This is a genomic window from Bradyrhizobium guangzhouense (genome assembly GCF_004114955.1).
GTDB classification, from domain to species: domain Bacteria; phylum Pseudomonadota; class Alphaproteobacteria; order Rhizobiales; family Xanthobacteraceae; genus Bradyrhizobium; species Bradyrhizobium guangzhouense.
The window spans coordinates 566,276-679,951 of the sequence record NZ_CP030053.1; the positions used below are offsets into that span (position 1 = coordinate 566,276).

111 protein-coding genes and 2 pseudogenes (2 of these 113 only partly in view) are annotated in these 113,676 nt (G+C 62.2%); 70 read left to right on the plus strand and 43 right to left on the minus strand.

The window, feature by feature from the left end; all coding sequences use genetic code 11:
• The 9 genes in view from puhA to XH91_RS02820 are tightly spaced (at most 32 nt apart) and all read left to right on the plus strand, a layout consistent with a single transcriptional unit that may run on beyond the window.
• Nucleotides 1-401, plus strand: the 3' portion of a protein-coding gene (puhA, locus tag XH91_RS02780) for a photosynthetic reaction center subunit H (protein WP_128949167.1). It extends 376 nt beyond the left edge of the window; the window shows 401 of its 777 coding nt (coding positions 377-777); its start codon lies beyond the left edge, outside the window; the stop codon is at nt 399-401.
• Entirely contained in the window at nt 398-1,045 is a 648-nt protein-coding gene (gene puhB / locus XH91_RS02785; RefSeq protein WP_128949168.1) for a photosynthetic complex putative assembly protein PuhB, read from the plus strand. Before puhA ends, puhB begins: the two co-directional genes overlap by 4 nt.
• Before the next feature lie 9 nt (nt 1,046-1,054).
• Nucleotides 1,055-1,513 (plus strand): photosynthetic complex assembly protein PuhC, encoded by a 459-nt coding sequence (puhC, locus tag XH91_RS02790; RefSeq protein WP_128949169.1) that lies wholly within the window; start codon nt 1,055-1,057, stop codon nt 1,511-1,513.
• Nucleotides 1,510-1,815: a hypothetical protein gene (locus XH91_RS02795; protein WP_128949170.1), complete on the plus strand. Its 306-nt coding sequence runs from the start codon at nt 1,510-1,512 to the stop codon at nt 1,813-1,815. Before puhC ends, XH91_RS02795 begins: the two co-directional genes overlap by 4 nt.
• Nucleotides 1,812-2,876, plus strand: a complete 1,065-nt coding sequence (gene acsF / locus XH91_RS02800) for a magnesium-protoporphyrin IX monomethyl ester (oxidative) cyclase (RefSeq protein ID WP_128949171.1) — start codon at nt 1,812-1,814, stop codon at nt 2,874-2,876. Before XH91_RS02795 ends, acsF begins: the two co-directional genes overlap by 4 nt.
• Before the next feature lie 12 nt (nt 2,877-2,888).
• A complete protein-coding gene (puhE, locus tag XH91_RS02805) occupies nt 2,889-3,818 on the plus strand; it encodes a putative photosynthetic complex assembly protein PuhE (protein ID WP_128949172.1) in 930 nt (309 codons plus the stop codon).
• Between the two features lie 32 nt (nt 3,819-3,850).
• Nucleotides 3,851-5,062, plus strand: coding sequence for a 5-aminolevulinate synthase (hemA, locus tag XH91_RS02810; protein ID WP_128949173.1), 1,212 nt, complete (start codon nt 3,851-3,853; stop codon nt 5,060-5,062).
• A 9-nt stretch (nt 5,063-5,071) separates the two neighbouring features.
• Complete coding sequence (gene hemF / locus XH91_RS02815) at nt 5,072-5,956, plus strand: oxygen-dependent coproporphyrinogen oxidase (RefSeq protein ID WP_128949174.1); 885 nt, start codon at nt 5,072-5,074, stop codon at nt 5,954-5,956.
• Between the two features lie 28 nt (nt 5,957-5,984).
• On the plus strand, nt 5,985-6,464 hold the full coding sequence (locus tag XH91_RS02820; RefSeq protein WP_128949175.1) for a hypothetical protein: 480 nt from the start codon (nt 5,985-5,987) through the stop codon (nt 6,462-6,464).
• Between the two features lie 29 nt (nt 6,465-6,493).
• Here the strand turns inward: XH91_RS02820 and XH91_RS02825 are convergent, their stop codons facing one another.
• The gene (locus tag XH91_RS02825) at nt 6,494-6,925 is read right to left on the minus strand and encodes a hypothetical protein (RefSeq protein ID WP_128949176.1); all 432 of its coding nucleotides are present in this window, start codon (nt 6,923-6,925) and stop codon (nt 6,494-6,496) included.
• Between the two features lie 189 nt (nt 6,926-7,114).
• Entirely contained in the window at nt 7,115-7,315 is a 201-nt protein-coding gene (locus tag XH91_RS02830) for a hypothetical protein (protein WP_128949177.1), read from the minus strand.
• Between the two features lie 139 nt (nt 7,316-7,454).
• Between XH91_RS02830 and XH91_RS02835 the strand changes: the two genes are divergently transcribed.
• Complete coding sequence (locus XH91_RS02835; RefSeq protein WP_128949178.1) at nt 7,455-7,916, plus strand: DUF427 domain-containing protein; 462 nt, start codon at nt 7,455-7,457, stop codon at nt 7,914-7,916.
• Nucleotides 7,917-8,044: 128 nt separating this feature from the next.
• On the plus strand, nt 8,045-8,488 hold the full coding sequence (locus XH91_RS02840; protein WP_128949179.1) for a CBS domain-containing protein: 444 nt from the start codon (nt 8,045-8,047) through the stop codon (nt 8,486-8,488).
• Between the two features lie 142 nt (nt 8,489-8,630).
• Here the strand turns inward: XH91_RS02840 and XH91_RS02845 are convergent, their stop codons facing one another.
• On the minus strand, nt 8,631-9,044 hold the full coding sequence (locus XH91_RS02845) for a response regulator transcription factor (RefSeq protein WP_128949180.1): 414 nt from the start codon (nt 9,042-9,044) through the stop codon (nt 8,631-8,633).
• A gap of 24 nt (nt 9,045-9,068) precedes the next feature.
• Nucleotides 9,069-14,699 (minus strand): trifunctional serine/threonine-protein kinase/ATP-binding protein/sensor histidine kinase, encoded by a 5,631-nt coding sequence (locus XH91_RS02850; protein ID WP_128949181.1) that lies wholly within the window; start codon nt 14,697-14,699, stop codon nt 9,069-9,071.
• Between the two features lie 250 nt (nt 14,700-14,949).
• Here XH91_RS02850 and XH91_RS02855 point away from each other — a divergent pair, with 250 nt between their 5' ends.
• Entirely contained in the window at nt 14,950-15,612 is a 663-nt protein-coding gene (locus XH91_RS02855) for a response regulator transcription factor (RefSeq protein WP_128949182.1), read from the plus strand.
• 227 nt (nt 15,613-15,839) lie between these two features.
• Here the strand turns inward: XH91_RS02855 and XH91_RS02860 are convergent, their stop codons facing one another.
• Entirely contained in the window at nt 15,840-16,640 is an 801-nt protein-coding gene (locus XH91_RS02860; protein ID WP_128949183.1) for an SDR family oxidoreductase, read from the minus strand.
• A 68-nt stretch (nt 16,641-16,708) separates the two neighbouring features.
• A complete protein-coding gene (locus XH91_RS02865; protein ID WP_128949184.1) occupies nt 16,709-17,377 on the minus strand; it encodes a sensor histidine kinase in 669 nt (222 codons plus the stop codon).
• Nucleotides 17,378-17,659: 282 nt separating this feature from the next.
• Between XH91_RS02865 and XH91_RS02870 the strand changes: the two genes are divergently transcribed.
• The 13 genes from XH91_RS02870 (at nt 17,660) to XH91_RS02930 (ending at nt 28,162) form a co-directional block, all read left to right on the plus strand.
• Nucleotides 17,660-18,595 carry an MBL fold metallo-hydrolase gene (locus XH91_RS02870; protein WP_164934043.1) on the plus strand — a complete coding sequence of 312 codons (936 nt, stop codon included), beginning with the start codon at nt 17,660-17,662 and terminating at the stop codon, nt 18,593-18,595.
• Nucleotides 18,596-18,621: 26 nt separating this feature from the next.
• A complete protein-coding gene (locus XH91_RS02875; RefSeq protein ID WP_128949186.1) occupies nt 18,622-19,608 on the plus strand; it encodes an alpha/beta fold hydrolase in 987 nt (328 codons plus the stop codon).
• A gap of 35 nt (nt 19,609-19,643) precedes the next feature.
• Nucleotides 19,644-20,480: an alpha/beta fold hydrolase gene (locus XH91_RS02880; protein ID WP_430644593.1), complete on the plus strand. Its 837-nt coding sequence runs from the start codon at nt 19,644-19,646 to the stop codon at nt 20,478-20,480.
• Between the two features lie 173 nt (nt 20,481-20,653).
• Nucleotides 20,654-21,553, plus strand: coding sequence for an MBL fold metallo-hydrolase (locus XH91_RS02885; RefSeq protein ID WP_245470885.1), 900 nt, complete (start codon nt 20,654-20,656; stop codon nt 21,551-21,553).
• A 60-nt stretch (nt 21,554-21,613) separates the two neighbouring features.
• Entirely contained in the window at nt 21,614-22,651 is a 1,038-nt protein-coding gene (locus XH91_RS02890; protein ID WP_128954697.1) for an alpha/beta fold hydrolase, read from the plus strand.
• 125 nt (nt 22,652-22,776) lie between these two features.
• Nucleotides 22,777-23,223, plus strand: coding sequence for a cytochrome P460 family protein (locus tag XH91_RS02895; protein WP_245470890.1), 447 nt, complete (start codon nt 22,777-22,779; stop codon nt 23,221-23,223).
• Nucleotides 23,224-23,249: 26 nt separating this feature from the next.
• Entirely contained in the window at nt 23,250-23,651 is a 402-nt protein-coding gene (locus XH91_RS39315; protein ID WP_245470883.1) for a hypothetical protein, read from the plus strand.
• The gene (locus XH91_RS02905) at nt 23,648-24,040 is read left to right on the plus strand and encodes a YidH family protein (protein ID WP_206733535.1); all 393 of its coding nucleotides are present in this window, start codon (nt 23,648-23,650) and stop codon (nt 24,038-24,040) included. Before XH91_RS39315 ends, XH91_RS02905 begins: the two co-directional genes overlap by 4 nt.
• 46 nt (nt 24,041-24,086) lie before the next feature.
• The gene (soxC, locus tag XH91_RS02910; RefSeq protein ID WP_128949189.1) at nt 24,087-25,337 is read left to right on the plus strand and encodes a sulfite dehydrogenase; all 1,251 of its coding nucleotides are present in this window, start codon (nt 24,087-24,089) and stop codon (nt 25,335-25,337) included.
• Nucleotides 25,324-25,872, plus strand: coding sequence for a c-type cytochrome (locus XH91_RS02915; RefSeq protein ID WP_128949190.1), 549 nt, complete (start codon nt 25,324-25,326; stop codon nt 25,870-25,872). Before soxC ends, XH91_RS02915 begins: the two co-directional genes overlap by 14 nt.
• Nucleotides 25,873-25,951: 79 nt before the next feature.
• Nucleotides 25,952-26,356, plus strand: a complete 405-nt coding sequence (locus XH91_RS02920; protein WP_430644592.1) for a DUF302 domain-containing protein — start codon at nt 25,952-25,954, stop codon at nt 26,354-26,356.
• Nucleotides 26,357-26,751: 395 nt separating this feature from the next.
• On the plus strand, nt 26,752-27,528 hold the full coding sequence (locus XH91_RS02925; protein ID WP_128954700.1) for an EAL domain-containing protein: 777 nt from the start codon (nt 26,752-26,754) through the stop codon (nt 27,526-27,528).
• A 214-nt stretch (nt 27,529-27,742) separates the two neighbouring features.
• Complete coding sequence (locus XH91_RS02930) at nt 27,743-28,162, plus strand: BLUF domain-containing protein (RefSeq protein ID WP_128949192.1); 420 nt, start codon at nt 27,743-27,745, stop codon at nt 28,160-28,162.
• A 178-nt stretch (nt 28,163-28,340) separates the two neighbouring features.
• Here XH91_RS02930 and folE read toward each other — a convergent pair whose 3' ends face one another.
• The 5 genes from folE to XH91_RS02955 form a co-directional block, all read right to left on the minus strand.
• Nucleotides 28,341-28,913: a GTP cyclohydrolase I FolE gene (gene folE, locus XH91_RS02935; protein ID WP_128949193.1), complete on the minus strand. Its 573-nt coding sequence runs from the start codon at nt 28,911-28,913 to the stop codon at nt 28,341-28,343.
• 112 nt (nt 28,914-29,025) lie between these two features.
• Complete coding sequence (locus tag XH91_RS02940) at nt 29,026-30,558, minus strand: cryptochrome/photolyase family protein (RefSeq protein ID WP_128949194.1); 1,533 nt, start codon at nt 30,556-30,558, stop codon at nt 29,026-29,028.
• A gap of 69 nt (nt 30,559-30,627) precedes the next feature.
• Nucleotides 30,628-31,272, minus strand: coding sequence for a ChrR family anti-sigma-E factor (locus XH91_RS02945; protein ID WP_128949195.1), 645 nt, complete (start codon nt 31,270-31,272; stop codon nt 30,628-30,630).
• A complete protein-coding gene (locus XH91_RS02950) occupies nt 31,269-31,814 on the minus strand; it encodes a sigma-70 family RNA polymerase sigma factor (protein ID WP_128949196.1) in 546 nt (181 codons plus the stop codon). The genes XH91_RS02945 and XH91_RS02950 overlap by 4 nt, the downstream gene beginning before the upstream one ends.
• Nucleotides 31,815-32,049: 235 nt before the next feature.
• Nucleotides 32,050-32,451: a DUF2177 family protein gene (locus XH91_RS02955; protein ID WP_128949197.1), complete on the minus strand. Its 402-nt coding sequence runs from the start codon at nt 32,449-32,451 to the stop codon at nt 32,050-32,052.
• 174 nt (nt 32,452-32,625) lie between these two features.
• Here XH91_RS02955 and XH91_RS02960 point away from each other — a divergent pair, with 174 nt between their 5' ends.
• Nucleotides 32,626-33,126 carry a fasciclin domain-containing protein gene (locus XH91_RS02960; protein WP_245477376.1) on the plus strand — a complete coding sequence of 167 codons (501 nt, stop codon included), beginning with the start codon at nt 32,626-32,628 and terminating at the stop codon, nt 33,124-33,126.
• 104 nt (nt 33,127-33,230) lie between these two features.
• Here XH91_RS02960 and XH91_RS02965 read toward each other — a convergent pair whose 3' ends face one another.
• Nucleotides 33,231-34,109: a LysR family transcriptional regulator gene (locus XH91_RS02965; RefSeq protein ID WP_128949199.1), complete on the minus strand. Its 879-nt coding sequence runs from the start codon at nt 34,107-34,109 to the stop codon at nt 33,231-33,233.
• 105 nt (nt 34,110-34,214) lie between these two features.
• Here XH91_RS02965 and XH91_RS02970 point away from each other — a divergent pair, with 105 nt between their 5' ends.
• On the plus strand, nt 34,215-35,801 hold the full coding sequence (locus XH91_RS02970; protein ID WP_128949200.1) for an NADH-quinone oxidoreductase subunit L: 1,587 nt from the start codon (nt 34,215-34,217) through the stop codon (nt 35,799-35,801).
• A 13-nt stretch (nt 35,802-35,814) separates the two neighbouring features.
• Nucleotides 35,815-38,346 (plus strand): YbcC family protein, encoded by a 2,532-nt coding sequence (locus XH91_RS02975; RefSeq protein ID WP_128949201.1) that lies wholly within the window; start codon nt 35,815-35,817, stop codon nt 38,344-38,346.
• A gap of 259 nt (nt 38,347-38,605) precedes the next feature.
• Here the strand turns inward: XH91_RS02975 and XH91_RS39210 are convergent.
• A pseudogene (locus tag XH91_RS39210) lies at nt 38,606-38,722 on the minus strand (IS5/IS1182 family transposase); the annotation flags it as partial.
• Here XH91_RS39210 and XH91_RS39320 point away from each other — a divergent pair.
• A pseudogene (locus XH91_RS39320) lies at nt 38,714-38,806 on the plus strand (SOS response-associated peptidase); the annotation flags it as partial. The pseudogenes XH91_RS39210 and XH91_RS39320 overlap by 9 nt on opposite strands.
• A 16-nt stretch (nt 38,807-38,822) precedes the next feature.
• Here the strand turns inward: XH91_RS39320 and XH91_RS38655 are convergent.
• Nucleotides 38,823-39,050, minus strand: a complete 228-nt coding sequence (locus XH91_RS38655) for a hypothetical protein (RefSeq protein ID WP_128962967.1) — start codon at nt 39,048-39,050, stop codon at nt 38,823-38,825.
• A 163-nt stretch (nt 39,051-39,213) separates the two neighbouring features.
• Here XH91_RS38655 and XH91_RS02990 point away from each other — a divergent pair, with 163 nt between their 5' ends.
• The 3 genes from XH91_RS02990 to XH91_RS03000 all read left to right on the plus strand — a co-directional run bounded on the left by XH91_RS02990 (nt 39,214) and on the right by XH91_RS03000 (nt 41,832).
• Entirely contained in the window at nt 39,214-39,483 is a 270-nt protein-coding gene (locus tag XH91_RS02990) for a hypothetical protein (RefSeq protein WP_128949202.1), read from the plus strand.
• 31 nt (nt 39,484-39,514) lie between these two features.
• Nucleotides 39,515-40,003 (plus strand): 2'-5' RNA ligase family protein, encoded by a 489-nt coding sequence (locus XH91_RS02995; protein WP_128949203.1) that lies wholly within the window; start codon nt 39,515-39,517, stop codon nt 40,001-40,003.
• A gap of 248 nt (nt 40,004-40,251) precedes the next feature.
• Entirely contained in the window at nt 40,252-41,832 is a 1,581-nt protein-coding gene (locus XH91_RS03000; protein WP_164934042.1) for an ATP-binding protein, read from the plus strand.
• Nucleotides 41,833-41,842: 10 nt separating this feature from the next.
• Here the strand turns inward: XH91_RS03000 and XH91_RS03005 are convergent, their stop codons facing one another.
• The 5 genes from XH91_RS03005 to hspD form a co-directional block, all read right to left on the minus strand.
• Entirely contained in the window at nt 41,843-42,130 is a 288-nt protein-coding gene (locus tag XH91_RS03005) for a lipocalin-like domain-containing protein (protein ID WP_245477270.1), read from the minus strand.
• A gap of 251 nt (nt 42,131-42,381) precedes the next feature.
• A complete protein-coding gene (locus XH91_RS03010) occupies nt 42,382-42,657 on the minus strand; it encodes a hypothetical protein (protein WP_128949206.1) in 276 nt (91 codons plus the stop codon).
• Between the two features lie 179 nt (nt 42,658-42,836).
• On the minus strand, nt 42,837-43,793 hold the full coding sequence (gene rpoH / locus XH91_RS03015) for an RNA polymerase sigma factor RpoH (RefSeq protein ID WP_128949207.1): 957 nt from the start codon (nt 43,791-43,793) through the stop codon (nt 42,837-42,839).
• Nucleotides 43,794-43,940: 147 nt separating this feature from the next.
• The gene (locus XH91_RS39215; protein ID WP_206733224.1) at nt 43,941-44,501 is read right to left on the minus strand and encodes a hypothetical protein; all 561 of its coding nucleotides are present in this window, start codon (nt 44,499-44,501) and stop codon (nt 43,941-43,943) included.
• A gap of 181 nt (nt 44,502-44,682) precedes the next feature.
• Nucleotides 44,683-45,141 (minus strand): small heat shock protein HspD, encoded by a 459-nt coding sequence (gene hspD / locus XH91_RS03025; RefSeq protein WP_128954701.1) that lies wholly within the window; start codon nt 45,139-45,141, stop codon nt 44,683-44,685.
• 431 nt (nt 45,142-45,572) lie between these two features.
• Here hspD and groES point away from each other — a divergent pair, with 431 nt between their 5' ends.
• The 8 genes from groES to XH91_RS03060 all read left to right on the plus strand — a co-directional run bounded on the left by groES (nt 45,573) and on the right by XH91_RS03060 (nt 51,229).
• Nucleotides 45,573-45,887: a co-chaperone GroES gene (gene groES, locus XH91_RS03030; RefSeq protein ID WP_128949208.1), complete on the plus strand. Its 315-nt coding sequence runs from the start codon at nt 45,573-45,575 to the stop codon at nt 45,885-45,887.
• A 35-nt stretch (nt 45,888-45,922) separates the two neighbouring features.
• Nucleotides 45,923-47,542 (plus strand): chaperonin GroEL, encoded by a 1,620-nt coding sequence (gene groL / locus XH91_RS03035; protein ID WP_128949209.1) that lies wholly within the window; start codon nt 45,923-45,925, stop codon nt 47,540-47,542.
• Nucleotides 47,543-47,629: 87 nt separating this feature from the next.
• Nucleotides 47,630-47,968, plus strand: a complete 339-nt coding sequence (locus XH91_RS03040; RefSeq protein WP_128949210.1) for a hypothetical protein — start codon at nt 47,630-47,632, stop codon at nt 47,966-47,968.
• A gap of 59 nt (nt 47,969-48,027) precedes the next feature.
• Nucleotides 48,028-48,216, plus strand: coding sequence for a hypothetical protein (locus tag XH91_RS39220; RefSeq protein ID WP_206736851.1), 189 nt, complete (start codon nt 48,028-48,030; stop codon nt 48,214-48,216).
• A 217-nt stretch (nt 48,217-48,433) separates the two neighbouring features.
• Nucleotides 48,434-48,892: an Hsp20 family protein gene (locus tag XH91_RS03045; protein ID WP_128949211.1), complete on the plus strand. Its 459-nt coding sequence runs from the start codon at nt 48,434-48,436 to the stop codon at nt 48,890-48,892.
• A gap of 82 nt (nt 48,893-48,974) precedes the next feature.
• The gene (locus XH91_RS03050) at nt 48,975-49,466 is read left to right on the plus strand and encodes an Hsp20/alpha crystallin family protein (RefSeq protein ID WP_128949212.1); all 492 of its coding nucleotides are present in this window, start codon (nt 48,975-48,977) and stop codon (nt 49,464-49,466) included.
• A gap of 80 nt (nt 49,467-49,546) precedes the next feature.
• Complete coding sequence (locus tag XH91_RS03055; protein ID WP_128949213.1) at nt 49,547-49,882, plus strand: hypothetical protein; 336 nt, start codon at nt 49,547-49,549, stop codon at nt 49,880-49,882.
• A gap of 129 nt (nt 49,883-50,011) precedes the next feature.
• The gene (locus XH91_RS03060; protein WP_430648531.1) at nt 50,012-51,229 is read left to right on the plus strand and encodes a trypsin-like peptidase domain-containing protein; all 1,218 of its coding nucleotides are present in this window, start codon (nt 50,012-50,014) and stop codon (nt 51,227-51,229) included.
• A 946-nt stretch (nt 51,230-52,175) separates the two neighbouring features.
• On the opposite strand, the gene XH91_RS03070 is transcribed toward XH91_RS03060, so the two are convergent.
• The gene (locus XH91_RS03070; protein WP_128949215.1) at nt 52,176-53,477 is read right to left on the minus strand and encodes a hypothetical protein; all 1,302 of its coding nucleotides are present in this window, start codon (nt 53,475-53,477) and stop codon (nt 52,176-52,178) included.
• A complete protein-coding gene (locus XH91_RS03075) occupies nt 53,474-53,815 on the minus strand; it encodes a hypothetical protein (protein WP_128949216.1) in 342 nt (113 codons plus the stop codon). The genes XH91_RS03070 and XH91_RS03075 overlap by 4 nt, the downstream gene beginning before the upstream one ends.
• Before the next feature lie 1,123 nt (nt 53,816-54,938).
• Between XH91_RS03075 and XH91_RS03080 the strand changes: the two genes are divergently transcribed.
• The 7 genes from XH91_RS03080 (at nt 54,939) to XH91_RS03110 (ending at nt 63,424) form a co-directional block, all read left to right on the plus strand.
• The gene (locus XH91_RS03080) at nt 54,939-55,922 is read left to right on the plus strand and encodes a hypothetical protein (protein WP_128949217.1); all 984 of its coding nucleotides are present in this window, start codon (nt 54,939-54,941) and stop codon (nt 55,920-55,922) included.
• Nucleotides 55,923-56,402: 480 nt separating this feature from the next.
• Nucleotides 56,403-57,164, plus strand: a complete 762-nt coding sequence (locus XH91_RS03085) for a PDDEXK family nuclease (RefSeq protein WP_245477271.1) — start codon at nt 56,403-56,405, stop codon at nt 57,162-57,164.
• A gap of 316 nt (nt 57,165-57,480) precedes the next feature.
• Complete coding sequence (locus XH91_RS03090; protein WP_164934040.1) at nt 57,481-58,599, plus strand: FAD-dependent oxidoreductase; 1,119 nt, start codon at nt 57,481-57,483, stop codon at nt 58,597-58,599.
• Between the two features lie 193 nt (nt 58,600-58,792).
• Nucleotides 58,793-60,433, plus strand: a complete 1,641-nt coding sequence (locus XH91_RS03095) for an FAD-dependent oxidoreductase (protein ID WP_164934039.1) — start codon at nt 58,793-58,795, stop codon at nt 60,431-60,433.
• Between the two features lie 22 nt (nt 60,434-60,455).
• Nucleotides 60,456-61,436 (plus strand): Bug family tripartite tricarboxylate transporter substrate binding protein, encoded by a 981-nt coding sequence (locus tag XH91_RS03100; protein WP_164934038.1) that lies wholly within the window; start codon nt 60,456-60,458, stop codon nt 61,434-61,436.
• A gap of 123 nt (nt 61,437-61,559) precedes the next feature.
• Nucleotides 61,560-62,831, plus strand: coding sequence for a DUF2157 domain-containing protein (locus XH91_RS03105; protein ID WP_128949222.1), 1,272 nt, complete (start codon nt 61,560-61,562; stop codon nt 62,829-62,831).
• Nucleotides 62,828-63,424 (plus strand): GDYXXLXY domain-containing protein, encoded by a 597-nt coding sequence (locus tag XH91_RS03110; protein WP_128949223.1) that lies wholly within the window; start codon nt 62,828-62,830, stop codon nt 63,422-63,424. The genes XH91_RS03105 and XH91_RS03110 overlap by 4 nt, the downstream gene beginning before the upstream one ends.
• Here the strand turns inward: XH91_RS03110 and XH91_RS03115 are convergent.
• Nucleotides 63,421-64,788: an aminotransferase-like domain-containing protein gene (locus XH91_RS03115; protein ID WP_164934048.1), complete on the minus strand. Its 1,368-nt coding sequence runs from the start codon at nt 64,786-64,788 to the stop codon at nt 63,421-63,423. The two genes, XH91_RS03110 and XH91_RS03115, sit on opposite strands and share 4 nt — an antisense overlap.
• A 162-nt stretch (nt 64,789-64,950) precedes the next feature.
• Here XH91_RS03115 and XH91_RS03120 point away from each other — a divergent pair, with 162 nt between their 5' ends.
• On the plus strand, nt 64,951-65,811 hold the full coding sequence (locus XH91_RS03120) for a DMT family transporter (protein WP_128949225.1): 861 nt from the start codon (nt 64,951-64,953) through the stop codon (nt 65,809-65,811).
• Between the two features lie 10 nt (nt 65,812-65,821).
• On the opposite strand, the gene XH91_RS03125 is transcribed toward XH91_RS03120, so the two are convergent.
• Nucleotides 65,822-67,036, minus strand: a complete 1,215-nt coding sequence (locus tag XH91_RS03125; protein ID WP_128949226.1) for an EAL domain-containing response regulator — start codon at nt 67,034-67,036, stop codon at nt 65,822-65,824.
• Nucleotides 67,037-67,478: 442 nt separating this feature from the next.
• Here XH91_RS03125 and XH91_RS38665 point away from each other — a divergent pair, with 442 nt between their 5' ends.
• Nucleotides 67,479-67,640, plus strand: coding sequence for a hypothetical protein (locus XH91_RS38665; protein WP_164938243.1), 162 nt, complete (start codon nt 67,479-67,481; stop codon nt 67,638-67,640).
• 12 nt (nt 67,641-67,652) lie between these two features.
• On the opposite strand, the gene XH91_RS03130 is transcribed toward XH91_RS38665, so the two are convergent.
• Nucleotides 67,653-68,816: a hypothetical protein gene (locus XH91_RS03130; RefSeq protein ID WP_128949227.1), complete on the minus strand. Its 1,164-nt coding sequence runs from the start codon at nt 68,814-68,816 to the stop codon at nt 67,653-67,655.
• Between the two features lie 339 nt (nt 68,817-69,155).
• Here XH91_RS03130 and XH91_RS03135 point away from each other — a divergent pair, with 339 nt between their 5' ends.
• Nucleotides 69,156-69,776, plus strand: coding sequence for a helix-turn-helix domain-containing protein (locus XH91_RS03135; RefSeq protein WP_128949228.1), 621 nt, complete (start codon nt 69,156-69,158; stop codon nt 69,774-69,776).
• A 27-nt stretch (nt 69,777-69,803) separates the two neighbouring features.
• On the opposite strand, the gene XH91_RS03140 is transcribed toward XH91_RS03135, so the two are convergent.
• The 4 genes from XH91_RS03140 to XH91_RS03155 form a co-directional block, all read right to left on the minus strand.
• Nucleotides 69,804-70,052: a hypothetical protein gene (locus tag XH91_RS03140; protein WP_057740838.1), complete on the minus strand. Its 249-nt coding sequence runs from the start codon at nt 70,050-70,052 to the stop codon at nt 69,804-69,806.
• Between the two features lie 98 nt (nt 70,053-70,150).
• Entirely contained in the window at nt 70,151-70,546 is a 396-nt protein-coding gene (locus XH91_RS03145) for an Hpt domain-containing protein (protein ID WP_128949229.1), read from the minus strand.
• Nucleotides 70,547-70,679: 133 nt separating this feature from the next.
• Nucleotides 70,680-71,375, minus strand: coding sequence for a Crp/Fnr family transcriptional regulator (locus tag XH91_RS03150; protein WP_245470912.1), 696 nt, complete (start codon nt 71,373-71,375; stop codon nt 70,680-70,682).
• Nucleotides 71,376-71,561: 186 nt separating this feature from the next.
• A complete protein-coding gene (locus XH91_RS03155) occupies nt 71,562-72,272 on the minus strand; it encodes a Crp/Fnr family transcriptional regulator (protein WP_128954703.1) in 711 nt (236 codons plus the stop codon).
• Between the two features lie 515 nt (nt 72,273-72,787).
• Between XH91_RS03155 and XH91_RS03160 the strand changes: the two genes are divergently transcribed.
• The 8 genes from XH91_RS03160 to XH91_RS03195 all read left to right on the plus strand — a co-directional run bounded on the left by XH91_RS03160 (nt 72,788) and on the right by XH91_RS03195 (nt 79,321).
• Nucleotides 72,788-73,195, plus strand: coding sequence for a response regulator (locus tag XH91_RS03160; RefSeq protein WP_164934047.1), 408 nt, complete (start codon nt 72,788-72,790; stop codon nt 73,193-73,195).
• Between the two features lie 99 nt (nt 73,196-73,294).
• Nucleotides 73,295-73,540: a hypothetical protein gene (locus XH91_RS03165; protein WP_128949232.1), complete on the plus strand. Its 246-nt coding sequence runs from the start codon at nt 73,295-73,297 to the stop codon at nt 73,538-73,540.
• Nucleotides 73,541-73,612: 72 nt separating this feature from the next.
• On the plus strand, nt 73,613-76,456 hold the full coding sequence (locus XH91_RS03170; RefSeq protein WP_128949233.1) for a hybrid sensor histidine kinase/response regulator: 2,844 nt from the start codon (nt 73,613-73,615) through the stop codon (nt 76,454-76,456).
• Nucleotides 76,457-76,537: 81 nt separating this feature from the next.
• Entirely contained in the window at nt 76,538-77,014 is a 477-nt protein-coding gene (locus XH91_RS03175) for a chemotaxis protein CheW (protein WP_128949234.1), read from the plus strand.
• A gap of 35 nt (nt 77,015-77,049) precedes the next feature.
• On the plus strand, nt 77,050-77,439 hold the full coding sequence (locus tag XH91_RS03180; protein WP_128949235.1) for a response regulator: 390 nt from the start codon (nt 77,050-77,052) through the stop codon (nt 77,437-77,439).
• A 34-nt stretch (nt 77,440-77,473) separates the two neighbouring features.
• Nucleotides 77,474-78,355, plus strand: coding sequence for a CheR family methyltransferase (locus XH91_RS03185; RefSeq protein ID WP_128949236.1), 882 nt, complete (start codon nt 77,474-77,476; stop codon nt 78,353-78,355).
• A 2-nt stretch (nt 78,356-78,357) separates the two neighbouring features.
• The gene (locus XH91_RS03190; RefSeq protein ID WP_128949237.1) at nt 78,358-78,675 is read left to right on the plus strand and encodes a PilZ domain-containing protein; all 318 of its coding nucleotides are present in this window, start codon (nt 78,358-78,360) and stop codon (nt 78,673-78,675) included.
• 142 nt (nt 78,676-78,817) lie between these two features.
• The gene (locus XH91_RS03195; protein ID WP_128949238.1) at nt 78,818-79,321 is read left to right on the plus strand and encodes a response regulator; all 504 of its coding nucleotides are present in this window, start codon (nt 78,818-78,820) and stop codon (nt 79,319-79,321) included.
• Between the two features lie 57 nt (nt 79,322-79,378).
• On the opposite strand, the gene XH91_RS03200 is transcribed toward XH91_RS03195, so the two are convergent.
• Nucleotides 79,379-79,690 carry a hypothetical protein gene (locus tag XH91_RS03200; protein WP_128949239.1) on the minus strand — a complete coding sequence of 104 codons (312 nt, stop codon included), beginning with the start codon at nt 79,688-79,690 and terminating at the stop codon, nt 79,379-79,381.
• A 164-nt stretch (nt 79,691-79,854) separates the two neighbouring features.
• Here XH91_RS03200 and XH91_RS03205 point away from each other — a divergent pair, with 164 nt between their 5' ends.
• Nucleotides 79,855-80,490 (plus strand): response regulator transcription factor, encoded by a 636-nt coding sequence (locus XH91_RS03205; RefSeq protein WP_128949240.1) that lies wholly within the window; start codon nt 79,855-79,857, stop codon nt 80,488-80,490.
• 150 nt (nt 80,491-80,640) lie between these two features.
• Here the strand turns inward: XH91_RS03205 and XH91_RS03210 are convergent, their stop codons facing one another.
• Nucleotides 80,641-84,237, minus strand: a complete 3,597-nt coding sequence (locus tag XH91_RS03210; protein WP_128949241.1) for a PAS domain S-box protein — start codon at nt 84,235-84,237, stop codon at nt 80,641-80,643.
• Nucleotides 84,215-84,634 (minus strand): response regulator, encoded by a 420-nt coding sequence (locus tag XH91_RS03215; RefSeq protein ID WP_128949242.1) that lies wholly within the window; start codon nt 84,632-84,634, stop codon nt 84,215-84,217. The genes XH91_RS03210 and XH91_RS03215 overlap by 23 nt, the downstream gene beginning before the upstream one ends.
• Before the next feature lie 255 nt (nt 84,635-84,889).
• Here XH91_RS03215 and araD point away from each other — a divergent pair, with 255 nt between their 5' ends.
• Both araD and XH91_RS03225 read left to right on the plus strand, forming a co-directional pair.
• Nucleotides 84,890-86,629, plus strand: coding sequence for an L-arabinonate dehydratase (gene araD / locus XH91_RS03220; protein ID WP_128949243.1), 1,740 nt, complete (start codon nt 84,890-84,892; stop codon nt 86,627-86,629).
• Between the two features lie 120 nt (nt 86,630-86,749).
• The gene (locus XH91_RS03225) at nt 86,750-87,469 is read left to right on the plus strand and encodes a ribonuclease activity regulator RraA (protein ID WP_128949244.1); all 720 of its coding nucleotides are present in this window, start codon (nt 86,750-86,752) and stop codon (nt 87,467-87,469) included.
• A gap of 185 nt (nt 87,470-87,654) precedes the next feature.
• Here XH91_RS03225 and XH91_RS03230 read toward each other — a convergent pair whose 3' ends face one another.
• The gene (locus XH91_RS03230) at nt 87,655-89,760 is read right to left on the minus strand and encodes a S9 family peptidase (protein WP_128949245.1); all 2,106 of its coding nucleotides are present in this window, start codon (nt 89,758-89,760) and stop codon (nt 87,655-87,657) included.
• Nucleotides 89,761-89,900: 140 nt separating this feature from the next.
• Here XH91_RS03230 and XH91_RS03235 point away from each other — a divergent pair, with 140 nt between their 5' ends.
• Both XH91_RS03235 and XH91_RS03240 read left to right on the plus strand, forming a co-directional pair.
• The gene (locus tag XH91_RS03235; RefSeq protein ID WP_128949246.1) at nt 89,901-91,337 is read left to right on the plus strand and encodes an MBOAT family O-acyltransferase; all 1,437 of its coding nucleotides are present in this window, start codon (nt 89,901-89,903) and stop codon (nt 91,335-91,337) included.
• The gene (locus tag XH91_RS03240) at nt 91,337-92,440 is read left to right on the plus strand and encodes a hypothetical protein (protein ID WP_128949247.1); all 1,104 of its coding nucleotides are present in this window, start codon (nt 91,337-91,339) and stop codon (nt 92,438-92,440) included. The genes XH91_RS03235 and XH91_RS03240 overlap by 1 nt, the downstream gene beginning before the upstream one ends.
• A gap of 39 nt (nt 92,441-92,479) precedes the next feature.
• Here XH91_RS03240 and XH91_RS03245 read toward each other — a convergent pair whose 3' ends face one another.
• The 3 genes from XH91_RS03245 to XH91_RS03255 all read right to left on the minus strand — a co-directional run bounded on the left by XH91_RS03245 (nt 92,480) and on the right by XH91_RS03255 (nt 96,506).
• On the minus strand, nt 92,480-93,667 hold the full coding sequence (locus XH91_RS03245) for a pyridoxal-phosphate-dependent aminotransferase family protein (protein ID WP_128949248.1): 1,188 nt from the start codon (nt 93,665-93,667) through the stop codon (nt 92,480-92,482).
• 106 nt (nt 93,668-93,773) lie between these two features.
• Nucleotides 93,774-94,499 carry a thermonuclease family protein gene (locus XH91_RS03250; RefSeq protein ID WP_128954704.1) on the minus strand — a complete coding sequence of 242 codons (726 nt, stop codon included), beginning with the start codon at nt 94,497-94,499 and terminating at the stop codon, nt 93,774-93,776.
• A 279-nt stretch (nt 94,500-94,778) separates the two neighbouring features.
• Nucleotides 94,779-96,506, minus strand: coding sequence for a hypothetical protein (locus XH91_RS03255; RefSeq protein WP_164934259.1), 1,728 nt, complete (start codon nt 96,504-96,506; stop codon nt 94,779-94,781).
• A gap of 413 nt (nt 96,507-96,919) precedes the next feature.
• Here XH91_RS03255 and XH91_RS03260 point away from each other — a divergent pair, with 413 nt between their 5' ends.
• The gene (locus XH91_RS03260; protein WP_128949250.1) at nt 96,920-97,771 is read left to right on the plus strand and encodes a caspase family protein; all 852 of its coding nucleotides are present in this window, start codon (nt 96,920-96,922) and stop codon (nt 97,769-97,771) included.
• A 123-nt stretch (nt 97,772-97,894) separates the two neighbouring features.
• On the opposite strand, the gene XH91_RS03265 is transcribed toward XH91_RS03260, so the two are convergent.
• The 3 genes from XH91_RS03265 to XH91_RS38670 all read right to left on the minus strand — a co-directional run bounded on the left by XH91_RS03265 (nt 97,895) and on the right by XH91_RS38670 (nt 100,585).
• Nucleotides 97,895-98,782 carry an efflux RND transporter periplasmic adaptor subunit gene (locus XH91_RS03265; protein ID WP_128949251.1) on the minus strand — a complete coding sequence of 296 codons (888 nt, stop codon included), beginning with the start codon at nt 98,780-98,782 and terminating at the stop codon, nt 97,895-97,897.
• Nucleotides 98,783-99,179: 397 nt separating this feature from the next.
• Nucleotides 99,180-100,274: a lactonase family protein gene (locus XH91_RS03270; RefSeq protein ID WP_245477377.1), complete on the minus strand. Its 1,095-nt coding sequence runs from the start codon at nt 100,272-100,274 to the stop codon at nt 99,180-99,182.
• 173 nt (nt 100,275-100,447) lie between these two features.
• Nucleotides 100,448-100,585 carry a hypothetical protein gene (locus XH91_RS38670; RefSeq protein ID WP_164934257.1) on the minus strand — a complete coding sequence of 46 codons (138 nt, stop codon included), beginning with the start codon at nt 100,583-100,585 and terminating at the stop codon, nt 100,448-100,450.
• Nucleotides 100,586-100,723: 138 nt separating this feature from the next.
• On the opposite strand from XH91_RS38670, the gene XH91_RS03280 reads away from it, so the two are divergent.
• Nucleotides 100,724-100,915, plus strand: coding sequence for a hypothetical protein (locus tag XH91_RS03280; RefSeq protein WP_128949253.1), 192 nt, complete (start codon nt 100,724-100,726; stop codon nt 100,913-100,915).
• A gap of 278 nt (nt 100,916-101,193) precedes the next feature.
• Nucleotides 101,194-101,976, plus strand: coding sequence for a L,D-transpeptidase (locus XH91_RS03285; RefSeq protein WP_128949254.1), 783 nt, complete (start codon nt 101,194-101,196; stop codon nt 101,974-101,976).
• Nucleotides 101,977-101,995: 19 nt separating this feature from the next.
• On the opposite strand, the gene XH91_RS03290 is transcribed toward XH91_RS03285, so the two are convergent.
• The 3 genes from XH91_RS03290 to XH91_RS03300 form a co-directional block, all read right to left on the minus strand.
• The gene (locus XH91_RS03290; protein ID WP_128949255.1) at nt 101,996-103,693 is read right to left on the minus strand and encodes a GMC family oxidoreductase; all 1,698 of its coding nucleotides are present in this window, start codon (nt 103,691-103,693) and stop codon (nt 101,996-101,998) included.
• 96 nt (nt 103,694-103,789) lie between these two features.
• Nucleotides 103,790-104,164: a hypothetical protein gene (locus XH91_RS03295; RefSeq protein WP_245477272.1), complete on the minus strand. Its 375-nt coding sequence runs from the start codon at nt 104,162-104,164 to the stop codon at nt 103,790-103,792.
• Between the two features lie 129 nt (nt 104,165-104,293).
• Entirely contained in the window at nt 104,294-104,653 is a 360-nt protein-coding gene (locus tag XH91_RS03300; RefSeq protein ID WP_128949256.1) for a hypothetical protein, read from the minus strand.
• 385 nt (nt 104,654-105,038) lie between these two features.
• On the opposite strand from XH91_RS03300, the gene XH91_RS03305 reads away from it, so the two are divergent.
• Genes XH91_RS03305 through XH91_RS03315 form a run of 3 tightly spaced genes read left to right on the plus strand, consistent with a single transcriptional unit; the run spans nt 105,039 to nt 109,590 of the window.
• Complete coding sequence (locus XH91_RS03305; protein ID WP_128949257.1) at nt 105,039-108,203, plus strand: GAF domain-containing protein; 3,165 nt, start codon at nt 105,039-105,041, stop codon at nt 108,201-108,203.
• The gene (locus XH91_RS03310) at nt 108,200-108,589 is read left to right on the plus strand and encodes a response regulator (RefSeq protein WP_128949258.1); all 390 of its coding nucleotides are present in this window, start codon (nt 108,200-108,202) and stop codon (nt 108,587-108,589) included. The genes XH91_RS03305 and XH91_RS03310 overlap by 4 nt, the downstream gene beginning before the upstream one ends.
• 17 nt (nt 108,590-108,606) lie before the next feature.
• Nucleotides 108,607-109,590: an ABC transporter substrate-binding protein gene (locus XH91_RS03315; RefSeq protein WP_128949259.1), complete on the plus strand. Its 984-nt coding sequence runs from the start codon at nt 108,607-108,609 to the stop codon at nt 109,588-109,590.
• Nucleotides 109,591-109,619: 29 nt separating this feature from the next.
• Here XH91_RS03315 and XH91_RS03320 read toward each other — a convergent pair whose 3' ends face one another.
• A complete protein-coding gene (locus XH91_RS03320; protein WP_128949260.1) occupies nt 109,620-112,283 on the minus strand; it encodes a bifunctional diguanylate cyclase/phosphodiesterase in 2,664 nt (887 codons plus the stop codon).
• A gap of 133 nt (nt 112,284-112,416) precedes the next feature.
• Entirely contained in the window at nt 112,417-113,118 is a 702-nt protein-coding gene (locus XH91_RS03325; protein ID WP_128949261.1) for a hypothetical protein, read from the minus strand.
• Between the two features lie 193 nt (nt 113,119-113,311).
• Between XH91_RS03325 and XH91_RS03330 the strand changes: the two genes are divergently transcribed.
• A protein-coding gene (locus XH91_RS03330) for a LysM peptidoglycan-binding domain-containing protein (RefSeq protein WP_128949262.1) crosses the window boundary here: on the plus strand, nt 113,312-113,676 show its 5' portion. It continues 808 nt past the right edge of the window; only the first 365 of its 1,173 coding nucleotides appear in the window; its start codon is at nt 113,312-113,314; the stop codon falls past the right edge of the window.

The following is a 113,676-nucleotide window of genomic DNA, read 5'->3' on the forward strand; positions in this document are numbered from 1 at the left end:
TCCCCGCGATCGTGCCGCTGCGCGCCGACACCACCATCACTCTGGAGGAGCGCGATCCCGATCCGCGCGGGATGCCGGTGATCGGTGCCGATGGTGAGGTCGGCGGCATCGTTCGCGAGGTCTGGGTCGACCGGGCCGAAATGCTGATCCGCTATCTCGAAGTCGAAGCGGCGGGCGCATCCGGCCGCCACGTCCTGGTGCCGATGACCATGGTCCGCATCACGATGCGTTGGCGGGAGGGTCGCGTGCTCGTGCAATCCATCCTCGGCCGACAATTCGCCGATGCACCGGTGCTGGCCAATCCGGATCAGGTGACAAAGCTGGAGGAAGACAAGATCGTCGGCTATTTCGGCGGCGGCAATCTCTATGCCACGGCTTCACGACAGGAGCCCCTGCTGTGAGCGACCACGCGCGTCAGTTTGAAGAGCTGGATCTGCCACGGGGCGAGAGTCTGGTTTGGCAGGGCAGGCCGGATGCGCGGGCGCTGGCGCTCCGGGTCTTTCATGTTCGGCTCGTCGCGATCTATTTCGCGCTGCTGTTTGGCGTGAGAATCGCAATGGGAATCTCGGATCGCCAGCCGCTGTTCGACGCAGCCGTCGCCGCGGCCCGGCTCGCCATTCCATTCGCGGCCGTCATGATTCTGCTCGTTGGGTTGGCGATCCTCTACAGCCGCACCACCCGCTACAGCGTCACCAACCGGCGCGTGCTGCTGCAGTTTGGTGCGGTGCTGCCCATGACGCTCAACATTCCCTTCCGCCAGATCGCCAATGCGGCCGTCAAGGAATACCCCGATGGCAGCGGCGATCTGCCAATTGCAGTCGTCAGCGAGCGGCGACTGGCGTTCCTGCTGCTGTGGCCGCATGTCCGACCGTGGCGGCTCAGCAAGGTCGAACCGATGCTGCGCTGCGTGCCGGATGCGCGGGGCGTCGCCAATCTGCTGAGCAAGGCGCTGACGTCGTCGTCGCCGGCACCGGAGCCGGTGATGGCCGCCATGCCGGTACCGCGTCCGGCGGAGGCGACGTCGGCAGTCGCCAACGCGGCGTAGGAGGGAACGATGAGCACAGCCGTCGTTGACAGAATGGTCCCTCGCGGAGCGCTGCTCGGTGCGGCCGCGCTGATCGCATTCTCGCTCTTCGTCGCCGGTCTCGGCCGGTTCACCGGCATCGGCGCAGTTCGCGAAGACCAATCGGCCGCCGTGCAGCGCATGTCGTTCCGATTTGAGGACCGCACCGACGGCGGGATTTCCGTTGTCGCGCCAGAGAGTGGCGCCGTCATCGGCGTTGTCCCTGCGGGTATCGATGGCTTTGTCCGCACCGTGCTGCGCAGCTTTGCTTTCGATCGCGAGCGACAAGGTGTCGGCGCTGGGCCGGCCTTCGTCATCGCCAAATGGTCGAACGGACGCTCTACAATCGAGGATCCCGCCACCGGCCGCCGCGTCGATCTCGCAGCCTTCGGTGCCGTCAACATGCAAGCCTTCGAACGCGTCGTCGCCATGCGAGGTACCAAGTCATGAACCTGCTGCACAGGACGGATTCCCGGCGCTTCGACGTCGGATGCACCATCGAGATCGAGCAAACCGGCGAAAGCCTGCATGCTCATGTCAGCCTCGACGGGAATGTCGAAATACGCCCGGGAGACGAAGTCACCATCCATGGTGCGCCGGTTCGCATCGCGTTCGGCGACACGGTCAATCTGCGCCGCACCGCGACGGTGGTGCGCGCAGGAGCGCTCAAGCGGCTCATGACCCATGTCGCTGGCTATCTCGAACTCACTGAACTCTATGAAGTCAGCTTCTCGGACGGGAGGGCATCATGATTGCGATCGAAGGTGGCGCCAGGACATCGTCCAGCACCGACATGGCGCGCGAGGACACCATCCTCAGCCCGCGCTTCTACACCACCGACTTCGAGGCGATGGATCGGCTCAACGTCGATCTGGTTCGGCGCGAGTGGGACGCGGTGATCTCCGACCTGCGTGCGGATTTCAACCGCAAGCATTTCGTCAAGACAACGGAGTTCGAGCGGGATCTCAACGATCTCTCTGAGGACCTGCGCAAGGAGTTCAAGGATTTCCTGGTCAGCTCGCTGACGGCCGAATTCTCTGGCTGCGTGCTCTATGCCGAGATCAAGAAGCGCATCAAGAACCCCGACATTCGCGAACTCTTCAGCTATATGAGCCGTGACGAGGCGCGCCATGCCGGGTTCATCAACGAGATCCTGAAAGATCACGGTATAGGCGTCGATCTCGGCTTTTTGACCAAAGTCAAGAAGTACACTTATTTTAAGCCGAAGTTCATCTTCTATGCGACCTATTTGTCGGAGAAAATCGGCTACGCGCGCTACATCACGATCTACCGGCAAATGGAGCGCAATCCGGAGCGGCAATTCCATCCGATTTTCCGCTGGTTCGAAAAGTGGTGCAACGACGAGTTCCGCCATGGCGAAGCGTTTGCGCTGCTGATGCGCGCCGATCCAGCTTTGCTGGCGGGCCGTAACAAGCTGTGGATCAAGTTCTTTCTCCTCGCGGTGTTCGCCACGATGTATGTGCGCGACCACATGCGTCCGGCCTTCCACAAGGCGCTCGGCATGAAGCCAACCGACTACGACATGCAGGTATTTCGCATCACGTCGGACATCTCACGCCAGGTCTTCCCAGTGGTGCTCGATATCGACGACCCCCGCTTTCTGGCTGGCCTCGAGCGGCTTCGAAAGGTCGCTGAAGCGATCGCCGACGCAAAGGCGCGCGGCGGCTTGGCCGCGCGCGTCAAGCGCGTCGTGTTGCCCCTTGCCGCCGCCACGGCCTTCGCTCGGCTTTTCCTGTTGCCGGCCAAGAGCAACGAGTTGCCGCAAGAGATCAGGCTTCAACCCGCTTGGTGATGGGGGCCCGTCATGGGCGCAACTGCAGTCGCAATTCCTTACGTCCTGTTTGTCTGGTGGTTTTCCACCGGTACGGTCCTGCTGCTCGTCGGCGCGCCCTCGCGGCATGGCGTGCTGCTGAAGGCGGGAGCCACGGTGCTGTTCGTCGCTGCGCTTTCTGGGCTCGCGGTGAGCAGCCAAGTCCACACCGCGGCTGGCGCCTATTGCGTCTTTACTTGTGCGATCTTGCTCTGGGGTGCCGTGGAGATATCGTTGCTCGCAGGCTGGATCACCGGCCCGCGGCCGGAAGCTTGTCCGCGCGACTGCGGTGCGGCCGAACGCGTCTGGTTTGCGCTCCAGGCCACCGCCTATCACGAGTTTGTCCTGATCGCCACGGCGGGGCTTGTATTCGCAGTGACGGCTGGTGCGCCCAACCAGCTCGGCTGGTGGACCTTCGCGGCGATGCTGGTGTTGCGCCAGAGCGCCAAGATCAATCTCTTCCTCGGGGTGCGCACGCTCAATGACGAGTTGTTGCCGGCGCAAGTCGATTTCCTGAAGAGCTATTTCGCTCGCAAGCCGATCAATGCGTTATTTCCGTTCTCGGTGAGCGTGGCGACCGCGGCGGCGGCTTGGCTTGCTATGGTTGCCGCCGAGGCGGAATCGGGCTTCGAGGCGCTGAGCTGTGCGCTGCTCGCGATGCTGGTGGCGCTCGGGGCGCTCGAGCACTGGTTCATGATGCTTCCGATGCCGGTGGTCGACCTCTGGCGTTGGAGCGTGCGGGCGCAGAAGCCTGTTGTGCCCACGTCCGAGCCGCCGCTACGGCCGCTTCTCGCGGTCATTCCCGGCGGTGCGGCAGCTGAACGACCTGCGACCAAGAATCCCGGCGCACTCGCCAAGCAGCGCCTCGAAGATCAGTTCCGCCAAGCCTATCGCGCCAGCAAGGCTGCGAACGCTACGGATTGACGTTTCATTGAGTTTTCAGAGGGGAGACCGCCATGAACTACGAAGATTATTTCCGCCGCCAACTGGATGGTCTCCGCCGCGAGGGCCGCTATCGCGTCTTTGCCGACCTCGAGCGCAAGGCCGGCGCCTTTCCGCGGGCTGCGCATCACACGCCGTCTGGCGAACGTGAAGTCACGGTCTGGTGCTCGAACGACTATCTCGGCATGGGGCAGCATCCCAAGGTGCTCGCCGCGATGCACGAGGCGCTTGACCGCTGCGGCGCCGGCGCCGGCGGCACCCGCAACATCGCCGGTACCAATCACTATCACGTGCTGCTCGAGGCGGAGCTCGCCGATCTCCATGGCAAGCAGGCCGCGTTGCTGTTCAATTCCGGCTACGTCTCGAACTGGACGACGCTCAGCACGCTGGCGTCGCGCATGCCGGGCTGCGTCATCCTGTCGGACGAGCTCAATCACGCGTCGATGATCGAGGGCATGAAGCACAGCCGCTGCGCTACGCGCGTGTTCCGGCACAACGACGTCGCCGACCTCAGGAGCAAGCTGTCCGATCTCGATCGCGACGCGCCCAAGCTGATCGCTTTCGAAGCGGTCTATTCGATGGACGGCGACATCGCGCCGATCGCCGACATCTGCGACGTCGCCGATGAGCATGGCGCGCTGACCTATCTCGACGAGGTGCATGCCACGGGATTGTACGGGCCGCGCGGCGGCGGCATCTCGGATCGAGAGGGACTCAGCGATCGCTTGACCGTCATCGAAGGAACGCTCGCCAAGGCGTTCGGCGTGATCGGTGGTTACATCACCGGCTCGCATACTGTATGCGACTTCGTGCGCAGCTTTGCGTCGGGCTTTATCTTCTCAAGCGCATTGCCGCCGGCGGTCGCGGCGGGCGCCTTGACCAGCATCCGGCATTTGAAGGCCAGCTCGCACGAGCGCGAACGGCACCAGGACCGCGTGGCGACGCTGCGGCGCAAGCTCGATCAGGCTGGCGTGCAGCATCTCGACAACCCCAGCCACATCGTGCCCGTGATGGTGCGCGACCCCGTGCTCTGCAAGGAAATCAGCGACACATTGCTCGATCGCTACGGCATTTATGTGCAGCCGATCAACTATCCGACCGTCGCCCGCGGGACCGAGCGCTTGCGCATCACGCCGTCGCCGCTGCATTCGGATGCGGATATCGATGCGCTGGTCACGGCCTTGTCGGAGATCTGGGCCGAGGTCGGGCTGGCGAGGGCGGCCTGAACGTCGGCCATGACCTATCACGACATCAAGGCGACCGTCTTGCAGCGTGCACAGGCGCGACGCTGGTTCGAGCGGCTTCGCGACGACATCTGCAGCGCCGTGGAGGCGTTGGAACGGGACGCGCCAGCCGCGCTATTCCCGGGCGAGCCCGCGCGCTTCGTACGCAAGCCGTGGCAACGTGCGACTGGCGAAGGCGGCGGCACGGGCGGCTTCCTGATCGATGGCCGGCTGTTCGAGAAGGCAGCCGTTCACACCTCGTCCGCAAATGGCACGCTGACGCCCGAATTGGCACGTTCGCTGCCGGGAGACGGCAAGCAGCTCGATTATCTCTCCGCGAGCATCAGCCTGATCATCCATCCCCGAAGCCCGCGCGTGCCAACCGTGCACATGAACACGCGGTATCTGGCGACGTCGCAAGGCTGGTTCGGCGGCGGCGCCGACCTGACGCCAATGCTGCCGGACCAGCGCTCGCAAGCTGCCGAGGACGCTATGGCGTTTCATGACGCCATGCGTCAGGCCTGCGACGTCCATGATCCTGACTACTATCCCCGCTTCAAAAGCTGGGCCGATGAATACTTCTTCTTGCCGCATCGCGGCCAGACCCGTGGCGTCGGCGGGATCTTCTTCGACCATCTCAACACCGGTGACTTCGCAAGGGACCTCACCTTTGTCCGCGATGTCGGCCTCGCCTTTCTCGATATCTATCCGGCAATCGTCCGGAGGCGCATGGTCGAACCGTGGAGCGAAGAGGATCGGCGGCAACAGCTGGCTTGCCGCGGTATCTACGCTGAATTCAACCTGCTGTACGACCGCGGTACGACGTTCGGGCTTCGGACGGGGGGAAACGTCGAAACCATCCTTAGCTCCATGCCGCCCGCAGTGAGCTGGCCCTGACTCTTTCTTCGCAAGGCATTGAAAGGGAATGCGACGGCTGATGAAATTCCTGCACACGCTCGGCGCCATCGGCCTGATGGGAGCGATGGCTTGCCTCGTCGTGCTGCTCGGATTCGTTCCCAAGCCGGCATCGCTCAAAGAGTACGCCCTGATGAGCGCAGCGCTCGGCGGCGTCGCCACTTGGGTGTTCTTTCCCTCGCTTGCGCTGACGCTGATCGCCGGCCTGCTGGCGATTGCCTTGAACCGGGCCTACCACAGTGCCGGCTGGGCCTGGGCGAAGCTCGCGACAGGCATTGTGATTTTCGAATGGGGCTTTACCGCCGTATTGGGCCCGCTTCAGGAAGAAGCGGAGGCCAGCGCCCGCGCTTTATCGGGCGAAGCCGATGCTGCAGCGCTCGTGCTGTCGTTGTCGGCGGAGCGGACGTCACTCTGGGTTCTGCTCGCCGTAGCTGCCGCGAACGTCGTCCTCGGCATATGGCGACCGCGCCTCACCAGGCTGCCAGATTGAGGTCCGGCAGCGTCGACCGGACCGCGCGGCTACTTCTGTGCGCCTTCAGGTCGACCGCCGCTGTCGGGGCCGGTTCCGGTCGAGGAACTGGTCGGAGCTGCGCGCGTGTCGGGTGCGGGATTTTGCGGCTGATAGGGTTTGGGCGTGTTGGGATCCGTCCGGTCCGTCGCCAATTGATTGTTGCGCTGGGCCACCTCCGATGCGGCCGTGCCGGCGTGAGAACGATATCCGAGCGTCAGGAGTGCCATCGCGATCAGCGCCACCGCGAGCAGGCCAGCGAGTTCCGCTCCTGCACCTGACGGTTCAACACCGCGCGACCTGCCATCGCCTTCGAGCGCATAAGCCGCAATTTCTCGATTGTGGCGCGACCGCAGGAAGGCAAGGAAAAACCCTGCCGCGACGATCAGACCTGCGGCGAGGGTGAAGAATGTAAGCCAAGTAAGAGGGGCATCGCCGTTCATGGGCATTCTCCAAATGTTTTGCAGAAGGCCTACGTCTCGGCGATGGAAGTGTTCCAGTAATTGCGAACGTGATTTGCGGCAGCTGCCGGGATTGTGGCTGGCATAAAGCTGGGCGATGCCGTGTCGAATGCCATACAGAACCGCGCCTGTACCCCTCAAACCGCAATGTTGCCCAACGCGCGGGTCCCGCTACTTCAGCTTGAGGTCGCGCAAAGCGGTTATAATCGAGCGATATTCATCAATGGCTGACTTTGCGAGCGCATGGAGCTCGTTGTGAACTAGGCTACTCACTGCCTGCTCTATCGTTAGAAGATCGACCTCTAATCTTTGCAGTGCAGCCGTCAGTTCGCTAAACGAAGGCTGATGGCTGGCTCCCGTCTCGTCGGCCATGACCTAACTCCTCAGGAGTGCTTAAACGCCCGAAAGAGCCCCTCGGATCACTCCCAACAGCCGCGAATGAAAAAATACTGATCCAAAATCATGGCGGCATCGTTGTCTTGAGAGTGCGAGTCTCGATGGAGCTAACGCCATGGAATCCGTATGGGATTATCCTCGTCCTCCTCGACTAGAGCCGGTCTCTCAACAGCTCGAAGTCATCTTCAATGGGAAGACTGTTGCGAGGACCACGCACGGTTATCGAGTTTTGGAGACGAGCCACCCTCCAGTATATTATTTCCCGCCCGCCGATGTCGACCTGACAACTCTGGCGAGCGCGGAAGGACGGTCCTGGTGTGAGTTCAAGGGTCTTGCTTTGTACTGGGCCGTCGAAGTCGATGGCAAAACTGCCGATAAGGCGGCCTGGTGCTATCCTAACCCGACCGAGCCGTACTCAGCCATCTCCGGCTTCTATGCGTTTTACGCTTCGAGGGTGGACCAGTGCAAGGTCGGCGGCGAGCTAGTAAGGGCGCAGCCGGGTGATTTCTACGGCGGTTGGATCACGTCTGACATCGTAGGTCCCTTCAAGGGCATACCCGGTAGTAGACACTGGTGAAAACACCAATGGCAATGTCCCGCGACTTTCGCTCGCAATCTGATCAGACCTAACATTGCAAGGAATTTCGAGTATCTTTCAAGTGAACCATCGTGACAGTGCAGACAGCACTCACCTGGAGAACATCGATGAGCACGGTAAAAAGCGCCTTGGCTCAGAAGAGTGGCGCCCTTATTCATGTTCGTTCCAGCGACATGATCGTCGAAGCCTTACGGCAGATGCGTGACAACCGGGTCCGATCGGTGCTGGTCATCGACGACGACGTGCTGGTCGGCATCGTGACGCAGGGCGACTGCGCCATCAAAGTCCTGCTACCCGGACTTGACGCAAAGCAGACGCCGGTACGCCAAGTGATGACGGTCAACCCGGTGACGGTCAAACCAGACAATCAACTGGCGGAATGTATGGCAATGATGGCTCAGCGTAGTTTCCGTCATCTGCCAGTGCTGGATGCAGGCAAGGTCGTCGGGGTGATCTCGATTGGAGACGTCGTCAAGAACATCATCCGGGATTTAGAGCATAACGTGGACGACCTGATGGGTTACATCTTGAAGGACGGCCCGGGGGGCTAAGACGAGCCTCGCTATGCCCGAGCGCCGCCGAGGTCCGCGTGCCCGCCTATCCGAACCCACTCTCTCCGCCACAGCGCACTTTAAACACAAAATCTCGGTGTTTGCGGAGGCGAACCTTGCATGGCGGACGATATGGGTTGCATCACGTAGGATGCAGAGCGAGGCGAATGCAATTGATGAGATTTTCTCGGCTGACCGGCTTGGCAAGCACGCAAATGGCGCCCGCATTGAAAGCTCGCGTCCGCGTCTGATCATCCGCGAACGCCGAAATGACGATAATTGGAATGTTGTAGCTCGCAGCGGCAAGGCGGTGCTGTAACTCAAGGCCGGACATGCCACCCAACCGAACGTCTGTAATCAAACAAGTCGTCGCTTCTAGCCGGCCGCGAGAAAGGAACTCTTCTGCTGATGGATAGCCGTCGACCTGGAAACCCAAAGCGTCGAGGAGATCCTCCAATGCTTCCAGAACCGTTGGGTCGTCATCCACACACGAAATCAAAGCTGACTCGGTCACGAGGCTTTCCTTCAAACTCCGGCATGCCGTCGGGCGCGCCATCTTCTACTTCCACACGCGACGCGGTCAGACCGCAGAAGGATCGACAGACGCGCGACTTACCGCCACCGGAATTTCAAAAATAAACTTCGAACCGTTGGGTTGCCTCGGCTCGGCCCACAGACGTCCTCCATGTTTCTCGACAATCGACCGACTGATCGCCAAGCCCATTCCCATACCTTCAGGCTTGGTAGTGAAGAAAGCGTCGTAGATTTTGCTCGAGCTACCTGGATCAATCCCTCGACCCGAATCCTCAACACCGATCGCCAAGCATCCCGCGATTTCCCGCGTTTCGATTCGCAATAGTCTTTTTTGATCCATGACATCAACCATAGCGTCAATCGCATTGGCGACGAGGTTGAGCACGACCTGTTGGAACTGGCCGCGGTCGCCCAACACGCTGACCATCCCTCGAAGATCGACGTCCAAAAGTATGCCTTCTTTGCGGATTCTGGCTTGCGTTAAGTCAATGACGTCGCGAATAGCTCTGTTCGGCTCGAACTCCAGGCTTTCCGAAGGAGCTTTCTTGAGCAACGCACGAATGCTCTTGATCACCTCGCTTGCACGATGGCCATCTCTTATTACTCGCTGTGCGGCTGCCCGCGCCTTTTCGATCTCTGGAGGGCTCTTATCGAGACGAAGCATGCAGGTTTCTCCGCTCGCGACGATCGCCATCAAGGGTTGATTAAGCTCGTGCGCGACGGAAGCTGCGAACTCGCCCATAGTCATGCGCCGCGCGATGTTCTCCAGATCGGCTTGGGCCTTCCGCAACGCTTCATCCGTCCGCCGCTGCTCCGTCAGATCCTTGCAAATCGATGCTGTGCCTCTTCTTTCTCCGGTTGTGCTGTCGATGATATAGAAGAGATTTTGCAATACGGGGATCGGCTCATTCGTCTTGAAATGTCTCAGATTTCGCTCTCCGGTCCACCGGCCGTCTCGCTCCAGTGCGGGGAGAATCTCCCTCAAATATCTGTCGTCTTCTTCCGCCGGCCTCAGGTCGCTGATCTGAACTCGGGAGACATCCGCGTCCAGCTCGATACCCACCATGCGCCTTCCACCTGCGTTGATATAGCCGTCACGCCCCTTTGTCGGCAGATAGCCTATGAAATCGCTGCTATTCTCGACTACCGAGACCAGCATCTGCATCTCATCGTGAGATGCCTGGAGACGGTCTTGGGTCGTCTTGAGATCGGCATACAAGCGGGCGTTCTCGAGTGCGTTGGCTGCCTGCGAGGCCAATGCGCGAAGTACCGCGGTGCGCTCCGGCGTGAACGCGTGCGTTGTCAGGCGGTTTTCCAGATAGAGCGCCCCAATCAGGCTCGATTGTTTCGTCAAGGGTAGGCACATCAACGAGCGGATGCGCTGGCTGCGGATGTAGGCATCGGTGGCGAATTGACCCTCCATGGCATCGTCCAATAGAACAGTTTGTTGGGTCCTCAGGACATATCGCAGGATCGACTGGCAAAGTTCGTTCGGAGAGGAAGTCTCGTGCTGAAGCTTTACCCGCACGACCCCGCCCACAACTTGCGCCTCCGCCTCGATGTGAGCATCCTCGTTGCCCGACAGGATCAGCAACCCGCGGTCGGCTCCGGCATGTTCGAGAGCAATTGCCATAATCCGCTCGATCAGGCGATCCAGGACGATCTCGCCGGATACCGCGAGCGACGTTTTCATGATCGCCGTGAAGTCCAGATGCTCCGGCGTGTGCTCGGCTCGCGCCTTCTCAGCAAATCCTCGCTTTGTCGCGTCCGGATCGAGCTCTTCGAGCTGCCTGACCTTCGGCATTGCGCCCCACTGTTTGTAGCCGGCGAGGGCCCTCCTCAAATATCCCAGCGCCGCGGTGTCGGCTCCCAAGGCCCGATAGAATCTACCGGCTAGTTCGGCGGCGATCGCCTCGTGCTGAACGAAGCCGTTCTCATGAGCCGACCGGATGGCGACCTCGTACAACTTTATCGCTTCACTCGCTTTTCCACGAAGACGCGCAATTTCGGCCGCCAACAACGCCTCGCGGTGTGCTTGGTTTTCCTGGCACCCTTTCGACCACCTTGCGATCCGCGTCCGATGAGTCTCGATCGCCTCGATGTAATCTTGGCGCTCTGACAACGGAATTCCCTCGTAGGCTGCAGCCAGGGTCAGGGCGCTGTAGAAATGGTACTCGCCGATCTCCAGAAAGTGCTCGGTCGACCAGACAAGGCCTTGAGCGTTCCGCGCCGCTGCAAGAGCTTCCGACATTTCTCCCGCCATGAAGTGCTGCTGCAGCTTGCAGATGTGATATCTGGCCGCTCCTACGGCGGAATGGGCGCCGGCCTGCATGAGACGCCGTTCGAACGCGAGTTCGCTGCCGTCGGCCTCCGGAAACAGACCAACGTCTGTCCGTTCACCCCGAAGCGAACGAACGAGGAGCAACTGGGCGACCAGAGAGTCGATCGCAAGTCCGAACTTTGCACCCCGCATCGATGACAGAGCCGTTTCGAGCTCCCATTCGACCTCAGCAAGGGGGACACCTGAAACCAACAGATTGGTCACTAGGCTTCTGACGCTGTAGGCAGCGTACGTCAGGTCGCCCGATGCCGAAGCCTCTTCGATGGCGCGCCTGAGCACCTCTCGGCCCGACGAATAAGGCCGTGCCCAAGGAAGCACGAGAGCTCCGAAGAAGGTGTGCACTTTGGCCTTGAATCGGTCCAAGCCGCGCTTATCCACGAGATCGCAGCCGAGCTGGCCGAATCTGAATGCCGCGTCATAATCGTCCTGACGCAATCCCAGCACGATGCTGAGAAGAGCATAGGCGCAAGCCGAAGCGTCGCAATTGCCGTGCGCCAGACTGAGATTGGCCATGCGAATGACCGACAGATAGAAAAGGTTGTTGTCCGTGAAAGAGGCTGGCGCGAGAAAGTCCGCGAGCACGTCGATGGTTGCAAGCAGTTCGGCGTCCTGCAGCAATGGGAGATCAATCATCTCCTCGATCCTCCGCTCGCCGAGCAGACGCCACATGCTCGAAAGGTCCCGGTCCACTTCCTCGTCTGAGGGATGCGGAGACCATCCTATCCCGGCGCGTCGCAGGTATTCGAGACCGACGGCTATGGCGCGGTCGATCCTGTCGATAGTGGTATACAAGATCATGCGCAACCGAGCGACCGCCGATCGATCGGTCGCGGATCGCGCCACGCCCGCTAGGCGGTCCAGTCGCTTCGCCGCCGCCTCGTGATCGCCGGTCAGGATTTCGCATTCCGCGCGGTTCAATTCGAGCTCGAAGTTCAAGCTGTGACTTGCCGGCCCTAGTTCGACAGACTGCAGCGCCGTGGCGCCCGCAGTGAAATATTGCAAGGCTGCCGCATACGCCGTGGATGCCTTGGCACGAATGCCGGCGGTCAGATTGAAGCGAGCGACCTGCTCGCGCTCCGAGGACGATTCGATGAGATGTGCGGAACGATTGTACTGCTCCACGAGATCGAAGATCTTTTCGTCCACCTCTTGCTGGGAAAGCGCTCGAGCGAGCACTCTCGCCGTCCGGAGATGCTGATGGGCGCGCTCCGCTTCCGGAATTGACGAATAGGCCGCTTCTTGAATCCGGTCGTGGACGAAAGAGTATTTTTCGGCCACCACCGACACGAACTCGAGTCGCACTGCTTCCCAAAGCGCCGCCTCCAGCACTTCACGCGTATCTTGGTACAACGCAGAAAGGGTATCTGCACGCGCACCGTTGCCGATGCAGGCCAAATGCCTCAAGGCTTTCTGCACGTGACCGGGCAACCTGTTTAATCTTGCGACCATGAGGTCGACGACGTTGTCGGTAAACCTTTTTCGTGCGATTTGCCCTATGTCCCATGTCCACCCCGCTTTTTCGACCGAGAATTCAAGCAATCCATCGTGCTCCAGCGAGGTGAGGAACTGAATCACAAAGAAGGGATTGCCGCCGGTCTTCGCGTGCACCAGCTGAGCCAACGGCCGTGCGCGCTGCGGATCACACCGCAGTGCGCCGGCAATCAACGCAGTGAGGTCTCCAAGCGCGAGATTTGCCAACCAGAGACGGCGAATCGGGACCTTCGATTCCTCGATATCTGCGAGAGTTGCCGTCAGGTGATGGTCGGAGCCTACTTCATTGTCCCGATAGGCTCCTACGAGAAGCAGGTGCCCCAATTCGTTTCGCGAGCAGAGAATCCTGAGCAGGTCGAGGGTGTCCGGATCGCTCCAATGGAGGTCATCGAAAAAGATGACGAGAGGATGATCGGACCGCGCGAAAGCGCCGATGAACCGGCCGACCAATGTCTGAAACCGGAGCCGTGCATCGTCGGGCGACAAATCCGAGGCTTGCGGCTGTTTACCGATGATCAGCTCGAGCTGTGGAACCAGACGAATGATGGATTGAGCATTTTGGCCGAGAGCCTCCATGAGGCGGGTCCGCCAGCGCGCTAATTCGTCGTCGTTCTCACCCAGCACGGCTTGGACCAAATCCCGCAGCGCTTGCGTCAGAGCGCCGTATGGAATATCGCGCTTGTACTGGTCAAACTTGACACGCGCGAACAATCCTCGGCGGGTAGCGATGGCTCGGTGAAGCTCGTTCACGGCCGACGACTTGCCGACGCCTGCGCCGCCTGACACCAAGACCATTTCGGTCGAGCCGCCCTCGGCGACTCTTTCGAAGGCATTGATTAGTGCATCTACATCGGATTGTCGGCCGTAAAGCCGTTCGGGAATGAACAGATGATCCAAACCGTCGTTCTCGCCCGGAGAAAAGGCGTCGATCCTCTGGTGGGACTGCCAATCCGCTTGGCAACGTCGAAGGTCGGCCAGAACGCCGGAAGCGGTCTGGTAGCGGTCCTCGGCATTCTTGGCGAGTAGCTTCATGATGACGTCGCCGACGGGGGCGGGTGCGCCATCGATTTGCACCTCAGGTCGGAGCGGCTGCCGGGCGATGTGACAGTGGATCCATTCAACGGCATCAGCCGCCTCGAACGGTAGGCGTCCGGTGAGCATCTCGTAGAGGGTGACGCCCATGGAGTACAGGTCGCTGCGGATATCTACCGACCGGTTCATCCGACCGGTCTGTTCAGGCGCTATGTAAGCCAACGTGCCCGCAATGCTATCGACCGAAGAGGCGACACGCCGCTCCCGCGTCAAGCGCGATGCGATGCCAAAACCCATGACGCGAACGATATCTTTTTCGTCCACCAACAAGTTGGCAGGCTTGATGTCTTTATGGATAATACCAGCCAAGTGTATCTGCCGAAGCGCTTCCGCCAAGTTCACAGAAAGCCGGAGAAAAGCAGAGAGTTCGAGAGCTTCGCCAAGACTTTCGTCGAGCGGCATGCCACCGGGGTCGTCGAGTATGAGCGCCGGACCTTTTTCGCCTCGAACCAACTCGATCGGACACACCGCCCAAGCCGGATCGAGGTCACTAGCAATCGCGAATTGGTTTTCGAGCCGCTTTAATATTTCGGTGCTCGGCGTCGTGCTACGCGGCCTCAGAACGAGGACCGGGCGCTCATCCGAAGACCGTCGTCCCCTCAGCAGCGTGAAATCGTCGTCTTTGCCAATGATATGAAGTACATAGCCGGGAAGATCACTCAGTAGCGCCCCCTCTAATTCCGCGTGGTTGACCGTCTCGGCACAACCCTTCTGGCAGCAGAACTGCATGGCGAGCCTTCCTGCGACGGCCAATGACAACCTCGCGGAAGGAGTATCAAGAGACGGAAGCCGGCTCTATGGCACCATGGTATCGGTGGCTAAGCCGGCATTAATGTTTGTTGCTCCGGCGCCTTCGACGGCACATAATACCACGATCCAGATCGTTGCCCCACAAGGCCGTTGAACATCGTGTCTTTTGAAAAGCCAAGGCACCCGATCTGTGGCCTGATGAGCTAGGGACCACTTACTTGGTCAGCGGAATCAACGTTGATAGGGAAGAGACATGGCGATATCGAGCGCGGTCGATGCGGGCTCCTTATTTCCGCCCTTAAACCCGAAGGTTTTCGTCGTCGACGATGATCCGTCGGTTCGAGATTCTCTCGAAGGGCTGATCAGCGCGAGAGGCTGGGAAACGGAAACGTTCGCCACCGCACATGAGTTTCTCTCGCGTCCGCAGATCTCCGATCCGAGCTGCTTGGTGCTTGACGTTAGTCTTCCGGGGATCAGTGGACTGGAGCTTCAGAACCACCTGGTGAGCCGGGGTATCAGCATCCCTATCATCTTCATCACCGGCCACGGCGACGTTCCTATGACCGTTAAAGCTATGAAGGCTGGCGCGATGGAGTTTCTGACGAAGCCCTTCTGTCATGGCGAACTGTTCGGCGCGATCGAACTGGCCCTCGCGCGCAGCCATTCCGCGATAGGTGGCGACGCGGAGTTGCGGGAATTGCATGAGCGCCATCGCTCGCTCAGCCGCCGAGAGCAGGAAGTTATGGCGCTGGTGGTAAAGGGCTCAATGAACAAGCAAGTGGGCTATGAACTCGGCATCAGCGAGATCACCGTTAAGGCTCATCGAGGCAAGATGATGCGGAAAATGAAAGCTCGATCCTTGGCCGAGTTGGTGATCATGGGCTCCAAGCTGCAGCAGAGAAGTCCGCTGAATTAGTCCATTGTCGATAGAAACGCTCGTCCTTTCCGGCGGACGAGAATGCGAGCTACGTAGCATCGTCCGGCTGCCTGGATCATTTGGGCGGCCCTCGGCTATCAGCTTGAGCTCAGGTCTTGGTGGCAGCCGATGGTCATTCCGATGGGGACCGGGTCTGCCAATAACAAGGGACCGGACGACCATCAGAATCGACGGCAGTCACTCCCGGCGACTCTGCGGGCGATGCATCAGATCTGCGCAAAGCCTCCGTCCACAAAGAGCTCTACGCCATTGACGTAGCTGCTTTCCGACGAAGCTAGGAAGAGCACGGCGTTCGCAATCTCCTCCGGCGTTCCGACTCGGCCGAGAGGTGTCGCATCGGCTGCCGCCTTGATGAAGTTTGGCATCTCTTGCGGCGTCAGTCCGAGACCGTCATAGCCGGGCGTCGGCACCGTGCCCGGACTAACGACATTCACGCGGATTCGTCTTTTCTTGAGGTCCACGATCCAGCCTCGCGCCAACGCACGCAGTGCCGCCTTGCTCGCCGCATATACGCTGAACGCCGGCAGCCCCTTAACGCCGGTGATAGAGGCGTTAAGGACGATCGACGAGCCATCCGGCATCAACGTGAGTGACTTCTGGACGGTGAAGAGAGTCCCCTTGACGTTGACGCCGAACGTCTTGTCGAAATGGCTCTCGCTGATGGATCCGATCGGTGCGAACTCGCCGATGCCGGCGTTAGCAAAAAGGATGTCGAGCCTTCCCTTTCGGGAGCGTATCATCTCGATGGTGCGGTCTATATCCGGGATCCTTGCGATGTCTCCCTGGATCGCCATCGCATTGGGGCCGAGAGCGGCCGACGCGACGTCGAGCTCCTCCTGGCGCCGTCCTGTGATGAACACGAATGCTCCTTCGGCGACGAACAACTTCGCCGTCGCCAGGCCGATACCGCTGCTGCCACCCGTCACCAGGGCGATTTTCCCGGCCGGCCTGTTAGAGCCTATTCGATCGTCTGCAGATGTCGGTGAAGTCGTCTTTTGGTGGTCCATGTCGCCTCCGTTGCTGCGTCCGAGAGTTGCGGGGGAGAGACCCAAGACGGTCTCGCCAAGCCGTATGTTCAAACTGCCATCAAGTTGCACGTCACGAGGACCGATGTTCCCCTCGGTCCGGATCTGACAATCATTTCGCCGTCCAGTGCGTGCACCAGTTGTTTCAGAATCCTCGAGCCCGCGCCCCCCGCGGCGATGTGCATTCCCCGTCCGTCATCGGAGACGATGCACACCAGGGTGGTGCCCTCTTCGAAAATATTCACGCGGACCATGCCTTTGTCTCGCCCGCCGAAAGCGTGGCGGGCGGCATTCGTCACAAGTTCGGCGACGACCAGCCCTAGCCTCTCGCAACGCCCGGCCGGTATCTCGCCTACTTCCGAGATGAGCTCGCACCCAACGCCCATCGGACTCAGCAGCGCCTCGGACAAGGCTCTGCACAATTGCTCCATGTAGGCTGAAAGCGAGATCTTCCCTTGCATGCCACCGACGATGAGGGATCTGTGCAGCATTCCGAACGCCGCGATCGTTGCTTCGCATCGCTCGAACGAGCGCCGCGTCTCGGCCGAGATTGAACTCGCGAACTCACGCCGAAGTGCAAAGGCGAGGACTGTCAGCGTGTTGGCAAATCGATGATTGGTCTCCCGCAGGAGCATCAGTTCGTCGTGGTTCGGCGGCAAAGCAAGATTTTGCTTGGCGGGGCTAGTTTCCAAATCCCAGAACATCGCATTCTCCGACAAGGCTGCCTCCGTCGAAAGGATTCCAGTTGATCGGTTGAGGAAATACCACGCCGATCGACCCGCTTTGTCACAACTGCCGCACGAATGATCTCAAATCCATTGCACGATGGTATCGGCGAAGCGTTTTCGTCGCCGTTCTCGTTTTTCGCAATCGAACGACATCCACCAATCCGAAGGTATCACCGACACCTTCGTGTAATGGATCGTCGACGGACGTCGGACCATCTTCGCATCGTTGGTCACGCAATCGCAGCAACCGAGAATGCGAGTTGGAGATCGTCGATGAGCCTTTCCGTGCAAAACCTCGATCGCTCTAAGGGAGCAGAATCTTTGCGAGGATCGAAGGCGCCTTGCGAAGTTATCCCAGAGACGTCGTCGGCGCCGTACTTTGCGTTCGAGCACGGTGGCTTCGAGATCAGCATCATCAGCGACGGATATCTTGAGATCCCAGAAGAGATTTTTACTCCCGAGGTCGCGCCGAGGCAGCGAAGCGAGGTCCTCGCGCGCATGGAAACTGTGGGACGCACTGTTCACGTACCGGCAAATATACCCGTGCTGCGCTATCGGGATGAGCTGATCCTGTTCGATGTCGGTGGTGGCGACAAATATCAAGCGACCGACGGAAGGTTCTTTCAAAATCTGCAGGCAGCTGGCTTCGATCCCAACGCGGTGACGAAAATTGTCTTCACGCATGCGCATCCGGACCACACGGGTGCCACCCTGGCGTCCGATGGATCACTCGCGTTTCCGAACGCCACTTATTTCGTCGGCGCTGGGGAATGGGACTACTGGATGGATCCGGACTTCTTTAGCAAAGCTCCAGAGGCAATCCACGATTTCGGCAGGGGCGCGCAAAGGGATATCGGCGCGGTGCGCGAAAGGGCGGTGATGCTCAAGCCCGGTGACGATGTGATCCCCGGCATCCGGGCAATCGACACCGCTGGCCATACCCCGGGGCATCTCTCGTTTGAGCTTGCCGGGGAGGGCGGCCTCATCATCGCGGTCGACGCAGCGACCAGCGAGATAGTTGCCGTCGAGCATCCCGATTGGCACTTCGGTTACGACACCATTCCGGAACTAGCCGTCAGGAACCGACGACGGCTACTCGATCGGGCATCGACCGACAAGACAAAGCTCTTGGGATTCCACTGGACGTATCCAGGGCTGGGGTTCGTCGAAGTTCATGGGAACGCCTACCGCTACGTCCCCATCGCGTGAAGACGCGCAACAGAGGAGTATTCCATATGACGCATCCAAACAAGCGGGCGATCGGATCGCAACTTGCGTCCCGTCGCAGCGTCTTGATCGGGGGAGTGGCTGGCGCGTCGGCGCTTGCGCTGATTGGACCTACGCCGCTCGCGGCTCGGCCGCGAGACATCGGCGCAATAGAACGCCACGCAGGGCGTGCCATCAAGACGAAGGACGGCACTGAGATCTTCTACAAGGATTGGGGCAACGGTCCGACCGTCATTTTCAGCCATGGCTGGCCGCTCAATGCGGACGCCTGGGACGACCAGATGTTCTTCATGGCCTCGCATGGCTTTCGTTGCATCGCGTACGACCGGCGCGGACATGGCCGATCGGGTCAACCGTGGGACGGAAACGACTACGACACTTTCGCCAGCGACCTGGCCGATCTCATCGAGACGCTGCACCTCGAGCAAGTCACCTTGGTCGGCCACTCGGCCGGCGGCGGTGACATCGCACGCTACATAGGTCGCTTCGGAACTAGTCGTGTCGCGAACGTTGTGCTGGTCTCTGCCATCCCGCCTTTGATGTTGAAAACATCAGCCAATCCAGGTGGCGTTCCGATCGAAGTGTTTGACGACATCCGGAAGGCGGTGGCCACCGACCGTGCACAATTCTACCGGGATCTCGGCGACGGGCCCTTCTATGGAGCCAACAGATCCGGATCAAAGGTCTCGCAAGGGATCAGGGATGCGTTCTGGCTGAGCTGTATGCAGGTCGGATTGCGCGCGTCGTATGAGGGAATCAAGGCTTTCTCGGAGACTGACTTCACGACCGACTTGCAGCGGTTCGACGTTCCGACGCTCATTGTTCATGGCGAAGACGATCAGAACGTTCCGATCGCTAATTCAGCTCTGCTCTCATCGAAGATGATCCGAAAGGCGAGCCTGAAGATCTATCCGGGCGCGCCGCACGGGCTGACGCTCACACATAAGGACCAGTTCAACGGCGATCTCCTCGGTTTCATGAAGGACGTGAGCTGACCGCACGCCGACCACCCACCCGCACCGCAAGTCAAATGAGGACCAAGACAATGAGCACGATTACGACCAAAGACGGCACGACGATCTACTACAAGGACTGGGGCAAGGGACAACCGATCACCTTTTCGCACGGTTGGCCGCTCAACGCGGATGCGTGGGACGACCAGATGCTCTTCCTGGCTTCCCATGGATTTCGCTGCATCGCTCACGACCGCCGGGGGCATGGCCGCTCGGGACAATCGTGGGAGGGCAACAATCTCGACACCTACGCCGATGATCTGGCCGAACTCATGAAAGCGCTTGATCTCAAGCAGACCGTCATGGTCGGCCACTCGACCGGAGGCGGTGAGGTGACGCGGTATATCGGTCGTCATGGGACCGAGCGCGTTGCCAAGGCCGTGCTGGTGTCCGCTATTCCGCCATTGATGCTCAAGACGCCAGCAAATCCTGGCGGACTTCCGATCGAGGTGTTCGACCAGATCCGCGCCGGAGTGAAGGGGGACCGATCGCAGTATTACCAGGACCTTAGCCTTCCTTTCTACGGCGCAAACCGGCCCGATTCGAAGGTGTCGCGCGGAATCAAGGATAGTTTCTGGCTGTGGTCGATGCAGGCCGGAGAAAAGGGCGCCTACGACTGCATCAAGGCCTTCTCGGAAACGGATCTCACGACCGACCTCAAGAAGATCGATGTACCGACCTTAGTGCTGCATGGCGATGACGACCAGATCGTTCCCATCGCGGACTCGGCGCTGTTGTCCTCGAAGCTCATCAAGGAGGCGACTCTGAAGGTCTACCCCGGCGCGCCCCATGGGCTCTTCGCTACGCACAAGGATCAGCTCAACAACGATCTCCTTGCCTTCATTCGAGGCTGAACCGCGTCGATCAGGAAGCGGCGGGCGCGACCTTCCCGCCGCAAGAGATCGGGACTTGAGGTCAATGCAAACTCGACACCGAGAAGAGCGAAGTGAGGACGGTTATGGAACAGCGAACTCAGAAGACGATGTCGCGCCGCGGGTTTTGCCTATGTTGCTTGGGCGGAGCCGCGATGGCAGCGGGCGGATGGCTGACGCCACGGCAAGCGTTTGCCGAGGCCCGGGGGATCGTCAGCCTCATCAAGGACAGCGCGGCGACATCGCCGATCGCGATCCACAAGGTGCGCGGCAACATCAGTGTGCTCGAGGGATCCGGCGGGAACATTGCCGTGCTCACCGGCCGGGATGGTAAATTGCTGATCGACGCCGGGATCGGCGTGTCGCGACCGCAATTGACCAAGGCCCTCTTGGCCGTCGGCGACGAACCAATCACGCATTTGGTCAACTCGCATTGGCATTTCGACCACACTGATGGGAATACCTGGCTGAATGAAAGCGGCGCTGTCATTCTTGCTCACGAAAACACGCGCAAGCATCTCGCCGAGCTCCAGCGTGTCGACGATTGGGACTACAACTTTCTTCCGCTGCCAGAGGGCGGGGTTCCAACGGAAGTCTTCGCGACCGAGAAGACCTTGAAGCTCAACGGCGCCTCCATCCTATTGAAATACTACGGCGCGGCGCACACCGACAGCGACATCTCCATCACCTTCGGTGAAGCCGATGTCATGCATGTTGCCGATACCTTCTGGAGCGGCATCTATCCATTCATTGACTATTCGACCGGCGGCAGCATCGACGGGATGATTGCCGCATCGGACGCTAACCTTGCGGCGGCGTCCAAGGACACGATCATCATTACCGGCCACGGCAGACCCATCAGCAATCGTGCCGAGCTGCAGGAATGGCGCGACATGCTTGTCGCGATCCGCGACGCGGTCGCCAAACTCAAGAAGAAGGGAATGTCCCAGGACGAAGTCGTCGCGGCGAAGCCAACGGCCGCCTACGACGAGCGTTATGGCCAGTTTCTTATCGATCCAGGGTTCTTCACGCGGCTCGTCTACCACGGAGTCTAGTCCGTCGGTCGACGAAATCTATCGACGCTCTTCCACAACGCGAACAACATGGAGGTTAAAATGCGGAGTTTTAAGGCAAGCTACAAGTTCTCCCCACTCAAGGCGGGGAGCCTTTTTTTGGGAGCGGTACTCGCGCTCGGTGCGATCTCTCTCGACGCTAAATCAGCGGAGTCCGCTCGCGGGGCGCCTGCGATCGCGTCCGCGAGCAGTGTCACGCACTATCGGACCAAAGAAGTCGACGGCGTGAAGATCTTCTACCGCGAAACCGGTCCAAAGGACGCTCCGGTGCTCCTCCTGCTGCACGGCTTTCCGACGTCCTCCCACATGTTCCGCAACCTGATGCCGGCGCTTGCCGATCGCTACCATGTCATCGCGCCTGACTACCCCGGCTACGGACAGAGCGAGTCGCCGGACCGCGCTAAGTTCAACTATACGTTCGACCGCTACAGTGAGCTCGTCGACGGGCTGCTCGATCAACTCGGCGTCGCCAAGTACGCAATGTACGTCATGGACTACGGCGCGCCCGTCGGCTGGCGGCTGGCGCTCAAGCATCCCGAGCGGATCAGTGGCCTGATCGTACAGAACGGCAACGCCTACAACGAAGGCCTCAAGGAGTTCTGGGATCCAATCAAGGCCTACTGGTCCGATCATTCGGAGGCGCATCGGAAGGCATTGTACTCCCTCGTCTCGCCGGAGACGACGATCTTCCAGTACACCGACGGCGTGTCGGATACCAGCCGCATCTCTCCGGACAACTGGATTCACGACCAGGCCTTGCTGGACCGTCCCGGCAATGCGGAGATCCAGATGGACCTCTTCTACGACTACCGCACCAATGTCCCGCTCTATCCCGCGGTGCAGGCTTACTTTCGCAAGTACCAACCGCCAACGCTCATTGTCTGGGGCAAGAACGACAAGATCTTTCCTGCCGACGGCGCGTATCCTTACAAGCGCGACCTTCCCGAGGTCGAGTTTCATCTAATCGACACCGGTCATTTCGTGCTCGAAGACAAGGCTGACGAGGTGGTGCCGCTGATCCGCGACTTCCTCAAGCGCAAGGTCGGTACCGAAACGAAGCGGAAAGTTGCCGTGCAGTGACAAGCCTCGGCCCGGGCTTCTCGCCCGGGCCGTCCGGCGTTTCGCGAAAATTGACCTCACGTTTTGAAGGGCCGAAGTCGATGAAAAGGAGTCTCTGCTTTCTCCTGCTGGCAGCATCCGTGGCGATGCCGTCCGCGGCGGGTCACGCGGACGGAGAGGGCTCTCCGATCTTCGGCGTCACGATCCCTGAAAATTATCGCCAATGGGAGATGATCGCGCCTTCGCAAGAAGACGGCAGCTTCAACGAACTCCGCGCGATCCTCGGAAATGCAATCTCCGTCAAGGCATATCGAGAGGGGACGCTTCCATTTCCGGACGGGGCGATATTGGTCAAGCTCGCTTGGAAGCGAGTGCCCTCCCCGGAGTTTGGTGGAGCGTTCGTGCCGGGCCATGCGACGACGGTCCAGATCATGGTCAAAGATTCGAAAAGATACGCCTTCACGGGAGGATGGGGCTTTGGTCGGTTCGTGGACGGCCAGCCGGTAGACAGAGCTCAGCATGAGACCTGCTTCGGCTGCCACCAGGCTAACGTCAAAGAGCACGACTTCGTCTTCACGAGGTTGGCGCCATGACACCCGCGAACTCCGAAGGAAAAATAATGACCCCGGAAAACCAGACCAACTCGCACGACGGATCCAGCCCGGGAGCGATGACAGCCGGTAGCTGGACGATATTGATTGTGCTCCTGCTGCTGCTTGCGGCCGCGCTGTGGATCGCAGTCCTCGGGTGGTCGTCAGGAAGCGGAGCCGACGTTCCTACTTCCGGGTATGTTGCGCTCGCGCTCGGGGTCCTGTTCTCCTTAGCCGTCGGGTTCGGCCTCATGGGGCTTGTCTTCTACAGCAGCCGCGGAGGGTACGACGAACCGCCCTCGCTGCTGCCGGCCGAAAAGCCAGAAGACAACGAGAGCGTCGGACCAGAAATGGGCGCCATGACCGCAACACTCAGCGTCACCACGGCAAGCGCCACGAGAAAGCAGTCGGCAGCCAAAGAGAGGGAATGATCATGGTCCCGGCTTACAGCGATCATGCGGCTAACGAGCGAACCTTCCTCGCGTGGGTTCGCACCGGAATCGCCATCATTTCATTCGGCATCGTGGTTGAGAAATTTGATCTGTTCATTCGGACGCTGGCAATTTCCGAAACCACCGACGTCCTGCGCAAAGCGCAACTGGAGCGGATATCCAGTCATCTGGGTCCCGACGAGAGCATCGCCCTCATCGCCGGCGGGGTCGCGCTGATAGCGATACAGACGCTGCGCTTCGCACTTAACAGCCTTCTCCTGGACGACACAGAAGCGCATGCCTTGAAGGGTATTCGCGCAGGTACCGTCGTTTCATTGCTGCTCATTCTGCTCGTCGCGGCCATCGCTACCTACCAGGTCTTCAAGTAATCCGCTGACGATAAAGAACTTATCGACCTTGATGGAGAGGCTGGCTATGCCTGAAGAGTTCAGAGACGAGGTGCTTTCGCGCCGATGGTTCTTGACGGCTACGGCGGGGGCTGCCGGGGCAGCAATCGCTAGTACCGCCTCGGCTGAAACTTTGGCCGACGTGCCCGATCGCGGGCCCGGCGCGGATCTGAGCGCGCATAGCGAACGCTCCCGTTTCGCGAAGCTCGACCGTATTCCGGAGTCCACGCCCGGTAAGCGGAACATCGATCCCAGCGATGCCATCAACTCGAAAACGCCCCACCAGAAACTAGTCGGCAACATCACGCCGACTGATCTGCATTATGAGCGCAGTCATTCCGGCGTGCCCGACATTGATCCCTCGCAGCACCGCTTGCTTATCCATGGCATGGTCGGCAGGCCTCTGGTATTCAGCGTCGACGATCTCAAGCGCATGCCCTCGGTCACGCGCATCGTCTTCATCGAATGTACCGGCAATGGTTGGGAAAACTGGAAGAAGGCAGATCCTGACTTGACCGTGCAGAACACTCACGGTCTTGTCAGTACCAACGAATGGACTGGCGTACCGCTGAAATTCCTGGTCGATCTCGTCGCCAAGGACAAGGGAGCCAACTGGATGCTGGCGGAGGGCGGCGATGGCGCTGGAGTCGACCGCAGCATTCCGCTGACCGACGAAATCATGGAGGAGGCGTTCGTCGCCTACGGGCAGAATGGCGAACCGCTGCGCCCTGCGCACGGATTTCCGATGCGTCTGCTGATGCCGGGCTTCGAGGGTAATCTCAACATTAAATGGCTGCGGCGCCTCAAGTTCGGCGCGGCGCCCTGGATGACCCGCTGGGAGACAGCGCGATACACGCAACTCCTGGCCGACGGCAAGGCGCGGCAGTTCCAGTTTCGGATGGAGACCAATTCTGTCATCACGCAACCTTCGGGAATGATGCAGATCCAGCCGGGCTACAATCGCATCTCCGGATTGGCCTGGAGCGGGCACGGCAAGATCGCCAAAGTCGAGATCTCGACTGACGGCGCCAAGACATGGAAGCAAGCGCAACTGACCCTACCGTTGCTGTCGAAGGCTCAGGTGCGCTTCCAGATGGATTGGGACTGGGACGGCAAGCCGACCAAGATCGTGAGCCGATCGACCGACGAGAAGGGCAATGTGCAGCCCGACCGGGCTTCCTTTATCGCAGCGATGGGGACCAACGCGCTGTTTCACTACAACGCCCAGCAGACCTGGAGCATCGACGAGGCCGGGAGGGTTCGCAATGTCCTGGCATAGCAAGCTGTTTCTCGCCGGCCTCCTCGCCGCCGGCCTTCTCGCGGCGCCCGCACTGGCCTTCGACTTCGGTCGTCCCGCAGCGCCTGACGAGATCAAGCTGTGGGACATCGACGTCGGTCCCGATGGCAAGGGCCTGCCTGCTGGCAGCGGCACCGCCGCGCAGGGCAAGCAGATCTTTGCCGACAATTGCGCGGCCTGTCATGGCGAGAACGGCCAGGGCGGCATCAAGGATCGCCTCGCCGGCGGTCAGGGCACGCTCGCCTCCAATATGCCGGTCAAGACGGTCGGCAGCTTCTGGCCCTATGCGACGACGCTGTTCGATTACATCCATCGCGCGATGCCGTATCCGACGCCCGGCTCGCTCAGCACCGACGAGACTTACGCCGTCACTGCCTACATTCTGAGCTTGAACGGAATCGTTCCGGCGGACGGCAAGGTCGACAAGGAGTCCTTGCCGAAAATCAGGATGCCCAATCGCAACGGCTTTGTTCCGGATCCGGAATTCGATCCGGCGAAGCTGTTGCACAAAAAGTGAGCGCGCGCGGGTGAAGCTGTCGAGATTGATCGGGATGGTCGCGCTGATTGCCGCGACATGTTTATGGGAGACAAAAGCCATGGCCGCTGACGGACTCATCACTATCAAGAGTAGTTTTGGACCTGAAGTCACGATGAAGTGGCTCGAGGCCGAGGTGAAGGCCAGGGGCCTCACCGTATTCGCTCACATTGATCACGCCGCGGGTGCGGCCGCTGTCGACCTGAAGCTGCGGCCGACCGATCTGCTCATCTTCGGCAATGCCAAGGGCGGCACGCCGTTGATGCAGCAGGCGCAGACGGCCGGCATCGACCTTCCGCTGAAAGCGCTGGTCTGGCAGGACGAGCAGGGCGCGACCTGGCTGTCCTACAACGATCCGGCCTTTCTCGCACAACGTCACGGCGCCGGTGAGCCGGCCAGGCCCGTCGTCGCGGCGTTGACGGGCGCGCTGCATGCGATCGCGACCAAAGCGACGTCAAAGCCCTGATCAGGAACGTTCCGATGCCCGTGTCGTACTTAACACGCAGCTGTGGCAAAAATGGCTTGATGGCCACAGGAATAAGAGCAGTTCTGCAACGAACCACTTTATATTTATATAGTCCGTTGGGCTTCGCCCAGCGTCTCGGTGAGCCACTGACCGACCGAACGGATTCGCCCGGCATAAGCCAACGCCATGCCGATGAAGAGAGAACGACGGCCCACTATAAGGGCCCTTCGTGGATGGGCCATTTCCGTGCTGGATGAAACCGGCACAGCAGGCGAACTCGCCCCAAAGTCTTCTTAACATAGGTTAGACCAGTTGCGTCCGGTCAGCGGAACGTCCTTAACGGCCGAGCAATCATTGCATTCTAGCTTTTGCGCAAAGTGAAAGAAAGTGCGATTATGAACGCGTGCGCGGGTTGCCGTCTAAGCGAGAGCTTGCCCTTCAAATTCAAAATGGCTTTCCAACCGATCGTCGATCTCTCGGCGGGAGAGGTCTGGGGATACGAAGCGCTCGTAAGGGGTGAAAATGGGGAGCCGGCCCATACCGTCCTCGCCCAGGTGAACGACGAGACCCGGTACAGCTTCGACCAAGCGGCCCGCGTCACGGCAATTGAAGCCGCAGGACCACTCTTCGCGGGCAGGGACATGCGGCTGTCCATCAACTTCATGCCGAACGCAGTATACGAGCCCAAAGCGTGTATCCAAAAGTCGCTTGCCGCCGCGAAGCGCGTGGAATTTCCACATCGTAATCTCATGTTCGAGTTCACCGAAAACGAGCGGATGGTGGATCCGGCCCACGTCGCGAGGATCGTGGAAGCATATCGCAAGTTCGGCTTCTGGACGGCACTCGATGATTTCGGGGCAGGATACGCCGGGCTCGGTCTCTTGGCCCGATTGCAGCCCGATCTGATCAAGATCGACATGGAACTGATCCGCGACATACATGTCAGCCAAGCCAAGCAAACTGTTGTCGCTGGCATCGTGAATATCGCGCGCGAGCTTGACGTCCGCGTTCTCGCCGAAGGCATCGAGAACGAAGCCGAACTCGGCGTTTTGAGAGCGGCTGGCATCAATCTATTTCAGGGCTATTACTTCGCAAAGCCAGGATTCATGACGTTGCCGCAAGTTGCTTTCATTGCGGAGAAGCCGATTGAAGCAGCTTTGGCAGCACGATGACGAATCAGCTTAATAGCTGCCCCGCCATTCCACCTCGTCGGCTGTTCCGTTCGATATTGAACTAGGCTCATCCGTCCAAGGCGGGTGGCTCGGCTCGATACTCTCGCTTCAGAGCAGCGTATCGGCAGAGTGAATACGGCATTATCGACCAGCGCGTTGCTCTCGAATGCGACTCGCAGTCAACCAAACGTTCTAAGAGGTGAACGAGCTACCCATGCTGTTTCGGTTGGTCTACCACAGTCGCGACTTGCTACGTCGGAAGGCCGTAGCCGCTGGAAGCGGGCTGATGAGCATTGCGAAGGCCGCAGAACAAAACAATCTTCAATTAGGGATATCCGGCGCCCTTCTGTTCGACAAGGACACTTTTGCGCAAGTGCTCGAAGGAGACAGAACAAAGGTCACGCAACTTTTCATCAGGATATGCAGCGATAGCCGACATACCGACATTAGTATCGTCGAGGCAAAGTCGGTCACCGACCGCAGGTTCGCCGATTGGGCTATGGCGCTTATTGCGAATCCTGCTGCGTCGCCTGTCGGACCGAACTACATTTCCGGCGAGGCGGTGGTCGAGATGATGGTCGAGCAGCTTCAGAATTCGGATGCTTCGCTGAGGGTTGCTGTTCCTGTCTGGTGAGGACGCTGGGCAGCTGGCAACCTTGCACGAAGAGTTCAAGTCGCTTTTGAGAATGCGGGTGTGGCTGCGCGGTTGCCGCACTTTTTTACGACCGCTACTCGGATCGATCTCTTTTTATAGCTCGCCTCGACCGTTCACCGCTCCTGAGCATTACGTGAGTTTTCACAAGGCCCGTAGGCTAGGGCTTCAGATCGGCCGACACCATTGCCAGAAATTCTTGGCGCAGGATCGGATCATCCTTGAAGCAGCCGATCATATTGCTAGTCGATAGATCCACGCCGTGCTTTTGTACGCCGCGTCCGCTGATGCAGTGATGCTCGGCTTTCACGAACACAGCCACGCCTTTCGGCTCGAGTTCGGATTGGATCGCATTCGCGATCTCGGTCGTAAACCTCTCTTGTATCTGCAGGCGCCTCGAATACCCGTCCACCACCCGCGCGAGTTTGGAAATGCCTACGACGCGCTGCGCCGGTACGTATCCTACCCATGCGCGCCCGACAATCGGTGCCATATGATGCTCGCAATGGCTACGGAAAGGAATGTTTCTGAGCAAAACCATATCGTCGTAACCACCAGTCTCGGCGAATGTCGTTCGAAGATGCTCGGTCGGGTCTTCGAAATAGCCGCGGAAATAGGTCCGATACGCTTCGACGACCCGCCGTGGCGTGTCCACGAGTCCTTCTCTTTCGGGATCTTCCCCGATCCAGCGTAGAATCACCCTGAATGCCTCCTCGGCATCTTCCCTGGACATGACCTTTCCAGCCGTGGACGGCGAAACTTTTGAAAAATCTTGCAACTTTTGACCTCTTATCTAAGGAAACGTGCGTACGTCGCTGTGGATCACAGTCTGGAAAATGCGTGAACTAAGGCGGTTCTAATGCCAGCGCGTCGGCGCGCCGTCTGATCGCCCGGATTTCATCCGGATCCTTCCTATCCAGGTTCGTATATTGATTTCGCATGCGGCCGTTTGAAGCAAACCGCTGGCGGTGCTTCGCAAGAAAACTCCAGTAGAGGGTGGTGAAGGGACAGGCGTCCTCTCCGATCGATTTCTTTGGATCGAAACGGCAACCTTTGCAGTGATTGCTCATCCGATTGATGTAGGCGCCGGACGCCGCGTACGGCTTGGTTGCAATGACGCCGCCGTCACCATATTGGCTCATACCGAGCGTGTTCGGTAGCGACACCCAGTCGATCGCGTCCCAGAACATCGACATGTGCCAACGGTGGACCTCGTAGGGAGCTACACCGATCAGCATTGCGAATAGCCCTAGTACCATAAGCCTCTCGATGTGGTGGGCGTATGCATGATCGATGGTGTGCGTGATGGCGTCGGCGAGGCACCGCATGTCGGTCTCAGCGGTCCAGTAAAAGCGTGGCATCCGAAGGTGCGCGTCCAGCGCGTTTTCTTCGGCATAATGCGGCATGCGCTGCCAGTAGATGCCCCGGACGTATTCTCTCCATCCGAGGATCTGACGGACGAAACCTTCCAAGGCATTCAGGGGGACCTCTTCGCTCCTCAGTGCGGCTTTGATCACCTCAGTGGGCGAAAGGATATGGAGGTTGAGGGGACCCGACAGTCGGGAATGATAGAGGAAGGGTTCTCCGTTCTGCATGGCATCCTGGTAGGTGCCGAACAATGGCAACCGTCGGGATACGAAATCCTCCAGGTGTTCGAGCGCTTGGGCGCGAGACACGGGAAGATCGATATTTTCCAGCCTTCCCGGACTGCTGGCGAAACGTCGTGAAACAAGATCACGCACCTCCGCGCTGATCGGGTCCATTTTCGAAGCGCGTTTCGGAGGAATAGTTGGCGCGTCTTTCCCCAGCGGCTTCCTGTTCTGTTGGTCGTAGTTCCATGCCGAGCCGACGGGCTTTCCGGCTTTGTCCATGAGAAGCCCGGTTTTTTTCCTCATGAAGCGGTAGAACGTTTCCAAAATGTGTCGTGGGTGGTCGCGTGTGAACGCCGCGAACTCGTCTCGTGAGCAGAAGAAATGCCGATCGCTCCTGATCTCGGGCGGTTGCGGGAGGCGTCTCAATTTTTCGGCAACCCGCCAGTCTCCGGGCTCGATCGCAATTGTTCGTTCCGGCATGAGCAGTCTTTGCGCTCGGGCGATTTCGGTCTCGAAGCTACCTGTATTTTCAGGATGGTCGATGGCCACGTAGTGCACGCGCCGGCCTCGCGCGGTCATATCCTGCCGAAAGTGGCGCATCGAACCGAAGAAGTAGGCGATGCGAAGCTTGTGTTGAGTGATGTAAGCCGCTTCCTCCAGCACCTCCATTTGGAGGATGACGTCGACTTCAGGGTCGAAGCCGTCGAACGCAGCTGAGTTTCCGTCCAGTTGGTCACCCAAGACCAGGACCAGATTTCTTGTCTTCAGCTGCGTGGGCTCCGGCATCCGGATATCCTGAACTTTCGTGCCTACACGACCTCCAGGGCGCCCCCTGAACGATGACGCTCGAGCTCGTCAGAGCCTGATGAATGGAGAAACAAGGCGACCGATCCATCCGTTGCCCTTCAAGCTGCCGGACATCGCCACGAAGCATAGACAGGGCTCCTCGGTGCCCACGATAGGCTGATGGTTCACGTCATCATCGCCGTAATCGAAGTCGCCCGGGCCGTAATGGCCGCCCTCATGCGCGAAGCTGCCCTTCAGAACGCAGGTCAATTCTGTTCCCGAATGCGTGTGACCTAACATCTTGGCACCAGGAGCAGACCACAGCAGGAATGCCCGCGATTGGTCGGAACTAGGCAAAATGAGTGATTGCATGCTCACTCCAGGCGCCACCCGACGCTTCTTGCCGAAGCGGCAGTTGCGGAGGACATCCGGAAGATCCGAGGCGGCTGGCGGCATCGATTCCGTCGTGCCAGACATTGAGATGGGCTTAGCGTCGACTTTATCAAGAACAACCGAAAGCGCGTCGGCTCGCAGGAAGACAGGAGCTGCTTGTTCGATGGCCGAGCCTCCGAGCCGCTCCAGGGCTCCAACCAATCGACGACAGCTTCGGCATTGCGCGACGTGAACCGCCAGGGCGAGCCGATCAGCCTCTTCAAGTGGGCCAGAGACAAAGCCAGCCAGAAGATGTTCCGGAGGATGATGCTTGATGGTCATTTTTGTTCGTCCAGTAGCTCTCTCAATCTTTTCATGGCGAGGCGAATGCGCGATTTGACCGTTCCCAATGGAATGCCCAACGAAGAGGCGATTTCGCCGTGCGGTCTCTCCTCAATAAACGAGAGCCGGACCACCGTGGATTGCTCCTCCGACAGGCGGGCCAACGCTTTTGCGATGCGCGTAACATCTTCACTCTGGGCCCGTATCGCTTCCGGGGAGGCTACGGTCTCGACCTCGTAGGCTGTTTCCGGCGATTGCAACGCCCGATCATGGCGTAGAGCCCGCCGGGCGATATCAATGCGCTGATTGCGCGCGATCGTGAAGATCCAAGCTGCTACACCGGCAGTGGTCGGATCGAACTGTCCCGCCTTGCGCCAGACAGCAACGAAGGTGGATTGCGCTATATCTTCAGCGGTTTCCGGGTCGCTTCCCGTCTTTATGAGAAAGCCCTTCACGCGCGGAGCGAAATGCTCGAATAGCCGTGCAAAGGCGTCACGATCTCCATGGCTTGCGACACGCGAAATCAAATCAATCCAGTCCACCGTTGCCTTCAGCCTTTCACCTTTGAGGCGATGCCTTATACCTGGGCTAGAGCATGCCCCGAAAGGTTCTTTTGGTTGAAGCCTTGCAGCCCGAGAGATCACGGTGGATATGCCTCTTGGCGACGGGACATCAAAAGAAACGACCTGACCGTCAGTTTGGATCACCACGAACTAGCGGATTGGTTTGGAATGCGATCGTTAGTTCACACAGCTGCCGCGATCGTCCTGGTTGAGCTCACACCAAAAACTGTCGAGCTGCGAGATACCCGCAATAAGCGCTACCTGCGCCCAACAACCCGCCCCACGCGATATCGACGATTGACAGAGTCGTCGTCCAGTTGCGAAGGACCGCCTGATTTGTGAGGTCATAGGTCGCATAGGTGAAAAAGCCAAAAAGCAAACCAAGCCACGCAGCCCTACCGCTGGAAGCAGCGGCGTGTGCTGGTAAAACGGCAAGCGCGATGAGCCCGAGCGGGTACAGAAGGTAGAAGACGAGAGCCGGCCAAAAGTTCGGCTCGCTCCGCGCTATGTCGCCTATCGTCGCGAGATAGAAGCGCTGGCCCATGAGCTTGAGCCAGACCGCATCGACCGCAACGAATGGAATAGCTACGGCCAGATAGAGCGCAACGTAGGACATGCGAACCCGCACAGTTTGATCGGTGTAAGAACGTCGGAAGCTTTCGTCCGGATCACAGGATCGCGCGGTGATCCAAAGCGACGTGCACGTCGTTCCCTACCGGTAAATCAACTCATCCGGAGGACGACAATGAACTTCAAGCGCATCGCGACTTCGCTCGCCGTGTCGGCCGTGATGGTCAACTTCATCCCGCTTGCCATCGCCAAGGAGAAGACCGTGATGGTCGGCGGCGCTGCCATGTATCCGACGAAGAACATCGTCGAGAACGCCGTCAAGTCAAAGGACCACACCACCTTGGTCGCTGCCGTCAAGGCAGCCAGCCTAGTCGATACGCTGCAGGGACCTGGACCATATACCGTTTTCGCGCCGACCAATGCTGCGTTCGGCAAGCTTCCAAAGGGAACCGTCGCGACCCTGGTCAAGCCGGAAAACAAGCAGACGCTGACCAAGATCCTGACGTACCACGTCGTGCCGGGACGCCTGACTGCTGACCAATTGATGGACGGTCAGAAGTTGATCACCGTGGAAGGCGAGACGCTGACAGTCAAAAAATCAGGCGGAAAGGTAATGATCGTAGACGCGAAAGGTGGCGCTGCGACCGTGACAATTGCCGATGTGCTACAGTCGAATGGCGTCATCCACGTCGTCAACCAGGTGCTGATGCCTTCGAGCTAGTGCGCTGTGCTATTGCCGCGAGCGCCTTTTCTTGGGCGTTTCGCGGCCGTAGCAAATAGCAAGCCGGGCGAGGGCGTTTTGCAGTAGTGCCATTGGGAGAAACCTTATTTCTTTCGGCGACCCGTCAATTCCGAGACGAGAGGATTAGGATAGCGGCGCTGCTGGCTGATGGCATAGAATTGCTCCGCTAGTTCGTTTAACCGCGCCCGCTCGACGAGCAGGCCCGAACGAAGCTCGTCAATCACGACGATCGAGGGGACGAGAGCAAGATGGCCGCTTTCGCGGGCCATCAGGCGCAGCATCGCCATGTCGTCGACCTCCGCGGCAATTATCGGTCTGATGCCTCGGCGGCCGACCAGCGCATCGAAGGCCGAGCGAAGTGCGTTGCCCCGGCCCGGTAGGACTAGCGGAAGATGTGCGAGATCCTGCGGAAACCTAAGCCGGGCGGGATTCGGGGGCTTTCGGCCGACGATACTGACTCGCTGCTCGTCAATGAGCGTATTCTCGAAGCTGCTGCGTGCATCGGGCGGTGCCGGGTGGTTGGCGAGAACGACATCGAGCTTGTGCGCATCGAGTGACTCGAGCAGATCGTCGAAAAGTCCGGTGTGGATGATGAGCTCGACATCAATGCGGCTTATCAGTGGCCGCAGAAATGCGATCTGGAAGTTGCGCGACAAAGTCGCTGAAGCCCCGACCCGCAGCAACTGACGTCCGGGCCGCAGGCCCGACAACGTCTCGATCAATTCATGGCCTGATTTGAAAACGCTGCCGGCGTAGTCGAGCGCGATGCGACCCGCTTCGGTGAGTTGCAGAGAGCGTCCGACACGCTCGAATAGCTGTTGGCCCAGCTGCTCTTCCAGCGCCTTGAGCTGTACCGACAGCGACGACGGCGAAACATTGAGCCGCTGCGCCGCGCGGCTCATGCTTCCCTCGGTGGCGATTATCCAGAAATAGCGCAGATGGTGGTAGTTCAGGTGAGGCATGCAATCATTCTATTTGAGATAACGATTGCGTTCAATAATTGAATTTTTCTCAAATAAGCAGATGCGCTAGTTACTCGGCCACTGGACCAAACCAGCCGAGGTGCCATGATCAAGCTCCTACCTTGCATTGCCTTGCTTGCTCCGACGACGCTGTGTGCAGCAAGCATTCTCCCATTCCGTGGCAGCGCCCGTGATTTCGTCCGCGTTGCGATCTCGGCTGCCGCGGTTGCGCTCTTTTTCGCCATCGCCGCTGTCCTCGCGGTCGCAGTTTACGGGGCCGGCCGATCGCCGCTGCTCGGTGGTTACGGGCTTGGGCTTTCGATCCATGTCGATGCGCTCGCCGCGATCCTCTGCGTGCTGGTCGGCTTCATCGGCTTCGTCGTCGTCAAGTACAGCCGCAATTATCTCGATGGCGATCCGGGCCAGGGCAGGTTCACGCGGTATCTGCTGCTGACGCTCGCCTCGGTTCTGACGCTCTTGATATCGGGCAATCTGCTGTTCCTGCTTGCGGGCTGGATCGCGACCAGTCTCTCGCTAGGCAGGCTACTGCTGTTCTACCACACGCGGCCGGCAGCGATCCGCGCCCACCGCAAGAAGTTTGTTGCCAGCCGCCTCGGCGACGGCTGCCTCGCGGGAGCCATCGCGCTGCTCTACTTTCAGTTCGGTACGCTCGAGATCCCAGATCTTGCCGCCCGGGCGCGCAGCAGCGTGGATGTCGAGTCACCCGCAATCACCGCGGCGGCGCTGCTCATCGTCGTGACCGCCATGCTCAAATCCGCTCAGCTGCCGCTGCATGGCTGGCTGATCGAAGTGATGGAGACACCGACCCCGGTGTCGGCACTGCTGCATGCCGGTATCATCAATGCCGGTGGCTTCCTCGTCCTGCGGCTCAGCGATGTGCTGCTGCTGGCGACGCCGGCCCTCAACGTTCTGGCCGTCGTCGGCGGTATCACGGCGCTGTTCGGCTCGCTGGTGATGCTGACGCAGACGTCGGTCAAGGTCCAGTTGGCCTATTCAACCGTGGCCCAGATGGGTTTCATGCTGCTGCAATGTGGGCTGGGCGCCTTCTCCGCCGCGCTCCTGCACATCGTCGCCCATTCCCTCTACAAGGCACACGCTTTCCTGTCATCGGGCAGCATCATCGACCTGGCACGCGCGTCGTGGACGCCCAGCCCCGGTGGCCAGCCGCACCCGGCGAGGCTGATCCTCGCGCTCGCAGGCGTGATCGGATTGACGATGCTGATCGGCTGGGGGCTCGGCATGACGTTACGCAGCAATCCGGCGCAGATCGCGCTGGGATCCGTGCTGCTGATGGGGCTCGTACACCTCATGGCCAATGCGATCGACGAGCGGCCCAACGCCTTCGTCGTCGCGCGCGGCATAGTCACCGCGGCCGGTGTCGCCGCGCTATACGTTGTACTGCAAGCTGCGGCGGCGTGGCTGGCCGCCAGCAGCGTCCCGGTCGGCCGTCCGGTCTACGGCACTGCGCCGATGCTGATCGCTGCGCTGGTGGTGATCTCCTTTGCGGCGGTGACGGTGTTTCAGAACCAGATGATGCGCCGCGCCGACGCACCGTTCTGGATCGCAGCTTACGTGCATCTGCGCAACGGCTTCTATCTGAACACGTTGGCGAACCGGCTGGTGCTGACGTTGTGGCCGCGCACGTCGCACAAACTCACGCCCAACCCCTGACGCCGAGATCACCATGAACCAGGCCGCCCTTGCCCTGAAAATCGCACCGATTGAAGCCGACGCGGACGTTGCGCTCGAGGCCCGCATCGCAACCGCCTGCGCACGCGTTGCCCCCCTCTGGCCCCTCAAGCATTTCGTTGCGGTCAACCCGTTCCTCGGCTTCACGGGTCAGAGTTTTGCGGCCACCGCCGCAACGTTCGAGCGCGTGGTGCGGGCGCGCATCCTGATGCCGCGGGCGTTCTACCGGCAGGCGCTCGCGGAAGGCCGCATCGACGATGCGGCCATGGCGCAGGCGCTCGCGCTTCACCCCGACGCTGGCCTCGACATCGAGAGCCTCAAACAGGCGTTGCACTCGGACGCGCCGGCCGGCGCGCCGCCGGCCGTCGTCGCCACGGTGGCCGAGGTGCTGGACCGCCTCGCAGAAGGCGATCGCTACGTCTCGTTGGTTGCCTTCATGATCGACGAGATCTCGGCCTTCTGCGCCAGCTATTTCGACGAGGGCCAGGCCAATTGGCCGAACCCGTCGCGAAGGCTCAAGCCCTACGCGGCCTGGCGAACGCTTGCGGTCTACGACCGCAATCCCGAAGTCATGGGCATCAGGAGTTTTCGAAGGTCCGTTGCGGCGCTGCCCACCGATCCCGTCGAAGCCATCGGGGTCATAGTCGACCGCCTCGGCATTCCTGATCGCGCGATCGAGGATTATCTGGTGCGCGCACTGTTCGACCTCGGTTGGTCGGCCTATGCGCGCTACGTCGGATGGAACGCGGAGCTCGAGGGCCGCCGGGACGACACTCTGCTCGAACTGCTTGCGATCCGACTGGCCTGGGGTTTTGCGCTGTTCGAGGCGCGGACCGATGACGCCTTCAGGACAGCCTGGGCGCGAGCGATGGAGGAGGCGGCGAAGCTGCCCGTCGATCACCGCCTCGACGAGACTCCCGAGTTCGCCGTCGACGTCGTCCTGCAGGACGCCTATGAGATCGTGTTCCGCCGCAACTTGATTGCGCGGCTCCTCGCCAACGGCGGCAGCGCGGCACGGTCTGGTCGGACGGACCGGCCTGCGGTCCAGGCGGCCTTCTGCATCGACGTGCGCTCGGAAATCTTCCGGCGCGCGCTGGAGACAGCTTGCCCGGAGGTGGAAACGATCGGCTTCGCCGGCTTCTTCGGCTTTCCTATCGAGTATGTGCCGATCGGCCACCTTCGGGGCGGCGCGCAATGTCCCGTGCTGCTCAAACCCGCCTTCATCGTCTGCGAGGAAGTCAAGGACGCCGAGCCGTTCGAGGAAGCCGAAGTGCTGGGCCAGCGACTGCTCCGGCGGCGAGTGGCGAAGGCCTGGAAATCGTTCAAGGTCTCCGCAGTGTCGTCCTTCTCCTTTGTCGAGACGGCAGGCCTCGGCTTCGCGGCGAAGATCGCGACTGACAGCGCGGGCGTAACCCGACCGGTGCCATCGCCGGTCAGCGATGGTCTCGATTCCGACGTCGCTGCGCGGGTCGGCCCGCGGCTCGCGTCTGGCAAGCTCAAAGGGCGTTCCACCGGCTTTACCGGCTCGCAGGCCGTCGATATGGCCGAGGCGGTGCTGAAGGCGATGTCACTGACCGGGCCGTTCGCGCGCCTCGTGCTGCTGACGGGCCACGGTAGCACCACGGTCAACAATCCACACGCCTCGGGCCTCGACTGCGGCGCCTGCGGGGGTCACACAGGCGAGGCCAATGCGCGTGTCGCCGCCGCGATCCTCAACGATTCGCAGGTCCGGGACGGCTTGCGGGAGCGCGGCATCGACATCCCCGCCGACTGCTGGTTCGTCGGTGCGCTTCACGACACCACCACGGACGACGTCAAGCTGTTCGATGAGGAGGACGTGCCGGCCGCGCTCGCAGGCGATCTGGCGTGGTTGAAATTGCGGCTGTACGATGCTGCTCATCTGGCAAGGCTCGAGCGCCGCGCGCTGCTGGGACTGGGAGATGCGGCGGATGCCGGCGCCGCGATCAAGGCGCGTAGCAAGGACTGGTCCCAAGTCCGGCCAGAATGGGGCCTCGCGGGAAACGCCGCGTTCATCGCTGCCCCGCGCAGCGTCACGCGCGGTCTCGACCTGTCCGGCCGCGCCTTCCTGCACTCCTATATCCACGAGCAGGATCGGGATCATCGGGTGCTGGAGTTGATCATGACCGCGCCTCTGGTGGTCGCGAGCTGGATCAATCTGCAATACTACGGCTCGACCGTGAATAACGCGGTGTTCGGAAGCGGCAACAAGGTGCTGCACAACATTGTCGGCCAGCTCGGCGTGCTCGAAGGCAACGCCGGCGACCTGCGAGTCGGGTTGCCATGGCAGTCGGTGCATGACGGCACGCGCTTTGTCCATGAGCCGGTACGTCTGAACGTCTTCATCGCTGCTCCCGAAACTGCGATGGACGATGTCCTGCGTCGGCACACAGGCATCTGCGATCTCGTGACCAACGGCTGGATCATGCTGCACTCGCTCGGCGAGCATGGCTCGCTCATCCGCCGCTGCGTACGGCCGGGAATTTGGGTTGCTTCATCTTATGAATAGGGATCGCGGCTGCAGGCCGCCGACCAATATCAATCGCTTTCCCACCTTGAGGTCTTGAGCGTGAATGATCGTAAGGAAGTTTGCGGGACTCAATCGCGTCCTAAGCAGGAGCCCCAGTGCGCCGGCTGCGGTACCAAGACTCGTTTCATCACATCTATTCTCGACATCAGCAGAGATCGCTCCGTAATGATCTTCCGATGCGATAACTGCCGGAAAGAGGTCTGGGAATGAACCGTCGTTTCGATGAGGAGGTTGGCGCCACCGGTAGGCCATTGCTATCGACCACCGCGTGGATTTTGCTCGCCAGACCGCCACGTGACTTTCCCATCCATTGACACCGATTTCTTGTGATGCAGGCCTCATGTCGATGGGGCCGGAGCACCGCTGCGTGGCTCCGTTCAATAGTTTCAGCGAATATAACAAGGCCGAAGGCGGCGACATCTGGTTCGCCCTCGACAAGGGTAGCGCTAGCGTCGCTAGTCCCCTCTCGAAGAAATTTCGCGGATGTCGCCTGGGCCGATGTGCAGGGCAGAGACATCGGCTGGCGACAAAGCACATCCGGGCAGAACCGTAGCAGCCCAGCCTTCCGGGACAGCATCCAAAACCCGAGTGATCGCTTCGTCGGGCGGCGCAAACGCCAGCCAAACGCGTGGGTCCCGGCTATCGGTCAGCACACGGACGATATGGGCGACTGCTTCGGCCATGCTTCACTCTATGAGCCTTCGAAGGCAGGTCCAAGAGCTTCAGAAAGCCGGGCGGGAACACGTGGACAAGCTCCAGCCCTGCCGATCGCGAATCCCTGCTGCGTGCTAACCGCGCGGAACGAGCAGGCAGGCGGAAAGATTCGCCCAGGCAGGAGCGATCTCGATGTTGATGACGAAAGAACGACGACCTGCGATCCGGACGCTGCGGGGTTGGGTAGTCGGCGTGCTGCAGGAGGCCGGCGCCATCCATGAATGCGAGGAGCACGGCTGGGCCAAGGACAAGGCCGATCCGCATGCGCGCGAGCGCGCCGCCGATTTCGCACGCCGGGAACCGCCCACCGGCGTTTCGCCGGCGGATGCCGTCGCGGAGGTCCGCCAGGAGCTGGATTCCATCGGCGACACGTGCCCGGAATGTCCAGACGGAGATTGCTGAAGCGGGGATGGTCGCGATATCTGAATCGCAAATGGCCGCCACATTCATTCTTACCGCCGAATTGGATCCCGCGAGCTTCGCCTGGCTGGACGGGCTGCGCCGGAACTATTTTCCTCCCGAGCGCAATCTGCTGCCCGCGCACCTCACGCTGTTCCACCGGCTCTCATCGGAGCAGACGGGCCGCTTACGCGAAGTCCGCCTTCCGCGCGGTCCAATAAGGGTTCTACTGGATGCTCCACTCCCGCTCGGGCCCGGCGTCGCGATCCGCGTCCGGTCGCCGGACCTTGAGCAGGTTCGGTCCGCAGCGCGACTGGCCATGGGCGGCGAGTTCTCCCGACAGGACAGCCAAGGCTGGCGACCGCACGTGACGATCCAGAACAAGGTCGCCGCCGACGTTGCGAAGCGGCTTCGTCAGCAACTCGCGACGGATTTCGAGCCGCGCGCCGGCGCGGCGACTGCTCTTCTCGTCTGGGAATACCTCAACGGGCCGTGGAAGCCGGTAGACCGCCTCCCGTTCTAACAGCAGGCGGTAGCGTCCTTTCGGGCCCAGAACTGACGATGGGGAACCCGAATGGCGATAGGCCGTTCTTCCCGGTCATTGCCGGTCAGGCGACATTCATCGGTCGCGTAAATTGCTCAAGAGGCTCCTCAGTGGATGGCACTTCACCGAAGCGCGTCACGACCGTCGCGAGAGACCTCGGCGAGCTCGCGGGCCGTCGCGATTGGACGACGTCTCCCCTGGGCGCGCCGGCGACCTGGCCGACGTCGTTGAAGACCACGGTCGGGTTGATGCTGCGCGGAGAGGCGCAGATCGTCCTGTTCTGGGGGCCCGACTTCGTCGCCCTCTACAATGACGCCTACGCACCGACGATCGGCGACAAGCACCCGCGGGCGTTGGGACGGCCGGCCAAGGAAAACTGGTCGGAACTATGGGACGACCTCGAGCCTCTGCTTCGTGGTGTCCGCGAGACAGGCGAGACCTTCTCTGCCAAGGACCGGCCCTTCTACATCGAGCGCAGCGGTTACGGCGAGACCGTGTACTTCGACGTCTCCTATTCGGCCGTCCCCCAGGAGGACGGCGGGGTCGGCGGCGTGCTGTGCATCGTCTCGGAGACGACAGAACGTGTCCGCGCTCAGGCCGCCCTCAAGGAAAGCGAGGCCAACCTCCGCGAGCTCAACAAGACGCTCGAGCAGCGCATCGCCGACCGCACCCGCGAGCTCGAGCAGGCCCATGCGGAGCTCCGTCAGGCGCAGAAGATGGAGGCCGTCGGGCAGCTTACGGGCGGCATCGCGCACGACTTCAACAACCTGCTGCAGGGGATCACCGGAAACCTCGATCTCATCCGCCGCAAGCCGAAGGCGGAGCACGTCGCGCGCTGGGCCGAAGCCGGCCTGAAGGCCGCCGAGCGGGGAGCCCGACTCGCCGGCCAGTTGCTGGCGTTCTCGCGGATCCAGAAGCTCGAGATCGCGCCTATCGACATCACGGCGGCGGTGTCGCGCTTCGTGGAGATGCTCAGGCACAGTCTCGGACCGACCATCCGGATCCGGACCGACCTGCAGACCGACGGAATCTTCGTCGAAGGCGATCGGGTGCAGCTGGAGATGGCTGTCCTGAACGTCGCCCTGAACGCGCGTGACGTGATGCCCCAAGGTGGCGATCTGACGATCGCGACGAGGTCGCGCCGGACCCGCGGCGACGCCGCGCTCGCGGCCGGCGACTACGTGGAGCTCGCCGTGACGGACACCGGTTCAGGAATGTCGCCCGAGATTCTGGAGCACGCCTTCGAGCCGTTCTTCACGACCAAGGAAACCGGCAAGGGCACAGGCCTTGGCCTCAGCCAGGTTTACGGCACCTTGAAGCAGTCCGGAGGGGCCGCCGAGATCGAAAGCACGCCGGGGCGCGGGACGACGATCAGGCTGCTCCTTCGCCGGACTGACGCAGCGCCGTCGAACGCCGAAGATGCCGCTGCTCCCGACGACCATGAGCTCGGCAAGGCAAGCGTTCTCGTCGTCGACGACGATCCGGACGTCCGCGCCTTCCTTAAAGACTCGCTGGAAAACCTGGGCTATCGGCCGATCATCTGCGAGAGCGGGCTTGCGGCCATCGAGGCGGTGGAGATAGTCTCTCCGGAGGTGGCCATACTCGATTTCGCGATGCCTGGAATGAACGGCGCCGAGGTCGCCCGGCGCCTGCGGCAGCGGCTGCCGGACATCCCGGTGATCTTCGCGAGCGGTTACTCGGAAACCGCTGCCGTGAGTTCAGCACGCGGCGAACGCTCCCGCCTGCTGCGGAAGCCATTCAAAATCGACGAACTCCAGGCGGCTGTTCGCGGGCTGCTGGAGCCGTAGGCGACAGACTTCATTTCGCCCGCTTAAATACGAGCTCCAGCGTGATGCCGGCCGGCGTGCGCGGGTTCGTGAACCTCAATTCCTCAGCGGTGATCGATTGCACAATCCTTCGCTGATTTGGCGCTCCGACCAAATTCGGAAATGAACTCGTTTCGATGTTGACGTGGATCGTCTTGGTGCTCTCGTCGACAGTGTACGTGCCGGTGTAAGCGACGGTACCCGACGCAATAGCCATCGCCTCTTCGGAGGATGGACGAGCGGAATCGCCCGACGCATATTTTGGAGCGTCGGAGCGCACGGTAATGAAATGAAAATGACCGTCGGCGGTGTAGGTGACGGCACCCTGCAGCTTGGGTCTTTTCTACCGCGGTGCCATCTTCCCGGGTCGCGGTGCTGGATACGTAATTCCAGGTACCGACCAACTGGTCTCTCAGAGACGTCCCCTGCGCGAAACCACTGTGCGGCAACACTGCAGCCAAAATCAAAAACTTCGCGCAAAGACCAATTGCACTACGCTGTTCATGGGACGTCCTTGCTTCACACAGAATTTCAGGAAAGGTAACCCGACGCCCGATCGCCATCAATGGGAGCCGCAGAAGCCGTCCCGATGTTGGCCTCCTGCGGAAAGCAGAACGTGCCGCCTTCCAGCATCGCTGCTGCGAACAGATCCGTGACCTCCGATGCGACCTCGCGGATCACCGCTTGACGCTCGGAATCCGGACGATCGGCCAACAGCGCCGCCATTGGCGTCGCGAGAAGCTGGAAACGCACGTAGTCGAGTACGGATGGGAAAGCGACCCGCTGGACGACGGTGTTGACCTTCACACCTGCGAAGCCAGCGTCGCTCAGAAGTTCTTCCAACTCCCGCGGGGTGCGGAACGAGTGCTCGCCGCGCTCGCGTCATCCAGCTGCGCTGCAGAATTTGGTTGCTATGGTGTATAGCGTACTGTGGCAAGCGGTCCGCCCGGCAGGTTCATGCGTTCACGGCCTAGATATCGTTGAGTTCAGTAACTCGCCGAAGGAGGTCTCTCTCGATTTTCTTGTGTCGATTGGATCGACATGGCATTCCTTGCGACCAGTTGTCGCGGCTTCAAAGAATTGCCGGCCGGATGCATTGCCAGCCTTATCTTCTCAAATGCTCGCTGCTCTATTTGGCGGACCCGCTCGCGGGATACTCCATATTCTGCCGCGAGTTCCTCCAGTGTTGGAGGCGTTTCAGTCAACTGGCGCACAGTGAAGATGTGTCGCTCGCGCGGAGCAAGCGTCTGGATAGCGGCTCGCAACGCTTGTCGGCGTTGGACCAATTCGTGTTCATCAGCCAGCTTGTCGTCTTGTGCAGGCGAGGGGTCTACAAGACGTTCTATCGCTTCGTCGGCGTCCAGATCGTCGTGAGTGCGGGAATTCAAGGATACGTCGCCGCGCAGGCGCCGATCCATGTCTACTACCTCTCGTTCCGGCACCTCGAGGCGCGCAGCAATTGCTTGAACCTGCTCAGGACGCAGATCTCCGTCCTCGACAGCCGATATCGCACGCTTAGCTTGCCGTAGTTTGAAGAAGAGTTTCTTTTGTGCGTTGTTTGTTGAAACCTTCACCATCGACCAGGATCGAAGTACGTATTCCTGAATCGTCGCCCTGATCCACCACAATGCGAACGTTGAAAGACGAACCCCTCGCTCCGGATCGAAGCGTCGCACGGCCTGCATCAATCCGATATTGCCTTCGGAAACGATGTCGGCGATGGGCAATCCGTAACCGCGGTATCGCATCGCAACCTTTGCAACGAGGCGCAGGTGGCTTGTGACGAGGCGATAGGCCGCTTCGCGATCGCCCAGCTGGCGCCAGCGTCTCGCGAATTGGGTCTCCTCTTCCTGGGTCAGGATCGGAAATTTCTTGATCTGAGCGAGATAGTGAGTCAGTCCGGTTGCAATTGAAGGCAGTGGCCGAGAATACGTGTTGTACATGTGCCCCTCGCAGTGGCTCTCGTAAGGTAAGGCCGGTATGGAGCGGCGATCAGCGAAGTGTTGCTCTCGAAAGCACTCTTGCGATAATCGCCATGCTCAAAAGGCATCCGACTGATCCGACCAGTGCGGCAACATCAGCGGGATCGATCAGCATCGATTTGTCCTCCTGAGGTCGTCATGATGCCGACGCCCTGAAGGGAACTGGGGTCCTGTCCGCCGCTCCTTTCGATCCAGCTTGCATTCATGATCGAGGTTCTCGGTCTCCGTTTGCGAGAAGAGATCACACAGCGCATCGACAATATCTTCGAGCCGGGCGCTCGTATCGTCGTGGCGCGGGTTCAGGTGGGAGCGATCTTCGCCGAGGCAGTGATCCGCGAGCCAGGAGGACAAGATGGCCCGCTTCTCGTACGCGGTGAGATCGGAATCATCGAGTACATCTAGGGGATGCTCAAAAGCACCGGCCGGATGCAGGAACTCCGTCAGCTCCAATGGCGTTGTGCGCCGATCTGCCCCGGGTTTCGTCGTCCGGAGTGACAGGCAATCCGGGCAGGCCTCTCGCAGCAGAGCTTTCACGGAAGCTCGTTCGTCAAGCAATCGTCGCTCGATATAGCCTCGTTCAAGATCTGTGAGAGACGTTTCCAGGAGCCTGCGATAACGGCGAATATTGTTTCGGTGCGCGCGAAGCCGTTCGATATGGTGGCCAGTCATGACTGCTTCTCTCCCGCGTCATGTAGAGTTGCCGCGCTTGGTCCGACGAAAGTAACGTCGGCCGTCGCTTGTCGGGAGACGCGCATTATCGTCCGCGGTCGTCAGCCGCATTGGATCCTCCTGTTCGTTGACAAATAGAGGCGGCCGCGCGAACGCGCGCGGCGCCGATCAGATAGCTTGCTTACGCCGCTGCCTTGGTCTCTAGTTTCTGGACATTGTCCGCCGGCGCGCCGTTGATCGCGATCCGGCGCGGCTTCATGGCTTCCGGAATCTCCCGGACCAGGTCGACCTTGAGCAGCCCGTTCTCGAAGGATGCGCTCTTGACCTGGACGTAATCCGCCAGATTGAACTTTCGCTTGAAATTGCGGGTAGAGATGCCGCGATGGATGAAATTCCGCTCGCCATGATCCGGCTTGTTGCCTTCAATGGTGACTACGTTCTGTTCGGCCGTGATTGCGAAATCGCTTGACGCGAAGCCCGCAACCGCCAGCGAAATCTGATAGCGGTCTTCGGAAAGGCGCTCGATGTTGTACGGTGGGTAGTTGTCCTCGCCGGCGCGCTGCGCCATCTCTGCGAGGTCAAAAAGGCGGTCGAAGCCAATGGTCGAACGCCAAAGGGGCGAAAAATCGTAAGTGCGCATAGCCAAATCCTCCAAAAGAGCAAGATGGTTACGAGCGGCACCGGACACGACCGGTGCCCGTCTCATTGATCCGGACCCATGAGGCGTCCGAACCCCACATTTTCTGTGGCGTCGGAAAATTAGCAAAACCGTTTTCGGTTTCAAGAGGGGGCTGAAAAAAATTGTGGCGCCGGCGCACGAAATGCTGATTATCGAAATCAGCGGCACGGCAAGAACTAAGCGCAACGCGTGCACGCTTTACCAATCGTTGACGGCAAGCCCTTGGTTCATCCCAGAAGCTTTGGTCCGAATGCAAGGGCGCCGTTACGGGCAAAAAATTCACTCGAGCGGTCTTGAACCGGGCCGATTCGACTCCCAGTTCGTTTTCCGCCCGGGGGCCGTTTCCGGACCCGGATTTTGAACATCGCTGAACCTGATTGAGGAGGATGTGCATGCATTTCCGTCCATTGCACGATCGCGTGCTCGTGCGCCGCATTGATGCCGAAGAGAAGACGTTTGGCGGCATCATCATTCCCGACACTGCCAAGGAGAAGCCGCAGCAGGGCGAGATCATCGCCGTAGGCCCAGGAGGCCGCAACGAGCAGGGCCAACTCGTGCCGCTCGACGTCAGGGCCGGCGACCGCGTGCTGTTTGCGAAGTGGTCGGGCACCGAGGTCAAGATCGACGGCAAGGAGCTGCTGATCATGAAGGAGAGCGACCTTCTGGGCGTGGTCGAAAAGGCCGAAGCGCTCAAGACGGCAGCGTGAGCTGACAGTCATCGAAGAGAAGGGAGATTTTCAAAATGGCTGCCAAGGACGTAAAGTTTTCGACCGAAGCTCGCGAGCGGATGCTGCGGGGTGTGGACACGCTGGCGAACGCGGTGAAGGTCACGCTCGGTCCGAAGGGGCGTAACGTCGTGATCGAAAAATCGTTCGGCGCGCCCCGCATCACCAAGGACGGCGTCACCGTCGCCAAGGAGATCGAACTCGAGGACAAGTTCGAGAACATGGGCGCACAGATGGTGCGCGAAGTCGCCTCCAAGACCAACGATCTGGCGGGCGACGGCACCACCACCGCGACCGTGCTCGCGCAGGCGATCGTCAAGGAAGGCGCCAAGGCCGTTGCGGCTGGCATGAACCCGATGGACCTGAAACGCGGGATCGATCTGGCGGTGGACGCGATCGTCACTGACCTCAAGACCCACGCCAAGAAGGTCACCTCCAACGACGAGATCGCCCAGGTCGGCACGATCTCGGCTAATGGGGACGCCGAGATCGGCCGCTTCCTCGCCGAGGCCATGCAGAAGGTCGGCAACGAGGGGGTCATCACGGTCGAGGAAGCCAAGAGTTTGAACACCGAACTCGAAGTGGTCGAAGGCATGCAGTTCGACCGCGGCTACGTCTCGCCCTACTTCGTCACCAACGCCGAAAAGATGCGGGTCGAGCTCGAGGATCCCTACGTGCTCATCCACGAGAAGAAGCTTTCAGGTCTGCAAACCATGCTGCCGCTGCTTGAGCAGGTCGTGCAATCCGGCAAGCCGCTTCTGATCATCGCCGAGGAAGTCGAAGGCGAAGCACTCGCCACCCTGGTCGTGAACCGCCTGCGCGGCGGGCTAAAGGTCGCCGCCGTCAAGGCGCCCGGCTTTGGCGACCGGCGCAAGGCCATGCTGGAGGACATCGCGATCCTCACTGGCGGCACCGTGATCTCCGAAGACCTCGGCATCAAGCTCGAAAACGTCACGGTCAAGATGCTCGGCCGCGCCAAGAAGGTGGTAATCGACAAGGAGAACACCACGATCGTTGATGGTGCCGGTGCCAGGAAGGACATCGACGCTCGGAGCCAGCAGATCAAGGCGCAGATTGAGGAGACAACCTCCGACTACGACCGCGAGAAGCTGCAGGAACGGCTGGCGAAGCTCGCCGGTGGCGTCGCGGTGATCCGTGTCGGTGGAGCGACCGAGATCGAAGTGAAGGAGCGCAAGGATCGCGTCGACGACGCATTGCACGCGACCCGGGCGGCCGTCGAAGAAGGCATCCTGCCGGGTGGCGGCGTGGCGCTATTGCGCTCGCTCAAGGCGCTTGAGGGCATCAAGATCGCCAATTCCGACCAGAAGGCCGGCGTCGATATCGTACGCCGCGCGGTCCAGGTGCCTGCACGCCAGATCGTGCAAAATGCCGGTGAGGACGGGTCGGTGGTGGTAGGCAAGCTTCTGGAGCACCAGAGCTACAACTGGGGCTTCAATGCCGCGACCGGCGAATATCAGGACATGGTGAAGGCCGGCGTGATCGATCCCGCGAAGGTCGTGCGCACCGCCCTGCAGGATGCGGCCTCGGTCGCGTCGCTGCTCATCACCACGGAAGCACTGGTGGCGGACAAGCCGAAGAAAACGGAAGCCGCGCCGGCTCCCGCCATGGACTTCTAACGCGTATCGGGCCCGGCCGACCGGCTGGGCCCACCTCTCACATACAGAAAGGACATCTGGATCTGTCTTCGACGATAGGAGCATGAGATGATCAAGGATCAATTCACATTCTTCGCTCGGGCGGAGGGCACCCACAAAACCTTAATCAATCTCCTCGCAGTAACGCTCGGTGGTGTCGTTGCGCTGGCGCCGTTTGCGGCGCGAGGGTCGGAAGCGACATCCCTGCTGCGGGCAGCAAAAATCGGCTTCGAACAAATTGCCTTGCCGCCGATTCCGTACCTGGACACGATGCCCTGGCTGACCTGGCCGCAGGCGCCTTCCACGATGAAGGTGGATACGCTACTTTCGCCGGTCCTGGATGCGCCCCGGCTGAGGTTCGACCTGTTGCCGACCCAGCGCGACGGGACGCCACCTGCAACCAGCTAGTCCGTGTCCGGCCGATCCGGTCGCTCCAAACTTCCGTCTGAGCTGTGTGAGGACTTTCCATGCCGTATGAACCCGCTGTTGGCGGCGCGTTTGCCTTTCTGATCGAAAGCCAGAGACGCGTTATTTCGCATTGCGAAAGGCTCTTGCCTGCGAGCGACCTAACTTCTGAGGATCGCGCTCGCCTCATGCGCCTGCGCAATGATGCTGAAGCACAACTGGCCCGCCTGACTTACGCCGAGGCCGCGTAACCCGGATTGAAATTGCGGCATGATCGGAACTTGAAGATTTTTTTGAGCAACCCTCTTGAAATCAACTTTCATTTTTTTAAGTCATTTTTCGCCGCGAGAGCGGTGTGCCGGACGCCAGTTTAGGGTCCGGTACGGGCGCCGGACCGGGCTTCGGACCGTTCCGTAAACACGGCCTGGCGTTCCTTCGTATCCATCTTGCTCTTTGGAGGACTTGGCTATGAGGACACTCGACTTCGCGCCGCTGTGGCGCTCCACGATTGGCTTCGATCACCTGGCAGACCTCGTCGATTCGACGCTGCGTCAGGCGACCGAAGACAACTATCCTCCCTACAACATTGAACGTTTCGGCGAAGACCACTACCGGGTCACGCTGGCAGTGGCCGGCTTCGGTGTTCAGGACATCGCCGTGACGGCGGAACAGAACGTGCTGACCGTTGAGGGCAAGAAGCCCGACGGTGGCGCGCGCGAATACCTTTACCAAGGTATCGCGGCCCGTCCGTTCCGGCGTGTGTTCAACCTCGCTGACTATGTCCAGGTCAAGCAGGCCTCGTTCCAGGACGGTCTGCTGATCATTGATCTCGTGCGCGAGGTGCCGGAAGCGATGAAGCCGCGCCGTATCGAGATCGGAACGGCGGCTTCTTCCTCACCCCAGATCGCGCAGAAGAAGGCAGCTTAGGCGCGATTGCAGCATCGAGACGGGGCGTGCGGCGCGTGAAGCGTCCGCACACCCTGTCCTCACGAACAAGTGAGGTAGAACAATGGCTATTCGTGATCTCATTCCGTGGTCGAAACCGCAGGAGCTTGCGCCCGCCCGCGACAGCTTCGATCCCTTCCTGACACTGCACCGTGAAATGAACCGTCTGTTCGACGATGTGTTCCGCGGCTTTGGCGGCCCGGGCCTGTCGTCGTCGATGGGAGGTCGCTTTGGCTGGCCGAAGGTCGAGCTCAGCGAAACCGACAAAACGTTGACCGTGTCGGCCGAACTGCCGGGGATGACCGAAAAGGACGTTCAGGTGGAAATTACCAATGGCGTCCTGACGATCCGCGGCGAGAAGAAGGCCGAACGCGATGGCGAAGGCCGATACTTCAGCGAGCGCTATTACGGCGCCTTCGAGCGCCAGATTCCGCTCGACGATGTGCAGGAGGACAAGGTTGAGGCGACGTTCAAGAACGGCGTCCTGACTGTCTCATTGCCCAAATCGGACAGGCCGCGCGAGGGCGTGAAACGCATCGCGATCAACGCTCCATGATCAGAACAGGAAGCGGCGGCTCCGCTGCCGTTTCTCCCAACGGCAATCCCTTGGAAAGGAGAGATAAGGGAGACACGACGATGACGAACACCAATGCAAATGCCCAGAGCCTTCATCCGATCTTTCACCCCGCCGCTCACTACGATTCTCCAAGGAGCGTCCTGAACGACAATGAGCTCTCCACGCCGGAGAAGCGCATCATCCTGTCGTCCTGGGCCTCCGACATGTATGCGGTGGAATCCTGTCCGTGGTTGCGCAAGATTCCCGGCATGAGCCATACGGTCCGGCTCGCGGATATTCTCGCAGCCTTGCGCAAGCTCGACGGCGACAATGACAATGATGACCCGCCGCGTGGTGGCGGCGTGCCGATGCGGCTGCGGCGGCCTTGGGCCGCCGCAGAACGAAGGGCCGCATGATGGTCACGCACGCTGTCCTCGGCCTTGTCTTGTTCGGTCATATGGCTGCGGCCTGTGTCGTTCCCTGCGTCGCTCTGCAACGTGCGATGTGGCTGCCGGCAAGCGCTAGAGCCGGCTCCCGCGAATATCATGGTGCACAAGATGAAAAATGGTCGCGTAATCCAATTGGCGCTGTTGGTGTTGACGCTGACGTTTGGGGCACCGTCTCTCGTGACGGCGCAAGTTCCCGATCTCAAGACCGGAGCGCCGATCCCGACATTGGCGCCGCTCGTTCGCCGAGTCACGCCTGCGGTCGTTAACATTTCGGTGCACGGTCGCGTGCGTGAAGACAATCCCCTCTACCGTGACCCGGTGTTCCGCGAATTCTTCGATGTTCCGAAGCAAATTGAGAAAGAGGTCAACGCAACCGGATCCGGAGTGATCGTCGATGCTCTGCGCGGCTTTGTACTCACCAATAATCACGTCGTCGAAGGCACGTCCACAGTGCAAGTCACCACGAAGGAGGGCCGACAGTTTTCGGCCAAGGTGATTGGTCGCGATCCGCCGACCGATGTGGCCGTGTTACAGATCCAGAGCCCCGTGGGGCTCAAGGCGCTTGCTTTTGGCGACAGTGACGCGCTGGAGGTTGGTGATTTTGTGCTCGCGATCGGCAATCCCTTTGGTCTGGGCCAAACCGTAACCTCGGGTCTGGTCAGCGCACTCGGCCGCACTGGCCTTGGCAAGCAGGGTTACGAAGATTTCATTCAGACGGACGCGGCGATTAATCCCGGCAATTCTGGTGGCGCGCTGGTCAGCCTGCGCGGCGAGCTGGTCGGAATTAGCTCAGCGATCATCTCGCCTGCTGGAGGAAACGTCGGGATTGGCTTTGCGATCCCCGCCAATATGGCGCGGAGAGTGATGGAGCAAATTATTGCCACCGGCCATGTCGAACGCGGCCATATCGGCGTTTCTCTGCAGGACCCGCGGCTGTCGGGTGCTCGGGCCGAAGGCGCTTTGATAGCTGAGGTTCTGCCAAATTCGCCGGCGGAAATGGCCGGTCTGCGCAAAGGGGACATTGTGACAATGGCCGACGACCGTCCCATTCGGTCGGCTGCGCAATTGCGCAACAAGGTAGGCTTGGCGCGAGTCGGACAGGAGTTAAAATTGATGCTTCATCGAAGGGAGGGCACAAGCATCGTCGTTGTCAAAGTGGCGCCCCGCATGGAACGGGGCGCGGCAGTTATTTCAGGTGGCTTCGGATTGACGAGCCGGCGACCGTCTGCCGGCCTTGCGGCGCCCAATGTCAGTGCTGCTCCGGCTCACGCAACCGATGGCTATCTCTTGGGCTCGAACCGTGCTGCTGCATAATCCTTTGTTGCATCAATTTCCGACCTTCGAGATCATCCTGCGGCCCAAGGGCCGGCGTTGGCGCTGGCGCGTATGTTCAACGAACGGCACAATCGTCATGCAGGGGTCGCGAAGCACACGTAATGCTGCGCGATATGATGCGCACAGCGCGTTATTTCTTCTGCTGCTCTCGACAACTTCGTCGGGTTGGCCGCGCCGATAGATTACTCGGCTCAGCGGAAGCCTCGCGAGCGGTTATAGAGCCTCTTAAGCTCCCTCTGTGGCGCCGAAGTCGTTGTTTTTCCGGCAATAGGTCGAGGCGCGTAGCCCTAGGATCGGAGCGCGACGGGCCGTCCGCGGGTGTCCGCAAGGGCGAGCGAAAGCATCGCATCTTGTGCGACTGGTTGGCTTGAGGGGGCGCCTCCAAGGCGGTAGGGCGCCACATTCAGCCCGAGCGAGCTGAACAGCTTCCGCCTCATGCCACTGGCGAGGCCTTGAGACAAAATCTTCCGCATCTTCGCTTCGAGCGACCCAAAGTCGCCGTCATGTGCATGGAAGTATGCGCCGATAACGCTGCCGCCGGATACCATCGAAAGGACGCCAATCCGGTGCTGAGACCCAAGCCGATCGCACGCCCTCAGGCGACCGAGATGAAATCCATACTGCGTCCGAAGTGTGTTAGCCGGCGAGGTCAACTGGGCGGACGTGGGGCGGCCAGGTCCTTGCAAGGATCGCAGCGCATGATACGCCTCCGGTACACTGCGATAGCCTCGCTTGACGCCCTAGCTTCCCATGGCTTGTCACATCGCTTGATACCTCGGCTGGCCGTTCATCCGGCAACCAGAGATGGGATGTATTACACGCAAGCGCGCTAAGTTGTCGCGCAGCGTGGTGTCCGAGTCCAACGGCTTGATCAGAGCAGGCCGGCCTCGAAGTCTCGGCGGGTTAACGGCTGGCATGCCTCGAATTAGAGTTTGACCCCTGAGGGCTGGTACGAGAGCGCTTCATCGCTGAGAGCAGGGCTCGATTCTTCTACGGGCTGCTGCGATAGTGCTCGATGTTCGCGCGTCGGCGGTCTGGCCAGCAGAATTGCCTTGCCAAGCTTCAACGAACGTCCGGCGTGAATTATCAACTTATCGATCGGAGTCGACACCCAAGCATCATCTGACCAAAGCAATTCGAGGGCCCGATCGAGTATCGCCTCGCCCCTCGAAAGCCTTCGAAGCCTTTCAGCGATTCGGTTTCCAGCGTCGGTTGAGCCGACCCTCACGCCGGCCGGAAGATAGGTCAGCTTGAGGGTTTTGATCCTGAGACGCTTCAGCAAGACCTCAAGATCGTCGGTCTTGTCCTGACGCAGCTTTTCGATGTTGGACGTTAGACTAGCCTCGGGAATGCCATCAGCATCGATTGTCTTGCCGAAGAGTGCAGAAAACCTCGCGCTCGCCTCTTGATACACAAGTGTACGCGGCTGTTGCAGGATACGGTGCAGCACTCCGATTAGTCGGTCTCGTCGAAAGAGTAAGATGGAATCCTCCGAACGATCACCCTGCCGGATCATAACGCCGGCGTTGGAAAGAAACCTAGCAAACGACTGCTCCGAAGCGCCGCTATTCCAGAGGCGCTCCAGTCTTGCACAGAAGGAAGCCAAGTCTAGGCCCTCTGCGGCAGCGGATCTCCGCATTGCGTCCGTCATACGAGATTGCTGCGAGGGCCATACTTTCTTCAGGTCTGTGAGCCAACGAGCGACGTCTGGTCGATCCTCCTTGATCAAATGAGTGACAATCGAGTCATGGTAGGGCGAAATCGAGGTCTGTCCCTCGAGATCGAACGCCGCAACCGCTGCGACCTTGTGAAGCCGTCGGGCATGATTTCGCATGTCCAGCGCCAGTTTTGTGATGGGAGAGACGTGACCTAGAACGCAGTGAAAATGGGTCGGTCCGCCCCCTCGGCGCGCACGAAGTTTTTCGTGTGACCAGACCATCAGCGGATGGTCTGCTGCGTTCAGTTCCGTGATGATGAGGTTTAAGATGCGATTGAGATCTTTCTTATCCAACTGCGTCGTGGGCGAAATGATGATGTGCCAAAAAGCGATGCGCGCTCGCGACGCCCGTTGCAGACACTGCATGACGCGCATTCCGTCTAGTGCGTTTGCCACGTAGAGGTTTCTGCTCTCGCCCGGCTCTGTCGCCCGGTACGCATCTTGCGCCAGATATCCACTGAGGCGCCGCGCCCCCTCGCTTTTCTTGTATTTGTAGGCCTTTACAATCATTTGCGCCGCCCAGAGCTGTCCAAGTCGAGTGCAGCCGTCGTCAATTTGACGAGTCTGTCTACGATTGCCAGATAGTGAGGATGATCGCTGAGTTCGCTTCGGATTAAGTTCCCGAACGCGATGATTTCCTTGTGGAAGTTGGCCAACTTTGTGGACTGCGCGAAATTCTGTTTACCTGGGCGGCGTGTCCGCTTGCCTAAGTGAATGTCGAGCAGTGCTTGCAAGAACTCCGCCTGGCTGATCCCGCCGTCCTTTGCCGCATTTTTGACTTGAGTTTTGAACTCAGAGGTCGCGCGTATTGAAAGCGGTACCTTGTTCTGGTGATCCTTCCCGCTCATGTGGGCCTCACGCGGAGGTCAGCTAAAGGCCCACATGGCTCGGCGCGTGCGCAGTCATCTAACCGCGACTGAGGCGATCTGACTGAAAGGAGCGATTGGAGGTTGATGGCTCCGGCGGAATTGCCATCATTGAGGTACGCGATAGTGGTTGGTTTTTTTGGCTGGATTTTTTCCAGCCCGACTCTCACCGATCACCCGACCTGATAGCCATTGTAGCTCTCGGGAAACACAGCACCTTGACCCTTACAAGCTAAAGGAAAACCAGCGCAAATTCAAGAATCCTTGTTCAAATGCCCAAGTATCGTGTTTGCTCGGAACGCAGTGTAAGTCAGACCTCGGGCAGCGTGCGATAGCTTGGCTTGGACGGTTAGCTGCCGTCAGCTCGAGCTGACGGCCACTTAGCACATTGATCCCGGGACTCTGCCGCGGCGCAGGGGAACCCCATTCCCCCCATCGTTAACCACTGCGCATTTTACAATGTGGCGAGTCTCAGGGACGGTTGCCATTTGACGTATTGTCCCAGCGAACTAAAGTAGTCCGCGGTATAACCCGAATTGTAGTCCACCAACCTTCCAAAACCTGCCGTGATCGCGTTTTTTTTAGGAAATAGAGCCGGATAGGGAAAATTTGTCGGGGAGTCCCTCCCTCTCCGCCAAATCAAACACCCATCTAATTGAAATCGTTGGGATATATTTGATTGTTTGGGCCTGCCCTAGTAGCCGCCCTACGGCACCTCTGACAACCGCTGCGAAACCACTGTCTGGGTGAGTCCAGCGGCCTTGTGGCGCTCTTTTGGCAGTCTGCACAGCTGTGTGTAGCGCCCAGTATCATCACCTTGAGCTTCGGAAGGACCCGTGGGGTAAGCGGGCGAGCGTATGCCGGCCTTCAAAGGAAGCCCGAACGGCTGCCCGCTACGATGAGAAGCGGAGGCGCCTGAGGCCCCAAAGCCGCCGAGCCGGTTCCTCGCCCCACCGGTCCAAGGCCGCCTAGCGGGCTCCCACGACCTCTAGTGGGCAGGTTGCAAGGGAGCCCCGACACGCGTAAGTCAGGCCAGCAATACTACTAAATATATATAAATACCCACCGCGGTCCGTCCGAGCCGCAAACCCCAAAGCGGCGGCCTATGGCCAAGCAGACGCGGGAACAACGTATTGAGCTCGCTCGGACGCGCTTAATCCGCGTGGTCAGCTCCCATTCCGTGGCTACGATGCGCACCCTTGAGATGAAAATCTCGGACGCTGGCCCGTTTAATCAGCGCATAGACCCTCACATTCTGACTGAAGCCCGAAATCAGCTGCTCGCAGAAAGCATTCTGCAACGCCGGCAGCCTGGCGTCGGCAAGCCAACCTATTTTTTCCTCGGCAACACGGCATGGGAAGGCCATGCCGATCGCTACGCTGTGCTCGACGCCATTCAGACTGAGCTCGCCCAGCAGGCTGTTACAATGCGCACGGGCCAGGCGCTCGAAATCGCTGTCTTCCGTACGATGACGGCTGCCCAGCAAAATTTCTTTGGTAGATTTCTCGACCTAACCAAACATGGCGACGACCAGCTCTATCGCAAAGTCGAGCCGCCCAATTACATCGGCGACAACGTCATGCCGGATGACCGGCTCCTCGATTTCATGGTTTGCCATGGCGGCGTGTGGGCAGGCATCGAGTGCAAGAACGTGCGGGAGTGGCTCTATCCCGACCGGCGCGAGGTGAAAGACCTGCTCGATAAAGCCGTGGCCCTGAACTGTGTGCCGGTTCTGATAGCGCGCCGTATTCACCCTTCCACGTTTCTCCTCTTCAACAAGTGCGGGATAATTATTCACCAAACCTATAACCAACGCCTGGCCAACGCCGACGCAGACCTTGCCGCCCGTGCTCGCGCAAAGGACACGCTCGGCTACTTCGACATGAAACTAGGCAACGACCCGGACGACCGCCTTACCAAATTTCTGACGATCAACTTGCCTGCCGTGCTGCCCGAGGCGCGTCAAAAATTTGAAGAGTATTATGACCTGCTGTGGGAGTACGCCTTCAACGGCATGTCCTATGAGGCATTCGCAGCTCGCGTGCGACGGCGCTACAACGGGGGCCCCGAAGATTTTGATCCTGATTAATCGGCTTAAGCCGATGCCAGCCACTGCGGCGTAGCCGCCGCCCTCGCTACCGCCACGCTCGCCCCGTCCAGGCTGATGCTGTACCCCGCACGCCGGGGTCGTCGCACCCCGCCAAGAACTTGTACGGTGCGTTTGGCGTGGCTTGTATCGCCTTGCGCTGGGGCGCCGCGCTGTCCTCGGCCGCGAGGGCTCGAGGGATGCGCCGCCACCCGAATCGGTGCTTGAGAGGCTGCATCAGCCCTCCTATGTTCTGCACTGATGAAATGGAAACCCAGAAATCTGCGAGCGCTGGCCGAAATCGTCTGCGGAAACGCTGAGCACTTCCATTATCGATCAAGCAGCTACATCACGGAATTCTTTGGGGACTGTGATCTTGATTATGTCCACGACGGGTCCACGCGATGGGCCCGGGTATCTGACAAACTAGAAGAGATATTGGCCCTGCCGCAACGGAGCCCATCCGTCCCACCCGCCCCATTCGTGAAGGTAATTCGCCGCGTGTTAGACAAGGGTGAGGCGCAAGAGGGCGACCCGGATCGAAGCAAAGCCCTGGCGGCTCTGAACATTGTGCTCGCCCGAGAGGGCTGGGAGGCCTTTTACGACGAACACGGGCTTGGCCAACTCCGGCACATCGCGACCAACACCATCGCCCAAATCGAAAGCCCCCACCGGCCGCTTACTCCTTCAGAGCTTAAGCGTCGAGAACAGCTACTTGCCTACCTCGACAAGTGCTCAGAGGACGAACTGATCGAGGAAGTCCTCCTCCCGCTGTTCCGCCAGCTTGGCTTCCACCGGATCACCGCCGCGGGCCACAAGGACAAGGCGCTGGAGTACGGCAAAGACGTATGGATGAAGTACACGCTGCCGACGCTTCACGTCCTCTACTTCGGCATCCAGGCCAAGAAGGGGAAGCTGGATTCCGCGGGCATGGGAAAGACCGGCTCCAGCAACATCGGCGAGATACTGAATCAGGTGACCATGATGCTCGGGCACCAGATCTTTGACCCCGAGCTGAACCGGCGAGTGCTAGTCGATCACGCCTTCATCGTCGCCGGGGGCGAGATCACCAAGCAGGCGAAGAATTGGCTCGGCGAGCGGCTAGATGCGACGAAGCGGTCGCAGGTCATGTTCATGGACCGCGACGACATCCTGAATCTGTTCATCGTCACCAATTTGCCACTGCCCAAGGGCGCGCTCCCGCCGCGGGAGTCCGAAGACCTCGACGAGGACCTCCCGTTCTAGTGGCGCCGCTCGGCGGTTATATTGGATGAGGAAGGCAAAGCGCTTTTTCCCTCAGTGTCGCGCGTATGTGATCATTCTCGAAGGTCGGTCCGTCGTGGGATGGTAGGATTTGACGAAATCCATCGGGCCCACGAATTTTCGACGAATATTCCACACATTCGATACGTGCGCTGACATGGTCCCAATGATCTGATGCCGCGCTGTCGATGCCGGCAATCGCCCTCCCGTAGACCTTGCATACCCGCAAAATCACCACGATGATCACCGCGTCACTGCAATCGCTCGCGAGGCCTTCATGCGAAAATGCGAAGTCGCCGTGCTGGGTCTGGGGCTCATGGGCGGAGCGGCGCTCTCCGCATTGCTGGATGCCGGCGTCGATGCGCTCGGCTTCGATCCCGTAGCAGCCGGTTCGGATCGCGGCTCGTCGCATGGGTCATGTCGCATTTTCCGTCGCTTCAATTTCGAAAACTCCAACTACACCAGCCTGAGCGACGAGGCGCATGCCGGCTGGATCCGGCTGCAGGCCGACAGCGGTCAAACGGTTCTGACGGACACCCCCATTCTGGAGGCCGGCCGCCCCGGCTCCGCCATGGTGGCGTCCTCGCGCGCGGCCGCGATCGCGACAGGGCGTCCGGATCCGATGGTGACCGCAGATGTCGCGAACAAGGAATTTCCGGCTTTCAAACTGCCCGACGACTGGGACGTCGTCGTCCAGGACGGCGCCGCGATCCTGCACACCGCGACTGTCATGAAACTGATGCGCGCACGCGCTCGCGACCGCGTGATTCCGGAACGCGCGAGCTTCACGCCGCACCACGACGGCGTGTCGATCCGCACTGACAGCGAAGAGTTCTTCGCCGAGCGCGCGATCCTGGCGCTGGGCCCATGGCTTCCTCGCGCCCTCCCGCAACTCGGCGCGCTGCTCAACGTGACCCGACAGGCGGTCGGCTGGTTTGCACCTGGCAGCCCCGACACCGTGGTTTCAGGTCGTTTCCCGATCTTCATTCTGGACCGAGGTCCTGATGACACGGTCTACGGCTTTCCGGATTTCGAACAGCGCGGCGTTAAAGCGGCGCCTCACAACCACGGGCCCGTGGTCGGCCCCGACGACTGGGGTCCGCAGGCCACCGATGCCGAACTGCGCCCGATCGGCGCAGCGTTGGCCGCCCTCGTCCCCGGCGCGGCCGGGCCCATCGTCGATCGCGACGTCTGCCTCTACACCAACACCGCGCCCGCAGACATCAGGCCGGACGCGGGCGAGGAATTCATCATCGATCGCTGGCCGGAGTCCCGCCTGATCGTCTGCTCCGCGTGTTCAGGCCATGGTGCGAAGTTCGCGCCCGCCATCGGGCAAAGGCTCGCCCGCCTCGCCACCGATCCGTCCTACCAGGCAGAACCCTTCTTCCAGCTGTCCCGCTATTCTCAATTCGCCTGAGCGGATGAACCTCCTGCCATGATGCCATCATGCACCTGTTTTGCCCGACGGAACAAGCGAAATTTCGGTAAATTCGCAATCGTTGGCAAAAGGCCTTGACCTGACGTAGGTTGGCTACTGTGCATGGGGTTGTTTTCGACTTTCGAATGCGTGCAGGCGGCGAAGACCGCCGCGCGAGGGAATGGAGGCTGATATGAAGGCACAGGTCCTGGTCGTGGGCGCCGGCCCGGTCGGATTGACGGCGGCGATGGATCTGGCCTCGCGCGGCATCGACGTCGTCGTCGCCGAGATCCGCCGCGCCGGCGATCCGCCCAACGTCAAATGCAATCACGTCTCGGCGCGCTCGATGGAGGTGTTCCGCCGGCTCGGCGTCGCCGCCAGGCTGCGCGATGCGGGGCTGCCGGCGGACTTCCCGAACGATTGCTCCTACCGCACCACGGCGACCGGCATCGAGCTCTGCCGCATCGACATCCCCTCCCGCGCCCGGCGCTACAGCGCCACCGGCGGCCCCGACACCTGGTGGCCGACGCCGGAGCCGCCGCACCGGATCAACCAGGTCTATCTCGAGCCGATCCTGTTCGCCCATGCGGCCGCTCAAGCGCGCATCATCATTCTGGCGCGCACGGAGATCACCGACATCGCGCAGCACGACGACCATGTGGTCGCGCAGGCGCGCAACCTCGACAGCGGCGAGACCTTTCGCATCGACGCGAGCTTCGTCATCGGCTGCGACGGCAGCCGCTCGCTGGTGCGCAAGGCGATCGGGGCGAGCCTGTCCGGCACGCCCGTGATCCAGCGTGTGCAGTCGACCTTCATCGAGGCCCCGCAGCTGAAAGAGCTGATGGGCGCGCACACCAAGGCCTGGATGGTGCTCTCGCTCAACCCGCGCCGCTCCGGCACCACCGTTGCGATCGACGGTCACGACCGCTGGCTGATCCACAATCACCTTAAGCCCGACGAGCCCGAATTCGATTCGGTCGATCGCGACTGGTCGATCCGCGCCATTCTCGGCGTCGACGAGCATTTCGACTACAAGATCCTCAGCAAGGAGGATTGGGTCGGGCGTCGCCTCGTGGCCGATCGCTTCCGCGACCGCCGCGTGTTCATCTGCGGCGACGCCGCGCATCTGTGGATGCCCTATGCCGGCTACGGCATGAATGCGGGCATTGCCGACGCCGTCGATCTCTGCTGGCAATTGGCGGCGCATCTGAACGGCTGGGCGCCGGCCGCGATCCTCGACGCCTACGCGGCGGAGCGCCAGCCCATCACCGACCAGGTCTCGCGCTTTGCGATGGACCACGCCATGAAGATGATGGCGCAGCGCGGCGGCGTCTCCGCCGAGATCGAGGACGACACGCCGCGCGGCCATGCCGCGCGCGCGGCGCTCGCGAAGGCGGCCTACGATCTCAACGTCCAGCAATATTGCTGCGCCGGTTTGAACTTCGGCTATTACTACGACGCTTCGCCGATCATCGCCTATGACGGCGAGACGCCGCCGCCTTATGCGATGGGCAGTTTTACGCCCTCCACCGTGCCGGGCGCCCGTGCGCCGCATGTGTTCCTGCGCGACGGGCGATCGCTCTACGACGCCTTCGGGACCGGCTACAATCTCCTGCGGTTCGACCCGGCGATCGACGTCGCGCCATTGCAATCCGCCGCAGCCGCGCGCCGCATTCCGCTGGCGCTGATCGACGTCGCGCCTGATGAAGCCGGCGGCGCCTATGCCGAGAAGCTCGTCCTCGTCAGGCCCGATCAGCACATCGCCTGGCGCGGGCCGGCCGCACCTGAAGATGCGCAGAGCCTGCTGGCGCGCCTCACCGGCGCGGCGGTTTAAAAAAGAGCGAGGAAGGAAGAACGTGCTTCACGTTGCAAGACGCCGCATTCTGGCCGTGCTGTCGGGCGCGGCTCTCGCCGCGCTGTTGCCGCAAGCGGCTGACGCGGCCTATCCGGAGCAGCTGATCAAGATCATCGTGACGTTTCCGCCCGGCGGCAGCGCCGACACCGTCATCCGGGCGCTCGAGCCGGTGGTCACCGCCGAACTCAAGCAGAACCTCGTGATCGAGAACCGCGCCGGCGCCGGCGGCAATATCGGCATGGCGGCGGTCGCGCAGGCCAAGCCCGACGGTTACACGCTCGGCGTTGCGCCGGCCGGCGCGCTGACGGTGAATCCGCACCTCAATTCGTCGATGCCGTTCGACCCGAAGGATCTCGTGCCGATCACCTTGCTTGCGGAAATTCCCTTCGTGCTGGTCTCCTCGGCCAGCGTTCCCGCGCACAATGTCGCGCAGACGATTGCACTCGCCAAGGCCAAGCCCGGCGCGCTGTCGATCGGTCATGGCGGCAATTCGACGGCGATGCATTTGACCGCCGCGCTGTTCACGCAGAAGGCGGGGATCGACATGGAGCTGATACCGTATCGCGGCACCGCGCCGGCCACCGTCGACGTCCTCGCAGGCCATGTCCCCTTCGCGGTGCTGGATATCCCCTCGTCAAGGCAGCTCATCCTCGAGGGCAAGCTCAACGCCATCGGCGTGTCCTCGGGACGGCGCCTGGATTCCCTGCCCAACGTGCCGACGCTTGCCGAGGGCGGCCTTGCGGGTTTCGAATCCATCGGCTGGTTCGGGCTCGTCGCTCCAGCGGGCACGCCCGCCGATATCGTCGGCAGGCTGAACCAGGCCTTCACGAAAGCCCTGAAAGACCCTGATGTGGCCGAGAAGATCAAGACCCTCGGCGCCGAGCCGGCGCCGAATTCGCCGGACGAATTCGGCCGCTTCATTCAGAGCGAGAGCACGAAATGGGGCAAGCTGATCAGCGAGGCCGGCATCAAGGCGAATTAGGCGATCTTGTCGTCTGGCGCAGCCGGGACGGCCAGCCGGAGCGTTGACAGGTTGAACCTGCCACCGGCGCGATCCGACCAATCTCCCGCAGTCCGCCGCCAGCGAGCCAGGTGATCCACGAGGATGTTCGACAAGACCTACCGGCAACGCCTCGAGGCTGACCTCGCGCAATGGGAAGCCGATGGCGTGATTGCGCCGGCGGCAGCTAGCTCCATCCGCAATGCGCTGCCGCCGCTCTCACCCGGCATCAACATCGCCGTGGTCGTTGCCATCGTCGGTGGCCTCCTGATCGCGGCAGCTTTCCTCGCCTTCGTCGCGGCGCACTGGACGGAGATCGCGCGCCTGCTGCGGTTTGCGATCCTGCTCGCCGGCATGATCGTCGCCGGCGGTCTCGGCGCATGGTTCGCAGCATCCGGCCGCAGCGTTCTCGCCGATCTCTGCGCCAGCATCGGTGCCATCATCTTCGGTGCGGGCATTGCGCTGGTCGGCCAGATGTATCATCTCGGCGACGATTTTGCCGGCGGCATGCTGCTGTGGTCGACAGGCGCCTTCGCCGCGGCGCTGCTGACCGGCTCGCGCGGCGCGCTCGCGGTCGGCCTCGCCGCAGCCTGCATCTGGACTTGCATGCGTGTCTACGACGCGCCCGATGCCTTGCATCTGTCATTCCCTGTGGTCTGGCTGATCGCGGCCGCCATTGCGTTCGCCTGGAATTCCCGCGTCGCGGCCCACCTCGTTGCATCAGCCGTGCTGCCGTGGTGGATCGCCACATCGCTTCGCTTCGATCTCGACGGGATGCAGCCGTCATTCGTGCTGGCCAATGGTGCGGCGCTGCTGTTCGGCGCCGGCCTCGCGATCGCAGCTCACCCGTCGCCGCGAGCGCAGCGGCTTGGCAGCGTCCTGTCGATCTACGGCGCGTTTTCGCTGGCCGTCGTTGCGTTCCTGGAGGTGACGACGGTGGACGACATCATCCGCTTCCGCACCGGCACGGCGCCGGCCCAGCCGATGTGGGCGATCCTGTGCGGGGTTGCGGGCGTGGCTCTTGCGTTCGCCTCCGCCGGCGTCACCCGGCGCGCAGGTGAAATTCTCGCAGGCCTCGCGATCGGCCTGGTGCTGGTGGCCGCGCCGATCTGGCCGGCGTCCGCGGCCGGAGAGCCCTGGTTCGCCTATGCCGCACTGCTCTGCGCCATGCTGTGCCTCGTCGTCTCAGGCGTGCTCGATGATATCAGGCCGCGTATCGTGGCCGGCTGGCTCGGCATCGCCGGCGTCATCGCGGGCATCACCTGGGCCGTGAAGGGCTCGCTGCTGCGCCGCTCCGCCTTCCTCGCAATGGCCGGCATCATTGCCGTCGTATTTGCATCGGCGCTCAATCGCATGCTGCCGAGGGCCGCGCGATGATCGAATCCATCACATCTGTCTGGCGACGCATCCCGAAAGCCGTGCTGTTCGGTGCCGCCATTCTGCTGCAATGCGCGCTGCTGATCCTGATGGTCGCCGATCGCGTGCAGATCCTGCGCGAGGGGCGGGAGGTCACGTTGCAGACACGGCCGCTCGATCCCCGCGATCTTCTGCGGGGCGATTACGTCACGCTCGGCTACGACATCACGCAACTGCCGGCAGGCGCACTCGCCGGCCAGCCGTCCACTGAGCGTAACCCGATCGTGTTCGTCAGGCTCGCGCCTGACGCTGATGGACTCTACCAGGCCGTCTCGGTGCATGCCGCGCCCGTCGCGGTCACGGCGCCCGACGTATTGATTCGCGGCCGTGTCACATATTCCTGCGGCTCGAACGGCCGTATTTTCTGCGACAAGCTGACGATCAGATACGGGCTGGAAAGCTATTTCGTGCCGGAAGGCGAGGGCAAGAAGCTCGAGCAAGCCCGCAACCAGCAGCAGCTGCGCGTCGTCGCCGCCGTGCTCCCGTCCGGCCGCGCCGCCATCAAGCGGCTGCTGATCGACGGTGAGCCGGTCTATCAGGAGCCGTGGTACTAGCGGCTGGCTTGCGCCTTCAACGTCCGTCGCAGTACGTCCCACATCCGCGGATCGTTCATGTGCGCCACGTTGAACCGCAGGAAGTGTTGCGCGGTTTGCGCCACGCTGAACACATTGCCCGGTGCCAGCACCACATCCTCTTCCAGCGCGGCGCGCGCAACCGCGGTGGCATCCTGTCCGTCGGCAAGGCGGCACCACAGGAAGAAGCCGCCGCGTGGCGTCAACCAGGGCTCGATACCGAGTGCTCCGAGCTTTCGCACGACATCGCGACTGATACGCGCGAGCTTTTGCCGGAGTTCGTCCATGTGCTTGCGATAGCTGCCGCCGGCGAGGACCTTTACGATGATCTCGGTCGCGACCGGGCTCGGGCCGCCAAAGCTGGTTGCGACCTGCAGGTCGACGAGATGCTCGATCCAGTCGGCCCGCGCGGCGATGTAGCCGCAGCGGACCGAGGCGGAGAGTGTCTTGGAGAAGCTGCCGATCCGGATGACGCGGTTCAATCCGTCGAGCGCGGCCAAGCGTGGCGATCGCTCCGGCTCGAAATCGCCAAAAATATCATCCTCGATGATGGTGAGATCGTGCGCGGCAGCCGAGGTCAGAAGCCGGTGCGCGGTCTGAAGCGAGAGCGTCGCGCCGGTCGGGTTGTGCAGCGCTGAATTGGTGATGTAGAGCCGCGGCCGCTCGGCCCCGAGGATCTGCTCGAAGCTGATGACATCAGGACCCGACGGTGTGTAGGGCACGCTGACGATCCTCGCCTGATGGGCGCGCAGTAGTGCACGGAAGTTGAAATAGCAGGGATCGTCGACCAGCACGGTGTCGCCGGGCCGAAGCAGGAAGCGGCAAATCAGATCGGTGGCCTGCGTGCCGGAGCCCGTCAGCATCAGCTGATTGATCGTGGCCTCGATCCCGTCTTCCGCGAGGCGCGTGAGCAACAGCCGGCGCAGCGCGAGCGAGCCGGAGGTCGAGCCGTAGTTCGTCAGCACGCTGGCGTCGGTGCGGGCAAGCGCGCGGGTGGCACGCCGCAGCGCCGTTTCCGGCATCCACTCCGGCGGCAGCCAGCCGCAGCCGGGCTTCGGCACGCGCGCATCCGCATCGAGCGACTGCCTGGAGACCCAGAACGGATCGACGGCCCGGTCGCGGCGCGGCTCGACCTCCGTCAGGGCGAGCGGCGGCGTGACGGTCGGCGAGACGTAGAAGCCCGAGCCGCGGCGGGCGCGGATCATCCCCTCGGCGGCGAGGCGATCATAGGCTTCGACCACGGTGGACGGTGAAACACCCATCGCGGCGGCAAGGCTGCGGATCGATGGCAGGCGGTCGCCCGCACCGAGCGCGCGGCCGGCCACTTTGGCGCGGATCGCGCTCATCACATCGGTGGTGCGCGTGCCGCCACGCCCCTTTGTCTGCGTGTCGCTGTCCAAGGTGTATGACCTTCCATAACCATACAGTTTTGCCAGATTGTATGGCATTGTCACTGGTTTTGCCATCGGCGCGAGCCGAGGATCGCCGTTCAAACAGGCAAAGTGGACATGCAATCTGCAGGCAGCGGCTGGGGCAACGGGCTTCTCGGCGTCATCATCTTCAGTGGCTCATTGCCGGCGACGCGCGTGGCGGTCGGCGGTTTCTCCGCGTTGTTCCTGACCTCGGCACGGGCTATCATTGCGGCGCTGATCGGAGCGGCCGTGCTCGGCCTGCTGCGCCAGGCGTGGCCCGAGCGGAAGGATCTTGCCTCGCTCGTCATCGTTTCGATCGGCGTGGTTGTCGGCTTTCCTCTGCTCACGGCTTTGGCGCTCCAGCACATCACCTCGGCGCATTCGATCGTCTTCATCGGCCTTCTGCCGCTATCGACCGCAATCTTCGCCGTGCTGCGCGGCGGCGAGCGGCCGCGGCCGCTGTTTTGGCTGTTCGCGATCCTCGGCAGCGCCACGGTCGCGGGCTTTGCCCTGTCGAACGGCGGCTCCGCCTCGCTCACCGGCGATCTCCTGATGGTCGCTGCGATCGTGCTGTGCGGGCTCGGCTATGCCGAAGGTGCCGCGCTGTCGCGCCGCATCGGTGGCTGGCAGGTGATCTCCTGGGCGCTGCTGCTGGCGCTGCCGCTGATGCTGCCCCTCATGATCTGGGCGTGGCCGACGGCATGGAGCGGGGTCGGTCTGCCGGCCTGGATCGGCCTTGCCTATGTCTCGATCTTCAGCATGTTCGTCGGCTTCATCTTCTGGTATCGCGGCCTTGCGGTCGGCGGCATCGCGCGCGTCGGCCAGTTGCAGCAGCTGCAGCCGTTCTTCGGGCTCGCGCTGGCAGGCTTCCTGCTGCACGAGCCGGTCGCATGGAGCATGATCGCCGCGACCGCGCTCGTGGTCGTCTGCGTCTTCTTCGCGCGGCGATACGCCTGAGGCTGTCGTCTCACTCCTGCCCCATCACCGTCCGCGTCAGCGCGCTTCTGGCAAACTTCTTCAGCGGCATCGGCTTGCCGAACAGATAGCCCTGCACGAAGTCGAAACCGAGCTCGTTGACGGCCAGCAGGTCGGCGCGGCTTTCGACGCCTTCGGCTACGGCGCCTGCGCCGTAGCCCTGCGCGAGTTCGACGATGTGACGGCACACCGTTCGCTTCAGGCGATCGGAGCTGCAGCCGGTGACGAATTGCCGGTCGGCCTTCAGCTTGACGAAGGGAAGCTTCTCCAGGCCCATCAGGTCCGGCCAGTTGGCGCCGAGATTGTCGACCGACAGGCCGATATTGTGGAAGCTCATCTCGCGCGCAATCTCGCCGAGGAAAGCGAGGTCGTGGATCGCCTCGTCGCTCGCGATCTCGATCGTCAATCCGCCAAAGGCGGGATGCGTTGGCATGCGGCGGCAAAGATCGCTCACGGCCTGCGGCTCCCTGAGATAGGGCGCGGGAAGATTGATCGACAGATCGACCGCGCTCTGCCGCTCCAGAAGGTAGTGCCAGTCCTGCACGGCGCGCTCGATCACGAACTCCGACAGGTCGCGGAAATGCGGATCGTGCGCCTCGGGTATGAAATAGGCCGGCGGCACCACGCCCCAGGTCGGATGGCGCATCCGCACCAGCGCCTCGGCACCACAGCGGACCAGCGAGCGCGCGTCGATTTTCGACTGATACCAGAGCTCGAGCCAGCCCGCATGCAGGGCCTCGCCGACATGAACGGCCGGGCTCGGAGCCGGCTCCTCGGGCAGCAGCATCGCGACGCGCTCACGCAGCGTGTCGGCCGCAAAGGGCGTGGTGAGGGGCGGCAGCATCGCGAGCCCGTATTCCTCGCCGACCTGCTGCACGGCTTTCACGATGATCGAGTCGCGCGCACCGACGGCGAGCACCTTGCCGTCGAAGCCTTCGCGCACCAGAATCTCCAGGAACTGACCGGGCTCGATGCCGTCGGCTGCGATGCCGAGCAGGATCAGGTCCGGCAGATCGGTGGCCAGCATGGTTTGCAGCTCGCTCGCACCGCTGCAGTCGCTGGTGACGAAGCCGAGATCCTCGAGCACCTCGCCCATGAAGGCGCGCAGATGGCGCTTGCTGTCGGCTACGCATGCGCGCGGCATCATCTTCCGCCGTCCGAAGGTTCTTAGCCTCCGCCCGGCGAGCTCACCCATCCCATCGTTCATCTCAGACCACTCCCGTTCCGTGACAGTGTGTTAACGGGATGGGGAGCGTCAAAATATGGAGAGCTTCGCACGAATGTTGAATTATCCCGATAACGTTAAAGCTCGCAACATTCGTAAAATTGTGCGGATTCTCTTCGAGAAGCTTTTACATTCGCCTGCGCGCTGCGTGCAGCCGGGCGCTAATTCAGGTGAAAGCTTGCGAGGAGCGGATCGTCCATACCTGCAGTCGGTGTCCTGCAATTGGACGCAGTCAGCATGCGCTTCGCCTGATTGAATAACGCGGGCCTCAATTGGCCGTGGCTTTGTCGTGTTCGGTCATGCCGACCGCCTATCGTCATACGCCGGATAGAATTCTGTGCGGTGCGGAGCAGGGCACCATCGCAGGTGACTTTTGCGACAAGCTCGCTCCGGGCTGGCGGCAGACAAGTGTGAACCACCTCACATGCCTGATGCTGCACTTGCGCTATTGCTGCGCGCAGCCGGTGGTGGGCTGTCAGGGATTGCAGCTATGTCGATGCGGCGGATGATCTACTGGTGGTTCAGATTCGTGATGTCGGGGCGATTTCTCGATCGCTTCCTGACGCTGCCGCACACGCCCGAATAGCGCCTGAGGATATCAGGTCACCCCGATCAATTTGCGAAACGCCGCCGCGCCGTCCTGCACGGCGTCGCGGCCCTTCCAGGCCAGATAGCTCAGCTTGCCGCCCAACGTGTCCTGGCTGCGCAGCCGCCGCGAGCCGAGGATGTGACCGACATTGGCGGGAAAGCGGCTGACCTCGGCCGCCACCAGCGCGGCGATCGCGTCCATCAATTGCTGAAGCCGGACGCCCCATTCGCATCGCTCGATGCCGTCGATCCGGATCTTGAGCGAATGTTCGACGTCGTAGATTTCGGTGAGCAGGTCGCGCGCGACCAGGAACCGGTTGTGGCGGAGCGCGACCCGCAAAGCGAGGCGCTTGTCGTCGAGCCGGTCGAGCACCATGGGAACGACGCAGGCATAGGGCGATGTCGCAACCTCGTCAGCGCTCTTGCTCGCGGCCGCCTTGGTCGCAAGGTATATGAGCCGCCAGAACGTCTTCAGGCGCCTCGCCACCAATGCGAGCGCAAAGGGCAGCGCATCGGGATAGGCTTTCTTGAAGGCGTCGAGTTGCGCGGTGATCTGTGCAACCTGGCCGTCGTCGAATTTCGTGATCGTGTCGGGCAGCTTCGCGTTGAATTTCGGCAGCGCCTCGCCGGCGCGCAGCACCTGCAGCATCTTCTTCACGTCGTCGAACGCGGTGCGCGAGGCCGTGTATTGCGCGAGCTTGGCGCGCGCGAACTCGGTGCTCTCCGCCGACGCGAGCGTGTTCTCGAGCACCTTGACGACCTTGCCCTGGAAGATCGTCGCGGTCTTCAGCACTTCCTTGGGATTGTTGGCCGTGACCTGGTCGTTGATCGCCTTGATGTAGTCGCGCGCCATGGTCGGCAGCAGGTCGCGGCAGATCCATTCCCAGATCGGGGTGAGCGTATTGCGCGAGATCCGTCCCGCATTCGCGTGCTCGGGCGCGCCGTCGACCAGCAACAGCTCGAGCGGTGCGAAGAAGTACCGCGACGGATTGGTGGCGCGCGCCTGGGTCGATCCATCCTTGCGGAATTCGGCGCGCAGCTTGGCCTGGATCTCCGCCGATCCGGGCATGTCGATGCCGCAGGATTCGAGCCGCTCGAGTTCGCTGAGCAGACAGCTGCGCGACAACGGCGTCAGCTTCTGCAGGAACTCCGAAAGCTCGTCGATCTCGTCCATGGCACGCAATTCTTTCGCAACGATTCCAGCAGGCCTATCGGCCCAATGCATGGAGGCATTTGCGCGCTCTCAATTGTGACACAGAGAAGCAAGCTGCCGTTAATTTATCCGTAAAATGCGGGCCCCGGGTGCCGGCGGGCGCGGCGCTCGTTAAGGATGTCTTTGGAGACTGCCTATGATTTAGGCAGATTCATCAACTCTTGCGGGGCCTTGAGCGGGTCTGCGCAAGCATAAATTGTGCCTATGTCGGCATTCCATCACAGAGCTGCCAGAATCACCGTAGTCTTACGGAGCAGAAAGTTAACCACAGAAGGCCCCGGGTTCCGCTAAACGAGTCACATGGGGTCACAGAACGATACGGTTGCTGATTCGCGGCCGTCGGAAAGGTTCGAAAGCAGCGCTTCTGCGCCTGAAGAGCTCGATTTCGCCCGTCTGAATGCCGCCCGCGCCAAGGCGGCCGACGAGATGGCCGCGGCCATCGCGCGCGAACTCAACGGCCCCCTGACCGCGCTCCTGCTCTATATGGGCGAAATCAAGCATCACAGCGATCAGCTTGCGCCCGTCTCGAGCGACCGCGCCTATCTGCAGCAAGTGATCGAGAACGCGCTGGCCCAGACCGAGCGCGTCTGCGGCCTGGTCAAGCAGCTCACCGGCTCGCACAAGACCGGCTTGCCGGCTCCGTCCATGGCCGAGGAGATCGAGTTGCAGGCGGGTCGCACGTTGCAAGTGCCGCGCGAGGCGGGCTCCGAGCTCTCGAGCCTGTCGGGCAAGCGCCTGACCAAGCGCGAGCGCGAAGTGCTGAGACTGATCAGCGAGGGCTTTTCGAACAAGCAGGGCGCGCTGCGAATGCAGATCAGCCCACGCACTTTCGAGAGCCATCGGGCCGAAGCAATGCGCAAGCTCGGCGCACGCAATACCGCAGATCTCGTCCGCGCGGCGCTGCTGCATTCGATCGATTGAGCCGGTCGTCTGGCGCCGCCTTTGCGCCTAGAAATAGTCTTCGGCGAAGGGACGCACGCGCGACGTCGGCCGCAGCATCTTCGGCTCTTCCTTCGGCGTATTCGGGATGATGGTGATGGTCCAGCGCGGCGGGATGGTCGATTCCTGCTCCAGCACGGAGCGGACAAAACCCGTCACCGTGGACTCGCCCGCCTTCACCGTAGCCATCCGGCCGTTGAACTGGGCGATGCGGAAGCGGCGGACCTCTTTCTGATCCGCGGTCTCATAGGTGAACATGGAAACCCTCCTGGTTTCCGGGGACTATCGCCACCTATGATTAGTCATCTGTGAAAATTACAAACCGTATAAGTACGGCGGGCATTCCGAGGGAACGTTCAAGCCTGCGGTTCCTGCGCCTTCGCGGCGGTAAAGGCTGCGTCCATCTGCTGCAACAGATCGCCAAATTCGGCGTCGTCGAGCGCGCCGGCGGTATCCTCCAGCCGCAGCGCCAGCGTCGCGAGCCTGAGATAGCCGAACGTCCTCGCCGTGCTCTTGAGCGAATGCGCCTCGCGCGCGATCCGGCCGCGATGCTGGCCGAGCGCGAGCGTACGAAACAGCTCGAGCCGCGCACAAGTCTCGCGCCAGAACACCGTGCGCACTTCGCAGGCGTCGTCCTCGCCGATCTCGCGCACCAGGGCTTCGAACGCGCCAGCCTCCCGCAGCGGCTCGAGCTTGCGCTGGGGCGCGGTGTCGTGCGCGCCTGGCGCAGGCGCGAATGCGGCGTCAAACATGGTTGTCCCGGTCCCCGTTATGCGGCGTCCCGGAAATCTACCTCATTCCGATTGCAGTTCTGGTCACGAGATCAGCGGTGTTTGAGGGCCGAGTTAAGCACTTGCTTTACCATCCGACGCTGCGTGCGCGTCGTCAGGGCCCGAGCAGCCGATCGTACTGGGCCTTGACCGTGGCGTAGCATTCGCAAGCCGTCTGGCGCAGCCCGTCCAGATTGAGGATCTGGATGTGTCCGCGGCTGTAGTGGATGAAATTGGCCTGCTGCAAGGTGTTGGCGACCAGCGACACGCTGTTGCGCCGTGCCCCGATCATTTGCGCCATGACTTCCTGCGTCAGCAGCAGCCGGTAGTCGCCCGACAGATCATGCGTGTGCAGCAGGCAGCGGGAGAGCCGCGACTCCACCGGGTGTGCCGCGTTGCAGCCGGCGGTCTGCTGCACCTGCGCGTAAACTGCGAGCCCGTGGCGCGTCAGCAGCGTTCGCAAGCTGGGGCTTTGGTCAGCCGCCATGCGCAGGCGGTCGAGGTCGATCGCCGATGCGACGCCGGGAACGAGCACGATGGCTGTGTTCAGCGCGCATGGATCGCCCATGGTCGAGAGCGCGCCAAGCAGGCTGTCTCGGCCGACCATGGCGACTTGCACATGCTCGCCCTTGGCGAGCTTCACGACCAGCGAGATCACGCCGCGGTGCGGAAAGTAGGCACGCTTCAACGTCTCGCCGGTCTCGACCAGCACGGCGTCATGCGGCAGATCGACCGTGCGCAGATATGGGCGGATCAGTTCATAATCGTCTGTCGACAGCGCCGACAGGAACCCGTTGGATGGGCGCACTATCGTTTCCAAAGCTGACTCCCGTCTCGCGGTCAAATCAATTTCTGTTCGAAATTTATTCCTCGCTCAAGAACAGGTTCCATCTTGTTCCCGGCGGGATAAGTTGGCAATCGCGGACATTACGGATCAGCGCGATCTTTTGTTTCTTCGGTGCCTTGTGTGCACCCCGGAATACAAACTTCGGGGTTATCAGGGCGGGAGTCCCAGGAGCCGCGCGTGATGAGTCTTCGCCGCGGAGTAGCAATCGCAGGACGTCGCCTGTAGGGCGCGCAGATCGGTGATCTCGATCTGGCCCCGGCTGTAGTGGATGATTCCGGCTCGCTGCAGCGCATGCGCGACCAGTGAAACGGCGTTACGCCGGACGCCTATCATCTGGGCCAGGGTCTCCTGCGTCAGCGGGAGGGTTTTCCTGTCGGACAGATCGTGGGCCAGCAGCAGCCACCGCGCCAGCCGCGCCTCGACAGGATGCAGCGTATTGCAGAGCAGCGATTGCTGCGCACGCGCGAGCAGCGCCTGCTCATGCCTGATAACCAGGCCGCGGAACGGAACGCTCGCGGCAGCAGCATTGCGAAAGGCCGGGATTTCCAGGGCGGATGCGGTCCCGGGAAACAGCACGACGGCGTTTGACGCTGCGATTCCATCGGCCAGGGCTGCGCCGCCGGCGACGATGCTGTCGCGTCCGATCATCGCCACTTCGATCGTCTGTCCTTCGGAGAGGCCCACCGTGATCGAAACGGCTCCGTCGTGCGGAAAGTAGACATGTCGCAGCGCCACATCCGCTTCGCTCAAGACAGTTTCTCTGACCAATTCAACCGTGATGAGGTGAGGCCGCAACAGATCGAAGTCGGCTGCGTCGAGCGATTGCAGCAGCTGGTTAGGCGGACGGCCGCTCGCGATCATGTAGAAGCAATCCAACGCATGCCATGAGACGTCGGCGTCGCGCTCCGACATTCAGTTGCGCGGCTACCAAAATATATAATAGTAGTTGTGTTGCTGTCCATATACCTGTTGGGGGGCAGACAGCTTGTCGCATTTGCGGCGGAAATAAGAATTGCGCACTGATTCGTGCGCGCACCGGGCGAGCCAGTCCCGCGTCACGACCCGGGAAAGTGTGTCAGGGGGCCTCATGAGCCGGAAGCGGGCAACCGATCGCAGATACCGCGTGCGCCTTTCCATCGGACTTTGGCCGGTCCATGCCGTCTCGCTGGTTCGCCGATTTTATTCAGCCGTCAGACATAGTTTCGCGCCGTTGCGCGGCCGGGCCGCAGATGCCGCCTTCATCCCGTTCGCATGTTGCGCCAGGCCGACCGCGCTCGCGGTCATCATGATTTCAATGCAAGCGAGAGGAGAACGGCGTGCGCCACGCTTCAATCATTGAATCGTCGAAGCGGAAAATTCAAACGACGACAGAAAGTCTGCGCCACATTCTCGTTGTCGACGATGACCCGATGGTGGCCATGGCCATCGAGATCTATCTCCAGCGAAACAATTTTCGGGTGACGATCGCGGACGGCGGAGAGGCGGGGCTCCGCGCTATCGAAAACGAACAGTTCGACCTGATGATTGTCGATATCTTCATGCCGCACATGCGCGGCTTTGAATCGATCCGGCTGTTTCACGATTGCGCACCCGCAACGCCGCTGATCGCGATGTCCGGCTATGCCTTCGCAGATCTGAATTCGCCTGCGCCCGACTTTCTGAGGATGGCGCTCGAGCTCGGCGCGGCGCGCTGCCTGCGCAAGCCGTTCACGCCCGATGCGCTGCTGGCCGCGATCAGGGGCTGTCTCGCCGAGCACCATGCCGCCGCTATGCGGCTGGGTTAGCGCGTTATCGTTCGCGAGGTCCGGCGGGTAAGGGTCCGTTAACCGCGAGCGTGGGTCTTGCCGATGTCATCAGCACATCGACCCAGGATCGCAGGTGCGATGCCGATCGCGGGCGATTTGATTTCAATTGGCGCGCCGCTCAGGTATCTCTCGACACTGGCGGGATTCTTTTGCGCCTGTCGTGACGCCGTTATCGCGGCGTTTACCCGTCGCGTTCTCGGGCTGACGCCGGGTCGGCGATTTGCCGAAAACCGTTTTCGCATGCCGTCGAACCGCAAACTTCGCTTCAATATCCGTATTAGCACGGAGGATGAAATTAACGGGACCGTGAAAAGGGTTGTCTAACGATCTAGGGGTGGACTTCCGCCAATTGCAGGCAGCGCGGACGTCGAGGTCCAGCTCAGTAAGGCGTAGCTCATGGATGATCTGTTGCGGGAGTTTCTGACGGAGACCAGCGAGAGCCTGGACACCGTCGACAATCAGCTGGTGAAGTTCGAGCAGGAGCCGAACAACGCCAAGATACTGGATAACATCTTCCGCCTGGTTCACACCATCAAGGGGACGTGCGGCTTCCTTGGCTTGCCGCGGCTTGAAGCGCTGGCGCATGCCGGCGAGACCCTGATGGGCAAATTCCGCGACGGCATGCCGGTGACCGGCCAGGCCGTGACGGTGATCCTGTCCTCGATCGACCGCATCAAGGAGATCCTGGCAGGCCTGGAGGCGACCGAAGCCGAGCCCGAGGGGAACGACCGCGATCTCATCGACAAGCTCGAAGCGATGGTCGAGCAGGGCATGGCGGCGATGTCAGCGTCGGCTTCGCCGATCGCGTCAGGCTCGGCGCAGCCGATGCCGGCCGCAGGCGCCGCTGCTCCCGTCGCCGAGGCTCCGCCGCTGGTGCCGGAAGCGCCAGTCGCCGCTGCACCCGCTGCCGCTCCCGCCAAAGAGATGACCACGGGCTCGTTGATCGACCAGACCCTGGAGCGCCCCTTGCGTCCCGGCGAGGTCTCGCTCGACGAGCTCGAGCGCGCCTTCCGCGAGACCGCGATTGAAGCCCCGGTGCCCGCGCCGGTTGCCAGGGCCGAGGTGAAGGCCGAAGAGCCTGCTGCTGAAGCGCCGGCCGCGAAGGACGTGAAGGCGCCCAAGGAGAAGGCCGCGCCGAAGAAGTCGATGGCCGACGAGAATGCCGGCGAAGGCGCCAGCATCGCCAACCAGTCGATCCGCGTCAACGTGGATACGCTGGAGCATTTGATGACCATGGTCTCCGAGCTGGTCTTGACCCGCAACCAGCTCCTGGAGATCTCGAGGCGCAACGAGGACACCGAGTTCAAGGTGCCGCTGCAGCGCCTCTCCAACGTCACCGCCGAGCTGCAGGAAGGCGTCATGAAGACGCGCATGCAGCCGATCGGCAATGCCTGGCAGAAGCTGCCCCGCATCGTCCGCGACCTCTCGAGCGAACTCGGCAAGCAGATCGAGCTGGAGATGCACGGCGCCGACACCGAGCTCGACCGCCAGGTGCTCGACCTGATCAAGGACCCGCTCACCCACATGGTGCGCAACTCCGCCGATCATGGCCTGGAGACCCCCGCCGAGCGCCTGGCCAGCGGCAAGGGCGAGCAGGGCACCATCCGCCTCTCCGCCTATCACGAGGGCGGCCACATCATCATCTGCATCGCCGACAACGGCCGCGGCCTCAACACCGAGAAGATCAAGGCCAAGGCGCTCTCCTCCGGTCTCGTCTCCGAGGCCGAGCTCGAGAAGATGAGCGAAGCCCAGATCCACAAGTTCATCTTCGCGCCGGGCTTCTCCACCGCGGCCGCCATCACCTCGGTCTCGGGCCGCGGCGTCGGCATGGACGTGGTCCGCACCAATATCGACCAGATCGGCGGCACGATCGACATCAAGTCGGTGGCCGGTGAGGGATCCTCCGTCACCATCAAGATCCCGCTGACGCTCGCCATCGTCTCGGCCCTGATCGTCGAGGCCGCCGGCGACCGCTTCGCGATCCCGCAGCTCTCGGTGGTCGAGCTGGTCCGTGCCCGCGCCAATAGCGAGCACCGCATCGAGCGCATCAAGGACACGGCGGTCCTGCGCCTGCGCAACAAGCTGTTGCCGCTGATCCACCTGAAGAAGCTCCTCAAGATCGACGACGGCGCGGCCTCCGATCCCGAGAACGGCTTCATCGTGGTCACGCAGGTCGGCAGCCAGACCTTCGGCATCGTCGTCGACGGCGTGTTCCACACCGAAGAAATCGTGGTCAAGCCGATGTCGACCAAACTGCGTCACATCGACATGTTCTCGGGCAATACCATCCTTGGCGATGGCGCCGTCATCATGATCATCGACCCCAACGGCATTGCCAAGGCGCTCGGCGCCGCCGGCTCCTCGGCCCATGACCTGGCCGACGACAATAGCGGCCATCATATCGGCTCGGGCGAGCAGACCACCTCGCTGCTCGTGTTCCGTGCCGGCTCGTCCCAGCCCAAGGCGGTCCCGCTCGGTCTCGTCACCCGCCTGGAAGAGCTGCCGGCCGACAAGATCGAGTTCTCGAACGGCCGCTACATGGTGCAGTACCGCGAGCAGCTGATGCCGCTGGTGGCCATGGATGGCGTCACCATCGCAAGCCAGGGCGCCCAGCCGATCCTGGTGTTCGCCGATGACGGCCGCTCCATGGGCCTGGTCGTCGACGAGATCATCGACATCGTCGAGGAGCGCCTCAACATCGAGGTCGGCGGCTCGGCTTCCGGCATTCTCGGCTCGGCCGTGATCAAGGGCCAGGCCACCGAGGTGATCGACGTCGGCCACTTCCTGCCGATGGCGTTCGCCGACTGGTTCACCCGCAAGGAGATGAAGCCGTCGATGCACTCGCAGTCGGTGCTGCTGGTCGACGACAGTGCCTTCTTCCGCAACATGCTGGCCCCGGTGCTGAAGGCCGCCGGCTACCGCGTCCGCACCGCGCCGACCGCGCAGGAAGGCCTCGCCGCGCTGCGTGCGCAGACCTTCGACGTGGTGCTGACCGACATCGAGATGCCCGACATGAACGGGTTCGAGTTCGCCGAAGTGATCCGCTCCGACAGCAATCTGGGCTCGATGCCGATCATCGGCCTGTCCGCCCTGGTGTCGCCGGCCGCGATCGAGCGCGGCCGTCAGGCCGGCTTCCACGATTATGTCGCCAAGTTCGACCGTCCCGGTCTGATCGCGGCGCTGAAGGAGCAGACCGCGGGCGCCGCCGGCGCCTCCGAGCTGAGCCGGGCAGCGGCGTAAGGGCATGATCCGGAAAAGTGTGAAGCGGTTTTCCGATCAGATCATGCTCAAAAACAAGGACCTGGATCAGGAGATATCGAGATGAGCAAGCAGAAGACCCAGATCGGCGAAGGCGCCATGGTCGAATACGTCACCGCGATGATCGGCGGCCAGCTGTTCGGCCTGCCGATCTCCCGCGTCCAGGACGTGTTCATGCCCGAGCGCGTCACCCGCGTTCCCTTGTCCTCGCGCGAGATCTCGGGCGTCCTGAACCTGCGCGGCCGCATCGTCACCGTGGTCGACATGCGCGCCCGTCTCGGCCTGCCCAGGGACGAGGACGGCAAGACCCCCATGGCCGTCGGCGTCGATCTGCGCGGCGAATCCTATGGCCTGCTGATCGACCAGATCGGCGAGGTGCTGCGCCTGCCCGAGGACAGCAAGGAAGAGAACCCCGTCAACCTCGACCCCCGCATGGCCAAGCTCGCCGGCGGCGTCCACCGTCTCGACGGCCAGCTCATGGTCGTCCTCGACGTCGATCGCGTCCTCGAGCTCAAGACCGAAGTGCAATTGGCTGCCTGAACTTTCACGAAAGAGATTTTGGCCGGAGATCCAAGATGAAGACCTGTTTGGTGGTTGACGATTCCAGCATCGTTCGCAAGGTCGCGCGCCGCATCGTCGAAGCGCTGGGCTTCCAAGTCATCGAAGCGGAAGACGGCGTCGAGGCGCTGGTTCATTGCAAGAAGGCCATGCCTGAAGCCGTCCTGCTGGACTGGAACATGCCCGTCATGGACGGCTTCCAGTTCCTGGGTACGCTGCGCCGCATGCCCGGCGGCGACGAGCCGAAGGTCGTGTTCTGCACCACCGAGAACGGCATCGATCACATCACCAAGGCGATGGGCGGCGGCGCCAACGAGTACATCATGAAGCCGTTCGACAAGGACATCGTGTTGGCGAAGTTCCAGGAGGTCGGACTGGTCGCGCGTGAAGAAGAGACGGCGGCCTGAAAACACACCTGATAGTAGCGTCAAGAGGTATCCTGTGAACTCGCCCGACTACGAGTATCTGCGTAAGTTGCTGAAAGAGCGTTCCGGCCTCGACCTGTCCGCCGACAAGCAATATCTGATCGAAAGCCGCCTGCTGCCGCTGGCGCGCAAGGCCGGCCTGCCTGGTATCCCCGAGCTCGTGCAGAAACTGCAAGGCGGCTCCAGCGCGCTGATCACCAGCGTGGTCGAAGCCATGACCACGAACGAGACCTTCTTCTTCCGCGACAAGGTCCCGTTCGATCATTTCCGCGACACCATCATGCCTGAGGTCCTCAAGGCCCGCGCCGGTCGCCGCAGCGTACGGATCTGGTGCGCCGCAGGCTCGACCGGGCAGGAGCCTTACTCGCTCGCCATGACCCTGAAGGAAATGGGCGCGGCCCTGAGCGGCTGGCGTGTCGAGATCATCGCGACAGATCTGTCGCAGGAGGTCCTGGAGAAGGCCAAGGCCGGCGTCTACAGCCAATTCGAGGTGCAGCGCGGTCTGCCGATCCAGATGCTGATGAAATATTTCAAGCAGACCGGCGAGACCTGGCAGATCAACCCCGAGCTGCGGGCGATGATCCAGCATCGCCAGCTCAATCTGCTGCAGGATTTCTCGCACCTCGGCGCGTTCGACGTCATCTTCTGCCGCAACGTCCTGATCTATTTCGATCAGGACACCAAGATCAACATCTTCAACCGCCTTGCCCGCCAGATCGAGCCCGACGGCTTCCTGGTGCTCGGCGCGGCGGAGACGGTGGTCGGGCTGACCGACACGTTCAGGCCGATCGCCGATCGCCGCGGCCTCTATAGACCGAACGATCCGCGTGCCGCGGCGGCAAAGCCGGCGGTCGACGGTGTCGCAGCGCCGCGCGTGGCAGCCATGGCAGGGCGATAAGCATGGCCGAAGAGGGCAAGGGCGCAGAGCGCGTCACATTCAGTCGTGGTTATGATGTCTGCATCATGGCCATCGACGGTACGTGGCGGCGCGACTGCACGCTCAATGCGATTTCGGACACCGACGCCATCCTCACGGTCGAGGGCTCGATCCAGGGGTTGAACCTGAAGGAGTTCTTCCTGCTGCTGTCGTCGACCGGCCTTGCCTACCGTCGCTGCGAGCTGGTGCGCGTCAACGGCGCCGAGATGGACATCCAGTTCCTGCGCGGCAAGAACCGCAAGAAGCGCGGCGCGGCCAATGGCCATGACGCGGTGGTGTGATCGTCACGTGCCCCGTGCGGCTCACCTCTGACGCATTGCTTCACATTTTCTGAAAACATCCGAACGAATTCGCAGACCCGGCTTTACGTGGCCTAAGCGCGCGCGATGTATCAATAGCAGGTCGCAATTTCAGGGTCCGGCCATGCCAAGAAGCTCTCTCTCCCCCATCACGTCAAACCTGCCCGATGTCGCCGAGCGGCGCGCACTCCAGCTGCTGGTGGTCGATGACGACGCCACGCAGCGCAGCCTGATCACGGTCGCCGCCAAGCAGGCCGGCCATGAAGTGGCCGTTGCGCCGTCGGTTGCGGAAGCCATCGAAAAGCTGCGTGCCGCGCGCTTCGACTGCGTGACGCTCGACCTCGTGCTGGAGGATGGTGACGGCATCGACGTGCTGCGCGAGATGGCGGCGGCCAAATTCACCGGCTCGGTGATCGTCATCAGCGGCATGGACGGCAAGCGCCGCAGCGCTGCCCGCAGCTTCGCCCGTTCTGTCGGGATCGAGCTTCAGAGCCTGCCGAAGCCGCTGGATCTTGCCGCGCTGCGCATCAGCCTGGCCAATCTCGGCAAGACTGCAATGGGGCTGCCGACGATCCACACCTGGGGCGGCGTTGCGACCGATGCAATCGTGGAACGGCACCGCGCCTGAGGCGCGGAGCCGCCATGCGGTCGGCTGCGGCCGATCGGCCGCGCTGATTGCTGCCGCCTAGGCGGGATTGCCGGATTCCGACAGCTTTTCCAAGGCGTGACCAAGCTCCGCCCGGCAGGTATTGAGAGCGGCGCTCGCCGTGGCAAAACGGGGCGTGACGTCGTCGAGCACGACGATGTCGCTGGAACCCAAATCGGCGCTCGAGGTAACGTCATCTGGCTCCATATCTTTCGTGGTCATGGCAGCGTCGATCAGACGCATGCTGATCTCGATGCGCGCGATCAGGGAGCGAAGTTCGGCCGCGATCAACTGACGGCTGTCGGTTTCAGCCATTGCGACGAGCGGGGGCGTGCCGGCGTAATTTAGCATGGATATTCTCCGTCCCCCGCAATAAGGCACCACAGCGCTACTTGTGCGTTAAGTTCATGTCCCGTACAAATGCGGGTGGGCCGAATCTGCGCCGAAAGCCATAGATGTTGGGCGCGGACGCGAGTCCTTGAATGCCGGCGTGGCTTGGCGAATGGACGTGGCACATGGTCGAACAAACCTCCCGTGGTGAGATCTTCGTGGTCGATGACGACCCCGCTGTTCGCGACACCTTGTCGATGGTGTTGAAGGCGGCGGGCTATGAGGTGATCTGTTTTGCGGACGGCGCGGCACTGCTGTCCGTCGCGCGAAACCGCACACCGGCTGCGATCCTGCTCGATGTGCACATTCCCGGGAAGTCGGGCCTCGACATTCTGAAGGAGTTGCACGGCGAGGACTATCCGGCGCCGATCTTCATGATCTCCGGGCAGGGCGACATCGCGATGGCGGTGGGCGCGATCAAGAGCGGCGCGCTCGACTTCATCGAGAAGCCGTTCCGCGGCAGCGAGATCGTCGGCCGGCTGGACGAGGCGATCGGCGCTTATGCACGCAGGCAGGCAGAGAACGCCGCGCCGAAATTCGGCTCGCTGCATTTCCCTGGACGCGAGCCGCTGACCCGCAGGGAGCGCGAGGTGCTCGAGCAATTCGCTGCCGGTGCGTCCAACAAGGAAGCCGGCCGCACGCTCGGCATCAGCCCGCGCACCATCGAGGATCACCGCGCCAACATCATGAAGAAGCTCGGCGCCCGCAACGCCGCCGACCTGATCCGCATCGTGATGACCGCAGCCCAGCGCGCGTCTTAAAATGGTCTCGTGCCCCGGACGCAGCGCATCACGCAGTGATGCGCTGCAGAGCCGGGGCCCATCTTTCCAACTCCACGGCTGACAGTTGTGGTCCCGGCTCTGCGCAGCAGTGTAAGACGCTGCCGCGCGTCCGGGACACACGTGCCAACGTCAACCGCTCAGCGCCCTGCGGATGATCCGCGCCAGGTCGGATTTGCGATAGGGTTTCGCCAGCAGCAGCACGCCTGAATCCAGCCGGCCGTGATGGATGATCGCGTTCTCGGTATAGCCCGACGTGTAGACCACCTTGAGATCAGGCCGCGTCTTCAGCACCTCGTCGGCGAGCTGCCGTCCGTTCATCTTGCCGGGCATGATCACGTCGGTGAACAGCAGATCGAACGGCGTGCCGCTGGCGACGATCGCGAGTGCCTCCGCGGCATTGGCGGCCTGCAGGGTGACGTAACCCAGCGAATGCAATTGAGCCAGCACATAGTCGCGCACCAGCCGGTCGTCCTCGACCACCAGGATGGTTTCGTGCCCGCCCTCGATCGTAACAGGCGTCACCCCTTCGGCAACCGCCGCAGGTGTCTTGCCCGGCGGCAGGTACATCTTGATCGTCGTGCCGTGGCCTTCTTCGCTGTAGATCTTGACGTGGCCCGCGGACTGCTTGATGAAGCCATAGACCATCGAGAGACCGAGGCCGGTGCCCTTGCCCGGCCCCTTCGAGGTGAAGAAGGGGTCAAATACGCGCGCCAGCATCTGGGACGGAATGCCGGTGCCGGTGTCGCTCACCGCGATCAGCACGTAGTGACCGGGCGGGACATCGTTGGCGCTGGCATAGACCTCGTCGAGATAGGCGGCGCCTGTCTCCACGATCAGCTTGCCGCCGCCGGGCATCGCGTCACGCGCGTTGAGCGCGAGGTTGAGGATGGCGGTGGTGAGCTGGTTCGGATCGACGACCGCAACGCAGCTCTCGTCCTCGAAAACGGATTCGATCTGGATCTGTTCGCCCAGCGTCGGCCGCAGCAGCTTCGCGGTGTCGATGATCAGCGAGTTGATGTCGATCTCGCGCGGCTGCAGCGGCTGCTTGCGGGCAAAGGCCAGCAGATGCTGTGTCAGTTCGGCGCCGCGGCCGGCGGCCTCGTCGATCATCTTGGTGATTGCGGCAAGCCCGGGATCCTTGGCCACCGCGTCCGCCAGGATCTCGATCGTCCCGGTGATGACGGTAAGGATGTTGTTGAAATCGTGCGCCACGCCGCCGGTGAGCTGGCCGACCGCTTCCATCTTCTCGGCGTGGCGAACCCGCTCCTCGGAGGCGATCTTGTCGGTGAGGTCGCGGTAGAACACGTTGAACAGGATGCCCTCGCGACGCCTGAGCGCCGTGACGCTCAACTCGGCCCTGAATTCCTTGCCATCTCGGCGGCGGACCATCAGCTCGCGGCGGCGGTTGAGCGCCCGCCCTTCTGCCGAATCGAGGAAGCGTGCGAGGCCGCCCTTGACCCTTTCGCGCTCGCTCTCGGCGACGATCAGGTCGATCGCGTTCTTGCCGAGCGCCTCTTCCCGCCGCCAACCGAACAGCTCCTCGGCCCGCGAGCTCCAGTTCAAGATGGTGCTGTGTTCGTCGGTCTGGACAAAGGCGTCGAGCGCGGTCTCGACGATGTTGCGCGCAAGCTGCTCGCTTTCACGCAGGGATTCGGCAGCCAGCCTCGCCTCGGTCATGTCGCGCCCGACGAAGAAGAAGCGCTTGGCCTGATCCGACCAGCTGCCGAGCCAGGACAACCAGACCTCGCGGCCGTCCTTGTGGAAGCAGCGTGTGTCGGCGAGCCTCGGATGGCCGCCGCGCCGAAGCTCGCGCATCTCCTCGCGGGATTTCTCGAGGTGGGCGGGATGAATGAAATCCTCGCCGCTGCGTCCAATCATCTCGTCGGGTGCGTAACCGAGAATGGCCTCGCTGCTCGGGCTGATCTGCACGATGTGGCCGCGCGAGTTCATGATCATGATCAGATCCTGCGAGGTGTCGAACAGCTGCCGTCGCTCCTCCAATTGGTGCTGTACCGCCCGCTCTGCGCGCCGCGCTTCGGTCAGGCTGCGCGCGGATCCGGAGGCGCCAATGATCTCGCCAGAAGGTCCCCTGATTGGTGACAGGCTGAGCGAGATTTCGATCGGCGTGCCGTCCTTGCGGAGCCGGACCGTCTCGAAGCGTTCGACCGGCTCGCCCCTCGAGATCCGCGCCAGATAGTCCGTGCCCTGCTCGCGTCGGTCGGGCGGGACAATGATCGAGGTGGATTTCCCGATCGCCTCGTTCGCCTGATATCCATAGAGCCGTTCGGCGGCGGGATTCCAGCCGGTGATGATGGCATCGAGGGATTGCATCACGATCGCATCGTCGGATGATTCCACAGCGGCGCTGAACAACAGCTCGCGCGTCGCATGATGGCTTCGTGCGGCCTCGGTGCGGCGATGTTCCTGGACCTCGCGTTCGAGAGCGGCTGCTTTCGCGCGCGTCTCTTCGACCATCTGGGCAAAAGCCCGCGCCAGCGCGCCGGTCTCGCCGCTCGCATCGACCGGAATCTCCGCCGGCTGTCCGTTGCCGACAGCCTCCACAGCCGCGGTCAGGCGGGTGATCGGGCGCGTCAATGAGCGTGCGAGCAGCACCGCGAGGAGGGCTGCGGCGAAGACCGCAAGCATGCCGACCAGCAAGGACGTTTTTTGAATCGCAGCCGGCACGCGGCCGAAGACGGCCGGAGGAATCGTCTCGATGATCCCAATCCAATCCGTACCTGCGAGCAGCGCCGGCGCCAATGCCGCGCCACTTGGCCCGCCGGGCGCATCGGCGGCGAGCTGGGTGGACACGTCTCGTGTGCCTGCCAAGGCCGCAAAATATGGAAAATCATTGCGCCAGTTGGTGGGGTGGCCACGCAATGAACCGAATTCTCGTGCGCGATCGGGATGGACGAGATAGTCGCCGCGCGCGTTGACGACGTAAATCTCACCCCCTGAGCTCTTCGTCGCGCGGATGCGATCGAGCGCCGGACGCATGTCGACATTGGCGATGATGATCCCGAACGGCTTGCCGTCAGGTGTGAACAGTGGCGTTCCGACCCGGAGAGTCGGAGTGTGCAAGTTGGTGGTCCCGCCGCCGTGGGTCGCCAGATCGATTGGCGAAACATAGATCTCGCCCGGCGCGAGCCGGATCGTTTCCTGAAAGTAGCTTCGCTCGCTCTTGCTCTCCAGCTCGCTGTTGGGGACGATCCGCGCCGTTCCGTTCGGGCCGGAGCGATCGACGCGGACCAACTCGCGCTGATCGTCGTCAAGACCGATGATCCGAAACTGCCCGTAGCTGGGTTTGGCCTCGATCTCGGCCGCGAGCCGTGCCGCGATGCGATCGCGCCAGGTTTGCTCGGAGACATTGTCAAGCGGGTCAATTCCTCCACCGGCGTGGGCACGGATCAGGCCGTTGATGGCCGCCGCGGAGCGGTAGCCGATCAAATCGCCGCGCACGCCGGCAACGTAGGCTTCGAGATTGTTGGCCAGCAGGCGCGACTGGGCCTCGACCCGCTCCAGGACGCGTGGAATGACGGCCTGCGAGATGTTGCGGTAGCCCAGCCAACCGACCGCCGCCACCGTAACCGCCACCAGCAGAATCATTGCGACGGCCAGACGTGTTGCCAGCGTCATGGGAAACCTTACGGGATTCCCGGGATGATCGCGCCTGTTCTGGCCTTGAGCGGCGGAGGTGCTCCCGTCATCGGCGGCTGGCATTGACATCGGACCCCTCCGACTCGCCCGCCTTCAGGCAATTGTCGACCGCCGCCAGCAGCGCGTCGGCCCGAAACGGCTTCTGCAAGCTCGCGACGGCGCCAAGCTTGGTCGCCATCTTCAGGAAATCCGGCTCGGCATAGGCGTCCGGCGTGATCGAACGGCCGGAAATGACGATGATCGGAACGGCAGGTCTGAGGGCGCGGGCGTGGCGCATCGTTTCCAGCCCGTCCATGCCCGGCATGTAGATGTCCAGGAACAGCAGGTCGAACTCGCTGGCCTCGAACAAGGCGAGCCCTTTGCGGCCGTCGCCTGCGACTGTCACATGGTGACTGGCCCGCTCCAACAGCAGCCGGATTGTCAGCTGAACCGCCGGATCGTCATCCACGATCAGGATGTTGGCCACTCGAAACCCTCCGGGAGTCGAACGGGATGCCCCTCCAACCCCAACTAAAGCTCCAAATGCGAAATTGTTGCGCGGATTCCCGTCTGCCTGCAAGCACTTCGGGGCTTGGTTGGGATCAGCTGAGTCAATATTGCGTTGCACCTTGGATCTAAGCACGTTTGCGTGCATATCAGTCAAAAACCGGACGTCCCGTGCCTTGCGGGTGGTGGACATCCCGTGAGAAGAGCGGGGCGGATTCCCTGACGGAGAAGGCAAGTGAGCAACAAGAAGAAAACACCCGACCAGCTCCGCAGCGCGCGCTGGTTTGCACCTGACGACCTCCGCTCGTTCGGTCACCGTTCCCGCGCCATGCAGATGGGCTACGCTCCCGAGGAGTGGAAGGATCGGGCGTGCATCGCGATCATCAACACCTGGTCGGAGGCACAGCCCTGCCACATGCACTTCAAGTCGCGCGTCGATGACGTCAAGCGCGGTATCCTGATGGCCGGCGGCCTGCCGGTGGAATTGCCGGCGCTGTCGCTGTCGGAATCCCTGCTGAAGCCGACCACCATGCTCTATCGCAATCTGCTGGCGATGGAGGCGGAGGAGCTGTTGCGCAGCCATCCGGTCGACGGCGTGGTGTTGATGGGCGGCTGCGACAAGACCACGCCGGCACTGCTGCTGGGCGCGACCTCCATGAACATCCCCGCGATCTATCTGCCGGCAGGTCCCATGCTCCGCGGCAACTGGAAGGGCAAGACGCTCGGCTCCGGCTCCGACGGCTGGAAATATTGGGACGAACGGCGCGCCGGAAAGATCTCCGACAAGGACTGGCTCGACATCGAAGCCGGCATCGCCCGCAGCTACGGCACCTGCATGACCATGGGCACGGCCTCGACCATGACCGCGATCGCCGAAGCGATCGGCATGACGCTGCCGGGCGCCTCCTCGATTCCGGCGGCCGACGCCAACCACATCCGCATGGCCTCCGAATGCGGCCGCCGCATCGTCGAGATGGTGTGGGAGGATCTGACGCCGAAGACGATCCAGACCCGCAAGGCGTTCGAGAATGCGATTGCGGTGGCGATGGCGATGGGCTGCTCGACCAACGCGATCATCCATCTGATCGCGCAGGCCCGCCGCGCCGGCCAGGACATCGGCCTCGACGATTTCGAGATCGCGAGCCGCAAGGTGCCCGTCATCGCCAATGTCCGTCCGAGCGGCGAGACCTATCTGATGGAGGATTTCTTCTATGCCGGCGGCCTGCCGGCGCTGATGGGCCAGATCAAGCAGCATCTGCATCTCGATTGCGTCACGGTCACAGGCAAGACCCTCGGCGAAAACATCGACGGCGCCGAAGTGCACAATGCCGACGTGATCCGCTCGGTGGCCAATCCGATCTACCAAGAGGGCGCGCTCGCCGTGCTCAAGGGCAATCTCGCGCCCGACGGCTGTGTCATCAAGCCCTCCGCCTGCGCGCCGCGCTTCCTCAAGCACACGGGCCCGGCGCTGGTGTTCGATGATTATCCCTCGATGAAGAAAGCCGTCGACGATCCCAACCTCGACGTCACCGAGGACCACATCCTCATCTTGCGAAATGCGGGGCCGCAGGGCGGGCCGGGCATGCCGGAATGGGGCATGCTGCCGATCCCGACCAAGCTGGTGAAGCAGGGCGTGCGCGACATGGTGCGTATCTCGGATGCGCGCATGAGCGGCACCAGTTATGGCGCCTGCATCCTGCACGTCTCGCCGGAGTCGTACATCGGCGGTCCGCTGGCGCTGGTGCAGAACGGCGACCGCATCACCCTCGACGTCGCGGCGCGCACCATCAATCTCGACGTCCCCGAGGCTGAGCTCGACAAGCGCCGTGCTGCCTGGAAGCAGCCCGAGCGCCGCTTCGAGCGGGGCTATGGCTGGATGTTCACCAAGCACATCAAGCAGGCCAATGACGGCTGCGACTTCGACTTCCTCGAGACCGATTTCGGCGCGCCGATCGGCGAGCCGTCGATTTACTGATGCTGTCGTTCCGGGGCGATGCGAAGCATCGAGCCCGGAACCCATTTTACCGCGGCGCGTGCGGCCGGATGGATTCCGGGCTCGCGCTCCGCGCGCCCCGGAATGACGAGAGAGAATACGATGTCCAAACTCAGCGAAGCCACCCGCAACAAGCTCAAATCAGTCTCCACCGCCACCGTCGCCACCGCGCTGTTCAAGCGCGGCCTGCGCATCCAGATGATCCAGGATGTGCATCCCGTCGGCCCTGATCAGCCGACCATGGTGGGCGAGGCCTTCACGCTGCGCTACATGCCGGCGCGCGAAGATCTCAACACCATCGATGTGTTCAGGGACCGCTCCCATCCGCAGCGCAAGGCGGTCGAGGATTGTCCGGCAGGCGCCGTGCTGGTGATGGACAGTCGCAAGGACGCGCGCGCGGCCTCCGCCGGCGCGATCCTGGTGACGCGGCTGATGAAGCGCGGCGTCGCCGGCGTCGTCACCGACGGCGGTTTTCGCGATTCCGCCGAGATCGCCAAGCTCGGCATTCCCGCCTACCACCACCGCCCCTCGGCGCCGACCAACCTCACGCTGCACCAGGCGATCGAGATCAACGTTCCCATCGGCTGCGGCGATGCGCCGGTTTTTCCCGGCGACGTCATCCTGGGCGATGCCGACGGCGTCATCGTGATCCCGGCTCATCTTGCCGACGAGATCGCCAACGAGACCTTCGAGATGACGGCGTTCGAGGACTTCGTCACCGAGGAAGTAGGCCGAGGCCGCGGCATTTTCGGCCTCTATCCCGCGACCGACCCGCAGACGCTCACCGATTTCGCGGAGTGGCGGAAGAAGAACGGGAGGTAGCTGGTCTGAAAATGACGCCACACACTCCCACGTCGTCCTGGCGAAAGCCAGGACCCATTGCCCCAGGGAAAAGTTTGGCGAAGACCAGTAATTGAAGAGGTAGTACGGCCACCGGCGCCCTCTCGATAAATCACGCGGTATGGGTCCTGGCTTTCGCCAGGACGACGAGGTGGAGACAGTGTGGCTTACACCCCGGCTTCCGCCTTTCCCGTCGCCCACAGCGCAAACGCGTAGACGATCGCGACTTCATCGAGCCGGTCAAACCGGCCCGATGCGCCGCCATGGCCGGCGCCCATGTTGGTGCGCAGCAGCACCGGACCGCCGCCGCTCATGGTCGCGCGCAGCCGGGCAATCCATTTGGCGGGCTCCCAATAGGTGACGCGCGGATCGGTCAATCCGCCCATCGCCAGGATCGCCGGATAGTCCTTCGCCGCGACATTGTCGTAGGGCGAGTAGGACAGGATGGTGCGGAAATCCTTCTCGCTCTCGATAGGGTTGCCCCATTCCGGCCATTCCGGCGGCGTCAGCGGCAGCGTGTCGTCGAGCATGGTGTTGAGCACGTCGACGAACGGCACCTCGGCGACGATGCCCGCGAACAATTCGCCGGCGCGGTTCGCCACCGCACCCATCAGCATGCCGCCGGCCGAGCCGCCATGGCCGACGATGCGTTTTGCGCTGGTGTACTTCGCAGCGATCAGCGCGCGGGCGCTGGCGGCAAAGTCGTCGAACGAGTTGGTCTTCTTCTCGCGCTTGCCGTCGAGATACCAGCCCCAGCCCTTGTCGGCGCCGCCGCGGATATGTGCGATGGCGTAGACGAAGCCGCGATCGACCAGCGACAGGCGGTTGGCATTGAACGAGGCCGGCATCGCCATGCCGTAGGAGCCGTAGCCGTAGAGCAGCAGCGGTGCCGCGCCGTCGAGCTCGAGGCCACGGCGATGGAGGATCGACACCGGCACCTCGGCGCCGTCCTGCGCCCTCGCCATGATACGCGTGGTGACGTAATCGGCCGCGTTATGGCCCGATGGAATCTCCTGGCGCTTGCGAAGGGTGCGCGTCCGCTTGGCCATGTCGTAATCGTACACCTCCGACGGCGTCGTCATGGATGAATAGGCAAAGCGCAAATTCGTCGTCTCGAATTCGTAGGAGCCCATCGTGTCGAGCGAATAGGCGGCCTCGTCGAAGGCGATCGCGTGCTCCTCTCCGCCGGCGAGCGCACGGATCACGATCGCCGGCAGCGCATTGGCGCGCTCCAGCCGCACCAGATGACCGGCATAGAGGTCGAGGTCGATGATGTAGATGCCGGGACGGTAGGGGATCAGGTCGCGCCAGTTCTTGCGTTCGGGCGCGCCTAGCGGCGCCGTGACGATCTTGAAGTCGATGGCATCGTCGGCATTGGTGAGGATGAACAGCTCGTCGCCGCGATCGGCGAGCGAATATTGCACGCCCTCCTCGCGGGCTGCGACCAGGCGCGGCGGCGCCTCGGGGTCGGAAAGATCGATCAGTCGCTGTTCCGACGTCTCGTGGTCACCGCCGGCGATCACGCAAAAGCGACCGCTGGTGCTCTCATGCAGATGGGTGAACCAGCCGGCATCCTGCTCTTCATAGACGAGCGTATCGTCGGCCTGGACGGTGCCGAGCTTGTGGCGCCACACCTGCATCGGCCGGTGATTGTCGTCGAGCTTCACGTAGAAGAAGCTCTTGCAGTCTTTGCTCCAGACCACGCCGCCGTCTGTCTCTTCGACGACGTCGTCGAGATCTCGACCGGTCGCCCAGTCGCGGACGCGGATCGTGAAATATTCCGAGCCCTTGGTGTCGGCGCTCCAGGCCTGCAGCCTGTGATCGTTGGAGTGACGGCTGCCGCCGAACTTGAAATATTTGTGGCCTTTTGCCAGTGCGTCGCCGTCGAGCACGATATGCTCGGCGCCGCCCTCGCGCGGCATGCGGCCGAACAACTCGTGCTGCCCGCCTTCGCGAAACCTGCGAAAATAGGCGAACGGCCCGTCCGGCGACGGGACGCTGGAATCGTCCTCCTTGATGCGGCCGCGCATCTCGCGCACCAGCGTTTTCTGCAAGGGCGCGGTGTGGCCGAGCAGGCTCTCGGTGTAGCCGTTTTCCTCATCCAGATATTTGCGGATGTCGGGGTCGAGCACCCCGGGGTCGCGCAGCACCTCCTGCCATTTCGCATCCTTCAGCCAGGCATAATCGTCGGTCACCGTGATGCCATGCCTGGTGAAGGAATGCGGCCGCCGCGGGGCGACGGGGGTCTGGGAAGGTGTCTTGGCCTGGGTCACTCGATCCTCATTGAGAAGTGTGTTCCGTGTTATATCGTCCCGAATTCGCCAATTGCCAGCGCCGCTGCTTCACCTCGCCGGGTTGTTGATCGGTCCCTTCTATGCTTTGAGGAGCGATATCCCGCCGTTGGTCCAGCCTGATGCTGTTCAATTCCTACCCGTTCATCCTGCTGTTCCTGCCCATCGTGCTGGCCGGCTATTTCTGGCTGGGGCAACGCAGCAATCTGGCTCCGGTGATCTGGCTGGCGCTGGCCTCGCTCGCCTTCTACGCCATCGGCAACTGGCAGTTCGTGGCCCTGCTGCTGATGTCGATCGCCTTCAACTATGGTATCGGCCATCTCCTCATTGTGGCAAAGCTCGGCCCCGCGCAGCGAAAGGCCGCGCTCGCGATCGGCATCGCCGGTGATCTCATCGTGCTCGGCATCTTCAAATATGCCGGCTTCGCCACCGAAAACGTCAATGCATTGCTCGGCACGCACCTTGTAGTCCACATCCTGCTGCCGGTCGGTATCTCCTTCTACACATTCACCCAGATTGCGTTCCTGGTCGACGCCTATCGTGGCCAGGTCGCGGCCTACGCGCTGCCGCATTACGCGCTGTTCGTGACCTACTTTCCGCATCTGATCGCGGGGCCGATCCTCCACCACAAGGACATGATCCCGCAATTCGAGCGGAAGGAGACCAAGCATCCCGACGCGCATCTGATCCTGTGCGGTGTCATCATCTTCGCGATCGGCCTGTTCAAGAAGACCTGCCTTGCCGACGGCATCCAGCCGCTGGTCGCGCTCGCCTTCGAATCGCGCTCGCCGAGCTTTGATCAGGCCTGGCTAGGCGCGCTCGCATACACTTTCCAGCTCTATTTCGATTTCTCCGGCTATTCCGACATGGCGATCGGCATCTCGCTGATGTTCGGCATCTTCCTGCCGGTCAATTTCAACTCGCCTTACAAGGCCACCAGCATCGTCGAATTCTGGCGCCGCTGGCACATGACGCTGTCGCAATTCCTGCGCGACTATCTCTACATCCCGCTCGGCGGCAACAGGCGCGGCCGGTTGCTGCGTTACGTCAATCTGATGATCACGATGCTGCTCGGCGGGCTCTGGCATGGTGCGGCCTGGACGTTCGTGGTGTGGGGCGCGCTGCACGGCGCCTATCTCTGCGTCAATCACGCCTTCAATGCGCTGGTGCCGAACGTCCCATCGGCCCTCGTGCGGCCAGCTCGCATTGCAGGAGCCGCGTTGACCTTCCTTGCCGTTGTCGTCGCCTGGGTGTTCTTTCGCGCGGCAAGCTTGGCGTGGGCGCTGCGGGTGCTCCACGCCATGGCAGATCCCTCTGATATCGTCTTCGGCCGCGAGGAGATCGGAGCAGCGGTGATGATCGCCATCTCTGCCGCGCTGGTGTGGCTGGCGCCGAACACGCAAGTCATCATGGGCTATGATCACGGCAATCGCCGCGTCGGCGACGCGTTGCGGGCAGGGCGCATGCGGCCGCTGTTGCTCTATGGTGCGTCGCTGGTTCTCGCCTTCGGCATTCTGGGTATCCAGAGCCACAGCGAATTCATCTATTTCCGGTTCTGATGCGCGGCACCTTCACAGATCTCAGGCGTCTTCTGCTCGCGAGCATCGCCTGCGTGCTGGGCGCAGCATTGCTCACCTATCTCGTCGATCCCCTGCAACTGTTTCGGCCCTCGCGGTTCGGCGCCTTCTATTCCGACGATACGCGCGTCCAAAATGCCGGGCTGATCCGGAGCCAATCGTTCGACACCGTCTTCATGGGCACCTCGCTCGCGATTCACTTCCGCCAGAGCGACATCGATCGCGTGCTCGGCGTGCACTCGCTCAAGCTGGCGATGACCGGGTCGAATTCGCGCCAGCAAAGCTTCGTGCTGGAGCAGGCGATCGATCGCGGCGCGAAGCGCGTGATCTGGGAGATGGATGATTTCATCTTCGTCGATGCCGCTGACATCGAGTCGGATCCCTATTTTTCCGTCGATCTCTATCGCCGGACGACGAAGGGCATCGCGTCCTATCTGTTCAGCGCCGCGATGGCGAAGGAATCCCTGTTCACGCTGTTGCGGTCGGTCCCGCCGTTGAAGCGGCCTCTAACGGAGGCGGCGCCATATCTTCCCGTCAAGTTCGCGCTATCAGATGTCGACGACATCTATGCTCTGCCGCGAAACTTCGATATCGCGCGCGACTACAACCCGAACAAGGCGCTGGCTTCCTTCGCCTACATCACTGCGCCCTCGCGCAGCCGCTTCCTCGGCGAAGGCTATGGTTTTGACGCCATGGTCGGGCATTTCGAGCAGGATGCCGTGGGTCTGATCACGCGCCATCCGGACGTGACCTTCGACATCTACTTCCCGCCCTATTCGATCCTGCAATTCGTCGCGATGCGCGATGCCTCGCCCGAGACGCTGAAGATCGTCCTGGATCTCACGGCTGACATTGCGCGGCGCCTGACGCAGCTTCCCAATGTACGCCTGCACGATTTCCGCGCGATCAAGCCGGTGACGCATGATCTCGCCAATTACGGCGACGTCATCCACCATTCGCCCGTGGTGGATGCGATGGTGCTGTCGTGGCTGGCGAGTGGGCAGTATCGGGTTGACGCGAGCAAGCCGCTGGCGTCGCTGGATGCGCTGAAAGCGCAGATCGAAGCGTATCGCTTGGAACGTTGATCTTACCCTCTCCCACAAGGGGAGAAGGAAGAACGGCGCCTACACCGCCACTTGCTCGCCGAGATACGACACTGCGGCCTCGAGCCCGCCCTTGCCGTGCGGGATCTTCAGCGCGTTGAGGCCGACCTCGATCACCCCTAACGTGCCGAGCAGCATCGGCGCGTTGACATGGCCCATATGGGCGATGCGGAAGGCTTGTCCGGAGAGGTCGCCGATGCCGGTGCCGAGCACCACGCCGCACTTCTCCTTGCAGTAGCGTTGCAGCACTGCGGGGTCGAAGCCGGTGCTCATGGTCACCGTGGTCACGGTGTTGGAGCGCTCATGCGGTTCGGCGACGTTGAAGCCGAGCACCTGGCCTTCGGTCCAGGCGCCGACCGCGCGGCGCGTCGCTTCGCCGAGCAGAGCGTGGCGGCGGAAGGCGTGTTCCAGCCCTTCCTCGTGCAGCATGTCGATCGCCTTACGCAGGGCGAACAGCAGATGCACCGGCGCGGTGCCGGCATATTTGCGATAATTCTCGGTGCCCTCGCGCTCGCTCCAGCTCCAATAGGGCGTCGACATGTTGGCCTTCTTGTGCACTTCCTGCGCGCGCGCGCTGGCCGCGACGAAGCCGAGGCCGGGCGGTGTCATCAGGCCCTTCTGCGAGCCGCACATCGCGACGTCGATGCCCCATTTGTCCATCTCGAACGGCATGCAGCCGAGCGAGGCGACGGTGTCGACCATGTACAGCGCCGGATGGCCGGCGGCCTTGATCGCCTTGCCGATCGCCTCGATGTCGTTCTGCACGCCGGAGGCCGTGTCGATCTGGACGACGACGACGGCCTTGATCTTGTGCTCGGTGTCGCGGCGGAGCCGCTCCTCGACCTCATGCGGCCGTACCGCGCGGCGCCAGTCGCCCTTGAGCACCTCGACCTCGGCGCCCATCAGGGCTGCCGCATTGCCCCAGCCGATCGCGAAGCGTCCGCTCTCCAGCACAAGCACCTTGTCCCCGCGCGACAGCACGTTGCTCAAAGCGGCTTCCCAGGCGCCGTGGCCGTTGGCGATGTAGATGTAGGATTTGCCTTTGGTCGCGAACAGACCAGAGATGTCGCGGAGCAGGCTTTCAGTGAGCTCGAGCATCTCCCTGGAGTAGATGTCGATCGCCGGACGATGCATCGCCTGGAGCACCGCGTCGGGCATCGTGGTGGGTCCGGGGATGGCCAGAAATTCCCGGCCCGCGCGAACGGTCATTGCTATCTTCCTTGTGTCGTGAAGACTGTCTGGTGGGTCGCTGATTTACTCTTCTACGCGGCGGGAGGCCTCGAGAAAAGCACGTAAAATGCAGGTCTGAGCGCCCCTATCGCTTAGTCTCCCGGCAGCCGGCGGCCTCCGCCTCCTCGACCGAGCAGAACCAGCGGGTGCCCTTGCTGATCTTCATCTTGATCTGGGCGTACCAGCGGCTGGTTGGCTTGTGGTAGATGCACTCGCCGGACGAGTTGACGTTGCCCTTGATGGTGCAATCCGGCGACGGGGCGACCGGTCCCGACGCCGAGGCGAGCAGCACCGCATGGGCGCCCTCGGGCGGCTTGGTGGCACCCAGGATTGCGGTCTTCTTGTTGCGCACGCGCCAGTCCCAAGGCGCGATGAAGGCGCCCTGCCACATCCCGGCCTTGGCTTCACGCGCGGCGGCCTCGTCCGCCTCATAGTCCTTCGAGAGGCGGGTGTAGGCCAGCGCCCAGCCGCTGCGCACCAGCCATTTCTGGATGTCCTCGCCGCCGACCTCGCAGCGCGCCACGGTGCGACCGCGCCGGTCGATCGAGCGGGCATGGCAGACCCAGGTCTTGCCTTCGGTGTGTTTGGCGAGTTCGTCGCGCGCTGCGACGCCGCAGGTCCAGCGCTCGCTCTTGGTGTTGAGGCAGAGCTGGTCTGCTGAGGGAGCGTCGATGCCGCCGAGCCGGATTCGCGTGTTGCCGACCATGACCGAATCGCCATCGCGGATCTTCGCGGTGCCGGTGATGTCGGCGGCGTGCGCCAGCGACGGTAAGCCGAACAAAGACAGGGCAATCAGGAATTTTCGCAACATGCCGGTCCGCATTGTCGTCCGCATTGTCTTGGGAACATCTTGATAGGCCGCGCAATTGTGGTCGGCTTTGGGCCTCGCGGCCAGCATATGCCGAACGGATAGGCTTTCAACTTCCCGTCATTGATTGTCTCTCGTGTCCCGGACGCGGTGCGGCGTGTAACGCCGCTCCGCAGAGCCGGGACCCAGAAAATCACCGACGCAACTCTAAGCGACATGGGCCCCCGCTCAGCAGCGCATCACTGCGTGCTGCGCTGCGTCCGGGGCACGCGTGCGACAATTTCACCCCCGCGCCATCGCCCGCTTCGCCACCGCGAGCCCCATCAGCACGAAGGCCGACGTCACCTCGGGTCCCCCCACCAGGATCCGCGTCGGGGTCTTCATCTTGTTCCATTCATAGGCGCGGAACGGGCCGCGGCGGCCGCCTTCGCCTGTCGCGTTGACGATCACGTTCAGCGCCGGGGCGAAGGCGCGCGGATCGGCGCCGAGATGACCGAGCGCGATCAGCGCCAGGGCTGCGTCGAACACGTTCATCTCCGCGGCCATCAGCTCGCCCTTGACGTAGGAGAGCACGCGGTGGCGGATGAAATCGAAATCGCCGTCGGGATCGATCGCGGCCTGCGCCGCCAGCGGCAAAGCCAGGAAGGCCTGATAACAGCGGCCGAAATAGGCGCAGTAGAGCTCCGGCAGATAATAGATGTGCGAGCGCGGATTGGCGAAGGCGCCGCTCGCCGCCAGGCGCTTCTGGAAGCCGATGATACGATGCACGGTCGCGAGCCGTGCCGGCGTCTCCAGGATCTTCCAGCGCGCCAGGTTGCGAAAGCTCACCTCGAGAATGTCGAGATTGAGCGTCGGATCGAGATCGTTGCCGTAGGGGCGCTCGCCCCGGAGATTGTCGATCCAGGTGGCAACGCCGCCTTCGTAATCGATGTTATCGTTGAGCGGCACCGTCACGCGCGGCTCGTTGACGCCGGCCCACACCTGGTAGCCCGCGTAGAAATCCAAAAGCGGCTGGTCGATGATCGGATCGGTGCAGCCGGCCTGCGTCGCAGCCGAGATCGAGCACGCCGTGGTGTCGCAGTCAGGTACATAGACGCCAAAGCCGAGATCCTGCTTGATCTGGGCGAAATAGCGGGAGAAGCGCGGATGCGGCGCCGGCGCGAGCGCCGTGATGACGTTGAAGCGCGCGCCATCTGCGCCCTCCACTTCCTCGCGGCTGATGTTGACGCAGAAATCGACCATGTCGGCGATGGCGCGCTCGGCGGCGGCTTTGTCGGCCGGCGACGCGAGCCCGCTTTCGACGTAGCCCAGCAACGCCTCGATGAAGAAGGCATCGTAATAGGCCGAGCGGTGGCGGATCTGCACCGGCTCCCACATCGGCTCGGCGATGCCGCTCCAGGGTGGATTGACCACGGCGCGCGCGGGCGAGCGCGCGATGAAGATGCGGGCGAGGTTGAACAGCAGCGAGGAGTTCTTGTAGCCGCGTGCATTCAAGCCGGTGAGCGCCATGATCAGCTCGCGCCCGCGGAAGTCCGGATCGCCGATCAGGTTGAAGGCGGCATAGGTCGGCAGGAAGCCGTTCTTGCGGTAAGAGCCGAGCAGATGCTGTGCGCAATCGCGGATCGCGCCGTCGATCTGCACCAGTGCCGGCATCGCGCCGACGAACGCGGCCGGCGGCGGCTTGGGATGGTCGAGCGCGATGGTGTCGACGAGTTCGGCGACCGGCGCGCCGACCGCCGCCCAGTCGGGCTCGGCATCGTCGCGGGCACGGACCAAGGCCTCGCGCAGCCGGGCGAGCCTCGCCTCGTCGCGCAGCTCGGGGAGGCCGGCACGGCGTAGCAGCATCCGCAGCGCGGGATTTCCCAGCGCGGTCTTGTAGAATTTCGCCAGATGCGGATCTCCGCCGGCGGTAGCAGACATCAAGGGATCACAGACGTCGTAAAGCGAGGGGCCGTCCTTGCGGGCCGTCAGCGCACGGCACGCGGCACCTGCGAAATAATGAAAGCTCATGAAATACCTGGTCGCGGGGGACTTATCCGGGAGGCCAGGTCGATGACCCGCCCCCCGCAAGTCGTTGAAAAAGCTACCCGGATTCGCAGGAAATTCAAATGTGACTGACGTCACGGAAATATCAGGCACGAGGGATGCATGGTCAGCCTCCGGAAGGCTACGGGGATACCTGAAAAAGGAGAAATTCCGATCCAGTATTACCAAATAGATTCAGTGCCTTAGATCAAATTTTGGACAATCTATTGCCGGGCTGGCGATCTCAGGTTAAGGGTTTATTTGGTGCGGCGCCGCAAATTGCGCGCAATTCGGGGGCACTCCCCCGGCCGATCCCTCAAACCTAAAGACGCCATCGCGCTACTCAAACAGTGTGCGCGCGCTTGGACGGTCTTTGGCACTGACAGGAATGAACCGAGATGAATGTTAGGCAGCTCGACATTTCCCGACGCTCGATTGCGCTCGCCGCGGCCCTCATCGGCACGGTGTCGCTGGCGATCGGCGCCCATGCTGCCCTCAACATGCGCGCGCTCGACGCCGCCAAGGCCGTTTCGACCGACCAGGTCACCGGCTCGGTCAGCCAGACCTCCTCGCGTCTCGCGCTCGTCATCGGCAATGGTCATTACCCCGACGCCAGCGCGCCGCTGACGCAGTCGATCAACGACGCGCGCGCGCTCTCCTCCAGCTTGCGCAAGAACGGTTTTGACGTCGACATGGTGGAAGACGCGAGCAAGGACGACATGGTCCGCGCCGTCAACCGCCTGAAGTCCCGCATCAAGCGCGACACCACCGTCCTGCTGTTCTTCGGCGGCTATGGCGTGCAGGCTGGCCGCGAGAGCTACATGCTGCCTGTCGATGCCGTGATCTGGAAGGAACGCGACGTCCGCCGCCAGGGCATCTCGATCGAAGGCGTGCTCGAGATGATGAAGGAGCAGGGCGCCAAGGCCAAGCTCGTCGTGGTCGATGCCTCACGCCGCAATCCTTACGAGCGCCGCTTCCGGTCCTACTCGCACGGCCTCGCGCCGATCGGCACGCCCGACAACGCGCTGATCCTGTCGTCCGCTTCACCCGGCAAGGTCGTCGACGACGGCAAGGGCGAGCACTCGACACTGGTCACCGAACTGCTCAACAACCTCAATGCGCAAGGCACCGCCGAAAGCGTCTTCAACAAGACCCGCGTCGCCATCGCCCGCGCCTCCGAAGGCGACCAGGTCCCGACCGTGTCGTCCTCGCTGCTCGAGGACGTGCATTTCGACCAGGCCGGCGGCTAGGTTTTTTCGCCGGTCTTCTAGGTTGGATTAGCCGAAGGCGTAATCCACCACTTCTCTCTCGTCAGCTTTGAAACCAAAAAGGTGGGTTACGCCTTCGGCTAACCCACCCTATGACGTTTGCCCCTACTTCGCCGCTTCGCTCGCCATCACCGGCCGCACCGGATCGCCTTCGCGCAGCAGCGCGCCGGCGCGGGCGACGACGATGTCGCCTTCGTTCAGTCCATCGCGCACTTCGATATTGCCGCCCGACATCAATCCGATCTCGACGCGCTTGGTCTCGACGCGATTGCGGCGGATCACCTGCACCACGGTGCCGGCGGATGAATATTGCACCGCTGTCAGCGGCACCGCGACGTTGCAGCTCTGCCCGGTCTTGATCAGCGCGCGTCCGCTGGCATTGAGCAACAGCCGCCTCTGCGACGAGATGCCGATATAGACCATGCCCTGCTGGATGTTCGGCTCGACGGTCGGGCCGATGCGGCGCACCTTGCCGTCGATATCGCCGGCACCGGCAATGCGCACGGTGACAGGCTGACCAACCGCGAGCTTGCGGACATCGTTGGTCGCGACCAGGCCGACGAGGTCGTATTCGCTGCGGGCCACGATTGTGAACAGCGCCTCGCCTTTGGCCGAGGCAGGCGCGCCGATCTGCGCGGTCGAGGTGGCGATGATGCCCGCCACGGGTGCCGTGACCTGGAGCGTGCCGCCTTCGGGCAGTGCCAGCCGCGCCAGCACCTGACCCGCCGTCGTGGTGTCGCCGGCCTCGGCCAGCACGTCCGTCACTTTCAGCCCCGGACGCTCGGGCCGCACCGAGGTCTCCTCGCGGGCGATGATCGAGCCGGTGGCCTCGACGATGTCGGAGAAGCAGGATTTGGCCGCCTTCAACACCGTGACCGCCGGCCCCTTGGGCGCGTCGTCATCGGCCGCGCGCGCGGGCAGGGCGGAGACCAGCGCGAGGCCAGCAAGGGCAACGAAAGTCTGGGATAGGGAACGCGCAGGCAATGAACGCATCGGTCATTCCGGTTGGTCGCAAGGCTCTAGGCGGTAAGGCCTTCATCGATAGCAGAAGCGACGGCGGCGGGCCATGGGCTGACCGGATGAGAAATGCCGCAGCGCAGGCGGCGCGACACCGCCTGTTGAATTAGTCTTCGGAAAGGCAAAGAGGTTCGCTGTTCCACGTCTAGGGCAGGGCAATCGCAAATGGTGAGCACGATGCCGCGGCATTGCCAGTCGGCTCCCTCTCCCGCTTGCGGGAGAGGGTCGGGGAGAGGGTGTCTCCACAACGGGACAATCCCCAAGAGGAAAGAACCCTCACCCGCCACGCCTGGGACGATGCTTCGCATCGCCCGGAGCGTGTCGGCCTCTTCCGCAAGCGGGAGAGGCGGAGCAAGCCGGCGGACCTCACCCCTCACTTCAGCGTCAAAAATTCCACCCAGTTCGGCTTCTTGCCGGTGGCGTAGGATTTCAGCTTGCTCAGCGCGCCGCTGCTCTGGTCGATGGCATAGACCGTCATGCCGTCGGAGAGCTCGCCGACGGCGGCGAGGTAGTGGCCGGTGGGATCGATGTTGAAGCCGCGCGGCTGCTTCTCGGTCGGCACGCTGCCAACAGTGGTCAGCTTGCCGGATGATCCATCGACCTTGTAGGCGGTGAGCGTGTTGGTGGTGCGCTCCGAGGCGTAGAGGAAGCGGCCGTCCGGGGTGATGTGGATGTCGGCAGCCCAAGGCTTCTGACCAGAGTCTTTGCCGTTGAAGCCCTCGGGCAGCGCAGTGGTGCGCTGGATCTCGTTCCAGGCGCCGCTCTTGGCCTCGTAGCCGTACGCTGCGACGTCGCCGTTCAGCTCGTGAACGAGATAGACGAACTTGCCATTGGGGTGGAACACGAAGTGCCGCGGCCCGGATTTCTCCGGCGTCTTGACGGCAGGCTGATCGCTCGGCGTCAGCGCGCCGGTGCCCGCATCGAACGCAAAGCGCAGCACCTGGTCCGAACCGAGATTGGTCGCGAACACGAAGCGATTGTCGGGCGAAGGCAGGAAGGCATGCGCATTCAGCCCGGTCGGGATCACCTGCCTGGGCTCACCGACGACGCCATCAGCGGCAAGCGGATTCAGTGCGACCTTGTTGCCGCCATAGGAGGCGCTGAACAACACCTTGCCGCCGCGGTCGGTGGCGATGTTGGCCATGCTGTCGGCGAGCGGTCCGTTGCCGATATGGCTGAGGAGGCCCGTCTTCTGGTCGATCGCAAAGCTCACCGCAACAAAGGGCTGCGAACGGATGCCGGCGATCAGCACGCGATGGTCCGGCGTGATCGCAAGCGGCGTCGAGGCGCCCGGCTTTTCGACGCCCGTGAAGGCGGCGGTCTGCACCGGCGTCATCTCGCCGTTCTCGGCAATCTTGAACACGCTGATGTCGTTGCTGTCGGCATTGCCGACATAGGCGAAGGTTTCGGCCATGCCGGCGCGGGCTCCCAAGACAAGGGCAAATGCAGTGAAGAGTGTGGTGACGATCGCTGCGTGCGACGATTTCGATGCGATTTGGCGTATCGGTTCGTTCAAGGGCGCCCTCCTGCCGATGTGGCGTTGTCGTTTTTGCGGCAGAGGATAGCGGCTCGTATTCCCCGGCACCAAAATCCAGATGGGATCGATCGATGCCGAAATCGTATCGTTTCGTCCGGCCGCCGCTAATGCACCGCCGCCGTCAGGTCGCGCGAGGGCAGATGCGGGCCGGCTGCATGGTCGGGCGGACCGAGCACGGTCCACACGGCGACCGCCACAATGGCTGATGTCAGGATGGTCCAGGCGACGAGTTGCTTCCGCATCAAGCCAAATCCGTCGAAAGATAGAGGCGCGCTGGCCATCGTGCACCGCAAAAGGCGACGCGGCTGTGAACTCGTTCACAGCCGAATGGCGCGCGAGCAAAATTACGAACCATTGCCGGCGTTGTGCATTGGTGCGGCATGCCCCGCGAAAATGACCTCGAAGGCAAGCCCGACATGGGCGGCAAGCACGGCGGCCAGGCCGGCCAGCCCAAGTCGCCGCCGCGTCCGCGCGAAGGCGGGCGCGATGAAGATGTCGTGGCAAAGCGCCACACCGGTCAAGCCGATCAACCCGGCCCCAAGGTCTCGCCGACCAACACACGAAAGCGCTAAGCTTTGCCTGCTATTGTTTAAGTCGCAGGCCCCGGCCAAGCGATCGTCAGGGAACGGCAGTTCCTTGGCGCCGCTACCCCGGTCCCGTGGACCGTGTCCTTGGTGTCGAGCAGTCGGCCTTGGCCGCGCTCCCACGTGCGCTGCACGGCGTTGATATTGCTAAATGAGAGTTCAGGGTTAACCACCGCTAACGGTTCCCGTCCCGAGCCAGATCGCTTTGAAGTTTCTTAAATTTTGCTGGGTTACCTCTCCCCTGACAGCGTGATCCGGGGAAAGACATGGGTAAGCGGGCCAAACGTGGAACGGCGAAAGCACTCGCACTACCCATGGCCGCGAGAGTTGCCATAGGCGCTGTCGCCATCGCCATCGTGGGGTACAGTTTGCTGTCTCGCCCTGCGGGTGTGCAATCGACACAGAAGCCGTCCCAGCACCAGGCTCAGGCGTCGTCCTCGCCGGTTTACGTGGCAACACCTGCTCATGTCGCGGCGCCGGCTGCGGCGCCGATTCCAGCTCCAGCCCCGACCCCGGCGCCTCTGGTCGAGCCACCAAAAGCCGCTGAGGGTCCCGGCGCCTTTGTCCGCCAGGTGGTTGACTACACCAGCCATCAAACGCCTGGCACCGTGATCGTCGATACCAAGAACACGTTCCTCTATTTCGTTCTGAACGACACGCAGGCGCTGCGCTACGGCATCGGTGTCGGCCGCGAAGGTTTCACTTGGTCCGGTGAGCAGACGGTGGCGCGCAAGACGGAATGGCCGGATTGGCGTCCGCCCACGGAGATGCTTGTGCGCCAGCCTTATCTGCCGCGGTTCATGGCAGGCGGCCCAGGCAACCCGCTCGGCGCCCGGGCCATGTATCTCGGCGAGACCGAATTCAGGATCCACGGCACCAACAAGCCGGATACGATCGGCAAGCGGGTCTCGTCGGGTTGCATCCGGCTGACCAATGAGGACGTCGTGGACCTCTATGAGCGGGTGAAAGTCGGAGCGAAAGTGATCGTGCTTCCGGCAACCGCTGCGCAGATGCCGTCATCCAGATCGAAGCTCGCCGAGGCCCAGTAATTCGCTCCTCCGCTGCGCATCACTGCATCATCGCCGCAGCGATCTTCTCCGCCGACATCAGCACCGGAAAATTGGTGTTGGCACAGGGCACCACCGGGAAGATCGAGGCGTCGACGACGCGCAGGCCCTGAATGCCCTTGACCCGGCCCTGGGTGTCGACGACGGCCATCGGATCGTCGGCCCGGCCCATGCGGCATGAGCAGGAGGCGTGCCACACGCCGATGGTGGCCTTGCGCACGAAGGCTTCCAGCGCCTCGTCGTTGTTGATCACGTCATCGAAGGTAAAGCCCTCGACCACGAAATTGTCGATCAGGTAGTGGCGCAGCGCCGCCGGCCCGTCCATCATGGCCGCGGCGACCCTGGTCAGGATCTTGTTTTGGGTGTTGACCACGCCGATCTTGCGCACCTTGTCGGTGTAGGCGGCCGGAAACGGCTTGTCCGTGACCTTCTTGACGATGTCGCTCATCTGAATCGCCGCCATCTTGCGGAAGCCGCTCATCAGGCGGTCGAGGTCGCGCCGGTCGGACAACAGATTGAACTCGACGATCGGTTCAGCCGTGGGCTCGCGCGAGGCGAGCTTCACCTGTCCCGTCTCGGAATACGTCTTGTTGACGAAGGTGAGCAGCGAGCCGATCTGCGCGCCGACCGCGTGCCAGGCCGATTTGGAGAGCACGACGACGAACATGTCGCCCTTCGGCACGCCTTCAAGTCCCGACGAGTAACGCAGGCCAAGCTGCATGTGCCGCCTGGTGTGCTCGTTCATGCGCGCGCCGCGGCGAACAAAGGACGACAGCGAGATCGAAGGATGGTCCATCAGGCGCTGGCCGACGCCGGCGAGCCCCATCAGCACCGGAATGCCCATGTCCTTGAGGTGGCCCACCGGACCGATGCCGGCGCGCAGGAGATGCGCGGGCGAATGGATCGCGCCCGAGGAGAGGATGATCTCGCGGCCGCGGAATTCCTGCTCGCGTCCGTCGATGTCAGCCTTCACGCCGACGCATTGTGTGCCTTCGAAGATCAGCTCTCGAACCTGCGTGTTGGTGGAGATGGTGAGATTGGCGCGCTTGCGGGTGTCGCGATCGAGATAGCCCATCGCGGCCGAGACGCGCTGCTCGGCCTGGTTGGAATGCGTCACCGCGAAATAGCCGTCGACGAACTCGCCGTTCTGGTCGGCCACGTAGGGATGGCCGGCTTGATCGAAGGCGTCGGCGAACGCCTGCGAGTGCTTCGTCCAGTGCTCCCTGGGAATGCGGCGGACGGGAATTTTCCCGTCCTTGCCGTGATACGGGCCGTCGAAATCGAGATCGCGCTCCACCTTCTTGAAGAAGGGCAGCACGTCGGCCCATGCCCAGCCCTCGGCGCCCCGCGCCTGCCATTCGTCATAATCGGTCGGCGCGCCGCGATTGGCCATCTGGCCGTTGATCGACGAGCCGCCGCCGAGCACGCGGGCCTGCTCGTATTTGCGCAAGGGCGGACGCGCTTCGTTCGGATTGTTGTGGCTGACGACCTGGGTCGTGACCTTCAGCTCGGTCCAGTGAAAGCGCGGATCGAAATAGGCGGTGCCCGGATAGCTGTCTCTGATTTCGGCCGGCTCGTTGCCGGGTGGTGTGTCCTGTCCGGCTTCGCAGAGCAGGACCTTGTTGGCGCTCCTGGCGGAGAGCCGGTGGGCCAGCACGGACCCTGCCGAGCCGCCGCCCACGATAATGTAGTCGTACACGATTGGCGTTTCCTCTTGTTCTTGTCGCAAGAGGGTAACGTGGAAATATCGCGAGGTCACGCCCCGCCCATGCAGGCGCTGGGTTGCGTCAAGACGCTATTGCAAAACCTTGGGCATCACGACGACGACATCGACCTGCCGGTTCATCACCCGCGACGCGACGGCGGCGATGAGCGGCGAGTAGCTGTCCTCGATGTCGGAGGCGACGTCCTCGTTCCTGGCGAAAGCGTAGAGCATCGTGCCCTCGATCTCGTCGAAGCGGATGCCCGCAAAGACGTGATCGAACGTCTCGGCGCCGACAATGCCGGCCATCAGCGCCTGGATGGCCTGGTCCTGAACGCGTGTGAGCTTCATCATGCCGATGAGATATGGAAGCGCCGCGCGAATACAAGATGCGGTAAAAGTAGTTGGGGGCAGTCCGAGGTTGGGAAAAGCATCCACCGGCGCTCGCAGAGCGGCGGCTTTACCCACCGAAAGCTGTCATTCCGGGGCGATGCGCAGCATCGAACCCGGAATCCATCGAGCCGCAGAGTCGGTGGATGAATGGATTCCGGGCTCGCGCCTCGCGGCGCGCCCCGGAATGACAACGGAGGATAAGCCTCACGTCATGCTGCCGGGCATGAAGCAGCGGATGACGGCGCGACCGTTGATGTAGTAAGGCCAGACGATGGTGCGGCCGACGCGGTTCGGCTCAGTGATCACGGTGTCGTCAGGCACCTCGATCCATTCGCCCTGGATCCTGACGCGGTAGTGCCCACCGCGCGTGTCCCAATCGACGTCGTCGAGCGCGGTGCCGTCGGCGTCCGCGCAGCAGGGACCGCCGCCCTTGCTGTGCAGGCTCTCGAACCAGCCCTTGAGCGGTGAGTTCGCAAAGCGGCCATCGTCGCGGGCGTTCGCGGGAGGACCGGTCAGGGCGGCAACAGCAATGAAGAGGGTCATCCGGAGATGCGCATTCGCCATGTCGCCTCGCTCTGTCTGCGCAGACGCGCACGCGCGCAGGCGAAAGCGGCCTGCAAGTGCGCGTGATGCAATGTCGGCTGACGTCCGCCGGTCGGGTTCCGGTCGTTGCAGCAGCGCTATAACCGCAAACTGCTCGGTTCGATCCTATTTTCCGGACGGCGCGGCCTTTGAAATGCGCAAACATTGCCAATCCTGGCCACACCGGACTGTTCACAAACGGTCCCGCGGACGATAGGCTGAATGCCATTCTTGACTGCGCCGGATGCGGCGCCGCCATTTTGCTTACGGACATTGCCGTGCGGCAGTATTGGGTCACTCATTCATTGCGGATGCCGCTTGCCGGAGACGCTGTCGGACGGTTTGAACGCGTGAGCCGGAGACAGCGATGAAGCGAGGGCGATCGGGCTCGAAGTCTTCGGCGCGTCCACCCACATCCAGGGTCAAAAAGCCCGGCCTCCGGGAGCCGGCGCCACGCGCCAAGGCCGCGCCACGCGCCAAGGCCGCGCCGCGCGAGCAGAAGACCTCGGTCGCGGCAGAAAATGCGCGGCTGAAAATTCTGCTGGAGGCCGCCCGGCTGCAGCAACAGGCCAGCGCCGAGATCCTGCGCGCGATCGCCGAGGCCGGCGGCGACGTCGCGCGTCCCTTGCAACAGATTGCCGAGACCATGGCACGGCTGTTCGCGGCACCAAGCGTGTCGGTGCAACTCGCCGAAGGTCGCGAGTTCACGCAGGAATATCGCGTCGGCTCGATCGCGCAGCGTATCGGCTCGGCCTATCCGCGCTCCAACATTAAGGTCGGCGGACGAAATCTGCCCGGCACCGTGGTTGCCGAGAACAGGCAAATCCACATTCCGGACCTCGATCATCTCGATCCCTCGATGGCCGACTTCCCGGGCCTGCCCCATGCCCGGGCCGGGGGCGCCCGCGTCGTGTGCGGCACGCCGCTGCGACGCGAGGGCAGAGCGATCGGCGCGCTCATCGTCTTTCGCGATCAGCTCCTGCCCTTCACCGACGAGGAGCTTGCGCTGCTGCAGAGCGTGGCCGACCAGGCCGTGATCGCGATCGAGAACGCGCGGCTGTTCAACGAAAAGAGGGACGCGCTGGCCCGGCAGACGGCGACCTCCGATATCCTGCGCGTCATCAGCCAGTCCCCGACGGATGCCCAACCGGTCTTCGACGTAATTGCCCAGACGGCCATCCGGCTGCTCGGGTGCCACCGCGCCTTCATTCAACGCTGCGACGACGAGTGCTTCTGGACCGTGACCTGGTGGGGCGCGGAGGGTCGGCTTCCGCTTGCCAACACGCCGCGCGTCAAGATCGACCCCGCAGCCAACTTCCCCTCGCGGGCAATCGTCCAGAAGGAGACTGTGCATCTGCCCGATTGGTCGCTGCTCGAACTGCCGCCCCACGAACGTATGATCCGCGACAGACTGGGGCTTCAAACCGCGCTGTTCATGCCACTGCTTCGCGACAACAAGTGCATCGGTCTGCTTTCGGTCGCCGGAACGCGCCCGAACATGTTTGGAGAAAATGAAATTGCACTGGCCGAATCGTTCCGCGACCAGGCCCTGATCGCGATCGAGAACGTACGCCTGTTCGACGAGGTGCAGTCCAAGGCGGGCGATCTGGCGGAGGCGCTGCAACAGCAGACTGCGACCGCCGACGTGCTCAAGGTCATCAGCCGCTCCGCCTTCGATCTTCAGACGGTGCTCGAGACACTGACGCATTCCGCGGTCGAGTTGAGCGGCACCTCGAACGGCGCCATCTTCCTGCGTGACGGTGACGTCTTCCGCTATCGCGCCTCGTCCCGCGGCGATTCAAATCCCGTATGGCTGAAGTGGCTGGAAGATCATCCCCAGCGAGCAGGTCGGAACACCGCGACGGCCCGGGCGATCGCAACCGGCAAGGTCGCCGCTGTTGCCGACGTGCTGGCCGATCCCGAAGTGGACCTTCCGGCGACGCCGCTCGCCGGCATCCGCGCGGCGCTCAGCGTGCCGCTGCTTCGCGACGGCAAGGTCGAGGGCGTGATGACGCTGACGCGCCAGGTTCCAGGACCGTTCACGGATCGCCAGATCGATCTGGTTCAGACGTTTGCCGACCAGGCGGTGATCGCCATCGAGAACGCCCGGCTGCTCGACGAGATCCAGGCCAAGACACGCGATCTCTCGGAGGCGCTGACCTACCAGACCGGAAGCGCCAACATCCTGAACGTCATCGCCTCGTCGCCGACCGACGTGGCACCGGTGCTGAAGGCGATTGTCGAGAACGCCTGCGAACTCTGCGAAGCAGATGATGCGATCGTCTATCTCAGTGATGGGCAATATCTTCGTTTCAGCGCCCATCATGGACCACTTGAGTTCAACGTGGAAAAGTGGCCCATAGACCGGGCTTCGGCCGCGGGGCGCGCCTTCGTGGATCGGGAGTCCGTGCACATCCACGACGTCTTATCCAAACAGGGCGAGCAGGTTCCGGCAGGACAACTCGCGGCTCGTCGTATCGGCGTTCGCACCATGTTGAGCGTGCCCCTGTTGCGCAAGGGCGAGAGCATCGGAACAATCGTGCTGCGTCGCACCCAAGTGCATCCGTTCAGCGGCAAGCAGATCGCCCTGCTGAAAACCTTTGCCGACCAGGCAGTGATCGCGCTCGGCAATGTCCGCCTGTTCGAGCAAGTGCAGGCGAAGACGCGCGAGCTCGAGCACTCGCTTGAAGACCTCCGCACCGCGCAGGACCGCCTGGTCCAGACCGAGAAGCTGGCGTCGCTCGGCCAGCTCACCGCAGGCATCGCGCACGAGATCAAGAACCCGCTCAACTTCGTCAATAATTTTTCGGCGCTTTCGCTCGATCTCACCGACGAGCTCAAGGACCTTCTTGCGAAGGCGGAGCTGGCCGAGGAGCTTCGCAAGGACATCGACGAGCTGACGGAGCTTTTGAAGGACAATCTGGCCAAGGTCGTCCGACACGGCAAGCGCGCGGACTCCATCGTCAAGAACATGCTGCTGCATTCGCGCGAAGGTTCTGGCGATCACCGCCCGGCCGACATCAACGCGCTGGTCGACGAGAGCCTGAACCTCGCCTATCACGGCGCGCGGGCGGAGAACGCCGCGTTCCAGGTGACACTTCAGCGCGATTTCGACCCCGTCGCGGGCCTGGTCGAGGTGTTCCCGCAGGAAATCACGCGCGTGCTGCTGAATCTGATTTCGAACGGATTTTACGCCGTCAGCAAGCGCAAGGCGGCGCCGAGCGAAGCGGCGGACTTCAAGCCTCTGGTGACGGCGACCACCCGCGCGCGCGGTGATCAAGTCGAAATCCGTATCCGCGACAACGGCACCGGCATTCCGCCCGAGGCCAGGGAGAAGATCTTCAATCCGTTCTTCACGACCAAGCCCGCCGGCGAAGGCACTGGATTGGGGTTGTCGATGAGTCACGACATCATCGTGAAGCAACACGGCGGCTCGATCGCGGTCGAGACGGAGCCGGGCGAATTCACCGAGTTCATCGTCACCCTGCGGCGCAAGAGCGCAGCGCAAAAGCTACCCGGAGAAGCAAGGTGAGCACTTACATTCTCGTGGTCGACGACGAGCCGGACGTCGAGAGCATGTTTCGTCAGCATTTCCGGCGCGATCTGCGTGCCAGCCGGTTCGTGATGGAATTTGCCAATTCGGCGCTGGCGGCGCTCGAACAGGTCAAGGCCATCGCCGATCCGTCGCTGATCCTGATTCTGTCGGACATCAACATGCCCGGCATGAGTGGATTGGAGATGCTGGCCCAGGTGAAGACGGCGCGGCCCAATGTGCCTGTCATCATGATCACCGCCTATGGCGACGACGGGACGAAAAGGAAAGCGGCTGAACTCGGCGCGGCCGGTCTGTTGACCAAGCCCATTGATTTCGGCCTGCTCCGTCAGGAGATCGATGTGCGGTTGAGCCACGCATCGTAAGAGAGGGATGGGAGCGGATGAGACGCCGGGAGTTCGTCGCCCTTTCTGCAAGCTGCCTGGTCTGGGGAGCCCTCGCAAACTCGGCGCAGGCGCGAAGGCCGCCGACCGTCGGAGTCTTGTGGCACGCGGGAGCGCCGAGCGAAGAGGAGCCGTACTACTCGGCTCTGCTGCAGGGCTTTCGCGACGAGGGTTACATCGACGGCGACACGATCAAGCTGGAACAGCGTTTCCCGAGCGAAAGTCCCGAGCGCTTCAGAAGCTTTGCCGCCGAATTGATCGCACTGCAGCCTGATGTGCTGGTTGGAGTTGGCAGCCTCAGCACACCCTATCTGGCGGAAGCCACCAAGACCATTCCGATCGTTTTCACGATTGTGGCCGACCCCGTCGCGATGAAGTTGGTCGACAGCCTCGCGGCCCCAGGCCGCAACGCGACGGGCTTTTCGAACTATTCGGGCGATCTCATGGGAAAGCGTCTGGAGGTCCTGCGCAGGGCGCTTCCCGATCTGAAGCATGTCGGGATGCTTTTCAATCCCGATGATCACTTGTCATCGCGCTATCTGGCGCAAGCGATCTCCGCGGCGCAAACGTTGCAGCTCGATCTCACCCAGATGCCGGTCCGGCTTCCGGACGAGTTCAAGCCAACCTTCTCCGATGCCGTCGGCAAGGGAGTTCAGGCCGTCGCAGTCGCGGGCGATGGATTCATGTTCCGGAATCGCGCAGCGATCGCAAGGCAGTGCGTCGAACGCCGTCTGCCCGTCTTCGGCTGGTCTCATGAAACGGCAGATGCCGGCTTCTTCGCCTCATACGGGACCGATCAACGCGATCTGGTGCGAAAGGCCGCAGGATATGTCGGCAGAATTCTGAGGGGAGCGCGGCCGGCGGATCTGCCTGTCGAGCAACCGACGAAATTCGAGCTGGTGTTGAATCTGAAAACGGCCAAAGCGCTCGGCGTCACGATACCTGACGCTTTGCTGCATCTCGCCGACGACGTTATTGAATGAGCCCCCATGACGGTCCAGGCGAGGTACGTTTAAGCCGCAGCCGCCTGCTTCGACAGCAGCTGCTTCAGCTTCGCGGCCGGCACCGCCGGGCTGAACAGCCAGCCCTGCATCTGGCTGCAGCCGAGCTGCCGCAGCACCTCGCGCTGGGCCTCGGTCTCGACGCCTTCGGCTGTCGTCGCCATGTGGCGGGCGGCGGCCATGTGCACCACGGCCTGCACGATCGGCGAGGAGTCCTCGGACTGGCCGATGTCGCTGATGAAGCTGCGGTCGATCTTGATCTTGTCGAACGGGAAGCGGTGCAGATAGCTTAGCGACGAATAGCCGGTGCCGAAATCGTCGAGCGCGATGCGCACGCCGAGCTCGCGCAGCTGCTGCAGGATGGTCAGCGCCTCCTCGTCGTCACGGATCAGCACGGTCTCGGTGATCTCGAGCTCGAGCCTTTCAGGCGCGAGGCCCGACTCGGCGAGCGCAGCCGCAACCTTCAGCGCCAGCGTCTTGGAGCGGAATTGCACCGGGGAGACGTTGACCGCAATGTGGATGTCGCCTGGCCATGAGGCTGCTTCCGTGCAGGCCTGTCTCAAGACCCATTCCCCGATCTCGCCGATCAGGCCGGTGTCCTCGGCGACCGGAATGAAGTCCGCGGGCGAGACCATGCCGCGCTCCGGATGGCGCCAGCGGAGCAGCGCCTCGCATCCCGTCACGACATTGGCGGAGAGATCGACCAGCGGCTGGTAATGCACCTCGAATTCGCGGCGGGCCAGCGCCTGGCGCAAGTCGAGCTCGAGCTGGCGGCGCTGCCGCGCCTTGGCGTCGTATTCGGGCACGAAGATGCGGAAGGTGCCGCGCCCTTCCGACTTCGCCGCATACATTGCGAGATCCGCGCGCTTGAGCAGGTCGTCGATGATGTCGCCGTGGTCGGGCGCGACCGCGATGCCGATGCTGGCATCGGTCGTGATCTCCTGGCCCTTGCAATCGACAGGCAGGCGCAGCGACGTCAGGATCCGTTCGGCCAGCGAGCTCAGCTCGGCCTGGTCGCTGGTGCCGGCCTTGACGATCGCGAACTCGTCGCCCCCGAGCCGCGCCACCAGATCGTTGCCGCTGACGCAGGCGCGCAGGCGGCTCGCGACCTGGCGCAACAATTCGTCGCCGACCTCGTGGCCCAGCGAATCGTTGACGCCCTTGAACTCGTCGACGTCGATATAGAGGATCGCAAACGGCTTGCCGTGGCTGAGCTCCGCGACGCGGCGCTCCAGATGGCCGCGCATCAGCACGCGGTTGGGCAGGTCGGTGAGCGCATCGTAATGCGCCATATGCGCGATGCGCTCGTCGGCGCGGATGCGCTCGGTGACGTCGTCATGGGTGGCGAGCCAGCCGCCGGCCGCGCCGGGATGGTTCTTGATTTCGATCAGGCGGCCGTCGGTGGTCTCGACGATGCTGCTCTGCGTCAGCCCGACCTGGCTCAGGATCCTGTCGCAATAGGCGTCGACGTCGCCCTCGAACGAGCCGGTGTCGGCACGATGCTGGATCACGTCGCGGAAATCCACGCCGGGCTTCACCACCGCGGTCGAGAGCCCGTACATGTCGATGTAGCGGCGGTTGCAGACGATGAGCCGCTCGTCCTGGTCGAACATCAAGAGGCCCTGCGTCATCGTGTTCATGGCGGTGTCCAGCCGCTGCTTCTCGAGCGAGACGCGGTTGGTGACCTGGCGGAAGATCAGGAACAGCGTCAGCACGAGCAGGCCGATCGAGAGCACGGCCACGGTGACGAAGAACTTGGTTTGCGTGCGCCATGTGGCGAGCGTTGCGTCCAGCGATCTGGTGGCGACCACGACCAGCGGCTCGCCGGTCAGCATGCGCGAGGCGACGATGCGCTCCTTGCCGTCGATCGGGCTTTCGAGCTGCGTCGTGACGAAGCTGCGCTCGAACACGGCCTTCTGCTCGGGCGAGCCGGTGCGGTAGTTCTGCCCGATCATGGCGTCGACATGAGGAACGCGCGCAAGCAGCTGGCCGTTCTGGTGGTGCATCGCGATCGAGGAATCCTCGCCGAGGCCGGTCGAGGCGAAGAAGGATTCGAGCTGCTCCGGCGTGATCGCCCGCGACACCACGCCGAGGAACTCGCCATGGGGTCCCGACACGCGCCGGGCGAACACGATCGCCGGACCATTGCCGAACCGCCCCGGCACGACCTCGATCTCTTCCTGCAGGGCCGGGTCGTTCTTGAGCCTGATGAAATAGCCGCGATCGGAGACGGAAATATCGGCGACCGGCCAGCGCTTCGACGAGTTGATCAGCGCGCCGCTCGCATCGAACACATTGGCGCCGGCAATGTCGGACCAGCCGCTCGCCTTGGTGCGCAGCACCTCATGCATCGCGAGCGTCGCCATCTCGCTGCGGAACACATCGGGGGAATCGATGCCGTGGCTTTCCAGTTCCGCGATGATGCTCTTCTGGAGCACCGTGAAATCGGCGAATTCGCGGTCGAAATGGCGGGCCAGCAGACGGACGGAGCTTTCCAGGCTTTCGCGGCCGCTCTCGATGGCGTTCTGGCGGAAGCGGTCAACTGTGAGCCCGGTGCCGATGGCCATCGCCGCCATCAGCACGAAGCCGCCGATGATCAGCCATGTCAGCGGCGCGCCGCGCCATTGGCGAAGCAGCACGCGCAGTCGCGCGGTCCATCGGATTGATGCGCCCATCCCAGCTCTCCCTAGGATGCAAGATGCGCCAAAAACGACAAGACCCCGTTACCATTGAGGGTTAGTGAAGTGTGAATCGGAACAAAATCAGAGGGTTGGCGGAACTCCAAACTGGTGCGTTCTGGAGCTGCCGTCACTCCCGCTTCACCTCCCATGTCAGCGCGTCCGCATTCTCCTTGGCGAACATCGCGGGCACGTCGAATGTCCCGGTCTTGAGATCATAGCGGCATTGCCAGCCGCCCAGCCCCTTCATCACGGTGTTCTTCGGATGCTTGTCGTATTGGCCGGCGAGGCTGATGACGAGATAGCGGTTGTTGGGCCAGTCGACGCCGAGCCAGCGATAGGCCTCTTCCGTCCCCTTCAACAGATTGGCCGAGATGTGGAAGTCGAGCTTGGCGAAGCGCTTCGTCTCCGGCCGACCGTAAAAATAGGCCCAGGCGAGCTCGCTGAGCGATTTTGTCCTGGTCGCACTGACGAAGCTGCCGTTCTCGGCATGGTAGAGAAACAGGTCCTGCTCGCCTGAACCGGTCTTCTGCATCCGCACCAGCCATTGCGAGTCTGCCGTGAAGCGGAAGCCGGCGCCATAGCCCTGCTCCGGCTTCAGCTCGGTCATCCGGTCACCGCGACGGGCCCAGACCTGCCATTTGACGTCAAAGTCGCCGGCGTCCTTCACATACTGCTCGAGCCTGGTGGCACCGTCGGGCGAGGTGAAGGCGAGGTCGGCATCGTCGGTCAGAACGAACCCCGGCGGCGGGCTGGAGGCGGCAGTTGCGGGAGCGGCGGCGAGCGTCAGGGCAAGCGCCAGCCATGGCGCGGCGCGACAAAATGCGGTCATGGTGAAATTCCCAGGACATGGCGGCCGACATCAGGCTTCAAGAAAAAGGGCTCGAGGCGACCTCGCTGGTTTGACGCCGATCGGGCCAGCTCGGTTCATCCCTTCGATAGTCTTGCTGCCGCAGCCAAAACGGCGCAATTTGCGCTCGGCTGATTTGCGACCCCTGAGATTTTCGATCAAGGTTTGAGGACAGATGATTACCGCATCCAAGGCCTTCATCGCGTTCTGTCTGCTTGCTGTGGCCGGCACCGTGCTGGTGATCGGTCCGACCGAGCTGCGTCGCATGCTGCCCGGCGGCACGAAGACCGAAATATCCGCGGTCGCAAAGCCCGAGGGCAAGCCTGAGGCGAAAATCCAGCCCAAGGCCGAAACCAAGGCCGAAACCAAGGCCGAAGCGAAGCCCGAAACCAAGGCCGAGGCGAAGATCGAACCCAAGATCGAGCCAAAGATCGAACCGAAGGTCGAACCCAAGCTCGAATCCAAACCGCAGCCGAAGGCCGAAGAGCCGAAGCTTGCCGCGGTTGCTCCCGCGCCCTCCGCCGCGCCTGTCACAGCTGA

Bases quoted from the DNA above. Each gene is read 5' to 3' on its own strand.
- puhC (WP_128949169.1), top strand. From the start codon at position 1,055: ATGAGCACAGCCGTCGTTGACAGAATGGTCCCTCGCGGAGCGCTGCTC.
- XH91_RS02795 (WP_128949170.1), top strand. From the start codon at position 1,510: ATGAACCTGCTGCACAGGACGGATTCCCGGCGCTTCGACGTCGGATGC.
- acsF (WP_128949171.1), top strand. From the start codon at position 1,812: ATGATTGCGATCGAAGGTGGCGCCAGGACATCGTCCAGCACCGACATG.
- puhE (WP_128949172.1), top strand. From the start codon at position 2,889: ATGGGCGCAACTGCAGTCGCAATTCCTTACGTCCTGTTTGTCTGGTGG.
- hemA (WP_128949173.1), top strand. From the start codon at position 3,851: ATGAACTACGAAGATTATTTCCGCCGCCAACTGGATGGTCTCCGCCGC.
- hemF (WP_128949174.1), top strand. From the start codon at position 5,072: ATGACCTATCACGACATCAAGGCGACCGTCTTGCAGCGTGCACAGGCG.
- XH91_RS02820 (WP_128949175.1), top strand. From the start codon at position 5,985: ATGCGACGGCTGATGAAATTCCTGCACACGCTCGGCGCCATCGGCCTG.
- XH91_RS02825 (WP_128949176.1), bottom strand. From the start codon at position 6,925: ATGAACGGCGATGCCCCTCTTACTTGGCTTACATTCTTCACCCTCGCC.
- XH91_RS02830 (WP_128949177.1), bottom strand. From the start codon at position 7,315: ATGGCCGACGAGACGGGAGCCAGCCATCAGCCTTCGTTTAGCGAACTG.
- XH91_RS02835 (WP_128949178.1), top strand. From the start codon at position 7,455: ATGGAATCCGTATGGGATTATCCTCGTCCTCCTCGACTAGAGCCGGTC.
- XH91_RS02840 (WP_128949179.1), top strand. From the start codon at position 8,045: ATGAGCACGGTAAAAAGCGCCTTGGCTCAGAAGAGTGGCGCCCTTATT.
- XH91_RS02845 (WP_128949180.1), bottom strand. From the start codon at position 9,044: ATGGCGCGCCCGACGGCATGCCGGAGTTTGAAGGAAAGCCTCGTGACC.
- XH91_RS02855 (WP_128949182.1), top strand. From the start codon at position 14,950: ATGGCGATATCGAGCGCGGTCGATGCGGGCTCCTTATTTCCGCCCTTA.
- XH91_RS02860 (WP_128949183.1), bottom strand. From the start codon at position 16,640: ATGGACCACCAAAAGACGACTTCACCGACATCTGCAGACGATCGAATA.
- XH91_RS02870 (WP_164934043.1), top strand. From the start codon at position 17,660: ATGAGCCTTTCCGTGCAAAACCTCGATCGCTCTAAGGGAGCAGAATCT.
- XH91_RS02875 (WP_128949186.1), top strand. From the start codon at position 18,622: ATGACGCATCCAAACAAGCGGGCGATCGGATCGCAACTTGCGTCCCGT.
- XH91_RS02880 (WP_430644593.1), top strand. From the start codon at position 19,644: ATGAGGACCAAGACAATGAGCACGATTACGACCAAAGACGGCACGACG.
- XH91_RS02885 (WP_245470885.1), top strand. From the start codon at position 20,654: ATGGCAGCGGGCGGATGGCTGACGCCACGGCAAGCGTTTGCCGAGGCC.
- XH91_RS02890 (WP_128954697.1), top strand. From the start codon at position 21,614: ATGCGGAGTTTTAAGGCAAGCTACAAGTTCTCCCCACTCAAGGCGGGG.
- XH91_RS02895 (WP_245470890.1), top strand. From the start codon at position 22,777: ATGCCGTCCGCGGCGGGTCACGCGGACGGAGAGGGCTCTCCGATCTTC.
- XH91_RS39315 (WP_245470883.1), top strand. From the start codon at position 23,250: ATGACCCCGGAAAACCAGACCAACTCGCACGACGGATCCAGCCCGGGA.
- XH91_RS02905 (WP_206733535.1), top strand. From the start codon at position 23,648: ATGATCATGGTCCCGGCTTACAGCGATCATGCGGCTAACGAGCGAACC.
- soxC (WP_128949189.1), top strand. From the start codon at position 24,087: ATGCCTGAAGAGTTCAGAGACGAGGTGCTTTCGCGCCGATGGTTCTTG.
- XH91_RS02915 (WP_128949190.1), top strand. From the start codon at position 25,324: ATGTCCTGGCATAGCAAGCTGTTTCTCGCCGGCCTCCTCGCCGCCGGC.
- XH91_RS02920 (WP_430644592.1), top strand. From the start codon at position 25,952: ATGGCCGCTGACGGACTCATCACTATCAAGAGTAGTTTTGGACCTGAA.
- XH91_RS02925 (WP_128954700.1), top strand. From the start codon at position 26,752: ATGAACGCGTGCGCGGGTTGCCGTCTAAGCGAGAGCTTGCCCTTCAAA.
- XH91_RS02930 (WP_128949192.1), top strand. From the start codon at position 27,743: ATGCTGTTTCGGTTGGTCTACCACAGTCGCGACTTGCTACGTCGGAAG.
- folE (WP_128949193.1), bottom strand. From the start codon at position 28,913: ATGTCCAGGGAAGATGCCGAGGAGGCATTCAGGGTGATTCTACGCTGG.
- XH91_RS02940 (WP_128949194.1), bottom strand. From the start codon at position 30,558: ATGCCGGAGCCCACGCAGCTGAAGACAAGAAATCTGGTCCTGGTCTTG.
- XH91_RS02945 (WP_128949195.1), bottom strand. From the start codon at position 31,272: ATGACCATCAAGCATCATCCTCCGGAACATCTTCTGGCTGGCTTTGTC.
- XH91_RS02955 (WP_128949197.1), bottom strand. From the start codon at position 32,451: ATGTCCTACGTTGCGCTCTATCTGGCCGTAGCTATTCCATTCGTTGCG.
- XH91_RS02960 (WP_245477376.1), top strand. From the start codon at position 32,626: ATGGTCAACTTCATCCCGCTTGCCATCGCCAAGGAGAAGACCGTGATG.
- XH91_RS02965 (WP_128949199.1), bottom strand. From the start codon at position 34,109: ATGCCTCACCTGAACTACCACCATCTGCGCTATTTCTGGATAATCGCC.
- XH91_RS02970 (WP_128949200.1), top strand. From the start codon at position 34,215: ATGATCAAGCTCCTACCTTGCATTGCCTTGCTTGCTCCGACGACGCTG.
- XH91_RS02975 (WP_128949201.1), top strand. From the start codon at position 35,815: ATGAACCAGGCCGCCCTTGCCCTGAAAATCGCACCGATTGAAGCCGAC.
- XH91_RS38655 (WP_128962967.1), bottom strand. From the start codon at position 39,050: ATGGCCGAAGCAGTCGCCCATATCGTCCGTGTGCTGACCGATAGCCGG.
- XH91_RS02990 (WP_128949202.1), top strand. From the start codon at position 39,214: ATGTTGATGACGAAAGAACGACGACCTGCGATCCGGACGCTGCGGGGT.
- XH91_RS02995 (WP_128949203.1), top strand. From the start codon at position 39,515: ATGGCCGCCACATTCATTCTTACCGCCGAATTGGATCCCGCGAGCTTC.
- rpoH (WP_128949207.1), bottom strand. From the start codon at position 43,793: ATGTACAACACGTATTCTCGGCCACTGCCTTCAATTGCAACCGGACTG.
- XH91_RS39215 (WP_206733224.1), bottom strand. From the start codon at position 44,501: ATGACTGGCCACCATATCGAACGGCTTCGCGCGCACCGAAACAATATT.
- hspD (WP_128954701.1), bottom strand. From the start codon at position 45,141: ATGCGCACTTACGATTTTTCGCCCCTTTGGCGTTCGACCATTGGCTTC.
- groES (WP_128949208.1), top strand. From the start codon at position 45,573: ATGCATTTCCGTCCATTGCACGATCGCGTGCTCGTGCGCCGCATTGAT.
- groL (WP_128949209.1), top strand. From the start codon at position 45,923: ATGGCTGCCAAGGACGTAAAGTTTTCGACCGAAGCTCGCGAGCGGATG.
- XH91_RS03040 (WP_128949210.1), top strand. From the start codon at position 47,630: ATGATCAAGGATCAATTCACATTCTTCGCTCGGGCGGAGGGCACCCAC.
- XH91_RS39220 (WP_206736851.1), top strand. From the start codon at position 48,028: ATGCCGTATGAACCCGCTGTTGGCGGCGCGTTTGCCTTTCTGATCGAA.
- XH91_RS03045 (WP_128949211.1), top strand. From the start codon at position 48,434: ATGAGGACACTCGACTTCGCGCCGCTGTGGCGCTCCACGATTGGCTTC.
- XH91_RS03050 (WP_128949212.1), top strand. From the start codon at position 48,975: ATGGCTATTCGTGATCTCATTCCGTGGTCGAAACCGCAGGAGCTTGCG.
- XH91_RS03055 (WP_128949213.1), top strand. From the start codon at position 49,547: ATGACGAACACCAATGCAAATGCCCAGAGCCTTCATCCGATCTTTCAC.
- XH91_RS03060 (WP_430648531.1), top strand. From the start codon at position 50,012: ATGGTGCACAAGATGAAAAATGGTCGCGTAATCCAATTGGCGCTGTTG.
- XH91_RS03070 (WP_128949215.1), bottom strand. From the start codon at position 53,477: ATGATTGTAAAGGCCTACAAATACAAGAAAAGCGAGGGGGCGCGGCGC.
- XH91_RS03075 (WP_128949216.1), bottom strand. From the start codon at position 53,815: ATGAGCGGGAAGGATCACCAGAACAAGGTACCGCTTTCAATACGCGCG.
- XH91_RS03080 (WP_128949217.1), top strand. From the start codon at position 54,939: ATGGCCAAGCAGACGCGGGAACAACGTATTGAGCTCGCTCGGACGCGC.
- XH91_RS03095 (WP_164934039.1), top strand. From the start codon at position 58,793: ATGAAGGCACAGGTCCTGGTCGTGGGCGCCGGCCCGGTCGGATTGACG.
- XH91_RS03105 (WP_128949222.1), top strand. From the start codon at position 61,560: ATGTTCGACAAGACCTACCGGCAACGCCTCGAGGCTGACCTCGCGCAA.
- XH91_RS03110 (WP_128949223.1), top strand. From the start codon at position 62,828: ATGATCGAATCCATCACATCTGTCTGGCGACGCATCCCGAAAGCCGTG.
- XH91_RS03115 (WP_164934048.1), bottom strand. From the start codon at position 64,788: ATGAGCGCGATCCGCGCCAAAGTGGCCGGCCGCGCGCTCGGTGCGGGC.
- XH91_RS03120 (WP_128949225.1), top strand. From the start codon at position 64,951: ATGCAATCTGCAGGCAGCGGCTGGGGCAACGGGCTTCTCGGCGTCATC.
- XH91_RS03125 (WP_128949226.1), bottom strand. From the start codon at position 67,036: ATGAACGATGGGATGGGTGAGCTCGCCGGGCGGAGGCTAAGAACCTTC.
- XH91_RS38665 (WP_164938243.1), top strand. From the start codon at position 67,479: ATGCCTGATGCTGCACTTGCGCTATTGCTGCGCGCAGCCGGTGGTGGG.
- XH91_RS03130 (WP_128949227.1), bottom strand. From the start codon at position 68,816: ATGGACGAGATCGACGAGCTTTCGGAGTTCCTGCAGAAGCTGACGCCG.
- XH91_RS03135 (WP_128949228.1), top strand. From the start codon at position 69,156: ATGGGGTCACAGAACGATACGGTTGCTGATTCGCGGCCGTCGGAAAGG.
- XH91_RS03140 (WP_057740838.1), bottom strand. From the start codon at position 70,052: ATGTTCACCTATGAGACCGCGGATCAGAAAGAGGTCCGCCGCTTCCGC.
- XH91_RS03145 (WP_128949229.1), bottom strand. From the start codon at position 70,546: ATGTTTGACGCCGCATTCGCGCCTGCGCCAGGCGCGCACGACACCGCG.
- XH91_RS03155 (WP_128954703.1), bottom strand. From the start codon at position 72,272: ATGATCGCGAGCGGCCGTCCGCCTAACCAGCTGCTGCAATCGCTCGAC.
- XH91_RS03165 (WP_128949232.1), top strand. From the start codon at position 73,295: ATGCCGATCGCGGGCGATTTGATTTCAATTGGCGCGCCGCTCAGGTAT.
- XH91_RS03170 (WP_128949233.1), top strand. From the start codon at position 73,613: ATGGATGATCTGTTGCGGGAGTTTCTGACGGAGACCAGCGAGAGCCTG.
- XH91_RS03175 (WP_128949234.1), top strand. From the start codon at position 76,538: ATGAGCAAGCAGAAGACCCAGATCGGCGAAGGCGCCATGGTCGAATAC.
- XH91_RS03180 (WP_128949235.1), top strand. From the start codon at position 77,050: ATGAAGACCTGTTTGGTGGTTGACGATTCCAGCATCGTTCGCAAGGTC.
- XH91_RS03190 (WP_128949237.1), top strand. From the start codon at position 78,358: ATGGCCGAAGAGGGCAAGGGCGCAGAGCGCGTCACATTCAGTCGTGGT.
- XH91_RS03195 (WP_128949238.1), top strand. From the start codon at position 78,818: ATGCCAAGAAGCTCTCTCTCCCCCATCACGTCAAACCTGCCCGATGTC.
- XH91_RS03200 (WP_128949239.1), bottom strand. From the start codon at position 79,690: ATGCTAAATTACGCCGGCACGCCCCCGCTCGTCGCAATGGCTGAAACC.
- XH91_RS03205 (WP_128949240.1), top strand. From the start codon at position 79,855: ATGGTCGAACAAACCTCCCGTGGTGAGATCTTCGTGGTCGATGACGAC.
- XH91_RS03210 (WP_128949241.1), bottom strand. From the start codon at position 84,237: ATGTCAATGCCAGCCGCCGATGACGGGAGCACCTCCGCCGCTCAAGGC.
- XH91_RS03225 (WP_128949244.1), top strand. From the start codon at position 86,750: ATGTCCAAACTCAGCGAAGCCACCCGCAACAAGCTCAAATCAGTCTCC.
- XH91_RS03235 (WP_128949246.1), top strand. From the start codon at position 89,901: ATGCTGTTCAATTCCTACCCGTTCATCCTGCTGTTCCTGCCCATCGTG.
- XH91_RS03240 (WP_128949247.1), top strand. From the start codon at position 91,337: ATGCGCGGCACCTTCACAGATCTCAGGCGTCTTCTGCTCGCGAGCATC.
- XH91_RS03245 (WP_128949248.1), bottom strand. From the start codon at position 93,667: ATGACCGTTCGCGCGGGCCGGGAATTTCTGGCCATCCCCGGACCCACC.
- XH91_RS03250 (WP_128954704.1), bottom strand. From the start codon at position 94,499: ATGTTGCGAAAATTCCTGATTGCCCTGTCTTTGTTCGGCTTACCGTCG.
- XH91_RS03255 (WP_164934259.1), bottom strand. From the start codon at position 96,506: ATGAGCTTTCATTATTTCGCAGGTGCCGCGTGCCGTGCGCTGACGGCC.
- XH91_RS03260 (WP_128949250.1), top strand. From the start codon at position 96,920: ATGAATGTTAGGCAGCTCGACATTTCCCGACGCTCGATTGCGCTCGCC.
- XH91_RS03265 (WP_128949251.1), bottom strand. From the start codon at position 98,782: ATGCGTTCATTGCCTGCGCGTTCCCTATCCCAGACTTTCGTTGCCCTT.
- XH91_RS38670 (WP_164934257.1), bottom strand. From the start codon at position 100,585: ATGCGGAAGCAACTCGTCGCCTGGACCATCCTGACATCAGCCATTGTG.
- XH91_RS03280 (WP_128949253.1), top strand. From the start codon at position 100,724: ATGCCCCGCGAAAATGACCTCGAAGGCAAGCCCGACATGGGCGGCAAG.
- XH91_RS03285 (WP_128949254.1), top strand. From the start codon at position 101,194: ATGGGTAAGCGGGCCAAACGTGGAACGGCGAAAGCACTCGCACTACCC.
- XH91_RS03300 (WP_128949256.1), bottom strand. From the start codon at position 104,653: ATGGCGAATGCGCATCTCCGGATGACCCTCTTCATTGCTGTTGCCGCC.
- XH91_RS03305 (WP_128949257.1), top strand. From the start codon at position 105,039: ATGAAGCGAGGGCGATCGGGCTCGAAGTCTTCGGCGCGTCCACCCACA.
- XH91_RS03315 (WP_128949259.1), top strand. From the start codon at position 108,607: ATGAGACGCCGGGAGTTCGTCGCCCTTTCTGCAAGCTGCCTGGTCTGG.
- XH91_RS03320 (WP_128949260.1), bottom strand. From the start codon at position 112,283: ATGGGCGCATCAATCCGATGGACCGCGCGACTGCGCGTGCTGCTTCGC.
- XH91_RS03325 (WP_128949261.1), bottom strand. From the start codon at position 113,118: ATGACCGCATTTTGTCGCGCCGCGCCATGGCTGGCGCTTGCCCTGACG.